The 113,112-nt window shown below is 55.5% G+C and carries 112 protein-coding genes, 6 tRNA genes, 1 other RNA gene and 1 pseudogene (1 of these 120 only partly in view); 98 read left to right on the forward strand and 22 right to left on the reverse strand.

Annotated elements, in window-relative coordinates:
* From ACI0FJ_RS00005 to argH, 7 genes are all read left to right on the forward strand, one after another.
* Window positions 1-719: class II glutamine amidotransferase (locus ACI0FJ_RS00005; protein WP_424297803.1), on the forward strand; the 719-nt coding region annotated here is incomplete at its 5' end.
* Window positions 683-2,317, forward strand: a complete 1,635-nt coding sequence (locus ACI0FJ_RS00010; protein ID WP_424297804.1) for a glutamate synthase-related protein — start codon at window positions 683-685, stop codon at window positions 2,315-2,317. The genes ACI0FJ_RS00005 and ACI0FJ_RS00010, both read left to right, overlap by 37 nt.
* Before the next feature lie 189 nt (window positions 2,318-2,506).
* Window positions 2,507-4,834, forward strand: a complete 2,328-nt coding sequence (locus tag ACI0FJ_RS00015) for an FAD-dependent oxidoreductase (RefSeq protein ID WP_424297805.1) — start codon at window positions 2,507-2,509, stop codon at window positions 4,832-4,834.
* A gap of 409 nt (window positions 4,835-5,243) precedes the next feature.
* Window positions 5,244-6,398: an NAD(P)/FAD-dependent oxidoreductase gene (locus ACI0FJ_RS00020; protein WP_424297806.1), complete on the forward strand. Its 1,155-nt coding sequence runs from the start codon at window positions 5,244-5,246 to the stop codon at window positions 6,396-6,398.
* 401 nt (window positions 6,399-6,799) lie between these two features.
* Window positions 6,800-7,708: an ornithine carbamoyltransferase gene (argF, locus tag ACI0FJ_RS00025; protein ID WP_424297807.1), complete on the forward strand. Its 909-nt coding sequence runs from the start codon at window positions 6,800-6,802 to the stop codon at window positions 7,706-7,708.
* 71 nt (window positions 7,709-7,779) lie between these two features.
* The gene (locus tag ACI0FJ_RS00030; RefSeq protein WP_424297808.1) at window positions 7,780-8,970 is read left to right on the forward strand and encodes an argininosuccinate synthase; all 1,191 of its coding nucleotides are present in this window, start codon (window positions 7,780-7,782) and stop codon (window positions 8,968-8,970) included.
* Between the two features lie 286 nt (window positions 8,971-9,256).
* Window positions 9,257-10,648 (forward strand): argininosuccinate lyase, encoded by a 1,392-nt coding sequence (gene argH, locus ACI0FJ_RS00035; RefSeq protein WP_424297809.1) that lies wholly within the window; start codon window positions 9,257-9,259, stop codon window positions 10,646-10,648.
* 283 nt (window positions 10,649-10,931) lie between these two features.
* Here the strand turns inward: argH and ACI0FJ_RS00040 are convergent, their stop codons facing one another.
* A complete protein-coding gene (locus tag ACI0FJ_RS00040; protein WP_424297810.1) occupies window positions 10,932-12,431 on the reverse strand; it encodes a mechanosensitive ion channel domain-containing protein in 1,500 nt (499 codons plus the stop codon).
* 441 nt (window positions 12,432-12,872) lie between these two features.
* Here ACI0FJ_RS00040 and ACI0FJ_RS00045 point away from each other — a divergent pair, with 441 nt between their 5' ends.
* Window positions 12,873-14,021 carry a sensor histidine kinase gene (locus tag ACI0FJ_RS00045; RefSeq protein ID WP_424297811.1) on the forward strand — a complete coding sequence of 383 codons (1,149 nt, stop codon included), beginning with the start codon at window positions 12,873-12,875 and terminating at the stop codon, window positions 14,019-14,021.
* Between the two features lie 25 nt (window positions 14,022-14,046).
* Here ACI0FJ_RS00045 and ACI0FJ_RS00050 read toward each other — a convergent pair whose 3' ends face one another.
* From ACI0FJ_RS00050 to ACI0FJ_RS00060, 3 genes are all read right to left on the reverse strand, one after another.
* A complete protein-coding gene (locus ACI0FJ_RS00050) occupies window positions 14,047-14,367 on the reverse strand; it encodes a PilZ domain-containing protein (protein WP_424297812.1) in 321 nt (106 codons plus the stop codon).
* 136 nt (window positions 14,368-14,503) lie between these two features.
* On the reverse strand, window positions 14,504-14,722 hold the full coding sequence (locus ACI0FJ_RS00055; protein ID WP_424297813.1) for a hypothetical protein: 219 nt from the start codon (window positions 14,720-14,722) through the stop codon (window positions 14,504-14,506).
* 340 nt (window positions 14,723-15,062) lie between these two features.
* Entirely contained in the window at window positions 15,063-15,305 is a 243-nt protein-coding gene (locus ACI0FJ_RS00060) for a hypothetical protein (RefSeq protein WP_424297814.1), read from the reverse strand.
* 360 nt (window positions 15,306-15,665) lie between these two features.
* On the opposite strand from ACI0FJ_RS00060, the gene ACI0FJ_RS00065 reads away from it, so the two are divergent.
* The 27 genes from ACI0FJ_RS00065 (at window position 15,666) to rpoC (ending at window position 41,723) form a co-directional block, all read left to right on the forward strand.
* Window positions 15,666-16,226, forward strand: coding sequence for a 4Fe-4S dicluster domain-containing protein (locus ACI0FJ_RS00065; RefSeq protein ID WP_424297815.1), 561 nt, complete (start codon window positions 15,666-15,668; stop codon window positions 16,224-16,226).
* Window positions 16,223-17,107: a CoB--CoM heterodisulfide reductase iron-sulfur subunit B family protein gene (locus tag ACI0FJ_RS00070; protein ID WP_424297816.1), complete on the forward strand. Its 885-nt coding sequence runs from the start codon at window positions 16,223-16,225 to the stop codon at window positions 17,105-17,107. The genes ACI0FJ_RS00065 and ACI0FJ_RS00070 overlap by 4 nt, the downstream gene beginning before the upstream one ends.
* Complete coding sequence (locus ACI0FJ_RS00075; protein WP_424297817.1) at window positions 17,104-19,086, forward strand: 4Fe-4S binding protein; 1,983 nt, start codon at window positions 17,104-17,106, stop codon at window positions 19,084-19,086. Before ACI0FJ_RS00070 ends, ACI0FJ_RS00075 begins: the two co-directional genes overlap by 4 nt.
* Entirely contained in the window at window positions 19,053-19,526 is a 474-nt protein-coding gene (locus ACI0FJ_RS00080) for a hydrogenase iron-sulfur subunit (RefSeq protein ID WP_424297818.1), read from the forward strand. The genes ACI0FJ_RS00075 and ACI0FJ_RS00080 overlap by 34 nt, the downstream gene beginning before the upstream one ends.
* Window positions 19,514-20,479, forward strand: coding sequence for a 4Fe-4S dicluster domain-containing protein (locus tag ACI0FJ_RS00085; protein WP_424297819.1), 966 nt, complete (start codon window positions 19,514-19,516; stop codon window positions 20,477-20,479). The genes ACI0FJ_RS00080 and ACI0FJ_RS00085 overlap by 13 nt, the downstream gene beginning before the upstream one ends.
* On the forward strand, window positions 20,479-21,540 hold the full coding sequence (locus tag ACI0FJ_RS00090; protein WP_424297820.1) for a 4Fe-4S dicluster domain-containing protein: 1,062 nt from the start codon (window positions 20,479-20,481) through the stop codon (window positions 21,538-21,540). The genes ACI0FJ_RS00085 and ACI0FJ_RS00090 overlap by 1 nt, the downstream gene beginning before the upstream one ends.
* Before the next feature lie 19 nt (window positions 21,541-21,559).
* Window positions 21,560-22,363, forward strand: coding sequence for an FAD/NAD(P)-binding protein (locus tag ACI0FJ_RS00095; RefSeq protein ID WP_424306432.1), 804 nt, complete (start codon window positions 21,560-21,562; stop codon window positions 22,361-22,363).
* A 108-nt stretch (window positions 22,364-22,471) separates the two neighbouring features.
* Entirely contained in the window at window positions 22,472-22,681 is a 210-nt protein-coding gene (gene rpmE, locus ACI0FJ_RS00100) for a 50S ribosomal protein L31 (protein WP_424297821.1), read from the forward strand.
* 205 nt (window positions 22,682-22,886) lie between these two features.
* Window positions 22,887-23,885 carry a DUF1385 domain-containing protein gene (locus ACI0FJ_RS00105; RefSeq protein ID WP_424297822.1) on the forward strand — a complete coding sequence of 333 codons (999 nt, stop codon included), beginning with the start codon at window positions 22,887-22,889 and terminating at the stop codon, window positions 23,883-23,885.
* Window positions 23,886-23,943: 58 nt separating this feature from the next.
* Window positions 23,944-25,017 carry a peptide chain release factor 1 gene (gene prfA / locus ACI0FJ_RS00110; RefSeq protein ID WP_424297823.1) on the forward strand — a complete coding sequence of 358 codons (1,074 nt, stop codon included), beginning with the start codon at window positions 23,944-23,946 and terminating at the stop codon, window positions 25,015-25,017.
* Between the two features lie 139 nt (window positions 25,018-25,156).
* Entirely contained in the window at window positions 25,157-26,005 is an 849-nt protein-coding gene (prmC, locus tag ACI0FJ_RS00115; protein WP_424297824.1) for a peptide chain release factor N(5)-glutamine methyltransferase, read from the forward strand.
* Window positions 26,006-26,184: 179 nt separating this feature from the next.
* A complete protein-coding gene (gene lpxC, locus ACI0FJ_RS00120) occupies window positions 26,185-27,111 on the forward strand; it encodes a UDP-3-O-acyl-N-acetylglucosamine deacetylase (protein ID WP_424297825.1) in 927 nt (308 codons plus the stop codon).
* Window positions 27,112-27,814: 703 nt separating this feature from the next.
* Window positions 27,815-27,890, forward strand: a tRNA-Thr gene (locus ACI0FJ_RS00125).
* A 17-nt stretch (window positions 27,891-27,907) separates the two neighbouring features.
* Window positions 27,908-27,993: transfer RNA gene (locus ACI0FJ_RS00130), tRNA-Tyr, on the forward strand.
* Between the two features lie 47 nt (window positions 27,994-28,040).
* A tRNA-Gly gene (locus ACI0FJ_RS00135) sits at window positions 28,041-28,117 on the forward strand.
* Between the two features lie 42 nt (window positions 28,118-28,159).
* A tRNA-Thr gene (locus ACI0FJ_RS00140) sits at window positions 28,160-28,235 on the forward strand.
* A 53-nt stretch (window positions 28,236-28,288) separates the two neighbouring features.
* A complete protein-coding gene (gene tuf / locus ACI0FJ_RS00145) occupies window positions 28,289-29,482 on the forward strand; it encodes an elongation factor Tu (RefSeq protein WP_424297826.1) in 1,194 nt (397 codons plus the stop codon).
* Between the two features lie 3 nt (window positions 29,483-29,485).
* A complete protein-coding gene (rpmG, locus tag ACI0FJ_RS00150; RefSeq protein ID WP_424297827.1) occupies window positions 29,486-29,635 on the forward strand; it encodes a 50S ribosomal protein L33 in 150 nt (49 codons plus the stop codon).
* A 52-nt stretch (window positions 29,636-29,687) separates the two neighbouring features.
* Window positions 29,688-29,764: transfer RNA gene (locus ACI0FJ_RS00155), tRNA-Trp, on the forward strand.
* Between the two features lie 23 nt (window positions 29,765-29,787).
* A complete protein-coding gene (gene secE / locus ACI0FJ_RS00160) occupies window positions 29,788-30,066 on the forward strand; it encodes a preprotein translocase subunit SecE (RefSeq protein ID WP_424297828.1) in 279 nt (92 codons plus the stop codon).
* Window positions 30,067-30,077: 11 nt separating this feature from the next.
* On the forward strand, window positions 30,078-30,650 hold the full coding sequence (gene nusG, locus ACI0FJ_RS00165) for a transcription termination/antitermination protein NusG (protein WP_424297829.1): 573 nt from the start codon (window positions 30,078-30,080) through the stop codon (window positions 30,648-30,650).
* 60 nt (window positions 30,651-30,710) lie between these two features.
* Window positions 30,711-31,133, forward strand: a complete 423-nt coding sequence (gene rplK, locus ACI0FJ_RS00170) for a 50S ribosomal protein L11 (RefSeq protein ID WP_424297830.1) — start codon at window positions 30,711-30,713, stop codon at window positions 31,131-31,133.
* Between the two features lie 12 nt (window positions 31,134-31,145).
* Window positions 31,146-31,853 (forward strand): 50S ribosomal protein L1, encoded by a 708-nt coding sequence (gene rplA / locus ACI0FJ_RS00175; RefSeq protein WP_424297831.1) that lies wholly within the window; start codon window positions 31,146-31,148, stop codon window positions 31,851-31,853.
* A gap of 266 nt (window positions 31,854-32,119) precedes the next feature.
* The gene (rplJ, locus tag ACI0FJ_RS00180; RefSeq protein ID WP_424297832.1) at window positions 32,120-32,647 is read left to right on the forward strand and encodes a 50S ribosomal protein L10; all 528 of its coding nucleotides are present in this window, start codon (window positions 32,120-32,122) and stop codon (window positions 32,645-32,647) included.
* A 39-nt stretch (window positions 32,648-32,686) separates the two neighbouring features.
* A complete protein-coding gene (rplL, locus tag ACI0FJ_RS00185) occupies window positions 32,687-33,073 on the forward strand; it encodes a 50S ribosomal protein L7/L12 (protein WP_424297833.1) in 387 nt (128 codons plus the stop codon).
* A 300-nt stretch (window positions 33,074-33,373) separates the two neighbouring features.
* Window positions 33,374-37,495: a DNA-directed RNA polymerase subunit beta gene (gene rpoB / locus ACI0FJ_RS00190; protein ID WP_424306434.1), complete on the forward strand. Its 4,122-nt coding sequence runs from the start codon at window positions 33,374-33,376 to the stop codon at window positions 37,493-37,495.
* Window positions 37,496-37,559: 64 nt separating this feature from the next.
* Window positions 37,560-41,723 carry a DNA-directed RNA polymerase subunit beta' gene (rpoC, locus tag ACI0FJ_RS00195; protein WP_424297834.1) on the forward strand — a complete coding sequence of 1,388 codons (4,164 nt, stop codon included), beginning with the start codon at window positions 37,560-37,562 and terminating at the stop codon, window positions 41,721-41,723.
* Between the two features lie 87 nt (window positions 41,724-41,810).
* On the opposite strand, the gene ACI0FJ_RS00200 is transcribed toward rpoC, so the two are convergent.
* Entirely contained in the window at window positions 41,811-43,187 is a 1,377-nt protein-coding gene (locus tag ACI0FJ_RS00200; protein ID WP_424297835.1) for a glycerate kinase type-2 family protein, read from the reverse strand.
* A gap of 626 nt (window positions 43,188-43,813) precedes the next feature.
* Here ACI0FJ_RS00200 and rpsL point away from each other — a divergent pair.
* The 35 genes and pseudogenes from rpsL to selD all read left to right on the forward strand — a co-directional run bounded on the left by rpsL (window position 43,814) and on the right by selD (window position 64,317).
* Window positions 43,814-44,185 carry a 30S ribosomal protein S12 gene (gene rpsL / locus ACI0FJ_RS00205; RefSeq protein WP_424297836.1) on the forward strand — a complete coding sequence of 124 codons (372 nt, stop codon included), beginning with the start codon at window positions 43,814-43,816 and terminating at the stop codon, window positions 44,183-44,185.
* A 15-nt stretch (window positions 44,186-44,200) separates the two neighbouring features.
* Window positions 44,201-44,671, forward strand: coding sequence for a 30S ribosomal protein S7 (gene rpsG, locus ACI0FJ_RS00210; RefSeq protein WP_424297837.1), 471 nt, complete (start codon window positions 44,201-44,203; stop codon window positions 44,669-44,671).
* Window positions 44,672-44,682: 11 nt separating this feature from the next.
* A complete protein-coding gene (gene fusA, locus ACI0FJ_RS00215; RefSeq protein ID WP_424297838.1) occupies window positions 44,683-46,752 on the forward strand; it encodes an elongation factor G in 2,070 nt (689 codons plus the stop codon).
* A 12-nt stretch (window positions 46,753-46,764) separates the two neighbouring features.
* Window positions 46,765-47,958, forward strand: coding sequence for an elongation factor Tu (tuf, locus tag ACI0FJ_RS00220; protein WP_424297839.1), 1,194 nt, complete (start codon window positions 46,765-46,767; stop codon window positions 47,956-47,958).
* Between the two features lie 7 nt (window positions 47,959-47,965).
* Window positions 47,966-48,283, forward strand: coding sequence for a 30S ribosomal protein S10 (gene rpsJ, locus ACI0FJ_RS00225; RefSeq protein ID WP_424297840.1), 318 nt, complete (start codon window positions 47,966-47,968; stop codon window positions 48,281-48,283).
* A 10-nt stretch (window positions 48,284-48,293) separates the two neighbouring features.
* Window positions 48,294-48,926 (forward strand): 50S ribosomal protein L3, encoded by a 633-nt coding sequence (gene rplC, locus ACI0FJ_RS00230; RefSeq protein WP_424297841.1) that lies wholly within the window; start codon window positions 48,294-48,296, stop codon window positions 48,924-48,926.
* Between the two features lie 10 nt (window positions 48,927-48,936).
* Window positions 48,937-49,557 carry a 50S ribosomal protein L4 gene (gene rplD / locus ACI0FJ_RS00235; RefSeq protein WP_424297842.1) on the forward strand — a complete coding sequence of 207 codons (621 nt, stop codon included), beginning with the start codon at window positions 48,937-48,939 and terminating at the stop codon, window positions 49,555-49,557.
* Window position 49,558: 1 nt separating this feature from the next.
* Window positions 49,559-49,849 (forward strand): 50S ribosomal protein L23, encoded by a 291-nt coding sequence (gene rplW / locus ACI0FJ_RS00240; protein WP_424297843.1) that lies wholly within the window; start codon window positions 49,559-49,561, stop codon window positions 49,847-49,849.
* Between the two features lie 3 nt (window positions 49,850-49,852).
* Window positions 49,853-50,683 (forward strand): 50S ribosomal protein L2, encoded by an 831-nt coding sequence (gene rplB, locus ACI0FJ_RS00245; RefSeq protein ID WP_424297844.1) that lies wholly within the window; start codon window positions 49,853-49,855, stop codon window positions 50,681-50,683.
* 9 nt (window positions 50,684-50,692) lie between these two features.
* Entirely contained in the window at window positions 50,693-50,968 is a 276-nt protein-coding gene (gene rpsS, locus ACI0FJ_RS00250) for a 30S ribosomal protein S19 (RefSeq protein WP_424297845.1), read from the forward strand.
* A 13-nt stretch (window positions 50,969-50,981) separates the two neighbouring features.
* Window positions 50,982-51,314, forward strand: coding sequence for a 50S ribosomal protein L22 (gene rplV, locus ACI0FJ_RS00255; protein WP_424297846.1), 333 nt, complete (start codon window positions 50,982-50,984; stop codon window positions 51,312-51,314).
* 9 nt (window positions 51,315-51,323) lie between these two features.
* Window positions 51,324-51,962, forward strand: coding sequence for a 30S ribosomal protein S3 (rpsC, locus tag ACI0FJ_RS00260; RefSeq protein ID WP_424297847.1), 639 nt, complete (start codon window positions 51,324-51,326; stop codon window positions 51,960-51,962).
* The gene (gene rplP / locus ACI0FJ_RS00265) at window positions 51,962-52,381 is read left to right on the forward strand and encodes a 50S ribosomal protein L16 (RefSeq protein ID WP_424297848.1); all 420 of its coding nucleotides are present in this window, start codon (window positions 51,962-51,964) and stop codon (window positions 52,379-52,381) included. The genes rpsC and rplP overlap by 1 nt, the downstream gene beginning before the upstream one ends.
* Window positions 52,381-52,575, forward strand: a complete 195-nt coding sequence (rpmC, locus tag ACI0FJ_RS00270) for a 50S ribosomal protein L29 (RefSeq protein WP_424297849.1) — start codon at window positions 52,381-52,383, stop codon at window positions 52,573-52,575. Before rplP ends, rpmC begins: the two co-directional genes overlap by 1 nt.
* A 2-nt stretch (window positions 52,576-52,577) precedes the next feature.
* Window positions 52,578-52,847: a 30S ribosomal protein S17 gene (gene rpsQ, locus ACI0FJ_RS00275; protein WP_424297850.1), complete on the forward strand. Its 270-nt coding sequence runs from the start codon at window positions 52,578-52,580 to the stop codon at window positions 52,845-52,847.
* A gap of 11 nt (window positions 52,848-52,858) precedes the next feature.
* Window positions 52,859-53,227 (forward strand): 50S ribosomal protein L14, encoded by a 369-nt coding sequence (gene rplN / locus ACI0FJ_RS00280; protein WP_424297851.1) that lies wholly within the window; start codon window positions 52,859-52,861, stop codon window positions 53,225-53,227.
* A gap of 18 nt (window positions 53,228-53,245) precedes the next feature.
* On the forward strand, window positions 53,246-53,575 hold the full coding sequence (rplX, locus tag ACI0FJ_RS00285; RefSeq protein ID WP_424297852.1) for a 50S ribosomal protein L24: 330 nt from the start codon (window positions 53,246-53,248) through the stop codon (window positions 53,573-53,575).
* Window positions 53,576-53,585: 10 nt separating this feature from the next.
* Window positions 53,586-54,125, forward strand: coding sequence for a 50S ribosomal protein L5 (rplE, locus tag ACI0FJ_RS00290; protein ID WP_424297853.1), 540 nt, complete (start codon window positions 53,586-53,588; stop codon window positions 54,123-54,125).
* A gap of 12 nt (window positions 54,126-54,137) precedes the next feature.
* Window positions 54,138-54,323, forward strand: a complete 186-nt coding sequence (locus tag ACI0FJ_RS00295; protein ID WP_424297854.1) for a type Z 30S ribosomal protein S14 — start codon at window positions 54,138-54,140, stop codon at window positions 54,321-54,323.
* A gap of 12 nt (window positions 54,324-54,335) precedes the next feature.
* Window positions 54,336-54,719, forward strand: coding sequence for a 30S ribosomal protein S8 (rpsH, locus tag ACI0FJ_RS00300; RefSeq protein WP_424297855.1), 384 nt, complete (start codon window positions 54,336-54,338; stop codon window positions 54,717-54,719).
* Between the two features lie 11 nt (window positions 54,720-54,730).
* Complete coding sequence (gene rplF / locus ACI0FJ_RS00305; RefSeq protein ID WP_424297856.1) at window positions 54,731-55,270, forward strand: 50S ribosomal protein L6; 540 nt, start codon at window positions 54,731-54,733, stop codon at window positions 55,268-55,270.
* 14 nt (window positions 55,271-55,284) lie between these two features.
* Entirely contained in the window at window positions 55,285-55,644 is a 360-nt protein-coding gene (gene rplR / locus ACI0FJ_RS00310) for a 50S ribosomal protein L18 (protein WP_424297857.1), read from the forward strand.
* A 15-nt stretch (window positions 55,645-55,659) separates the two neighbouring features.
* Complete coding sequence (gene rpsE, locus ACI0FJ_RS00315; RefSeq protein ID WP_424297858.1) at window positions 55,660-56,154, forward strand: 30S ribosomal protein S5; 495 nt, start codon at window positions 55,660-55,662, stop codon at window positions 56,152-56,154.
* Between the two features lie 9 nt (window positions 56,155-56,163).
* A complete protein-coding gene (rpmD, locus tag ACI0FJ_RS00320) occupies window positions 56,164-56,331 on the forward strand; it encodes a 50S ribosomal protein L30 (protein WP_424297859.1) in 168 nt (55 codons plus the stop codon).
* On the forward strand, window positions 56,331-56,786 hold the full coding sequence (rplO, locus tag ACI0FJ_RS00325; RefSeq protein WP_424297860.1) for a 50S ribosomal protein L15: 456 nt from the start codon (window positions 56,331-56,333) through the stop codon (window positions 56,784-56,786). The genes rpmD and rplO overlap by 1 nt, the downstream gene beginning before the upstream one ends.
* The gene (secY, locus tag ACI0FJ_RS00330) at window positions 56,787-58,100 is read left to right on the forward strand and encodes a preprotein translocase subunit SecY (protein ID WP_424306436.1); all 1,314 of its coding nucleotides are present in this window, start codon (window positions 56,787-56,789) and stop codon (window positions 58,098-58,100) included. It begins immediately after the preceding gene.
* 5 nt (window positions 58,101-58,105) lie between these two features.
* Entirely contained in the window at window positions 58,106-58,873 is a 768-nt protein-coding gene (map, locus tag ACI0FJ_RS00335; RefSeq protein WP_424297861.1) for a type I methionyl aminopeptidase, read from the forward strand.
* 58 nt (window positions 58,874-58,931) lie between these two features.
* Window positions 58,932-59,045 (forward strand): 50S ribosomal protein L36, encoded by a 114-nt coding sequence (gene rpmJ / locus ACI0FJ_RS00340; protein ID WP_424297862.1) that lies wholly within the window; start codon window positions 58,932-58,934, stop codon window positions 59,043-59,045.
* Window positions 59,046-59,057: 12 nt separating this feature from the next.
* On the forward strand, window positions 59,058-59,435 hold the full coding sequence (gene rpsM, locus ACI0FJ_RS00345; protein ID WP_424297863.1) for a 30S ribosomal protein S13: 378 nt from the start codon (window positions 59,058-59,060) through the stop codon (window positions 59,433-59,435).
* Between the two features lie 109 nt (window positions 59,436-59,544).
* Complete coding sequence (gene rpsK, locus ACI0FJ_RS00350; protein ID WP_424297864.1) at window positions 59,545-59,934, forward strand: 30S ribosomal protein S11; 390 nt, start codon at window positions 59,545-59,547, stop codon at window positions 59,932-59,934.
* Window positions 59,935-59,952: 18 nt separating this feature from the next.
* Window positions 59,953-60,579, forward strand: coding sequence for a 30S ribosomal protein S4 (rpsD, locus tag ACI0FJ_RS00355; protein ID WP_424297865.1), 627 nt, complete (start codon window positions 59,953-59,955; stop codon window positions 60,577-60,579).
* Between the two features lie 15 nt (window positions 60,580-60,594).
* The gene (locus ACI0FJ_RS00360) at window positions 60,595-61,638 is read left to right on the forward strand and encodes a DNA-directed RNA polymerase subunit alpha (RefSeq protein ID WP_424297866.1); all 1,044 of its coding nucleotides are present in this window, start codon (window positions 60,595-60,597) and stop codon (window positions 61,636-61,638) included.
* Window positions 61,628-62,014: pseudogene (rplQ, locus tag ACI0FJ_RS00365) on the forward strand (50S ribosomal protein L17); the annotation flags it as partial. The gene ACI0FJ_RS00360 and the pseudogene rplQ, both read left to right, overlap by 11 nt.
* A gap of 338 nt (window positions 62,015-62,352) precedes the next feature.
* Window positions 62,353-63,264: a selenium metabolism-associated LysR family transcriptional regulator gene (locus ACI0FJ_RS00370; protein WP_424297867.1), complete on the forward strand. Its 912-nt coding sequence runs from the start codon at window positions 62,353-62,355 to the stop codon at window positions 63,262-63,264.
* Window positions 63,265-63,270: 6 nt separating this feature from the next.
* The gene (gene selD, locus ACI0FJ_RS00375) at window positions 63,271-64,317 is read left to right on the forward strand and encodes a selenide, water dikinase SelD (RefSeq protein ID WP_424297868.1); all 1,047 of its coding nucleotides are present in this window, start codon (window positions 63,271-63,273) and stop codon (window positions 64,315-64,317) included.
* Here the strand turns inward: selD and ACI0FJ_RS00380 are convergent.
* The 5 genes from ACI0FJ_RS00380 to ACI0FJ_RS00400 form a co-directional block, all read right to left on the reverse strand.
* Window positions 64,304-64,909 carry a TetR/AcrR family transcriptional regulator gene (locus tag ACI0FJ_RS00380; protein WP_424297869.1) on the reverse strand — a complete coding sequence of 202 codons (606 nt, stop codon included), beginning with the start codon at window positions 64,907-64,909 and terminating at the stop codon, window positions 64,304-64,306. The two genes, selD and ACI0FJ_RS00380, sit on opposite strands and share 14 nt — an antisense overlap.
* A gap of 115 nt (window positions 64,910-65,024) precedes the next feature.
* Window positions 65,025-65,591, reverse strand: coding sequence for a chemotaxis protein CheW (locus ACI0FJ_RS00385; protein ID WP_424297870.1), 567 nt, complete (start codon window positions 65,589-65,591; stop codon window positions 65,025-65,027).
* An 84-nt stretch (window positions 65,592-65,675) separates the two neighbouring features.
* Window positions 65,676-67,667 (reverse strand): methyl-accepting chemotaxis protein, encoded by a 1,992-nt coding sequence (locus tag ACI0FJ_RS00390; protein WP_424297871.1) that lies wholly within the window; start codon window positions 67,665-67,667, stop codon window positions 65,676-65,678.
* Window positions 67,668-68,140: 473 nt separating this feature from the next.
* The gene (locus ACI0FJ_RS00395; protein ID WP_424297872.1) at window positions 68,141-68,815 is read right to left on the reverse strand and encodes a TetR/AcrR family transcriptional regulator; all 675 of its coding nucleotides are present in this window, start codon (window positions 68,813-68,815) and stop codon (window positions 68,141-68,143) included.
* A gap of 170 nt (window positions 68,816-68,985) precedes the next feature.
* Window positions 68,986-70,305 carry a malic enzyme-like NAD(P)-binding protein gene (locus tag ACI0FJ_RS00400; protein ID WP_424297873.1) on the reverse strand — a complete coding sequence of 440 codons (1,320 nt, stop codon included), beginning with the start codon at window positions 70,303-70,305 and terminating at the stop codon, window positions 68,986-68,988.
* A 239-nt stretch (window positions 70,306-70,544) separates the two neighbouring features.
* On the opposite strand from ACI0FJ_RS00400, the gene ACI0FJ_RS00405 reads away from it, so the two are divergent.
* The 10 genes from ACI0FJ_RS00405 to ACI0FJ_RS00450 all read left to right on the forward strand — a co-directional run bounded on the left by ACI0FJ_RS00405 (window position 70,545) and on the right by ACI0FJ_RS00450 (window position 78,510).
* Entirely contained in the window at window positions 70,545-70,859 is a 315-nt protein-coding gene (locus ACI0FJ_RS00405; RefSeq protein WP_424297874.1) for an MTH1187 family thiamine-binding protein, read from the forward strand.
* Entirely contained in the window at window positions 70,859-71,515 is a 657-nt protein-coding gene (thiE, locus tag ACI0FJ_RS00410; protein ID WP_424297875.1) for a thiamine phosphate synthase, read from the forward strand. The genes ACI0FJ_RS00405 and thiE overlap by 1 nt, the downstream gene beginning before the upstream one ends.
* A 4-nt stretch (window positions 71,516-71,519) precedes the next feature.
* A complete protein-coding gene (locus ACI0FJ_RS00415; RefSeq protein ID WP_424297876.1) occupies window positions 71,520-73,091 on the forward strand; it encodes a glycosyltransferase family 9 protein in 1,572 nt (523 codons plus the stop codon).
* Window positions 73,092-73,306: 215 nt separating this feature from the next.
* Entirely contained in the window at window positions 73,307-73,906 is a 600-nt protein-coding gene (locus tag ACI0FJ_RS00420) for a hypothetical protein (RefSeq protein ID WP_424297877.1), read from the forward strand.
* Window positions 73,907-73,964: 58 nt separating this feature from the next.
* On the forward strand, window positions 73,965-74,318 hold the full coding sequence (locus ACI0FJ_RS00425; protein ID WP_424297878.1) for a hypothetical protein: 354 nt from the start codon (window positions 73,965-73,967) through the stop codon (window positions 74,316-74,318).
* A gap of 332 nt (window positions 74,319-74,650) precedes the next feature.
* Window positions 74,651-75,205 carry an OmpH family outer membrane protein gene (locus ACI0FJ_RS00430; RefSeq protein ID WP_424297879.1) on the forward strand — a complete coding sequence of 185 codons (555 nt, stop codon included), beginning with the start codon at window positions 74,651-74,653 and terminating at the stop codon, window positions 75,203-75,205.
* A gap of 128 nt (window positions 75,206-75,333) precedes the next feature.
* Window positions 75,334-75,546 (forward strand): hypothetical protein, encoded by a 213-nt coding sequence (locus ACI0FJ_RS00435; protein ID WP_424297880.1) that lies wholly within the window; start codon window positions 75,334-75,336, stop codon window positions 75,544-75,546.
* Window positions 75,547-75,600: 54 nt separating this feature from the next.
* Entirely contained in the window at window positions 75,601-76,443 is an 843-nt protein-coding gene (locus ACI0FJ_RS00440; protein WP_424297881.1) for a ribonuclease H-like domain-containing protein, read from the forward strand.
* A gap of 182 nt (window positions 76,444-76,625) precedes the next feature.
* Window positions 76,626-77,108 (forward strand): MarR family winged helix-turn-helix transcriptional regulator, encoded by a 483-nt coding sequence (locus ACI0FJ_RS00445; protein ID WP_424297882.1) that lies wholly within the window; start codon window positions 76,626-76,628, stop codon window positions 77,106-77,108.
* On the forward strand, window positions 77,089-78,510 hold the full coding sequence (locus tag ACI0FJ_RS00450) for an MFS transporter (protein WP_424297883.1): 1,422 nt from the start codon (window positions 77,089-77,091) through the stop codon (window positions 78,508-78,510). Before ACI0FJ_RS00445 ends, ACI0FJ_RS00450 begins: the two co-directional genes overlap by 20 nt.
* Here ACI0FJ_RS00450 and ACI0FJ_RS00455 read toward each other — a convergent pair.
* Genes ACI0FJ_RS00455 through ACI0FJ_RS00470 form a run of 4 tightly spaced genes read right to left on the reverse strand, consistent with a single transcriptional unit; the run spans window position 78,491 to window position 81,850 of the window.
* Window positions 78,491-79,366, reverse strand: coding sequence for an EamA family transporter (locus ACI0FJ_RS00455; protein ID WP_424297884.1), 876 nt, complete (start codon window positions 79,364-79,366; stop codon window positions 78,491-78,493). The genes ACI0FJ_RS00450 and ACI0FJ_RS00455 overlap by 20 nt on opposite strands.
* Window positions 79,367-79,375: 9 nt before the next feature.
* Window positions 79,376-80,257 carry an aldo/keto reductase gene (locus ACI0FJ_RS00460; protein ID WP_424297885.1) on the reverse strand — a complete coding sequence of 294 codons (882 nt, stop codon included), beginning with the start codon at window positions 80,255-80,257 and terminating at the stop codon, window positions 79,376-79,378.
* 60 nt (window positions 80,258-80,317) lie between these two features.
* Window positions 80,318-81,367 (reverse strand): glycosyltransferase family 9 protein, encoded by a 1,050-nt coding sequence (locus ACI0FJ_RS00465; RefSeq protein WP_424297886.1) that lies wholly within the window; start codon window positions 81,365-81,367, stop codon window positions 80,318-80,320.
* Window positions 81,368-81,850, reverse strand: a complete 483-nt coding sequence (locus ACI0FJ_RS00470; protein WP_424297887.1) for a hypothetical protein — start codon at window positions 81,848-81,850, stop codon at window positions 81,368-81,370.
* 243 nt (window positions 81,851-82,093) lie between these two features.
* Between ACI0FJ_RS00470 and uvrB the strand changes: the two genes are divergently transcribed.
* The 9 genes from uvrB (at window position 82,094) to ACI0FJ_RS00515 (ending at window position 95,534) form a co-directional block, all read left to right on the forward strand.
* Complete coding sequence (gene uvrB / locus ACI0FJ_RS00475; protein ID WP_424297888.1) at window positions 82,094-84,109, forward strand: excinuclease ABC subunit UvrB; 2,016 nt, start codon at window positions 82,094-82,096, stop codon at window positions 84,107-84,109.
* Complete coding sequence (locus tag ACI0FJ_RS00480) at window positions 84,106-85,170, forward strand: potassium channel family protein (RefSeq protein ID WP_424297889.1); 1,065 nt, start codon at window positions 84,106-84,108, stop codon at window positions 85,168-85,170. Before uvrB ends, ACI0FJ_RS00480 begins: the two co-directional genes overlap by 4 nt.
* A 46-nt stretch (window positions 85,171-85,216) precedes the next feature.
* Window positions 85,217-87,565 carry an NAD-dependent DNA ligase LigA gene (gene ligA, locus ACI0FJ_RS00485; RefSeq protein WP_424297890.1) on the forward strand — a complete coding sequence of 783 codons (2,349 nt, stop codon included), beginning with the start codon at window positions 85,217-85,219 and terminating at the stop codon, window positions 87,563-87,565.
* 31 nt (window positions 87,566-87,596) lie between these two features.
* Entirely contained in the window at window positions 87,597-88,376 is a 780-nt protein-coding gene (dapB, locus tag ACI0FJ_RS00490) for a 4-hydroxy-tetrahydrodipicolinate reductase (protein WP_424297891.1), read from the forward strand.
* 299 nt (window positions 88,377-88,675) lie between these two features.
* Entirely contained in the window at window positions 88,676-89,593 is a 918-nt protein-coding gene (locus ACI0FJ_RS00495; protein WP_424297892.1) for a BMP family lipoprotein, read from the forward strand.
* 230 nt (window positions 89,594-89,823) lie between these two features.
* On the forward strand, window positions 89,824-92,238 hold the full coding sequence (locus tag ACI0FJ_RS00500) for an ATP-binding protein (protein WP_424297893.1): 2,415 nt from the start codon (window positions 89,824-89,826) through the stop codon (window positions 92,236-92,238).
* 108 nt (window positions 92,239-92,346) lie between these two features.
* Window positions 92,347-92,763, forward strand: coding sequence for a secondary thiamine-phosphate synthase enzyme YjbQ (locus ACI0FJ_RS00505; protein ID WP_424297894.1), 417 nt, complete (start codon window positions 92,347-92,349; stop codon window positions 92,761-92,763).
* A gap of 15 nt (window positions 92,764-92,778) precedes the next feature.
* The gene (locus ACI0FJ_RS00510; RefSeq protein ID WP_424297895.1) at window positions 92,779-95,010 is read left to right on the forward strand and encodes a sigma 54-interacting transcriptional regulator; all 2,232 of its coding nucleotides are present in this window, start codon (window positions 92,779-92,781) and stop codon (window positions 95,008-95,010) included.
* 206 nt (window positions 95,011-95,216) lie between these two features.
* Window positions 95,217-95,534, forward strand: coding sequence for a hypothetical protein (locus tag ACI0FJ_RS00515; protein WP_424297896.1), 318 nt, complete (start codon window positions 95,217-95,219; stop codon window positions 95,532-95,534).
* Between the two features lie 1,040 nt (window positions 95,535-96,574).
* Here the strand turns inward: ACI0FJ_RS00515 and ACI0FJ_RS00520 are convergent.
* Complete coding sequence (locus ACI0FJ_RS00520) at window positions 96,575-97,009, reverse strand: protease inhibitor I42 family protein (protein ID WP_424297897.1); 435 nt, start codon at window positions 97,007-97,009, stop codon at window positions 96,575-96,577.
* 352 nt (window positions 97,010-97,361) lie between these two features.
* Here ACI0FJ_RS00520 and ACI0FJ_RS00525 point away from each other — a divergent pair, with 352 nt between their 5' ends.
* From ACI0FJ_RS00525 to ACI0FJ_RS00540, 4 genes are all read left to right on the forward strand, one after another.
* On the forward strand, window positions 97,362-99,218 hold the full coding sequence (locus ACI0FJ_RS00525; RefSeq protein WP_424297898.1) for a FapA family protein: 1,857 nt from the start codon (window positions 97,362-97,364) through the stop codon (window positions 99,216-99,218).
* 89 nt (window positions 99,219-99,307) lie between these two features.
* Window positions 99,308-99,398 (forward strand) — tRNA-Ser (locus ACI0FJ_RS00530).
* Window positions 99,399-99,433: 35 nt separating this feature from the next.
* Window positions 99,434-99,529, forward strand: an RNA gene (ffs, locus tag ACI0FJ_RS00535) — signal recognition particle sRNA small type.
* Between the two features lie 540 nt (window positions 99,530-100,069).
* Entirely contained in the window at window positions 100,070-102,310 is a 2,241-nt protein-coding gene (locus ACI0FJ_RS00540) for a methyl-accepting chemotaxis protein (protein WP_424297899.1), read from the forward strand.
* Window positions 102,311-102,489: 179 nt separating this feature from the next.
* Here the strand turns inward: ACI0FJ_RS00540 and ACI0FJ_RS00545 are convergent, their stop codons facing one another.
* On the reverse strand, window positions 102,490-102,858 hold the full coding sequence (locus tag ACI0FJ_RS00545) for an Hpt domain-containing protein (RefSeq protein WP_424297900.1): 369 nt from the start codon (window positions 102,856-102,858) through the stop codon (window positions 102,490-102,492).
* Between the two features lie 89 nt (window positions 102,859-102,947).
* Entirely contained in the window at window positions 102,948-103,427 is a 480-nt protein-coding gene (locus tag ACI0FJ_RS00550; RefSeq protein WP_424297901.1) for a CinA family protein, read from the reverse strand.
* A gap of 213 nt (window positions 103,428-103,640) precedes the next feature.
* Between ACI0FJ_RS00550 and ACI0FJ_RS00555 the strand changes: the two genes are divergently transcribed.
* From ACI0FJ_RS00555 to ACI0FJ_RS00575, 5 genes are all read left to right on the forward strand, one after another.
* Window positions 103,641-104,495, forward strand: a complete 855-nt coding sequence (locus ACI0FJ_RS00555) for a zinc dependent phospholipase C family protein (protein ID WP_424297902.1) — start codon at window positions 103,641-103,643, stop codon at window positions 104,493-104,495.
* 182 nt (window positions 104,496-104,677) lie between these two features.
* Window positions 104,678-105,517 carry an MBL fold metallo-hydrolase gene (locus ACI0FJ_RS00560; protein WP_424297903.1) on the forward strand — a complete coding sequence of 280 codons (840 nt, stop codon included), beginning with the start codon at window positions 104,678-104,680 and terminating at the stop codon, window positions 105,515-105,517.
* Between the two features lie 302 nt (window positions 105,518-105,819).
* Window positions 105,820-106,221: a response regulator gene (locus tag ACI0FJ_RS00565; RefSeq protein ID WP_424297904.1), complete on the forward strand. Its 402-nt coding sequence runs from the start codon at window positions 105,820-105,822 to the stop codon at window positions 106,219-106,221.
* Between the two features lie 449 nt (window positions 106,222-106,670).
* On the forward strand, window positions 106,671-107,108 hold the full coding sequence (locus ACI0FJ_RS00570) for an RrF2 family transcriptional regulator (protein WP_424297905.1): 438 nt from the start codon (window positions 106,671-106,673) through the stop codon (window positions 107,106-107,108).
* A gap of 47 nt (window positions 107,109-107,155) precedes the next feature.
* Entirely contained in the window at window positions 107,156-108,280 is a 1,125-nt protein-coding gene (locus ACI0FJ_RS00575) for an NAD(P)/FAD-dependent oxidoreductase (protein ID WP_424297906.1), read from the forward strand.
* 111 nt (window positions 108,281-108,391) lie between these two features.
* Here the strand turns inward: ACI0FJ_RS00575 and ACI0FJ_RS00580 are convergent, their stop codons facing one another.
* The 5 genes from ACI0FJ_RS00580 to ACI0FJ_RS00600 form a co-directional block, all read right to left on the reverse strand.
* Entirely contained in the window at window positions 108,392-109,768 is a 1,377-nt protein-coding gene (locus ACI0FJ_RS00580) for a sugar porter family MFS transporter (protein ID WP_424297907.1), read from the reverse strand.
* Window positions 109,769-110,059: 291 nt separating this feature from the next.
* On the reverse strand, window positions 110,060-110,446 hold the full coding sequence (locus ACI0FJ_RS00585) for a response regulator (protein WP_424297908.1): 387 nt from the start codon (window positions 110,444-110,446) through the stop codon (window positions 110,060-110,062).
* The gene (locus tag ACI0FJ_RS00590) at window positions 110,443-110,877 is read right to left on the reverse strand and encodes a response regulator (RefSeq protein ID WP_424297909.1); all 435 of its coding nucleotides are present in this window, start codon (window positions 110,875-110,877) and stop codon (window positions 110,443-110,445) included. Before ACI0FJ_RS00590 ends, ACI0FJ_RS00585 begins: the two co-directional genes overlap by 4 nt.
* A 15-nt stretch (window positions 110,878-110,892) precedes the next feature.
* On the reverse strand, window positions 110,893-112,629 hold the full coding sequence (locus tag ACI0FJ_RS00595) for a sensor histidine kinase (protein WP_424297910.1): 1,737 nt from the start codon (window positions 112,627-112,629) through the stop codon (window positions 110,893-110,895).
* 261 nt (window positions 112,630-112,890) lie between these two features.
* Window positions 112,891-113,112 carry the 3' end of a transferase gene (locus ACI0FJ_RS00600; RefSeq protein WP_424297911.1) on the reverse strand. Its footprint extends 1,212 nt past the window's final position, so only the last 222 of its 1,434 coding nucleotides appear in the window; the start codon falls outside the window, past its right edge; the stop codon is at window positions 112,891-112,893.

Genomic DNA, 113,112 nt, shown 5'->3' on the forward strand with positions numbered 1-113,112 from the left:
ACATGGTCGTGTTCAGCTTCTGGCCCGATGTGATCATGATCAAGGAAGTGGGCGACCCCATGGACATAGGGCGCTACCTTCAGCTGGACGGAGAGGAACTCAAGGCCCGTCGCGTCATGGCCCAGGGACGCCAGAACACCAACTACGGCATCAATCTGTATGCCTGTCATCCGTTCTTCATCCAGGGCGTAGCCAGCATGACCAACGGTGAAAACACGGCGTTCATTCCCATCAAGGAATGGCTGCAGGGGCAGGGCATCCCCGGATACACCGGGTACCAGTCCGACTCCGAAGTCTTCACCCACATCCTGCACTACACCACCCGGAAGCTCGGCCTTCCCCTGGAAGCGTACAAGCATGTCATTACGCCGCTGCAGGACGCAGGCATGGACAAGCACGCCGACGCCGAATTCCTTCGCGAGCTCAAACGCACTTGCCGCCGTCTCATCATCGACGGCCCCAACTGTGTCATCGGCTGCCTGCCCGACCAGACCATGTTCATGGTTCAGGACCGCAAAAAATTGCGGCCCGGCATCGTCGGCGGCAGACCCGGAATGTATGCCTTTTCGTCCGAAGCCTGCGGGCTGGACGCGGCCATCCCGGATCGTGACAAGTCCAAGGATTTTCAACCCATGCATCTCGATACGGCCATCGTCGGTCCCGATTGTCAGGAGGTTCGCACATGCCGGCAAGATCAGCCATTACCCCATCTTCATTAAGCGTCAGCGAGCTGCCTTGGCAAATCGACTGGAACATCGACAAGTGTACCCTCTGCGGGAGCTGCACTTCGGTCTGTCCGGTCAAGGCCATTGAATTCGCCGCTTTTCGCAAACGCATAGTAGAGGCCCCGCCCAAACTTATCGGCAAGGCCAAGTCCACGCCGTCCGTCTTCTTCGGAATACGGCAGAAGACCTCTCCGGCCAATGCCTGCATCGGTTGCGGCATGTGCAACATGGTTTGTCCCAACAATGCCATTGCACCGCACAAGACCGACTGTGCCGACTCCCTTCGTTTTCATCGCGATAGGGGCGGACAGCCCAGAACGCGCGGCGGACGTCGGAACAGCGGCGACAGCATCCTCGACCAGATCAAGTTTCTGCGTATTTCCATGCTCACCGACCCCGCTCTGGACGCGGGCCGTCACGAATTCGAGCTGCGCACCCTCATAGGTCGCGTGCTTCCGCCCGAAAAGAGCCTGGAAGTTATCCGCAACAATGGCTGGAAACCGCCTGTACGGGAGATTTACCCGCTGCTTATCGGCGGCATGTCCTTTGGCGCGCTTTCCCCAAACATGTGGGAAGGCCTGCAGATGGGCGTGGCCTACCTGAACGAGGAACTGGGCATGCCCGTGCGCATGAGCACCGGTGAGGGTGGATGTCCTCCGCGCCTGCTGCGTTCCCGCTTTCTCAAGTACGTCATTTTGCAGATCGCCAGCGGTTACTTCGGCTGGGATGAAATCATCCATGCCATCCCGGATATGAAGGAAGACCCCTGCGCCATTGAAATCAAATACGGCCAGGGTGCCAAGCCCGGTGACGGCGGCCTGCTGCAGTGGCACAAGGTGAACCAGCTTATCGCCGCCATCCGCGGTGTCCCGCCGGGAGTAAGCCTGCCCAGCCCGCCGACCCATCAGACCCAGTACTCCATTGAAGAGTCCGTGGCCAAGATGATCCAGTCCATGTCCATGGCCTGGGGCTTCCGGGTACCGGTTTATCCCAAGATTTCGGCCACCTCCACATCGCTGGCCGTGCTCAACAACCTGACGCGTAACGAATACGCCGCAGCCCTGGCCATAGACGGCGAGGACGGCGGTACCGGTGCCGCGTACAACGTGTCCATGAACCACATGGGGCACCCCATCGCCTCCAACCTGCGCGATTGCTACCAGAACCTGGTGAAGCTGGGCATGCAGAACGAACTGCCCCTTATCGTGGGCGGCGGAACCGGCAAAAACGGCAACCTCGCCGCCAATGCCGCCGCGCTCATTATGCTTGGCGCCAGCGCCGTGCAGATCGGCAAGTACGTCATGCAGTCCGCTGCAGGCTGCCTTGGGTCGGAATCCGACCGCTGCAACGTCTGCAACCTGGGTATCTGCCCCAAGGGCATCACCTCCCAGGACCCCAGGCTGTATCGCAGGCTCGATCCCGAGCTCGTGGCCGAACGCATCGTCGATCTCTTTGTCAGCTTCGATACCGAGCTCAAGAAGATCGTCGCACCGCTGGGCCGTTCCACCTCGCTGCCCATCGGCATGTCCGACGCCCTCGGCATAGCGGATAAGGCTGCGGCCGACAGGCTGGACATCAGCTACGTGGTGTAGGGGGAGCAGGTAGAGCGTCATGCAGGCACCTGAACAGGGCCATGCAACGCTCTCTGCCGCACAAGGAAAACAGGGCAAGTCTGCAAATCGACGCCCATACTTTCCGTTTCGCGAGGCTGCGGCAGCCCGGAAACGACAAGAGGGGGCCGGGAAATAAAAGATTCCCCGGTCGCCGGAGGCACCAACAATATGAGCAAGCAAGTAGTCATACCAGGACGCGAGAAAGGCGACCGCGTACCCTCGAGGATAATCGAGGAACGTGTTCAGCAGGCCTTTCGTGACGGCGCTCGCGACATCACCGTGGAGGCCTGCGGGCAACACGGCATAGGCGGCCGCCTGTTCGACAAGGAAGGCGGACCAGTGCGTGTGACCATTACCGGATCTTCCGGGCAGCGCACCGGGTCCATGGGCTATCCCGGAACCACCGTGGACATCAAGGGACCGGCCTCGGACGATATAGGCTGGCTGAACGCCGGCGCCGATATCATCGTGCACGGCAACGCCAGCAACGGCGCTGCCAACGCCATTGCCCAGGGCCGTGTTTTCATCGGCGGCTCCATTGGCGCGCGCGGCATGACCATGACCAAGAGCAACCCCCGTTTCGATCCGCCCCAATTGTGGGTGCTGGGCGGAACGGGCGATTATTTCGCCGAATTCATGGCGGGTGGCACCGCGGTTATCTGTGGTGTGGACCCGGTGGACCCGGAAAACGTGCTCGGCTACCGTCCCTGCGTGGGCATGGTGGGCGGCAAGATTTACTTCCGTGGTCCCATTGAAGGCTTTTCCCAGGCCGACGCCAAGCTGGTTCCCATCGACGACGCGTCGTGGGAATGGCTGACCACCAATATGAAGGAGTTCCTCTCCTACATCGAACGGCCCGAACTTCTGGATACCCTGAGCGTTCGCGAAGAGTGGCAGTGTATCGAAACCCGCACTCCGCACGAAAAGGCCTCGCGTCCGCGCAGGTCCATGACTGCGTTCCGTGCCGAAGTTTGGGATGCAGAGCTGGGCAGGGGCGGCATCATCGGCGACCTTACCGACCTGAACCGCAGCCCCATTCCGCTTATCGTAACCGGCGAAATGCGCCGTTTCGTTCCGGTTTGGGAACATGACCTGTATCAGGCTCCGTGCCAGGCCAACTGCCCCACGGGCATTCCCGTGCAGAAACGTTGGGAACTGGTGCGCGAAGGCAATGTGGACGAAGCCGTGGACATGGCTTTGGCCTATACGCCGTTTCCGGCCACGGTTTGCGGCTATCTGTGCCCCAACCTGTGCATGCAGGCCTGCACCAAGACCATCTCCGCAGCCATGCCTGCCATAGACATCACCAAGCTGGGCAAGGAAAGCATCAAGGGCAAAATGCCCGACTTGCCGGAACTGTCCGGTGGCAAAGTCGCCGTCATCGGCGGCGGCCCGGCCGGTATTTCCGCGGCCTGGCAGCTGCGCATGATGGGCCACGAAGCCATTGTCTACGATATGGAAAAGGTGCTGGGCGGCAAGATCTCCTCGTCCATTCCCGAACACCGCATTCCCAAGGATGTGCTGGACTCGGAACTGGAACGCATCCGCAAGGTTCTGCCCCATGTGTACATGCAGCAGAAAATGGACAAGGACGAGTTTGCGCGGATCGTGGGCGACCATGATTTCGTCATCCTGGCAACCGGAGCGCAACGCCCCCGCAACCTGCCCATTCCCGGCAACGAACGCATCACCCCGGCCCTGACCTTTCTTAAAAAGGCCAAGCAGGGTGATGGATCGTGCGGCAAGCGCGTCGTCATCATCGGCGCGGGCAACGTGGGCTGCGATGTGGCCTCCGAAGCCGCCCGCCTGGGCGCCGAGGACATCACCCTCATCGACATCCAGGAACCGGCCAGCTTTGGCAAGGAACGCGACGAGGCCGTGCGAATCGGTGCCAAGTTCCGCTATCCCTGCTTTACCAAGGAGATCACGGAAGAGGGCGTCATGCTCACAAGCGGTGAAGTCATTCCCGCGGATACCGTGGTCGTCTCCATCGGCGACGCACCAGACCTGGATTATCTGCCCGATTCCATTGCCGTGGAACGTGGGCACGTCAAGGTCAACGAGCTGCAGCAGACCACGAATTCCAATGTCTTCGCCATTGGCGACATTGCCCGGCCCGGTCTGATTACCCAGGCCATCGGTGCCGGACGCACGGCTGCCAAGACCATCGACGGCATCCTTCGCGGAACCCGTCCGCAAAGCGATACCTCGCGCATGATCGAGTACAAGCGCATGACGCTGGAATACTTCGATCCCAGGGGGTCCGAGCTCGACGACATCGAACATTGCGCCAATGAATGTTCGTCCTGTGGTTCCTGCCGCGACTGCGGACTGTGCGATTCCATCTGCCCGCGCGGAGCCATCAGCCGGGTGACCAAGGACGATGGCGGATTCCAGCGTATTTCCGACCCGAACAAGTGCATCGGCTGCGGCTTTTGTGCCGACACCTGCCCGTGCGGTGTCTGGACCATGGTTGAGAATACGCCTGTCGGTTAGTACGGAATAAAATAAAATACAGGGGAGGGAGGACCGCATCTCGGTTCTTCCTCCCTTTTTTTATTTGTACAAACATGGGGTTATTTGTTTTTTCGACCAAAAAGGAACAAATTTGGTCGGGTCCACTCCTTCGGTGTGGGCCTTATTCCGACTTGTATTTCTTCTTTTGCCTCCGTATACCCATCTTCTACTTCCAGTGAAAATATGAACTCGTGTTTCGTGTTCTCGTTTTTTCGGGCATCCGCATGTTCGCAATCTGGGCATGTGGCTGACCGAATAAACGAGAAAGTGGAACAGGTTGCTGACAAAGGTTCGATAGCTTTGTTGCCTCGCATCTTTTTGAGCAGCCTGTCATGACTGTATGATCACCCTGAAAGGGTGATGTAATTCGGGCCCCCGGAGGCGATACATGACGGATCTTCTTATTCTAGGTGCTGGTGCGGCAGGCATGATGTGTGCCCTGCAGGCGGCTCGTCGTGGCCGCAAGGTCGTACTGCTGGACCACGGCAATAAGGTGGGCCGCAAGGTGGCTGTGTCCGGAGGAGGCAAGTGCAATTTTACCAACATGGAACTCGGCGCTGCCAACTATTATAGCCGCAACCCACATTTTTGTAAGTCGGCCTTGGCCCGGTACAGCCAATGGGATGCCATAGATTTTTTCAGTAGGTGCGGCATTGGCTGGGAAGAGCGGGACCACGGGCGCATCTTCACCACGTCCGGCGCACAGGAAGTGGTCAACTGTCTGTTCGATTCCTGCCGCTCCATGGGCGTTCGGATCGGGCTTAACAGAAGTATCCGTTCCGTGCAGCGCAACGGCCAGGGATTTCAGGTGCAGACCAACCAGCCCGAAGCCCTGCATGCCGAAAATGTCGTGGTAGCCCTTGGAGGGCCGTCCTGGCCCCAGGTCGGCGCAACATCCACGGGCTACGACATTGCCCGTTCCTTTGGCCTGGATATGGTTGCCCCGCGTCCGGCCCTTACTCCCATACTGATGGAAGGGGCCGACTGGCCTTTTGGCGAGCTTTCCGGAGTATCGCTCCCCGTGGCCGTGCGCTGCGGGAAGATTTTGTTCGTCGATGATCTCCTCTTTACCCACAGCGGCCTGAGCGGACCGGCAATCCTGCAGGCTTCCTGCCTTTGTGAAGTGAATGCCGAACTTTCCATAGACCTGCTCCCCGGGCAGGACATCATCTCCATTCTGGAAAATGAAAGCTCCAAGCAGCGGTTGAAAAATTGGCTGGGCGGGATGCTCCCTTCACGTCTTCCCGCTTTGCTCCTGCCGGAATATCTGGCGGAAAAACCCGTGGTCGCACTCAACGATAAAGAAAGGACACGGGTTGGCGAACATCTGCATCGTTGGTGCATCCGTCCCAAAAAACTGGCCGGAAACAGTAAGGCCGAAGTGACCATGGGAGGGGTGGACACCGACGTCCTGGATTCCAAGACCATGCAGGTAAAGGAAATCCCCGGCCTGCATTTTATCGGGGAAGTAGTGGATGTGACAGGGCAGTTGGGGGGGTACAATCTGCATTGGGCGTGGGCATCCGCCTGTGCAAGTTGCTGAAAAAGGCACGATAGCTGCGTTGCTGCGCAAAATTCAAATCCTCGCGTATCAGGAAAATACGCGTCGGCCTTGAATTTTTCTGGCGCCTTGCTCTCCTACCTTTTTGAGCAACTTGTGGCCGCTGTAGAAAATCAAAAGTCCTCTCGGGACAAGAGTACGCGTCGCGTTTGAAAACAACTCGTGTCTTGCCAGGGCATTTTCTGGGCAACGTGTTTTTGTCGAAAAGTTCGTATTTATCGGACCATAGAAAGAAAATTCCATTTTAGAATCAATTTTGTGTGAAAATCCTTGTCTGTTTTCCCGAAAAAGACGCCAAGGGCCTTTACAAACGTGCTATGATACGTTTACCTCCATCTTTTCGCTTTTGCCATTTGGTAAAAAAAAGGTTGAGGGGCGTACTCATGAAGAAAGACTTTTTGACGATTTTGGATTTGACCCGCGAAGAGGCCCACGGCCTTGTGCAGCGGGCCGCTGCCATGAAAAGTCAGCGGTACACGTCGGACCTGTTTGCCGACCAGGTGCTGGTGATGATCTTTGAAAAGGCGTCCACCAGGACCAGGCTTTCCTTTGAAGTGGCCGTACGACGCCTTGGCGGCTCGGTAATCTTCATGACCGATCGCGAGTCTCAACTGGGCCGAAGTGAACCACTCAAGGATACTGCCCGCGTCATTGCCCGCTATGCCGAAGGCATCATCGTGCGTACGTTTGGTCAGGACAAACTCCACGAGCTGGCAAAGTATGCGGATGTTCCCGTGGTCAACGCTCTGTCCGATTCGTATCATCCGTGCCAGGTGATGAGCGATATGCTGACCATGTACGAGCATACGCCGGAGTTTGAAGGGCTGAAAGTCGCCTGGATCGGCGACGGCAACAACATGGCCCATTCGTTCATCAATGCGGCCGTGCACTTCCCCTACAAACTGGTCCTGGCCTGTCCCGAAGGGTTTGATCCCGATCCGGCCATTCTTGCCAAGGCTAAAGAGCTGGGGGCCGACGTCACCCTGACCCGCGATCCCAAGGAAGCCTCCGCAGGCGCTCACTACATCAATACCGACGTGTGGGCATCCATGGGCCAGGAAAGCGAACAGGCCGAGCGTGAAAAAGTTTTCGCGCAATTTCAGGTCAACAAGGAACTCATGGCGTTGGCTGATCCGCAGTGCAAGTTCATGCACTGCCTGCCCGCACACAGGGGCGAGGAAGTCACCGAGTATATTTTTGAAAGTCCGGCATCCATCGTCTTTGACCAGGCGGAGAATCGTCTGCACATGCAGATGGCCATTCTCGAATGGGTGTTTACCCACCAGGGCTGATGCGCCCGGCTGAATAAACGATCACACCCCCGGCAAGCTTCAAGGCGCGCCGGGTTTCGGAGGTTGTAATTATGAGCGATATCAAAAAAGTCGTCCTTGCCTACTCCGGCGGACTCGATACCTCGGCCATCCTCAAATGGCTGATGATTACCTACAAGTGCGAAGCCGTCACCTTTACCGCCGACCTCGGCCAGGGTGAAGACCTCAGCGACGTGGAAGGCAACGCCCTGCGCACCGGCGCTTCCAAGGCCTATGTGGAAGACCTGCGCGAGGAATTCGCCAACGACTATATTTTCCCCATGATGCGCTCCGGTGCCATCTACGAAGGACGCTACCTGCTGGGTACCTCCATTGCCCGTCCCCTCATCAGCAAGCGCCTTGTGGAAATCGCCCACGAGGAAAGCGCGGACGCCATTGCCCACGGTGCAACCGGAAAGGGCAACGACCAGGTTCGTTTTGAACTGGCCGCCATGGCCCTCGATCCCAAACTCAAGTGCATTGCTCCCTGGCGCGATTGGGACTTCAAGTCCCGTACCGACCTCATCAATTTTGCCGAAGAAAACGGCATTCCCGTGCCTGTTTCCCGCGCCAAACCGCATAGCTGCGACGGCAACATGCTGCACCTCAGCTTTGAAGGCGGCGAACTGGAAGATCCCTGGACCGAAGGCGGACCCTTTACCTACAAGATGACTGTTCCGCCCGAACAGGCTCCGGACGAAGCCGAAATCCTCACTTTGGATTTCGAAGCTGGCAACCCCGTCGCCATCAACGGCGTCAAGTTCTCGCCTGCCGTGCTTGTTGCCAAGCTGAATGAAATCGCCGGTCGCCACGGCATCGGCCGTATCGATATGGTTGAAAACCGTTTCGTGGGCATGAAGTCCCGCGGCGTGTACGAGACCCCCGGCGGAACCGTTATTTACGCAGCGCACCGCGATCTGGAAGGGCTGTGCATGGACCGCGACGTCATGCACATGCGCGACGGCCTCATCCCTAGATACGCCGAACTCGTCTACAACGGCTTCTGGTACTCGCCCGAACGTGAGGCACTTCAGGCCATGATCGACAAGACGCAGGAAAAGATTACCGGTACCGTTCGCCTCAAGCTTTACAAGGGCAACGTCTACCCCCTGGGCCGCAAATCCCCTTATTCCCTGTATCGCGAAGACCTGGCTACCTTCGAAGAAGACCATGTGTACGATCAGCGTGACGCCGCAGGCTTTATCCGCCTGCAGGGCCTGCGCATCATGGGCTACAAAAAGTAGTTTGAGAAATTCAGGCGAAGGGGAAACCTCTTGGAAGAGGTTCTCCCCCTCGCGCTCCCCTTTCCAGAACTTTTACCGTTTTAGGTACGGGGAAGATTTGGATATCCGGTTTGGAGCGAAAATTTGCTGGCACAAGCCAGCCCCTGACGATACGGGCAATGAACCAAGGGAACCTTTTCCCTCGTGATGAAAGTTTTTGGAAAAGGGGGTGCGGGGGAAAGAACCTTTTTTCAAAAAGGTTTTTCCCCCGCATTCTTGTTTTTAAAGGTCTGAAAAAGGAGCCGTCATGGCCAAGGAAAAGATGTGGGGCGGCAGGTTTGCCGCAGGCACGGACGCATTGGTTGAGGAATATACGGAGTCTGTTTCCTTCGACAGCGCCCTGTATGCTGCGGACATTGCCGGAAGCACTGCCCACGCCCGCATGTTGGGACGGCAGGGCGTGCTGACAAACGAAGAAGCCGAAGCCATAGCGGACGGTCTGGCGCGTGTGCGCGAGGAAATCGAAGCCGGAAAATTTCAATGGTCCCAGGCGCTCGAAGATGTTCACATGAACATCGAATCCCGCCTGACCGAGCTGATAGGCGATACGGGCAAAAAACTGCACACCGGCCGTTCCCGCAACGACCAGGTGGGCTTGGCATTCCGGCTTTTCATTGCCGAACGGGTGCGCTCCTGGCGTGGAAGCATCCGCAAGCTGGTGAAGGTGCTGGTGCAACGGGCGGAGGAAAATCAGGACGTTATCCTGCCCGGCTTTACCCATTTGCAGCCTGCGCAGCCCGTAAGCCTGGCACATCATCTGCTGGCCTATGCCTGGATGTTCACCCGTGACGACGAGCGGCTGGAAAGCGCACTGAACCGCATTTGTATTTCTCCGCTTGGTGCTGCAGCCCTTGCCGGAACCACCTATCCGCTGGACCCCGCAAGCGTGGCCGAGGAAGTCGGCTTCCATCGCGTGTTCAGCAACAGCATGGACGCGGTCGCGGACCGGGATTTCGTGCTCGAACCCCTGTTTGCCACTTCGTTGATCATGGCGCACCTGAGCCGCATGTGCGAGGAAATCATTCTGTGGTCCAACCCCGGTTTTGGTTTCGTGCGCCTGCCCGATGCCTACGCCACCGGGTCCAGCATCATGCCCCAGAAGAAGAACCCGGATGTGGCCGAGATAATGCGCGGCAAGACCGGGCGCGCTTACGGCGCGCTCATGGCCATGCTGACCGCGCTCAAGGGGCTGCCCCTGACCTACAACCGCGACCTGCAGGAAGACAAGGAACCGTTTTTCGATGCCGACCGTACCGTTTCCATGTCCCTGGAACTGATGGCCGGGATGATGTCCGAGCTGGCTTTCAATCCTCAGGCCATGCGCGCTGCCGTGAAAAAGGGATTTCTCAATGCCACGGAGCTTGCCGACTATCTGGTGGGCAAGGGCATTCCCTTCCGCGAGGCACATCACATTACCGGTGCAGCCGTTGCCCACGCCGAATCCAAGGGCGTGGCACTGGAAGATCTGAGCCTGGAAGAACTGCAACAGTTCTCCGACCGCATCGACCAGGATGTGTACGACGTGCTGGACTACGACGCCGCTGTACGCCGCAGGAAAACCCCCGGTTCAACAGGCCCTGAGTCGGTTAAGCAGCAGCTCACAGATTTGGGTTCATGGTTGCTGAAAAAGGCACGCTAGCTTTGTTGCTTCGGCATTTTTAAGCCGCTCGTGTACGTAAGAGTACACGAGCGGCTTTAAAATACCTCGCGCCTTGCTTTCGCACCTTTTTGAGCAACCAGATGGTGTGAGTTTCCACAGCTAAAACTGTTTTTATTTTATTTTTTTCAACGAGAAGCCCCTCCAAGCGTTTACGCTTGGAGGGGCTTCTCGTTGAAAAATCGCAGGTCCAGGAGGCCGTTGCCTCCTGGCGGAGTCCAGAGGCAGAGCCTCTGGTCTTCTTCTTACTCTTTAATCCTTCCCCTTACAAAAATATCTTCCTGAACCTGTTGAACAGACTGTCGTGGGTGTGCCCTGCCGGGCCAAGCGGTCCGGTGGGGCGGACGCTGCGCGCGTCAAAGATGGCCTTGATGTTGTTGAGCACGCCTTTTTCCTTTTCCAGCACCAGCCGGAAGGCTTCGCGGTCCACTTCGAGACAGCGTGTGGGCTCCTTGGCTTCGACGTCGGCCTGGCGTGCTTCTCCGGTGAGCAGGGCCATTTCCCCGAAAAAATCTCCTGGTCCAAGCTCTGCAAGCTGGGCACCGTCTTTGCGGACGACAACGCTCCCGTCGATGATGACGTAGAGGGTAGTACCCAGATCGCCGGTGGAGACGATGGTTTCGGACTCGTCGAAACGCAGGGTTGCACTGCTGTGGATGAGCTTGTCCAGGGTCTCGGGAGCCAGTCCTTCGAAAAGGGGAATGGCTTTGAGCTGCTCCACCACGTTGGTGTCGCTGGCAAATGCGCGGTGGGTGGGACGCCGCAGTTCGCGCACGGGATAGGGCAGGTCGATGCCGTGTTTGCGGAAGTGGTACCAAATGGAGGAGATCAGTTCGTCCTGTGCCGCGCGCAGGTCTTCGTAGCGATTGGCGAAAAAGACGATGGAGTAGATGACACGGTCTTCCTTGTATTCGTCCGCACGGATGCGGGCTTTGGGGCGGCGCGCCACATAATGTGAGTTTTTTACCACTTCGGCCAGGGCGGCTTTGACCTTTACCGGGGGCACGTCCAGAGGCACGGGGACGGGAATCTCCCGCCGTACCCGGGAAATGGGCTGGCTGTAGTTGGTGAGGCTGTCTTTGGAAATGGAGTTGTTGGGGATGAGGATGTAGTCGCGGTTTATGGTTTGGATTTTTGTGTAGCGCCAGCTGATGGTGACGACCTTGCCCGTGAGGGGCCCCACCTGAATCCAGTCCCCCAGGGAAAAGGGCTTTTCAAATTGGATGAGCAGGCCGGAGATGAGGCTGCCGATGGTATCCTGCATGGACAGGCCGATGATGGCGGTGAGGATGGCGCTGGAGGTGAGGATACTGGCCGGGTCGATATTGAATACCGACTTGATGGCGCTGATGACCAGGACGAGAACCACGAGAAATTTACAGAGGTCGATGAAGTAATGGTTTACCGCTGTTTTCTTGACGCGGCGGATGTAGATGTCGGCGTACACGCCGTCGAGCATGTTGCGTATGAACAGCCACCACAGCACTATTTTTGTGAGAATGAGCGGCGTGTCGAGCAGGGGGCTGGCAACCTTGACCACGATGAGGCGCTCGACCGCGTAAACCAGGCAGAGCAGGAAGGCCCATTTTATGGAGCGAACCACACCGTCAGGAACATTCAGGCGGCGGGCGAACAGGGTGAGGGTGATGCGGAAAAGCACCAGCAGCGCGGCGACAAAGGCCAGGGCGATGAGTGTTTCCATGTGCAGGGAGAGCACCAGGTCCCAGTATTGCTGGAGCAGCTGAAGGTCTTTTTCTACAACCATGCAGATTCCTGTTTTTGCTGGTCTGTTTGTCTGGCCTCTGTCTGATGTATAGGCCAGGATAAAATTGGCAATAAAAACTTTATTTTTTTTGAAACTAGGATAGGGTCGAAAGTACAGTATTTTACTTTTCTTTGCACCCGACTGTTGCGGCCGGGTATTTCCTGGGCTGGTGAGAGGCGGAGGCTGTTGCTGAACAACGGGAAAACCGATGCTGGTAAAAAGTTAATTATTACAGTATTGGGCTTGGCAAACGGAATGCCGCCCTTGCGCTAGGCGCGGCTTTTTTATTTGTCGGGCCGTTGCCTGCGCGACCCGCTGTTTTTGTGCAACCGCATGGATTGACTTCGTTTCCTTGCTGCTTTGGAGGCAGCAGGCGGAATCGGCCGAACTCTTTGTTTATGTCCGGGAAATTCCCAAGGAGCCGAATTGGAGATGCAAACAATGCATTTGGATAAAAGCCGTGGTCCTGCCAGCTGCAAGCGACTTCCTCAAAGCGAGGTGGAGCGGCAGAGCGCCTTATTTTTGGACACGGCCTTGAGCGGGGCATTGGAAAGCATGCCTCTGCCTGTGGTCGTGCTCAATACATGCCGGCAGGTGGTTTACTCCAACTCCGGATTTGGCGACTTTGTGCAGCGTATTTCCTCTGGCAGTATCTTGGGCCGCAGGCCCGGTGAAGTGCTGGGCTGTGTAAACAGCGGCATAGGTCCAGGCGGTTGCGGAACTTCCGAGTTTTGTGGCTATTGCGGGGCCGTGCGGGCCATTCTGGACAGCCTGCGGGGAAGAACCGGGGTGCAGGAATGCCATATTCAGTACAAAGGGGAAAACCGTGAGGATTCCCTGGATGTGCTCACTTTTTGTTCTCCTCTTACGTTCAAGAATGAAGAGTTCGTGCAGTTCATGCTCATCGACGTGAGTGCGGACAAACGGCTGAAGACCATGGAGAGGCTCTTCTTTCACGATCTTATGAATACCGCATCCGGCGTCTATTCCCTGATAACCCATCTGGAACGGCAGAAGCTTACCGACGAGTCGCGTCGGTATGTGGAGATGCTGCGTTCGTCCAGCTGCCAGCTGATAGGCGAGATTGCCGACTACCGCAGTTTCATGGCCATGGAGAGTAACGAGCTTATCCCCAACCCCTTGTTGCTCAATTCCGGGCAGATGCTTGAAGACATTCTGGCCGTGTATCGCAACCATGTTCTTGCCGATGAAAAGACCATTGTGGTTGATCAGAAAGGGGGGGCTTTTACCTTCGAGGCCGACCCGATACTCTTCAAGCGCGTGTTGGGAAATATGGTGAAGAATGCGCTGGAAGCCACCCGCAAGGGCGGCAAGATAAAAGTCGAAACTGCTCTTAAAGGGAAGCAAGCCATATTTGCGGTGTACAGCTCGTCCTACATTCTTCCTTCGGTGGGCTGCCATATCTTTAAACGGTTCTTTTCCACCAAGGGTGCGGGGCGCGGGTTGGGTACGTACTCCATGAAAGTGCTCATCGAACGCTACATGGGCGGCAAGGTGAGGTTCAGCTCGTCAAAGAAGGACGGCACGTGTTTTACAGTGCAGATTCCGGCGGGAGATCTCTGCCAATAATCCGTCGCCAGGGCGGGAAGTGTCTTTATTTTGTGGGCCGGGAGCCGTCTTCGAGCGGAATCAGCTGATTGAACTGCATGCCGACACGGTTGCCGCAACACCAGACGACAGTTGCGTTGCGTTCGGCGATAAGGTCGTTGAGTTCTTCTGGAAAATTTTCAAAATGAATTTTTGTTCCCACCTGCGGCAGTTTGGAATTTGGAATCTGCATCATTTCAGCTGCAGCGCCGCTGCAGCTGATGTCTCGTAGCATGCATACGCATCCCCCGCCCTGGTCGCAGCTTAAGTACCCAAAGTTGGGCTGCAGGCGGTGGCGTTTGTGCCTTCGGTGATCCTGTCCGTTCATTTTCATTACCTCCTCTTGTTGAGAGTGCGCCCATTGCGTCGTTTTCTGGAAGCTCGTAACGGCTTGGGCTGGGGAGTGAAAAACACTCCTTATTGTCAAGATACACCGATGGAAGGCAAAGGCAAGGTTGTTCTGATTATTTTTTGACTATTTTTATAAGCTTTTCCCGCATGCTGCTGAGGGAGGCCACGCAGCGTTGTTGAAAGGCGGGGCCGTAGGCGGTGAAGCCTTGTATGCGATCCTGCTGGGCTTCCACCCAGGGAAGGGCGGGGGTGTCATTACCGTCTATCTTGTCTTTTGCAACGGGACAGGACGCACCGGCCTGCCGAATGGCGATGCCGTAAAACTGTTCCATTCTATCCACAACAGACTTTTCATCTTTAGACTTTTCATCTTTCCGGCGATATGGAAATTCATTCCGGCCATGGCCCGGAAACGATCGTGGGGAAAAAAGAAAAGAAGAGCGTTTGGTGCGGCGTTTGGAGATTGAGCGTGGATCAGTGGGCGTTTGGCAGGACGGAAAATCCATTGATCACGCCATATTGCCGAACCTTTAAGGAATACAAAAAAAGCTTTGCCCAATCCTCTTGCGAGATAGGGGGATAATAGGGTAATTATCCCGGCTGGCTACCGAAGGAGAACCCGGTAGCCAGCACATGGTCGAATCGTGGTAAGGCTTGCGAGATAAAAGGAAGCTATGCCTTTTCCACGGTCAGGGCGTCCTCGAATTTGGCTGTCAGCTTAAAGGCTGCTCCTTCGGCTTCGAAGACATACTCCTGCGCCGGGAAGAGCTGAACCGTGGGTGCAAAACCGTCATCAAGGAATACATCCTTGGCTTCCCCATTGCTTTCAAAGCGGACCTGAACCTTGTCCCCAATGGTAACCATTTCGCCGTGGATAATGTCGCGTGGTAGGTCTGAGATAGTGTAGTTGGACATGGCAAATCTCCTTGTTCTACAGTTCAGCGAACCGGTGCCATATTGAGCCGTCCGTGAGGGAACGGCAAACCGCATTCCTAATGCGGTAAAGGCCAGAAAAAGATGCCGGAGCAAGCAGCGGGCCTTGCATAGCGGTCGAAATCCTTTTGGGTAATGAGCCTTATCTATCTAATGATGTATTTTTATTGAAGTGGCAAGCGAAACCTCGGGGCGGGAAAAATATTTTTTGGGATAAAATTATCTTTTTAGTTAAGCTGGAGCGTGATCTCTTTACCTATGAAAAATTTCTGTCTATAGAATCACTCTAGCAGAAAACTAGGTTCCTACCCCATCCCATCAACCCAACAAGGCCAGACACCCATGAACACAGTCAGACTAGGCGCTTCAACGGACAAGGAGTTCATTGAAAGCGTCGCCACAGAATCCGGACAGGATGTACGGCGCTGCTACCAGTGTGGCAAGTGTACGGCAGGCTGTCCCTTTTCGTTTGCGTATGACTATCCGGTTAGCCAGATCATGCGCATGGTTCAGGCTGGACAAAAAGATGCAGTGCTCTCTTCGAGGGCCATCTGGTTGTGCGGTTCCTGTCAGGCGTGTACCACACGCTGCCCCTGCAACATTGACGTCGCTGGAGTTATGGAAGCTTTGCGCCATATGGCGCGCCGGGAAGGTTATGCCACCGAAAAGGCGGTAAAGACCTTCTGGGACACCTTCCTGAAAACGGTAGAGCGCAACGGGCGGGTTTACGAACTCGGCCTGGTGGTGGAATTCATGGCCCGTACAGGCCGTGTTTTCACCGATGTCGATTTGGCTCCGACCATGCTGCTCAAGCAAAAGATCGACTTATTGCCCCACAAGATTAAGGGCAAAGAAGCCGTTGGCGACATCATTCGCAAGTTCAAAGCGAGGAAAACCACATGACATCCCTTGCCTACTACCCGGGCTGTTCTCAGACCGGAACGGCCAAGGAATACGAAATGTCTGTAAGAGCCTGCATGAAGGCTCTTGGTGTGGAATTGGCCGAGCTTGAGGATTGGAGCTGCTGCGGCTCCACCCCGGCCCACACCGTGGATCACACATTGGCAGCGGCTCTTGCCGCCCGCAACCTGCGGATTGCCAAAGACATGAACTATTCCCGTGTTGCAACTCCCTGCCCCAGCTGTCTTTCGAACCTGCGCAATGCGGAGGTTCGTATGGAAGATGAAGGGTTTCGGAAGCAGGTCAACGAACTTCTGGACGTTCCCTTCGAGGGCGGCGTGCACGCTACGTCGATTTTGCAGGTACTCTTTGAAGAAATCGGACCCAAAAACATTGCGGCCAAAGCCGTAAAGTCCATGCAAGGCATGATTGCAGCTCCGTATTACGGCTGTATCATGAACAGGCCCCCGGACGTTATGAAGTTTGACGATCCGGAAAACCCCATTGCCATGGACGAGATCCTCAAGGCTCTCGGTGCCGAAGTGCCGGACTTCCCGGTGAAGCTGGAATGTTGCGGCGCAAGCTACAGCGTACCGCGCAAAGACATCGTGATGAACCTGACCGGGCGCATTCTCGGCGTGGCAGACCGTCTCGGCTGTAATGCCGTCGTCGTGGCCTGTCCCCTGTGCCAGCAGAACCTGGATCTTCGTCAGGGCCAGGTAAACTCGACCAACGGCACCAGCTACAACATTCCGGTGCTCTACATCACACAGGTCATCGGCCTTGCTCTGGGCATCGCCCCCGAAGAACTCGGTCTGAGCAAGCTGGTGGTTTCGCCCTCAGCACTGATCGGCAAACTCGGAGCCAAGGGGGACAACGCATGAAGATAGGTGTTTTTATCTGCCACTGCGGCAGTAATATTGCGGGCACGGTAGACTGCGGCAAGGTTGCGGAAATCGCCAAGGACTATCCCGATGTCGTCATGGCCCAGGACCTCATGTATGCCTGTTCCGAACCGGGACAGGATGCCGTGGTCAAGGCCATTCACGAACACTCCCTCGACGGTGTGGTTGTCGCCTCCTGCTCGCCCCGCATGCATGAAAACACGTTCCGTCGGGCCGTAGAACGCGGCGGACTGAACCGTTTCATGTTTGAAATGGCTAACATCCGCGAACATGTTTCGTGGATCGGCAAGGACATGGGCGCCAACACGCGCAAGGCTGCGGACCTGGTCCGTGCGGCCGTTGAAAAGCTGCGTCTGGCCCGTCCTCTGCTGCCCAAGCATTTTGAAATCAACAAGCGCGTCATGGTTATCGGCGGCGGCGTCGCCGGTATCCAGGCGGCTCTGGACCTGGCCGATGGCGGTCTGGACGTGGTTCTGGTGGAAAAAAGGTCTTCCATTGGCGGTAAAATGGCCAAGCTGGACAAGACCTTCCCGACCATCGACTGTTCCACCTGTATCCTCGGCCCCAAAATGGTGGATATTGCCCAGCACCCCAAGATCAAGCTGATGGCCTACTCGGAAGTGGACAAGATTTCCGGCTACGTGGGCAACTTCGAGGTCTCGGTGCGCAAAAAGGCAACCTACGTGGACTGGGACAAATGCACCGGCTGCGGCCTTTGCACGGAAAAATGCCCCAGCCGCAAGGCTCCGGACGAATTCAACGAAAACGTTGCTCCCGGCCGGGCCATCAATATTGCCTTTCCCCAGGCTATCCCCAAGCGCGCCACCATCAATGCCGACTACTGCCTGCGTCTGACCAAGGGCAAATGCGGCGTGTGTTCGACGGTTTGCCCCACAGAGGCCATCAACTTCGAAATGAAGGACGAGCTGGTCACTGAAAAAGTGGGTGCCGTCATTGCTGCCACGGGCTTCGATCTGTTTGATCCCAAGGCGTATGGCGAATATGGCGCCGGGCGTTACCCAGACGTCATCACTTCCATGCAGTACGAGCGTATGCTGTCTGCGTCCGGTCCCACCGGCGGCCACATCAAGCGGCCTTCGGACGGCACGGAACCCAAGAACGTGGTCTTCATCCAGTGTGTGGGTTCGCGCGACAAATCCAAGGACAGGCCCTACTGTTCCGGTTTCTGCTGCATGTACACCGCCAAGCAGGCCATCCAGACCCGCGACCATATTCCAGATTCCACGGCGCATGTCTTTTATATCGACATCCGCGCCTTCTCCAAAAACTACGAGGAGTTCATCGACCGTGCCCGCGAGGAATACGGCGTGAACTATGTGCGCGGCCGTGTATCCAAAATCTACCCCGACAACGGCAAGCTGATCGTCCGCGGTGCGGACACCCTGATGGGCAAGCAGGTTGAAGTCGAGGCCGATCTGGTCGTTCTGGCCGTGGGCGGACAGCCTTCGGCTGGCGCTCCCGACCTGGCTGAAAAGCTGCGCATCTCTTACGACAAATACGGGTTCTTCATGGAAGGCCACGTCAAGCTGCGCCCGGTGGAAACCAACACCGCCGGTGTCTACCTTGCCGGTGCCTGCCAGGGGCTCAAGGACATTCCCACATCGGTGGGGCAGGGCAGTGCTGCAGCGGCCAAGGTTTTGGCGCTGTTCTCGCATGAAACCCTGGAATCCGACCCGCAGATCGCCCAGATCAACGAAGCCCGTTGCGTGGGTTGCGGCAAATGCGTGTCCACCTGCCCGTACCAGGCACTTCGCCTCAAAGAGGCCCGCAACGGCCAGATCAAGGCGGAAGTGCTGGAAACCGTGTGTCAGGGCTGCGGCATCTGCACCGTGACCTGCCCTGTGGGGGCCACGCAGTTGCAGAACTTTACTGACGATCAGATTTTAGCCGAGGTGAACTCCTTATGTCGGACATGGAAGGAAGAGAGCTTAAGATAGTCGGATTCCTGTGCAACTGGTGTTCGTACGGCGGGGCCGATACGGCCGGAGTCGGTCGTTTCAACCAGCCCACGGACCTGCGTATCGTACGCATGCCCTGCACGGGACGTGTCGATCCTCTGTTCGTGCTCAAAGCCCTGCTGGGCGGAGCCGACGGGGTGCTTGTATCGGGTTGCCACCCCAACGACTGCCACTACAACCAGGGCAACTTCTACGCGCGGCGTCGCCTGGAAGTGCTGAAGCGGTTCCTGCCCGTACTGGGCATCGATCCCAACCGCTTCATGTACACCTGGGTTTCGGCCTCGGAAGGCCAGCGCTGGCAGGAAGTCGTGACCCGCTTTACCGAGCAGATTCACGCATTGGGTCCCTCGCCCAAGGTGCTTTCTGACGAGGAAATCTCAAGCCGTTTCGCAGAGGGGATGGATATATGGCCCAGTTAGACGAAATCAAAGCGGCAATCAAAAAAGCCCTGCCGGACCTTGATGTGGTCATCGGCTGGGAACGGGGTTTCGACGCCCTGCACGCCACGCCGCTCTATATGTATGAAGAAGCCGACGTGGACCGTCTTATCTGGGATGCGTCCTGCGTGCACAACCTGGTTTCGTTTTTGCCTCAGCTGATGGCGAACAACGAAAAGAAGGTCGGCATTCTGGTCAAGGGCTGTGACAGCCGCTCCATCATTCAGCTGTTGCAGGAAAAGCTCATCGAGCGCGAACGTCTGGTCATCTTCGGCCTGCCCTGTCAGGGCGTGGTCAGCCATGCCAAGGTGCGTCGTCATGTGGACGTGTCCACCGTGGCGACCACGGACTTCGGCAAGGGCGACCTGTGCCTGGAAATCAAGGACGGCGAACTGTGCATTGCCCGGGACGAGGCCGCAGCGGACAAATGTCTGTCCTGCCGCTACCCCAACCCGCTGATCTTCGACCACATGTTCGGCAAGCCCATCACGCCGCAGGAAACCAGCCAGAACCAGTTTGCTCGTCTGGAAGAGTTCGAGCTGATGGACCAGGACAAGCGTTTCGATTTCTGGAAGCGCGAAATGAGCCGGTGCATCCGCTGCTACGCCTGCCGGAACGCCTGCCCCATGTGCGTGTGCAAGGAATACTGCATCGCGGAAAGCCGCGACCCGCATTGGCAGTCGCAGGAAGCCACGGTGCAGGAAAAGTGGATGTTCCAGATGATCCACGCCATGCACCTGGCCGGACGCTGCACCGAGTGTGGTGAATGCGAACGTGCCTGCCCCATGGAAATTCCTCTTCTTCTCTTCAAGAAGAAGGTCAACAAGGAAATCCTCGGCCTGTTCGATTACGAAGCAGGCATTGACGAACACGCCACTCCGCCTCTGTACACATTCAAGGTGGAAGAGGAGAAAATCGAGGAGGGCGACATCTAATGGCCGCCAAATTCATACCCAACGAACGCATCGTTCCCTGGCTGCGCGAACTGCAGGACCGTTTCAAGGTTCTGGTGCCCGCGCGCGAGGGTGGATCCATCGTCTACCGCGTGTTCGACGGTGAAAGCGAACCTGCATTGGACCGTCCCTCCAACATGCCGCCCAAGGAAGCTGTTTTCCCGCAGACGGAAGTTCTGCTGCGCTACAAGTACGACCGTGAGCGCGACGAAAACGGCAGCCGGGCCGTCCATGTAGAGGAAACCCTGCCCGACGAGGCTTGCCTTGTCTTCGGCACCAGCCCTTGCGGTGCCCGTGGTTTCCAGGCCTTCGACCCTGTTTACAAGGGCAAGACCGTGGACGATCCCTACTTCATCAACCGCCGGGAACGGGCCGTTTTCGTGTCCGTGACCTGCCTGCACCCGACCACCACCTGCTTCTGTCACTGGGTGGGTTCGGGTCCTTCCGATAGCGATGGCTCGGACGTGCTGCTCACCCCCGTGGAGGGCGGTTACGTGGCCGAAGCCGTGACGGAAAAGGGCGAAGCCCTGCTGGAAAGCGCCAAAGCCGAAGACGGTGCCAAGCTGGAAGCCGAAGCCGAACAGGTCAAGGCCAAGGCTCGGGAATCCCTCGGCGAAGCCGAAGATCTCAAGGGAGCCCAGGAAAAGGTCCTGGCAAGCTTCGGGAACATGGAATTCTGGGAAAAGGAAGCCTCCCGCTGCATCAGCTGCGGAGCCTGCACCTTCTTCTGCCCCACCTGCTACTGCTTCAACATCACCGACGAGACCAGCGGTCTGGCCGGCGAACGCATCCGCACCTGGGACAGCTGCATGTTCCCCCTGTTCACCCGAGAAGCCAGCGGACACAACCCGCGTCCCACAAAGGCTCACAGGCTGCGCAACCGTGTTCAGCACAAGTTTGCCTATTATCCCAGCATTCATGGTGGGCGGTTCTCCTGCACCGGCTGCGGCCGTTGCATTCGCCAGTGTCCTTCTGGCGTGGACATCCGCCGCATCGTTCAGAATGCCATGAAACTTGCTCCGGAGGCTGGCGGTGACAAATAGTAATCCGTATCTCCCAGAAATGGCCACAATCCTCGAAGTCATCGAGGAAAACTCGGCCATCAAAACCTTTCGTGTGCGTCTCAACAACGAGAAGCGCATGAAGGAGTTTTCGTTCCATCCGGGCCAGGTGGCTCAGCTGTCCATGTTCGGCGTGGGCGAATCCACCTTTGTCATCAACTCGTCCCCCACGCGTATGGATTACCTGCAGTTCAGCGTCATGCGCGCCGGTGAGGTCACCACCCGTCTGCACTCCCTGCAGGCCGGAGACCAGATCGGCGTTCGTGCTCCGTTGGGCAACTGGTTCCCCTACGAGAACATGAAGGGCAAGGACGTCTACTTCATCGGCGGCGGCATCGGTGTCGCCCCGTTGCGTACGCTCATCCAGTATATGCTGGATAACCGTGAAGACTACGGCAATATCACCGTTCTTTACGGCGCACGTACCCCGGACGACTTCTGCTACAAAGAAGACATGGCCGAGTGGAACGAGCGGGACGACATCAATTTGATTCAGACCGTGGACAACGTCTGCACGTTGTGGAACGGCTGTGTCGGTCTGGTGCCCAACATTCTGTTGGAACAGAATCCCAGCCCGGACAATGCGGTGGCCGTTACCTGCGGTCCTCCCATTATGATTAAGTTCACTCTCCAGGCTCTGCAAAAGCTGAAGTTCGGCGACGACCAGATCATCACCACGCTGGAACGGCGCATGAAATGCGGCGTTGGACTGTGCGGCCGCTGCAACCTGGGCCCGCAGTACGTCTGCGTGGATGGCCCCGTGTATACGGCGGCCCAGCTGAAAAAATTGCCTGACGAAATGTAACGGTTTTCGGGCGTTTGGCGAAAAGACCTCTCTTTTAGGGGTTGCCAAACGCCCGAACAATCGTTAGTAGGGTCTACTTTTCCCGATCCTTTTGGAGGTTATATTCCGATGAAAAAAGATATTCATCCGAAGGTGTACAAAGCCACCTTCCGTTGTCACTGCGGTTTCGAGTCCGAAATTACGTCCACCAAGGGCGAAACTGTAGACGTTGAAATCTGCTCCCAGTGCCATCCGTTTTACACTGGCAAGCAGCGTTTCGTTGATACTGCTGGACGTATCGACCGCTTTAAGAAAAAGTACGCCAAGTTCCAGAAGTAGCTTGTGCGGTGTCGCCACTTTGTGGTGTGCCGTCCGCTGCTGGCGACAAGGCTGCAAATTTATCATGTCCCTGTGGAGGCGGCAGCGCACCGGGGGACATGATGCTTTGCAGCCTTTGTCGTATTTGTTTATGATGACAATGTAGGAACTACTCGGATTGCCCGGCCATAGTTTTCGATCACATTCGACTCCAGAGGTAAAACACATGCTCAAAACCATACTGTCGGCTTTTTCCTCCAGTGTTGGCGGACAGGCCGTCATGGAAGGCGTGATGATGCGTGATGGAGACAACCTGGCCATAGCGGTCCGCAAGCAGAGCGGAGACATAAAGGTCGAAGTCCGTCCCTGGTTTTCCATGATGCGCTACAATTGGATGAAGAAACCCTATGTGCGCGGCTTTCCCATTTTGGTGGAAACCATGGTCAACGGCATCAAGGCGCTCAACTTCTCCGCCCAGGAAGCCCTGGACGAGGAAGAAGAGGAAGTAGGCTCCTGGGCCCTGGCCGGAACCGTGGCTTTTGCCGTGGTCATGGCCTTGGGACTTTTTGTGGTTCTGCCGCACCTTGTCTCCATGGCCTTCAATGCCCTGGGCTGGGCTGGCGGCGTCAAGAGCCTGAGCTTCCACGCCTGGGACGGTCTGTTCAAATTCGTCGTCTTCGTGGGGTATATTCTGGCCATTTCGCTGGTGCCGGACATCCGCCGGGTGTTCCAGTACCATGGGGCCGAGCACAAAAGCATCTGGGCCTACGAGTCCGGCGGCCACCTCACTCCCGCGGAAGCCAAAAAGTTCAGCCGCCTTCATCCCCGTTGCGGCACCACTTTTCTTCTCTTTGTCCTGGCCATCAGCATTGTGCTATATGCAGTGCTTGTTCCGGCCTTGCTGTTTATCTGGTCGCCCGAGGGCACCATCTGGCGGCAGCTGTACGCCTTGCTGCTCAAATTAGTCTTCATGGTCCCCGTCAGCTGCGTCGCGTACGAGCTTATCAAGGCGGCAGGCAAGCATCAGGACAAGCTCTTGTTCCGCGTGCTCAGCTGGCCGGGTATGTTCATGCAGCTCCTCACCACCCACGAACCGGACGAGCAGCAGCTTCAGGTGGCTATTGCCGCGCTGAAAGGTGCCGTAGGAGAACGGGTGGATAAAGCCGACGTATCCGCCGCCGACACTGCGGGCGGTTCCGCTTCCGGAGCATGCCCCTGCCGTTAATCCCTTTTCGTGCGACGTCGGGTGTTAGTTTTCATTTTTTACAACCGAGAGTTGATCAATGTTTGCCAAGCTGGAATCCCTGGAACGCAAATACGAGGAACTGGAAAAGGAACTCAGCTCCCCGGAGGTTTTCGACGACCAGGAGCGCTATAAGAAGCTGACCAAAAGTCATGCGGATCTGGCCGACGTAGTGGTTCTTTTCCGCAAGTATCGTCAGCTCAAGAGCGAACTGGAAGACAACAAGGAAATGCTCGAGGACAGCGACCCGGACATCAAGGAGATGGCCGAGGCGGAGATCAAGTCCATCAAGGCCGAGCTTCCCAAGATTGAAGAGCAGATGCAGGTACTGCTTCTGCCCAAGGATCCGCTGGACGAAAAAAACATCATCCTCGAAATCCGGGCCGGAACCGGTGGTGAAGAAGCCGCTCTGTTCGCAGCCGACCTTTTCCGTATGTACAGCCGCTTTGCGGAAAACATGCGCTGGAAGCTCGAGATAATGAGCGCCCACGATACCGGCACCGGCGGTTTCAAGGAAATTATCGCCAACATTTCCGGAGACAGGGTCTATTCCTGGCTCAAGTACGAATCCGGCACGCACCGCGTGCAGCGTGTTCCTGCCACCGAATCGCAGGGCCGCATCCATACGTCGGCCGTTACCGTGGCCATCATGCCGGAAGCCGCAGAAGTGGATGTGGACATCAGCCCCACCGAACTGCGTGTGGACGTGTTCCGCGCCTCCGGTCCGGGCGGGCAGAGCGTCAACACCACGGACTCCGCTATTCGCGTCACCCACATTCCCACCGGCCTGGTCGTCATCTGCCAGGACGAAAAGTCCCAGCACAAGAACAAGGCCAAGGCCCTGAAGGTGTTGCGTTCGCGATTGCTGCAGCTCAAGCAGGACGAGCAGAAGGAAAAGGAAGACGAGGCACGGCGTTCCCAGGTTGGAACCGGCGACCGTTCCGGGCGCATTCGTACCTACAACTTTCCGCAGGGACGGGTGTCCGATCACAGGATCAACCTGACCCTGTACAAGCTGGATGCATTTATGGAAGGCGATCTCAAGGAAATGGTTGAAGCGCTTTCCGCCCACTACCAAGCCGAAGCCCTCAAGGCCCAGGCTGACGAGGCGTAATGTAATAAAGAGTGCCTCCGGCGGCCAAGGGCCATGATGGCCCCTGGACCCCGCATCACGCAAAAAGCAAATGCCCCGCCGAAAAGATTCGGTGGGGCATTTGCTTTTTGCGGGGGAGTACAAGAGAGAGGGGGAGAGGATGAGACTGCGGGAACTTTTGCAGCAATGGGAAGGGCGTTTGAATGCGGCTGGTGTGGACTCGCCGCGTCTGTCTGTCCAGCTTTTGGCCTCACATGTGTTGGGAAAAAGCAGGGTGGATATGCTGCTTGATGCCGGGCAGGAAGTGGAGGAGGCAAAGAGGGAAGAAATTGAAAGGGTGATTGCGCGACGGCACAAGGGCGAACCTGTCGCGTATATTTTGGGAGAGAAGGAATTTTACGGGTTGCCTTTTGCCGTGGGGCCGGGTGTGTTGGTTCCCAGGCCGGAGACCGAACTCATTGTGGACAAGGTGCGGGAGCTGTACACGGAAGACGAGCCTTTGGTTGTGGCGGATTTTGGAGCGGGGAGTGGAGCCCTGGCCGTGACATTGGCGAAGGTTTTTCCCAGGGCTTTGGTCGTTGCCGTGGAGCTGAGCCCGGATGCTATACATTATATAATAGATAATGCGAAAAAGAATGGCGTGAGAGAGCGGGTTCTGACAGTACGGGCTGATTTTTGTCGGCCGGTGCTGCGTCGGGAATCGTTTGATGTGGTTGTCTCCAATCCGCCCTATATTTGCAGACCACAATACGACGAGTTAAGCGCCGAAGTTCGTGAATACGAACCGCAGTCTGCCCTGACGCCGGGGGAGACCGGGCTGGAACAATTCGATGCGTTGGCGCGGCAGGCCTGTGCTGCTTTGAAAGATGGAGGCCGGTTTTTCATGGAGATTGGTTTCGACCAGGGAGAGACGGCCTTGAAAAAAATAACAGCAGCTGCGCAATGGACGTCCAGCGGGGGGGTGCAGGATTTGGCCGGACTGGACCGTGTTGTCTGGGCGGGCAAATAGCCGCTGTGGCAGCGGATTCAACTGATTTGTCTCGGGTAAATATGTTGAAAAAAAACGACAAGTTGCAAAAAAAATACAACTTTGCGGCTAGGGCGTGATTGCGATGGTTAATAAAATCAATATGTTATTATTTGGCATGTCCTTTGCTTATTAAAGGCCTGATACGTCGGAGGACATAGATGCTACAAACTACGATTGAATCTCCCATAGAGTGCTCTGGAATCGGACTGCACAGCGGAAAAAAAGTCAAAATGGCGCTGCGTCCGGCTCCTGAAGATGCCGGGGTTATGTTTTGTTTGCTGGGCAAGGATGGCAAAAAAATGCTCAGGCCTTGTCCTGAAGCGGTTCGTTCCACACAATTGGCCACCACCTTGTGTGCGGGCGGAGATTCCGTAGCCACGGTGGAGCACCTTATGGCGGCACTGCGTGGCATGGGCGTGGATAACGTCCGGGTGGATCTGGACGGCTGCGAAGTTCCCATCATGGATGGCAGCGCGGCTTCCTTTGTGTATTTGCTCCGCATGGCCGGTATCAAAGAGCTTTCCGCTCCCCGTCGTGTTTTGGCCCTGACCAAGCCCATCGAATTTGTGCGCGAAGGCAAATATATCAAAGCCACCCCATATAATGGCTTCAAGGTGGACTTCACCATCGATTTTCCCCATCCGCTGATTGGAAAACAATCCATGTCGTTCAATCTGACGGGTGACCGTTTCGCTGAAAAGCTGGCCAAAGCCCGCACCTTCGGCTTCCTCAAGGAAGTGGAATATCTCCATCAAAATGGCCTTGCCCTGGGCGGTTCTCTGGAAAACGCAGTTGTTCTGGATGAATTCGGCGTGCTCAATGAGGACGGACTCCGTTTTGACGACGAGTTCGTGCGCCACAAGGTTCTCGACTTCATCGGTGACATGGCGGTCAGTGAATACCCTCTGTTCGCGCACTTCGACGTATTTGCCAGCGGGCATGCGCTGAACAATGAATTCCTCCGTTATCTTACTGAAAATGCCGACGAGTACCTGGAAGAGGTTACTCTGGGACGGCCTGTGCCGAGACACAGCCGGGCGGGCGTTGCCGTGGCACAGCCGCAGGTCGCAGCTGCCATGGGCTAGACGTTATGTGGAACACGGGCTTGCGCCCGATGTAATAGGAAGGTTTTTATACGCTGAAAGGCCGCCGTAAGGTGGCCTTTTTTATGGTCCCTGCCTGTTCCAAGGACACAGATGGCTCTGGAGCGCGAAAGAAGGGTGTTTGCTACTATATAGATTAAGGGGAAGCAGGAGAAAATCCCTTGGGCTTGAATCTGGAGCAAGGAAAATATCGGTTGGGCAAAGCTGAAAATGATCCCCCAGGGTTGAAATAAACGACCTGCTATGCCAAGGTTATCTACTTTGTGGAGAAGTAGCTGGAAAAGTTTTTTGAGAGCGCGAGAAGGCATGCATGCGGATAAAGTGGGGTGGATAGGGGGATCGTTCCCCTCTCTGGCCCCTTGCCCGGGCGGAAAAGGGAAAAAAAGTGGACAGTGGTGAAATTTGTTGTTTTATAAGTTTGCTCCTTGTTTCGGGAGCTTGCGCCCGACAATGAATGGCCACGAACAGAAAAAGGCACTTAAATTGAAATAAACTCAAAAAAAGGGGTTGCATTTTTTTTTTTGCAGCAGTAAACCGTCCGCTCCTTCAGGGCGCAGCCCAAAAGGAAAAATGCTCTTTATCGCTGGCGCATGTTTGGCGAAGCATGCTTGCTAAAAGAAAGGGATTTGAGCGAAACAGCTTGACAAAGCATTTTGAGCTGTGTAACTCAGCTGCTCTTGTGAATGCTGGCGTAGCTCAATTGGTAGAGCAGCTGATTTGTAATCAGCCGGTTGCGGGTTCAAGTCCCATCGCCAGCTCCAGATCTTTTCCATGGTAAGGTGGGGTTCCCGAGTGGCCAAAGGGAACAGACTGTAAATCTGTCGGCGTAAGCCTTCGGAGGTTCAAATCCTCCCCCCACCACCACTTAAAGTTGTCGGCTGTAGGAGACATTCGTCGCGTACTACAGGAAAGCGGGAATAGCTCAATTGGCTAGAGCATCAGCCTTCCAAGCTGAGGGTTGCGAGTTCGAGTCTCGTTTCCCGCTCCAAGTTCCCTTGATAAGGTCCGCGCCGCATGTCCAGTTAAAAAAGCCCACGTAGCTCAGGCGGTGGAGCACTTCCTTGGTAAGGAAGAGGTCATCGGTTCAAGTCCGATCGTGGGCTCCATTATTTTTTTTGAACATTCAGCAGCCCGGAACCGCAGGATCAGGGAGAATGTCATGAGCAAAGCGAAATTTGAGCGTAGCAAACCGCATGTCAACATTGGTACCATTGGTCACATTGACCATGGCAAAACCACACTGACCGCTGCCATCACCAAAACGTTGTCCATGAAGGGCGGCGCCTCCTTCGTAGCCTTCGATGAAATCGACAAGGCTCCCGAAGAAAAAGAACGCGGCATCACCATCGCAACCGCCCACGTTGAGTACGAGACTGACAATCGTCACTACGCTCACGTGGACTGCCCCGGTCACGCCGACTACATCAAGAACATGATCACTGGTGCAGCCCAGATGGACGGCGCAATCCTCGTTTGCGCAGCCACTGACGGTCCCATGCCCCAGACTCGTGAGCACATCCTGCTTGCCCGTCAGGTTGGCGTGCCCAGCATCGTCGTGTTCCTTAACAAGTGCGACATGGTCGACGACGAAGAACTCCTGGAACTGGTAGACATGGAAATCCGTGAGCTGCTGGACACCTACGAGTTCCCCGGCGACGACACACCCATTATTCAGGGTTCCGCTCTGAAGGCTCTGGAAGCCGACAGCGCCGATGACGAAGCCTGCAAGCCCATTTTTGAACTGATGGCTGCCTGCGACTCCTTCATCCCCGAACCCAAGCGCGACATCGACCGTCCTTTCCTGATGCCCATCGAAGACGTTTTCTCCATCTCTGGCCGCGGCACTGTCGTGACTGGTCGTGTGGAACGCGGTATCATCAAAGTCGGTGATGAAGTTGAAATCGTCGGTATCCATGATACCGTTAAAACGACCTGCACGGGCGTTGAAATGTTCCGCAAGCTGCTTGACCAGGGTCAGGCAGGCGACAACGTCGGCGTCCTGCTGCGTGGTGTGAAGCGTGAAGACGTGGAACGTGGTCAGGTTCTGGCCATTCCCGGCACCATCACCCCGCATGTCAAATTTAAGGCCGAAGTTTACGTCCTGAGCAAGGAAGAAGGCGGACGTCATACTCCGTTCTTCTCCGGCTACCGTCCTCAGTTCTACTTCCGTACGACCGACATCACTGGTGTTGTTACTCTGGAAGAAGGCGTGGAAATGGTCATGCCCGGCGACAACGCGACCTTCAACGTCGAACTGATCGCCCCCATCGCCATGGAACCCGGCCTGCGCTTCGCCATCCGCGAAGGTGGCCGCACCGTCGGCGCCGGCGTGGTCTCGGAAATTACGGAGTAAACAATGCAGGTTATCATCCAGTTGCAGTGCACAGAGTGCAAGCGTAAGAACTATTCCACTGTCAAGAACAAGAGGAATACGACTGGTCGCCTTGAGCTCAGTAAGTATTGCCCCTGGGACAAGAAGCACACCGTCCATAAAGAATCCAAGTAGTTCGTTCCCTCCCGTGTGAGCGGGAGGGGCGACTCCTACATAAGGAAAGTGCAGGCCAGTAGCTCTAATTGGTAGAGCACCGGACTCCAAATCCGGGTGCTGGGGGTTCGAGTCCCTCCTGGCCTGCCACTTCGCATATCCAGAGGCAATTAATGGCCAAAGACAAGCAGCAGAGAAAGAAAAGCTCCAAGGTTGAGCGCCGTTCGAAGCAGCAGGCATCTGAAGAAAAGGTGTCTGTTGTTGATCGTTTGCGTTCCCTGCGCGAATTTTTCGAACAGAGCAAAGTAGAGATCAAAAAGGTCACATGGCCCTCCAGGAAGGAGACCATTGCCACCAGCATCGCCGTTGTGGTGATGACAATCGTCATGGCCATTTACCTTGGCCTGGTTGATGTGGCGCTGGCCAAAATCATTGAAGCGATTCTGTCGTAAGGCCATTAGCCATGAGTGATGAAGTGAAAGTCCCAGAAGAAGAGGCTGCCGAGCCCAAGGCGCGGTGGTATATCGTCCATACATATTCCGGCTTTGAACAGCGCGTGGAAAAGACCATTTTGGAAATCATGCGCACAGGGCAGGATTATGGCCAGATCAAGCAGGTCGTGGTCCCGACCGAAAAGGTTATTGAGCTTGTAAAGGGCGAAAAAAGGACTTCCACCAGAAAATTTTATCCGGGGTATGTCATGGTGCAGATGGTTATGACCGACCATTCCTGGCACCTTGTACAGGATATCCCCCGTGTGACCGGGTTTATCGGCGGTAAGATGCGTCCCACTCCCATGCGTGACAGCGAAGCCGCCAAGATTCTTTCCATGATGGAACAGCGTCAGGAAAAACCCCGTCCGAAATTCCATTTCGACCGTGGTGACGATGTCCGTGTTATTGACGGACCGTTCAGCGGTTTCAACGGCGTTGTGGAAGAAGTCAACTATGATAAGGGCAAACTGCGTGTTTCCGTTTCTATTTTCGGACGCCAGACCCCGGTTGAGCTTGACTTCGTCCAGGTAAGCAAAAGCTAGGCTTACTCCCACCACACTGGCGCCTGTAGCAGGGCGCTTTTCCGTTTTGAGGATACAAAAATGGCTAAGAAAGAAGTAGGCAAGATCAAACTGCAGATCCCTGCCGGGGCTGCAAACCCGTCCCCTCCGGTCGGTCCTGCATTGGGCCAGCACGGCGTAAACATCATGGAATTCTGCAAGGCGTTCAACGCAAAGACGCAGGACCAGAAAGGTATGATCATCCCCGTGGTGATCACCGTGTTTGCCGACCGTACATTCTCCTTCATCACCAAGACTCCGCCCGCCAGTGTGCTGCTGCTCAAGGCCGCCAAGCTGGAAAGCGGTTCCGGTGAACCCAACCGTAACAAGGTTGGCAAGGTGACCCACGCGCAGGTCGAAGAAATCGCAACCCTTAAAATGCCCGACCTGACTGCCAAGGACCTGGATGCCGCGTGTAACAGCATCATGGGAACCGCCCGCAGCATGGGCATTGAAGTGGAATAGGGGGAGATCGACATGCCTAAACATGGAAAAAAATACCGCAATGCAGTGGAAGGTCGCGAGCAGGGCGTTCGCATCAGTGTTGACGAAGCCGTAAAGCAGGCTGTTGAAAAGGCATTCGCCAAATTCGACGAAACTGTTGACGTCGTCTTCAACCTGGGTGTCGACCCCAAGTACTCCGACCAGATGGTTCGCGGCGCCTGCACCCTGCCCAACGGGCTTGGCAAGGACGTTCGCGTGCTGGCTCTTTGTAAGGGCGACAAGCAAGCTGAAGCGAAAGAAGCCGGTGCCGATTATGTTGGCGAAGCTGAACTGATCGAAAAGATTCAGGGCGGCTGGTTTGATTTCGACAAGGTTGTTGCCACTCCGGACATGATGGCTCTGGTCGGTAAGATCGGTCGTGTTCTTGGACCCCGTGGGCTGATGCCTAACGCCAAGACCGGTACCGTTACTTTCGATATCGGCGTAGCCGTCCAGGAACTCAAGGCCGGTAAGGTCGAGTTCAAGGTCGACAAGGCCGGTGTACTGCATGCTCCTCTGGGTAAGGTTTCCTTTGGTCCTGAAAAGATCATGGAAAACCTGCAGGCCCTGTTTGCCCAGGTCATGCGGCTGAAGCCGTCTGGAGCGAAGGGTACTTACGTACAGGGTGCAGCCGTCAGCACGACTATGGGCCCTGGCTACAAAATCGATCCTCAGACTCTGCGCAAGCTGGAAGAAGTTTAGTTCCGGATTGCACTGGTCGAGGTACTGATATTTCTTTCGTACCTGATTCGAAGGGTTGTCGCTTGGCGGCAAGGGTATTCCCCAAGGAATATCTGTTGGGAAGAATTCCAGGATGGTTGACATCCCATCCTGACGGATCTCGGGCGAAGGTAAACTAGGTTTGGGACGGTGGGTCGAAGACAGCAGGTGAGCGAAAGCTCTTAATCTCCTGCCGAGATTCACGCTTTGACTCCTCCTCCCTGCCGGAAATCGTGTGAGGTGATTTAGTGAACAGGGCAGAGAAGGCCGAAGTTATCAGCCGGCTCTCCGAGTCCGCAGGCAAGGCATCCATCGCCGTCGTGACCGATTTCAAGGGCATGACTGTTGAACAGATGACCGGACTGCGCAAGCAGCTGCGCGACAGCGGTGTTGACTACTATGTAGTCAAGAACTCGCTGGCTCGCATCGCGTTCACTGATGGAACCCATGAGGTTTTGGCGGACAAACTGAAGGACAATAACGCTATTGCCTTTGGTTACGACGACCCGGTTGCACCGGCCAAAGTCCTGTCCCAGTATGTCAAGGCAAACCCCAAAACCAAGCTGAACGTCAAGTGCGGCAGCCTGGAAGGGTCTTTCCTGGACGAAGCTGGAATCAAGGCTCTGGCTCAGCTGCCTGGACGCGAGGAACTGCTCGCCAAGATGCTGGGTACCATGAACGCCGTCCCGCAGAATTTCGTCGGCCTGTTGGCCAACGTTATGCGTGGCGTGCTCAATGCGCTTAATGCCATTAAGGACCAGAAAGAAGCCGCGTAGAACGCTTCGGAACAAAACGAGTTTTTGGAGGAATATCCCATGGCCGACATTACCAAAGAACAAGTTATTGAGTTTATCTCCAACATGACCGTGTTGGAACTGTCCGAGCTGATCAAAGAGCTCGAAGACAAGTTCGGCGTATCCGCCGCCGCCCCCGTTGCTGCTGTAGCCGTCGCTTCCGGCGCTGCTGCAGACGCTCCTGCCGAAGAGGAACAGACTGAATTCGACGTCGTCCTCAAGGGTGTGGGCGGTAACAAGATCGCCGTTATCAAGGCCGTCCGTGCGCTGACCGGTCTGGGACTGAAGGAAGCCAAAGCCAAGGTGGACGAGGTTCCCGGTACCCTGAAGGAAGGCGTTTCCAAGGAAGAGGCCGAGGAAGCCAAGAAGCAGCTTGAAGAAGCCGGCGCCGAAGTCGAAGTTAAGTAGCGGCACTGCCGTCCCCTTTGTAAAGAAAAGAGCGCATTACTCCCCAGGGAGTACTGCGCTCTTTTACCCGTTCTTTTGTTGGACGAATTTGAAAAAGTTAGTGATTTCAATAGGTAAGAGGAAAGAACAGGTCTTGATTTTTTTTGAGAACATGGTATCTTCTACAGTTACCGTCCAAAAAATCATCCAAACCGCAGGAATTTCTATTATCGTGCGGAATCTTACCTATCCCCAGTCCGTCCACCTGACAAGATCAGGCGTCGTGTCCCTTTGATTAACCCTATTCCCGGCGAGGAAACCATGGGCCAGCTTATCAAGAAATTCGGCAAGATCGAGAATACCCTTCCCATCCCCCATTTGCTGAACCTGCAGGTAGACTCATACAGAGAGTTCCTGCAAGAAGGGCAACCTCCGGCAAGCCGTGAGGACGCGGGCTTGGAAGGCGTGTTTCGGTCGGTCTTCCCCATAGAAGACTTCAATAAAACCGCCAGTCTCGATTATGTAAGTTATGAGATCGGCGAGCCGAAGTACGATGTGGACGAATGCATGTCCAAGGGGCTGACCTATGAAGCGCCCATCCGTATCAAGGTCAGGCTAGTAGTGTTCGATGTCGATGAGGAATCCGAAAACCGGACCATCCGCGACATCAAGGAACAGAATATATATTTTGGTACCGTTCCACTGATGACTGAAAAAGGTACTTTTGTCATCAACGGAACCGAGCGTGTCATTGTCAACCAGTTGCAGCGTTCTCCCGGCATCATCTTTGAGCACGATTCCGGTAAGACGCACTCCAGCCGCCGTGTGCTTTACTCGTGCCGTCTTATTCCCATGCGTGGCTCCTGGCTGGACTTCGACTTTGACCACAAGGACATCCTGTATGTCCGCATCGACCGTCGTCGCAAAATGCCCGCAACCATCCTTTTCAAGGCCATGGGCATGTCGTCCAAGGACATCCTGGACTACTTCTACGACCGTGAACATTACGTTGTGGAAGGCGACAAGGCCTATCGCGAATACGCCAAGGATTTTTATCGCAAGGAGCCTGCGTTCGCAGATATTCTGGATAATGAAGGCAAGGTTCTGGTGCGCGAAGGCAAGCCCATCACCAAGAGGGCTTGGCGCATCTTGGGCGAGCAGAACTTCGAACGTCTCGAAGTCGATCCTGTTTCCCTGAACGGCCTTTTTCTTGCCGAGGATCTCGTCAACGAGCAGACCGGTGAAGTGCTTGCCCAGGCCGCAGAAGAACTTACAGACGAGCTTATCGAAAGCCTGCGCGAAGCGGGAATGACTCGTTATCCCGTGCTGTACACCCGTGGCGCGGACGTTTCCAGTTCCATTCGCGACACCCTGCTTCTGGACAAGACCATTGATCCGGAAACTGCGCAGATTGAAATTTATCGTCGTTTGCGCCCCAGCTCTCCGCCAACTCCGGAGATTGCGGCCAACTTCTTCGAGAATCTGTTCCGCAATGCCGATTACTACGACCTGTCCGTGGTGGGCCGCTACAAACTCAACTCCCGCCTCAAGGTTGATCAGCCGCTTGATGTGCGCACCCTGTCCAACGAGGACATCCTGCACGCCATCAGGCATCTCATCAAACTGAAGGACACGCATGGTCCGGCCGACGACATCGACCATCTGGGCAACCGTCGCGTGCGCCCTGTCGGCGAGCTTGTGGAAAACCAGTACCGTATCGGTCTGGTCCGCATGGAGCGCGCCATCAAGGAGCGCATGAGCCTGCAGGAAGTTGCCACGCTCATGCCGCACGACCTGATCAACCCGAAGCCTGTTGCTGCCGTGCTCAAGGAATTCTTCGGCACCAGCCAGCTTTCCCAGTTCATGGACCAGACCAACCCGCTTTCCGAAGTGACGCACAAACGTCGTTTGTCCGCACTGGGACCCGGCGGTCTGACCCGCGAACGTGCAGGCTTCGAAGTCCGCGACGTGCACACTTCGCACTACGGACGTATTTGTCCTATTGAAACGCCTGAAGGACCGAACATCGGTCTGATCGTTTCGCTGACAACCTACGCCCGCATCAACGATTTCGGCTTCATTGAAACCCCGTATCGTGTGGTCAAGGACAGCCATGTCACGGACGAAATCCGCTACATGGACGCGTCCCTGGAAGCCGGCGAAGTCGTGGCCCAGGCCAACGCCCCCGTGGACGAAAACGGCAAGTTCACCAACAACCTGGTAACTGTCCGTATCACCGGCGACGTGACCATGGTGCCGCCCGAAGAGGTCACCCTCAAGGACATCGCGCCCAGCCAGATCGTTTCCATCTCGGCTGCGCTCATTCCCTTCCTGGAACACGATGACGCCAACCGCGCCCTTATGGGATCGAACATGCAGCGCCAGGCAGTGCCTCTGCTGCGTGCCGAACGTCCCCTGGTGGGCACGGGCATGGAAGCATCCGTGGCGCAGGACAGTGGTGCCTGCGTTCTGGCGGAAGCCGACGGTGTTGTGACCTATTCCGACGCCGACCGCATCGTGGTTGCCTACGAAGGCGATATCTATCCCGAATCCGGCGGTGTGCGCGCCTACGATCTGCAGAAGTTCCACAAGTCGAACCAGAACTCCTGCTTCGGTCAGAAGCCGCGTGTATACGTTAACCAGCAGGTCGAAAAAGGCCATGTGCTGGCCGACGGCCCGTGCATCCGCGACGGCGAGCTTGCCCTGGGCAAGAACCTGGTTGTCGCGTTCATGCCCTGGTGCGGATACAACTTTGAGGACTCCATCCTCATCTCCGAACGCGTGGTCAAGGAAGACGTCTTCACCTCCATGCACATTGAGGAATTCGAGCTGGTCGCCCGCGACACGAAGCTCGGACCCGAAGAAGTCACCCGCGACATTCCCAACGTGGGCGAGGACATGCTGCGCAACCTGGACGAATCCGGTGTTATCCGCATTGGTGCCAAGGTTGCTCCCGACGACATTCTCGTCGGCAAGATCACGCCCAAGGGCGAGACCCAGCTGACTCCGGAAGAAAAGCTTTTGCGCGCCATCTTCGGCGACAAGGCCCGCGACGTGAAGAATACCTCGCTCAAGGTTCCGCCGGGAATCGAAGGCACGGTCATCGACGTCAAGCTGTTCAACCGCCGTTCCGGCGACAAGGACGCGCGGACCAAGGAAATCGAAGATTACGAACTGGCCAAGCTGGACCGCAAGGAACAGCAGCATCTGGACGGCCTGACCGCCAACACGCGTGACAGGATGTGGAGCGTGCTGGAGAACAAGCGTCTGGGACAGACCCTGATGGGCCGCAAGAAGAACGAGGTCGTGGCCGAGGCTGAAACGCCTCTGACCCGCGAGATTCTCGATCAGGTCCCGGTCAAGAAGCTGTCCGGCATGTTCGTCTCCAAGGAAGCCAACGAAGACGTCAAGGCCATCCTGGAAGAGTACGAACATCAGGTGCGCTTCATCAAGAACGTGTACGAGAAGAAACGTGCCAAGGTAACTGAAGGCGATGATCTGCCTCCGGGCGTGATCAAGATGGTCAAGGTGCACATCGCGGTGAAGCGGAAGCTGGCCGTGGGTGACAAAATGGCCGGTCGTCACGGTAACAAGGGTGTTGTTTCCAACATCCTACCCGTGGAAGACCTGCCGTACTTTGCCGACGGTCGTCAGGTTGACATCGTGCTCAACCCCCTGGGCGTGCCTTCTCGTATGAACATCGGCCAGATCATGGAAAACCACCTGGGCTGGGCATCGCATGTGCTCGGACGCCAGCTGGCCGCCATGCTGGATGACGGCGTTCAGTTCCAGGTCCTGCGTGAGCAGGTCAAGGACGTTTTTTCCTCGGATGAAATCAGCAAGATGGTGGACTCCATGGACGACGACGAGCTTGTCGAAGCCGTCCGCGACGTCCGCCATGGCATTATAACCAAGACTCCGGTCTTCGACGGCGCCCAGGAAGAGGAAATCTGGGGCTGGCTCAAGAGAGCCGGTGAAGCCGACGACGGCAAGAGCGTGCTGTACGATGGACGTACGGGCGAACCTTTCAACACCAGGGTCACCACGGGCGTCATGTACATGCTCAAGCTGCACCATTTGGTTGATGAAAAGATTCACGCCAGGTCCACCGGCCCCTACTCTCTGGTTACGCAGCAGCCTCTGGGCGGTAAGGCTCAGTTCGGCGGCCAGCGTTTGGGAGAGATGGAAGTCTGGGCTCTCGAAGCCTACGGCGCATCGCATTTGCTGCAGGAATTCCTCACGGTCAAGTCGGACGACGTGACCGGTCGTGTGAAAATGTATGAAAAGATCGTCAAGGGCGAGAACTTCCTTGAAGCCGGTCTGCCCGAATCCTTCAACGTTCTGGTCAAGGAACTCATGAGCCTTGGACTGGACGTGACTCTCGTACCCGAAGAGGCAGAGAAGGAAGTAGGGGCTCCGCGCAGGCAGACGGCCGTCGAATAGACGGCCGGTCGGTCTGGCGGAACAAGGCAAGGCGTATCAACTTCAATCATGAGAGGGCCCGACAATGACGTTGGATGATCTGTTTACTTTCAGAACACCTGCCACGCAGAATGCATCGGCGCGTGGTGTCAAGGCCATCAAGATATCCATCGCTTCCCCCGAGACCATTCGCGAATGGTCCTACGGCGAGGTGAAAAAGCCCGAGACTATCAACTATAGAACCTTCAAGCCCGAACGCGACGGCCTTTTCTGCGCCAAGATCTTCGGGCCTGTGAAAGACTACGAGTGCAACTGCGGCAAATACAAGCGCATGAAGCACAGGGGCATCGTCTGCGAAAAATGCGGCGTTGAAGTCATTGCGTCCAAGGTTCGTCGTGAACGCATGGGTCACATCGAACTGGCCGCCCCGGTCGCTCACATCTGGTTCCTCAAGACCCTGCCGTCCAAGATCGGCACTCTGCTGGACATGACCATGTCCGAGCTGGAAAAGGTCTTGTACTTTGATTCCTATATGGTCATGGACCCCAAGGAAACCAACCTGAAGCAGTACCAGGTCATCTCCGAAGACCAGTACTTCCAGGTCATCGACCACTATGGCGAAGACGCCATCCGGGTCGGTATGGGCGCTGAATGCGTCAAGGAACTCCTGGATGAGATAGAGCTGGAAAGCCTGCGCACCACCTTGCGTGAGGAATCCCAGGCCACTCGGTCCCAGACCAAGAAGAAAAAGCTTACAAAACGGCTGAAGATCGTTGAAGCCTTCCTGGAATCAGGCAACAGCCCGTCCTGGATGATCATGGAAGTCGTTCCTGTCATTCCTCCGGAACTGCGTCCCTTGGTTCCCCTGGATGGTGGACGTTTTGCCACCTCCGACCTCAACGACCTGTACCGCCGTGTCATCAACCGAAACAACCGTCTGAAACGGCTTCTGGAGCTGGGTGCGCCGGATATCATCATCCGCAACGAAAAGCGCATGCTGCAGGAATCTGTGGACGCCCTGTTCGACAACGGCCGCCGCGGTCGTGCCATCACTGGCACCAACGGCCGTCCGCTCAAGTCCCTGTCCGACATGATCAAGGGCAAGCAGGGCCGTTTTCGTCAGAACCTTCTGGGTAAACGTGTCGACTATTCCGGTCGTTCGGTTATCACCGTCGGTCCGTACCTCAAACTGCACCAGTGCGGTCTTCCCAAAAAGATGGCCCTGGAACTGTTCAAGCCGTTCATCTATTCCAAGCTCGAAGAAAGAGGCATTGCCTCTACCATCAAGAGCGCCAAGAAGATGGTGGAACGCGAAGAGCTGGTGGTTTGGGATATCCTGGAAGAGGTTGTTCGCGAGTATCCCATCATGCTCAACCGTGCACCTACGCTGCACCGTCTGGGCATCCAGTCGTTCGAGCCGATCCTGGTGGAAGGCAAGGCGCTGCGCCTGCACCCCCTGGTCTGCTCGGCCTACAACGCCGACTTTGACGGCGACCAGATGGCTGTGCACGTTCCGCTTTCCCTGGAAGCGCAGATCGAATGCCGCGTGCTTATGATGAGCACCAACAACATTCTTTCGCCCGCCAACGGCAAGCCCATCATCGTGCCTTCCCAGGACATCGTTCTGGGGCTGTACTACCTTACGGTCATTCGTCCCTTTGAAAAGGGCGAAGGCAAGATCTTTGCCGACCGCATGGAAGTTACCCAGGCCATCGACGCCGGTGTGGTCAGCCTGCACGCACGCATCAAGCTGCGTCTGGACGGCAAACTGGTGGATACCACTCCGGGCCGTGTCATCGTTTCCGAACTGCTTCCCGCGGAAGTTCCGTTCGAATTCGTCAACACCATGCTCGTCAAGAAGACCATCGGCAATCTGGTCAGCGAGGCATACCGCCGCGCAGGAACCAAGGCTACGGTTATTCTCTGCGATAAGATCAAGAACCTCGGGTATGAATACGCCACCCGCGCCGGTATCACCATCGGCGTGAAGGACCTGTGCATTCCGGATGAAAAGCCGCGCATGCTGCAGGACGCCACGGACACGGTTGAAGACATCAACCGCCAGTACCAGGAAGGTATCATCACCCGTACGGAAAAATACAACAAGGTGGTCGACGTCTGGACCAAATGCACCCAGGATGTTGCGCGCGAAATGATGGTGCGCATCGCCACGGACACCATTGTCGATGAAAAGACCGGCAAGTCCGAAGAGTGCACAAGCTTCAACCCGATCTACATGATGATCAACTCGGGTGCTCGAGGCAACCAGGACCAGATGCGTCAGCTTGCCGGTATGCGTGGTCTGATGGCCAAACCTTCCGGTGAAATTATTGAAACACCCATTACTTCGAGTTTCCGTGAGGGCCTGTCGGTTCTGCAGTACTTCAACTCCACGCACGGCGCGCGGAAAGGTCTGGCCGATACCGCACTCAAGACGGCAAACTCGGGTTATCTGACCCGTCGTCTGGTGGACGTGGTTCAGGACGTCATTGTTTCCGAGCATGACTGCGGAACCGTTGACTGCATCGAACTCACCCACCTGATCAAAAACGGCAACATCGAACAGCCGCTGTCCGAGCGCGTTCTCGGCCGCGTAACCATGTTCCCTGTGCTGGACGACGAAACGGGCGACGTGCTGATTCCAGAAAACACAATCATCGACGAAAAGTATGCCCAGATCATCGACGATAAGGGCATCAACTCCATGATGATCCGCAGCGTCATGACCTGCCGCGCCAAGCAAGGTGTTTGCGCTCTGTGCTACGGCCGCGATCTGGCCCGTGGACATCTGGTCAACGTTGGTGAGTCCATTGGTATCATCGCCGCCCAGTCCATCGGCGAACCCGGAACTCAGCTGACAATGCGTACCTTCCACATTGGTGGTACGGCAGCAGCCGAAGTTGAAAAGAGCTCCATCGAAGCCGGACACACCGGCCAGGTGGTTCTGCACCGGGTCAAGACCGTCACCGACAGGCAGGGCAATCTGATGTGCCTGAACAAGAGCGGTCAGGTCGGCATTGTCGACGAACAGGGCCGCGAGCGTGAGAAGTACGTGCTGCCTTCCGGCGCCAAGTTGTACGTTGCCGCGGAACAGCAGGTTAAAAAGGGCGATAAGATAGCCGAATGGGACCCGTTCAACGAACCGTTTGTTTCAGACGTTTCCGGTACCATTCGTTTTATCGACATCATCGAAGGCAAGACCTTCCAGGAAAAGGTGGACGAAGCGACCCGTCGTGCAACCCGCACCATCATCGAATACCGGACCACCAACTTCAAGCCCTCCATCTCCATTGTGGATGAAAAGGGCAACCTGATGAAGCGGCCCGGTTCCGAGTCCATGTCCACGTACGCACTGCCCGTGGGCGCACTGCTCATGATCAACGACGGTGATGAAATCCAGGCCGGTGACATCATCGCTCGTAAGCCCCGCGAAACGTCCAAGACCAAGGACATCGTCGGTGGTCTTCCGCGCGTTGCCGAGCTGTTTGAAGTTCGCAAGCCCAAGGAGCTGGGCGTTGTGTCGGAAATTGACGGCACCATCTCCTTCGGCCAGGAAACCAAGGGTAAGCGCAAGGTCGTGGTTACTCCGGAAACCGGCGAAACCAAGGAATACCTCATTCCAAAGGGCCGCCACATCACGGTTTCCGAAGGTGACTTTGTGGAAGCCGGCGAACTGCTTACCGAAGGGTATCCGGAACTGCACGACATCCTGAAGATCAAGGGCGAAAAGCACCTCGCCCGCTTCCTGGTGGAAGAAATTCAGGACGTGTACCGTTTCCAGGGCGTTGGTATCAACGACAAACATATTGAAATCATTGTCCGCCAGATGCTCAAGAAGGTCAGCATCATCGATCCCGGCGACACCACGCTGCTCATCGGTGAACAGGTGGACAAGAACCGCTTTATGGAAGTCAACGACGATATCATCAAGGAAGGTGGAAAGCCTGCCGTTGCCGAACCTCTGGTGCTCGGCATCACCCAGGCCTCGCTGACCACGGATTCCTTCTTCTCCGCCGCTTCGTTCCAGGAAACCACCAAGGTCCTGACCGAAGCTTCCATGGCGGGCAAGGTCGACTACCTGCGCGGCCTCAAGGAAAACATTATTGTCGGCCGTCTGATTCCGGCCGGTACCGGATACCGCCGCTACATGGATTGCGGCATCCAGGTGCCCGAGCAGCCGGAACGTCCGGACAAGTTCCTGGACGAACTGGACGTCAATCCGGAATCTTCCGGAGCATTGGCCGAATAGCCAATCCGACATTCATACATCAATAAGAAGGGCCGCCCGATTTTTCGGGCGGCCCTTTGTTTTGGTCGGCAGGGGAGGGTGATGTGTCTATCGCACAAGAATGATCTGAATGTCGCAGACGTTGGTGTTGGTCGGACCGGTCTTATAGATGGAACCGGCTTTGCAATGGAAATGATACGAATCATTGGCAGCCAGGTAGTCGTCGATCTTGGCAGCCATATCCGGTGCGTCCTTGAAAATGGCTGCATCGGCAAACGCACCGGCCGCATCGGTGGGACCGTCGTTTCCGTCTGTTGAAGCGGCAAGGAAATGAATTCTTTCACCGGCCCCGTTCCAGCTACGCATGTTTTCCAGAAATGCCAGGGCCATTTCCTGGTTGCGGCCTCCTTTTCCCTTGCCCTGGAGTGTCACCACTGTTTCACCACCCACGATTATGCAGGCGGGCTTTGGCAGAAACATGTCATTCCCGGCCACGTCTTTGGCTATGTCGGCCAGTGTATGGGCGGCGTTGCGTGCCTCGCCGGAGAGCTGAGCCGTGAGCGGCTGGGCGTTGTATCCAAGCTCTTTGGCCTTGGCCACGCATTCCAGAACGGCCTGACGGTTGGTGCCTATGAGAATATTTTCGGCTGGTTCAAGTTCTGGAGCGCCGGGTTTGACCGTCTCCTTGAAAGACCCTTCGGCACCTTTTTCCAGACAGCGCATCACCGAGGCCGGGATTCTGTCGCAGATATTGTGGCGGGTACAGATGGCGAGCGCGTCGGTATAGGTGGTGGTGTCGCAGCTGGTCATGCCGGAAGCAATGGAGCCGAGGTCGTCACCGATCACATCGGAGAGGATGAAGTTGAGGCTGCGCGCCGGGTACATTGCCTGGAGCAGACGTCCTCCCTTGATGCCGGAAAGATGTTTGCGCACGCAGTTGATTTCGGCGATGGAAACTCCCGAGCTGAGCAGGGCGTTGGTTACCGCCTGCTTATCTGCCAAGGTCAGGTTGATCTCACAATCCGGTCCGCACAGCTCGGCAGGGCAGGGCAGGAGTGCCGAGCCTCCGCCGGAAATGCAATTGATAACGAGTGTCCGTTCATCTGCTTCACCTGCCATCTCAAGAATCTGGCGGGCGGCAGCCACTCCGTTTTCGTCGGGGACAGGATGCCCGGCTTCGACGAGTGTGCAGCGCTTCAGCTTTTCTGTGTGTCCGTATTTGACGCAGACAAAACCTTTCTCTATCCGTTCACCGAGTATGGTTTCAAAGGCCAGGGCCATGCGCCCGGATGCCTTGCCAGCTCCAAGCAGCCATATTCTGTTGTATTGGGAAAGATCCACCTCCAATTGACGGTCCTCAAGAGTGATGCGCAGTGTGTCGCCATCGAGGTGAACCCTGGAGGTGATCATGGTTAGAGGATTGACCCGGGCCAGACCGGCCTGGAAAATTTCATCAAGGTGCTGTCGTACTGTCTGGTCAGTCATATGTGTTTGTTCCTTGGAGCAAATGAGGTTGGTGTGCGGGGTGTGAATCTGCCTGATTTTATAGCGGCTATCAAGGGAGGGCGGTTCGCGCCCGACGTTGGATAGTGCAGCGATCAATCCGCTCCCGGTTGAATGGTGACTGCTCTTTAAGGAAGTAAAAATGAGTCGTTGCTTTTTTTTTGAAAAATAAGGTAAGAAGGGGTTGCTTTTTTTTTATCTCTGCCATATACATCCCACTCCTCGGTGAGGAAAAGGGCCATTTGTGCCTGGAGACCTGAAGACCTTGAGGACGGGCGATGTCCGATAAGCAGCAGCAGGAACGAAAGTTCTTCCTTCCGCTTCGCGTGCATCAATTAACCAACAACTTCCTCTGCTTTTGCGCTGAGGTATTATCGCGGGTTTTACCCGTATCCTCAAGTGGTCGCTTTGTAAGAAGCGCCAGCCCCAGTACCCGTAGACGGCGTCAGTCGCTCTAACGGTCCTCCGCAGTCGGTATCCGACCTGTGGCGTCTATCCCACTCGTACATATTTTGTGCAAGCGGTCTTTGCTGCTTGACACGTGTTGAGGTTTCGGAATACATCCAGCAACTTTGTGTCTGGAGCAACAACCGAGAACGGAGGGGTTAATGCCCACCATTAACCAGCTGATTAGTAAGTCGAGGAAGAAGGTCCTCAAGCGGAAGAAGACTCCCGCGCTGTTGGAATGCCCTCAGCGTCGTGGTGTCTGCACCCGCGTGTATACGACCACGCCGAAAAAGCCGAACTCGGCTTTGCGGAAAGTCGCCCGTGTGCGACTGACCAACGGCATTGAGGTCACCGCCTATATACCAGGCGAGGGCCATAACCTGCAGGAACACTCCGTGGTAATGATTCGCGGCGGCCGTGTGAAAGACCTTCCCGGTGTCCGCTATCATATCATCCGCGGCTCTCTCGACACTGCCGGCGTGCAAGATCGTCGTCAGGGTCGTTCCAAGTACGGTGCGAAGCGTCCGAAGTAAAGGGAGTAACACGAAATGCCTCGTAAAGGTCCCGTCCCCAAGAGGGCGATTCTTCCCGATCCTAAGTTTCGTAGCGTACTCGCTACGCGATTTATCAATCGTATGATGCTTGATGGCAAGAAAGGCACGGCGGAAAAGATTTTCTATTCGTGTCTCGACATCCTGGCCGAGAAATCCGGTGAGGAACCCATTCGCGCATTTGAAAAGGCAGTGGACAACGTCAAGCCCCACGTCGAGGTTAAGTCCCGTCGTGTCGGCGGCGCGACATACCAGGTCCCCGTTGAAGTACGGCCTGACCGCCAATCCACCCTGGCTATTCGCTGGCTGATCAGCTTTGCGCGTTCCAGGGGTGAGAAGGGCATGGTCACCAAGCTCTCCAACGAACTCCTGGATGCTTATAACAATCGCGGTGGTGCGGTGAAGAAGAAAGAAGATACTCACCGCATGGCTGACGCCAACAAGGCGTTCGCCCACTATCGCTGGTAGGAGACGAGCAAGTGTCACGAGTCGTTCCCATTCCCCAACAGCGCAATATCGGCATCATGGCTCACATTGATGCCGGTAAAACCACTACGACAGAACGTATTCTGTTCTACACTGGTGTGTCGCACAAAATCGGCGAGGTCCATGACGGCGAAGCTACCATGGACTGGATGGCACAGGAGCAGGAGCGTGGTATCACTATCACCTCCGCTGCCACCACTTGCTTTTGGCGCGAACACCGTATCAATATAATCGATACTCCGGGTCACGTGGATTTCACAATGGAAGTCGAACGTGCCCTGCGCGTTCTCGACGGCGCCGTAGCCGTGTTCGACGCGGTGGCTGGCGTACAGCCCCAGAGTGAAACCGTCTGGCGTCAGGCAGACCGTTACAATGTTCCGCGTGTCGCGTTCATCAACAAGATGGACCGCGTCGGCGCCGATTTTTATCGCGCTGTGGGAACCATTGTGGATCGGCTCGGTGCAAAGGCGATTCCTCTTCAGATCCCCATGGGTTCCGAAGACGAATTCTACGGCGTGATCGACCTTGTTGAAGGTAAGGCATGTGTCTTCAATACCGATGATCTCGGTACAGAAGAAATCCTTGATGCTATTCCTGAAGAATTCATGGAAAAGTACAAGGAAGCCCACCTCGAAATGGTCGAAGCCATTGCCGAAGAAGACGAAGATCTGATGGAAAAGTATCTCGGCGGTGAAGAACTCTCCGCTGAAGAGCTGCGCACAGGCATCCGCAAGGCTACCTGCAGCCTGACCATCTGCCCCGTCCTGTGCGGTTCCGCTTTCAAGAACAAGGGCGTTCAGCCCCTGCTCGACGCCGTTATCGATTATCTTCCTTCTCCCGATCAGGTCCCTCACATGGTGGGTATCGATCCTCATTCGGAAGAAGAGATTACTTGTGAGTGCAGAGACGACGTTCCTCTGGCCGCTCTGGCCTTCAAGCTGATGACCGACCCCTTTGTCGGCCATCTTACCTTCCTGCGCATTTATTCCGGTCATATCGAATCCGGCATGACCGTCATCAATGCCAAGAACGGTAAAAGGGAACGTATTGGTCGTCTGCTCAAAATGCACGCCAACAAGCGTGAAGAAATCAAGTGGGCGGGCGCTGGCGACATCGTCGCGGCTGTTGGTCTGAAGACCGCTGCCACAGGCGATACGCTGTGCGACCAGAAGACCCCGGTCCTGCTGGAGTCCCTTGATATTCCCGAGCCGGTTATCGAAGTTGCCATTGAACCCAAGTCCAAGGCCGACCGCGACTGCCTCGCCGACGCCCTGGGCAAGCTTGCCAAGGAAGACCCGTCTTTCCGCGTCAAATCCGACGACGAGACCGGCCAGACCCTGATTGCAGGCATGGGTGAACTGCACCTCGAAATCATCGTTGACCGTCTGCTGCGTGAGTTCAATGTCAACGCCAACGTGGGTGCTCCCCGTGTTGCCTACCGTGAAACCATCACGGCATCGACTGAGATTGATCACAAGTACGCCAAGCAGTCCGGTGGTCGCGGCCAGTATGGTCACGTCTGCCTCAAGGTCGAGCCGAATCCGGAAAAGGGATACGAGTTCCTCGACTCCATCAAGGGCGGTGTTATTCCCAAGGAATACATTCCCGCCGTTGACAAAGGCATTCAGGACGCCCTCAAGGGCGGCGTTATGGCCGGATATCCCATTGTGGATATCAAAGCCGAGTTGCACTTCGGATCTTTTCACGAAGTCGACTCTTCGGAACAGGCGTTCTACATCGCCGGTTCCATGGCCATCAAGGAAGCCATCCGCAAGGCCAAGCCCGTGTTGCTTGAGCCCATCATGAGCGTCGAAGTGGTAACTCCCGAAGAGTACCTCGGCGACGTCATGGGCGACCTCAACGGTCGTCGCGGACGTGTCTCGGGCATGGAAGCTGTTGCCGGTTCTCAGGTCATCGCCTCTATGGTGCCGCTGTCCGAAATGTTCGGATACGCCACCGACCTGCGGTCTAAGACCCAGGGACGCGCGACCTTTACCATGCAGTTCGATCATTACGAGCAGGTTCCGGCAAGCCTGGCGGAAGAAATCGTCAAGAAGCAGTAAGGGAGGCCCCCCATGAGCAAAGCGAAATTTGAACGTAGCAAGCCGCATGTCAACATTGGTACCATCGGTCACATCGACCACGGTAAAACCACACTGACTGCAGCCATCACAAAGACGTTGTCCATGAAGGGCGGCGCCTCCTTCGTAGCCTTCGATGAAATCGACAAGGCTCCCGAAGAAAAAGAACGCGGCATCACCATCGCAACCGCCCACGTTGAGTACGAGACTGACAATCGTCACTACGCTCACGTGGACTGCCCTGGTCACGCCGACTACATTAAGAATATGATCACTGGTGCTGCTCAGATGGACGGCGCAATCCTCGTTTGCGCAGCCACTGACGGTCCCATGCCCCAGACTCGTGAGCACATCCTGCTCGCCCGTCAGGTTGGCGTGCCCAGCATCGTCGTGTTCCTGAACAAGTGCGACATGGTCGACGACGAAGAACTCCTGGAACTGGTAGACATGGAAATCCGTGAGCTGCTGGACACCTACGAGTTCCCCGGCGACGACACACCCATTATTCAGGGTTCCGCTCTGAAGGCTCTGGAAGCCGACAGCGCCGATGACGAAGCCTGCAAGCCCATCTTTGAACTGATGGCTGCCTGCGACTCCTTCATCCCCGAACCCCAGCGCGACATCGACCGTCCTTTCCTGATGCCCATTGAAGACGTTTTCTCCATCTCCGGCCGCGGCACTGTCGTGACTGGTCGTGTGGAACGTGGTATCATCAAAGTTGGCGACGAAGTCGAAATTGTAGGTATCCACGATACCGTTAAGACGACCTGCACGGGCGTTGAGATGTTCCGCAAGCTGCTTGACCAGGGTCAGGCAGGCGACAACGTCGGCGTCCTGCTGCGCGGTGTGAAGCGTGAAGATGTGGAACGCGGTCAGGTTCTGGCCATTCCCGGCACCATCACCCCGCATGTCAAATTCAAGGCCGAAGTTTACGTCCTGAGCAAGGAAGAAGGCGGACGTCATACCCCGTTCTTCTCCGGCTACCGTCCTCAGTTCTACTTCCGTACGACCGACATCACCGGTGTTGTTACTTTGGAAGAAGGCGTGGAAATGGTCATGCCCGGCGACAACGCGACCTTCAACGTCGAACTGATCGCCCCCATCGCCATGGAACCCGGCCTGCGCTTCGCCATTCGCGAAGGTGGTCGTACCGTAGGCGCCGGCGTGGTCTCGGAAATTACGGAGTAAGTTCGATATGGCAACTATGACCAGCGACCGCATCCGCATTAAGCTGAAGGCTTTCGATTACAGGATTCTCGACAAGGCCGTGGCCGAAATCGTGGACACTGCCCGCAACACGGGTGCTGCCATTGCCGGCCCCGTACCGCTGCCGACCGAGATCCACAAGGATACCATCCAGAAGAGCGTACACGTGGACAAAAAGTCCCGCGAGCAGTTCGAGCTGCGCGTACATAAGCGCCTGCTCGACATCCTCGAACCCACGCAACAGACGGTGGACGCCCTTGGCAAGCTGAGCCTGCCTGCTGGCGTGGATGTGGAAATCAAACTCTAGAGAGGATGTCATGGCTGGCTATCTTGGAATACTTGGCCGCAAAATCGGCATGACCCGCGTCTTCGCAGATGACGGCACCATCACCCCGGTGACCGTTATCAGCGCAGGACCTTGCCCGGTCATTCAGAAAAAGGCGGCCGATACAGACGGATATGTCTCTTTGCAAATTGCTTACGACACGGTGGAAGAGAGCAAGTGCTCCAAACCCATGTCCGGGCATTTTGGCAAGGCTGGCAAAGGCGCTTTCAAGACCCTGCGCGAACTCCGCATCGACAATGTCGAGGAATTCGAACTGGGTCAGGAACTGACCGTGGACATGTTTGCTGCTGGCGAACGGGTGAAAATCACCGGTACGTCCAAGGGCAAAGGTTTCCAGGGCGTCATGAAGCGTTGGAACTTTAAAGGTCTTGGCGCCTCCCATGGTGCAGAAAAGGTTCACCGTTCCCCCGGTTCGGTGGGTAACTGCACATTCCCCGGCCGCGTCTGGAAGAATAAGAAGATGCCCGGGCACATGGGCGACCGCCGCGTCACCTACAAGAATCTTGAGATCGTTGCCGTTCGTCCCGAAGACAACGTCATCCTGATCAAGGGCCAGGTACCCGGCGCCAAAGGCGGCCTGGTGATGGTCCACAAGCAGGGATAAAGGTGAGTCAATGGCTGTTGTAAAAATAGTGAATCAGACAAACGCGGAAGTTGGCAGCATTGATCTTGCCGACGAGGTGTTCGGCGTTGAAGTCAAGCCCGAGGTGCTGAACCTCGTAGTCCGTGCCCAGCGTGCGGCCAAGCGTGCTGGAACGCATGCCGTGAAGAACCGCACTGCGGTGAGCGGCGGCGGCAGCAAGCCTTGGCGCCAGAAGGGCACCGGCCGCGCTCGTGCGGGCACGAACCGTTCGCCAGTGTGGCGTGGCGGCGGAGTTGTCTTCGGACCTACGCCCCGCGACTACGGCTTCAAGATCAATAAAAAGGTCCGGACCCTCGCCATGAAGATGGCGCTGTCCAGCCGGGCTGCGGATGAAAAATTGACCGTCGTGGACAAGCTTGAGCTGCCCGAAATCAAAACCAAACTGGTTAGCGAGATTGCGGGCAACCTCGGACTGAGAAAAGCCTTGATTGTTGTCAGTGAGACTGATAATACTCTCGCTCTTTCGGCCCGGAACATTGAGGGGCTGAAAATTCTCGAAGCGTCCAAGCTCAATGTTTACGACATCCTGCGCTACCCCCAACTGGTCATGCTGCAAGGCGCGGTTGAAAGCGTGCAGGAGAGGTTGAAGTAAGATGGACTACACCCAGATTCTCATCAAGCCCGTGATTTCCGAAAAAGCGACCTTCCTCAAAGAGGAAGATGGTCAGGTCACGTTCTACGTGCATCCCCTGGCTAACAAGATCGAAATCAAGAAGGCTGTGGAGCGTGCGTTCGACGTTAAGGTCGTTACGGTGAACGTCACCAGGCAGAAGGCCATGCCCCGCAAGAAGTGGGGTAAGGTTATTGGGCGCGAGTCCGGATACAAAAAAGCCTACGTGACTCTCGCCGAAGGCGAGAAGATCGAGTTTTTTGAAGGAGTGTAAGCCATGGCCGTGCGTAAGCTGAAGCCGACCTCTCCCGGGTCTCGCTTTCAGACGATTTCCACTTTTGAGGAAGTCGACAAGAAGGCGCCCGAGAAGTCGCTGACGGTCGGTCTGACCAAAAAGGCCGGTCGCAATAACAATGGCCGTGTCACGTCCCGTCGTCGTGGCGGTGGACACAAGCGTCTGTACCGCATCATCGACTTCAAGCGGAACAAGTTCGACGTGCCGGCCACTGTCGCCAGCGTGGAATACGATCCCAACCGCAGCGCACGCATCGCGCTGTTGAATTATGCCGATGGCGAGAAGCGTTATATTCTCGCTCCCGTTGGCGTGCAGGCCGGAGATCAGGTTATCTCCAGCAACAGCGCCGACATCAAACCCGGCAATTCATTGAATTTGGGGAAGATTCCCACGGGCACCGTGGTGCATAATATCGAACTGTACCCCGGAAAGGGCGGCCAGATGTGCCGTTCCGCCGGTACGTACGCCCAGCTTGTGGCGAAAGAGGGCAAGTATGCCCTGCTTCGTCTTCCCTCCGGGGAAATCCGCAACGTCCTGGCAACTTGCCGTGCGACGATCGGACAGGTTGGAAATGTTCACCATGAAAAGATCTGCCTGGGCAAGGCTGGCCGCAATCGCTGGCTTGGCCGTCGTCCCCAGGTTCGCGGCGTGGCCATGAACCCTGTCGACCACCCACTTGGTGGTGGTGAAGGCCGTTCTTCGGGCGGTCGTCATCCTTGCACTCCTTGGGGCAAGCCGACAAAGGGTTACAAGACGCGGAATCGCAAGAAAGCGTCTTCCAGGTTAATCGTGAAGCGCCGTGGTCAGAAATAGGAGTAAGGCATGCCGAGGTCACTGAAAAAAGGTCCCTTTGTGGACGGCCACCTGATCAAAAAGGTCGAGAAGGCGAACGAGACGGAGGATCGTCGGGTCATCAAGACCTGGTCCCGTCGTTCTACCATTCTTCCCGATATGGTCGGCATGACCTTCGCCGTTCACAACGGCAAGAAATTCATCCCTGTGTTCGTCACCGAAAACATGGTGGGTCACAAGTTGGGCGAATTTTCTCCCACGCGTACCTACTATGGTCACGCAGCGGACAAGAAGAGCAAACGGTAGGGGGTAAGGAACTATGGAAGCCAAAGCAGTCGCCAAGTTCATTCGCGTATCCCCTCGCAAGACCCGTCTGGTCGCCAAGAATGTGAAGGGAATGGGCATTGAGGACGCCATGAACGTCCTGCGCTTTTCCCCGCAAAAGGCCGCCCAGGTCTTGGGAAAGGTACTGCATTCTGCCGTTGCCAATGCCGAGCAATTGCCCGGCATGGACATCGACTCTCTGTACGTGAAGAACATAATTGTGAATGAAGGACCCACCTGGAAGCGCATCATGCCCCGAGCAATGGGCCGTGCGTACAGGATTCTGAAACGGACCAGCCATATTACTGTCGTCCTGGACGAAGGGTAAGAGGACGCTATGGGACAAAAAGTACATCCCTACGGATTCAGGCTCGGGTACAATAAGAATTGGATTTCCCGCTGGTACAGCAGGAAAGAGTACCCTGCCTTCGTGGTTGAGGACGACAAGATTCGGAAGTACGTCAAGGAAACCCTGTACCATGCCGGCATCGCCAAGATTGAAATCGAACGCGCCGGCGGCAAGGTCCGCTTGATTCTGCACACAGCCCGTCCCGGTATTGTTATCGGACGCAAGGGTGTGGAAATCGAGAAGATCAGGGATCAACTGCGTAAAAAATTTCAAAAGGAATTCAGCATTGAGGTCATCGAGATCCGCCGTCCGGAGACCGACGCCCAGCTGGTGGCCGAGAATATCGCCACACAGCTTGAGCGCCGTGTCGCCTTCCGTCGCGCTATGAAGCGTACGGTTGGTGTTGCCCGGAAGTTCGGAGCCGAAGGCATCAAGGTGTTCTGCGCAGGCCGTCTGGCCGGTGCGGAAATCGCCCGCTCCGAGTGGTATCGCGATGGTCGTGTGCCGCTGCAAACACTGCGTGCTGACTTGGATTATGGTTTTGCCATCGCCCAAACCACCTATGGTGTCATCGGCATCAAAGTGTGGATCTTCAAGGGCGAGATTCTTGATGAGGTGGAACAATAATGCAGCTTTCTCCGAAAAAGGTAAAATTCAGGAAACGTCAGAAGGGACGTCTGCGCGGTAAAGCACTGCGCGGTAACACCGTCTCCTTTGGCGACATCGGACTGAAGGCCCTGACACCCGGCAAGCTCACCTCGCAGCAGATCGAAGCTGCCCGTATTGCCATTACCCGTCACGTAAAGCGCGGCGGCAAAGTATGGATCCGTGTCTTTCCGGACATGCCCATCACTGCCAAGCCTGCTGAAGTTCGTCAGGGTAAAGGTAAGGGCGCTCCCGTGGGCTGGGTCGCACCTGTGCGCCCGGGCCGCGTGCTCTATGAGATTAAAGGCGTGGACCTGGAGACGGCTAAAGAAGCCCTGACCAGGGCGGCTCACAAGCTGCCCGTCAAGACTTCCATTGTGGTCAAGGAGGGTCTTGAATAATGAAGATGAACGAGCTGAAGTCCCTTGATGAAAAGGCTCTGGCTGAAAAGTTGGGTGAGTTCCGCAAGGAACTCTTCAACATGCGTTTTCAGCATACTACGGCCCAGCTTGAGCAGACCCACAAGCTCAAGGTTATCAAGAAGACTATCGCGCGCATTCTGACCGTGATGCACGAAAAGAGAGTTGGAGCCTAGTCATGGGTGAAAGCGTAGCTATTAAGAGCACGAAGCGTGTGCTGACCGGCGAAGTCATCAGCGATAAGAACGATAAGACTATCGTTGTTCGCGTTGAAACACTTGTTAAGCATCCGCTCTACAAGAAGTATATCCGCCGCAGGAAAAAGTTTATGGCCCATGATCCGGCCAATGACTGCGGAATCGGCGACAAGGTGCAGATCATTGAATCTCGTCCCTTGAGCGCTCGCAAGCGGTGGCAACTTTTGCGTGTCGTTGAAAAAGCGGTATAGGGGAGTTTGCCATGATCCAAGTAGAAAGCAATCTTGATGTGGCCGACAACTCTGGTGCCAAGAAAGTTCAGTGCATCAAAGTACTGGGCGGCAGCAAGCGGCGTTACGCAAGCGTAGGCGACATCATCGTCGTTTCCGTTAAGGAAGCCATGCCGCATGCCAAGGTGAAGAAGGGCGATGTAATGAAAGCCGTCGTAGTCCGTACTAAAAAAGAAATCGGACGCCCCGACGGTACTTACATCAAGTTCGACAACAACTCGGCCGTTATTCTTTCCGGACAGGGCGAACCTGTCGGAACACGTATTTTCGGCCCCGTTGCCCGCGAGCTGCGCCAGAAGAACTTCATGAAGATCGTCTCCCTGGCCCCCGAGGTCCTGTAGGAGATGGGAGAGGCAGCCATGAAAGCCAAGACATTCCGCGTCCGCAAGGACGACAAGGTCGAGGTTCTGGCCGGCAAAGACAAAGGTAAAGTCGGCAAGATCCTCAAAATCGACAAAAAACGCGACAGAGTGATTGTTGAAAAGGTGAATATGGTCAAGCGCCACACCAAAGGCAATCCCTACTCCGGCCAACAGGGCGGTATCGTGGAGAAGGAATCCTTCATCCATGTGTCCAATGTCGCTGTTATTTGCGATGCATGCACCAAAGCCACTCGTGTGGGCTATCGCTACACCGAAGATGGCAACAAGGTGCGCTTCTGCAAGAAGTGCAACGAGATAATCAAGTAGGGATATGACCATGACTCGTCTTGAAAAAATATATAACGAGAAGGTCGTGCCCGAACTCGCCAAAGAGTTCGGTTACAAATCCTCGATGCAGATTCCCCGCTTCAAGTCCATCAGCCTGAACATTGGCCTGGGCGAAGCAAGCCAGAATCATAAACTCATCGACGAGGCCGTAGACGACTTGACCAGGATTGCATGCCAGAAGGCTGTAATCACCCGTGCAAAGAAGTCCATTGCTGCGTTCAAGCTGCGTGAAGGACAGCCCGTAGGCTGCCGCGTAACGCTGCGTCGTGACACCATGTGGGACTTCTACGACAAGCTGGTCAACTTCTCTCTGCCCCGGGTCCGCGACTTCCGCGGTATTCCCGACCGCGGCTTTGACGGACGTGGAAACTTCACCCTCGGTCTCAAGGAACATTCCATTTTCCCCGAGATCGATATCGACAAGGTAGACAGTGTGAAGGGTATGAACGTGACCATCGTCACCACTGCAACCTCCGACAAGGAAAGCAAAATGTTGCTGACCCTGCTCGGAATGCCCTTCAAGAAGTAAGGAGAATCGCATATGGCCCGTACCGCTCTTCGAGTGAAGGCGCGTAGAAAACCGAAGTTTTCGTCCCGCGCGTACAACCGTTGCCCCATCTGCGGACGTCCGCGGGCGTTCATGCGGCGCTACGGCATCTGCCGTATTTGTTTCAGAAATAAAGCATTGCGCGGCGAATTGCCGGGTGTGCGTAAATCGAGCTGGTAGGAGGGGGAGCATATGAATGCTAATGATCCCATTGGTGATATGCTGGCCCGCCTGCGCAACGCGCACCAGGCTCTGCATTCCGAAGTAAATATCCCCCGTTCGAAAATGAAGGCTTCCATTGCCGACATTCTGAAAGATGAGGGGTTTATTACTGATTATGCTGTTGGCGAAAAGGATATCACCATTTCGCTGAAATACGCTGAAGGCCGCCCGCTTATTGGCGGAACCAAGCGCATCAGCAAGCCCGGCCGTCGTGTGTACGTCGGTGTGGAAGGCATTCCCAACGTTCGTAACGGTTTGGGAATCTGCATACTGTCCACTTCCCGCGGCGTTCTTTCGGGCTCCGTTGCTGCCGAACGTAAGGTCGGCGGTGAACTTTTGTGTGAAATCTGGTAGGGGTAATCGCCATGTCCAGAATCGGAAAACGCGCAATCGAAATCCCCAGCGGCGTAGAGGTCAAGATTGGCACTGAAGCCATCGAAGTCAAAGGCCCCAAAGGCTCTTTGGCTACTCCGCTGCATCCTAAAATTTCGTATGCCGTCAAGGATAACACCGTAGAGGTCACCCAGGTTGACGACTCCCGCACGGCCAAGCAACAGCATGGTCTGCGTCGTACTCTTCTTGCCAACTGCATAGAAGGGGTCAACACGGGCTACACCAAGGAACTTGAAATTGTTGGTGTCGGATACAAGGTCCAGGTCCAGGGCAAGAACGTCGTACTGACAGTGGGTTATTCCCACCCTGTACAGTACCCGCTGCCCCAGGGCATCGAGGCCACGGCCGAAGGCAACAAGCTTGCCATCAAGGGCATCGACAAACAACTGGTCGGTGAAGTCGCCGCTCAGATCCGTCGTGTGCGTCCTCCCGAACCCTTCAAGGGCAAGGGCATCAAGTACGTGGGCGAGCACATTCGTCGGAAAGCCGGTAAGTCCGGCGGCAAGAAGTAAGGAGGAGGCCGAATATGAAACTCACAAAAAAGGCACAGCGTCTGCGGCGCAAAATCCGTATTCGCAAAAAGATTTCGGGTACCTCCTCCCGTCCGCGCCTTGTGGTATTCCGCTCGAACAAGCACATCTACGCGCAGCTCGTCAACGACGAGACTGGTGCGACCCTGCTGGCTTCTTCTTCCTTGGCCATGGTCAAGGGTGGGGAAGAGTGCAGGCTGAATGCGGAAACCGCTGGAAAGGTCGGCAAGGACATTGCGGAAAAGGCCAAGGCGAACAAGATCGAAGCCGTGGTCTTCGACCGTAACGGTTTCAGGTTTCATGGGCGCATCAAGGCTCTTGCCGATGGTGCGCGCGAAGCCGGGCTCAAATTCTAAGGGTTGGTAACCGACATGGTTGAAACAAACGAATCCGGTCATATTGAAAAGGTTGTCTATCTGAACCGCGTCGCCAAGGTTGTTAAGGGCGGACGTCGCTTCAGCTTCAGCGCCCTTGTGGTGGTGGGCGATGGCGAAGGTCAGGTAGGCTACGGGCTTGGAAAAGCCAACGAAGTTCCCGAAGCTATCCGCAAAGCCTCCGAAAGGGCCAAGCGCGATATGGTCAAGATTTCTCTTCTTGACGGCACACTGCCCTTCGCGACTGTTGGCGAGTTCGGCGCAGCACGCGTCGTGCTCAAGCCTGCCAGCAAGGGTACCGGCATCATTGCCGGTGGTCCGGTGCGCGCCGTCATGGAAGCCGTGGGAGTCCACGACATCCTGACCAAAGCCATTGGTACCAACAATCCTCACAACGTGCTGAAAGCTACCATCGAAGGGCTGACCCAGATGGATAGCGCCGAGGACATGTCCCGGTTACGCGGCAAGCAACTGACTACGCCAAGAAAGTAGGGGGCTGCCATGAAAGTCAAACTCGTACGCAGCTCCATCGGTTGCGGTCCCAAGCAGCAGAAGGTCTTGGAAGCCCTTGGTCTTCGCAAGATCCGCCAGGTCAATGAATTGCCCGACAATAACGCTGTGCGCGGCATGATCCGGAAAGTGCAGCACTTGGTGGAGGTTTCCGAATAATGCAATTGCATGAACTTTACCCGTTCGAACCCGAACGGAAAAATAGAAAGCGCATTGGTCGCGGTTCCGGCTCCGGCTGGGGCAAGACCTCCGGCAAGGGACACAAAGGCCAGAACGCCCGTTCGGGCGGTGGCGTGCGTCCCGGCTTTGAAGGCGGCCAGATGCCTCTGGCTCGTCGTCTGCCCAAGCGCGGTTTCAAGAATCCCTTCCGTCAGGCCTACGGCGCGGTGAACCTGGATACCCTGGTTACCGCTTTCGAAGGCCAGGCCGAAATCACCGTGGAAGATATTTACGCAAAGGGGCTTTGCCCCAAGGCTCTTCCCGTGAAGGTTCTGGGCCGCTTTGCTGAAGATGGTTTCAAGGCCAAGTTGACCGTGGAAGCCCATCGCTTCAGCCAAAGCGCAAGGGAAATGATTGAAAAAGCGGGCGGCACCGTCAAAGCTCTGGAAGGGTAAATCGTGGCAAGCGGAGTCGAGAGCCTGGGTAAATTGCCCGAGCTGAGAAAGCGCATCCTGTGGACGTTCGGTCTGCTGGCGTTCTACCGTATCGGCATCCACATCCCAGTACCGGGTGTGGACGCCGCTGCCATTGCCGAGTTCTTCGAAAGCGCCAGCAATACGCTCTTCGGCCTGTTCGACATGTTTTCCGGTGGAGGCCTTTCCAAGGTCTCCATTTTTGCCTTGGGGATCATGCCGTATATTTCGGCATCCATCATCTTGCAGCTCCTTACCGTGGTCAGCCCCGAGCTGGCACGTCTTTCCAAAGAGGAAGGCGCGGAAGGGCGCAAGAAGATTACCCAATACACCCGGTATGGAACCGTGCTTATCACTGTTATTCAGGGATTGGGCATCTCCATTGGACTTGAGTCCATGTCCAGCCCGGCCGGAGCATCGGTTGTGCTGGTTCCCGGATGGGGCTTCAGGCTGACGACTATCCTAACCCTTACCGCCGGAACCATACTTATTATGTGGATCGGCGAACAGATGACGGACAAAGGCATTGGCAACGGCATATCCATGATTATCTTCGCGGGTATCGTGGCCGGACTGCCCAGAGCCGTCTTCAACACATTCCGTCTGCTCTCTGCAGGTGAAATGTCCCTGTTCGTACTGATGGTCCTCATGTTGATCATGGTCGCGGTTCTGGTCTTCATCGTTTTTATGGAACGCGGACAACGCCGAGTGCCAATCCATTATGCCAAACGGCAGATGGGGCGGCGTATGTACGGCGGCCAGACTTCTCATCTGCCGCTGCGTGTAAACACGGCTGGGGTTATTCCGCCCATCTTTGCCTCGTCCATCCTTATGTTCCCGGCTACGCTGGCGAACTTTTCGGAAGTGACCTGGCTTAAAGATATTTCGTCGGCGTTCCAGCCTTCGAGCATTATCTATAACGTTGTATTCGTTGGGCTGGTTGTTTTCTTCTGCTTCTTTTATACGGCTATCATGTTCGATCCGGAGCAGATTGCAGACAACCTTCGCAAGGCCGGCGGGTTCATTCCCGGCATCCGTCCTGGCGCAAAGACTCAGGAATACATTGATAAGGTTTTGGCCCGCATCACTTTGTGGGGTGCGGCTTACATCGCGGCCATCTGCGTTCTGCCCATGATCTTTATCACGCAGTTCAGCGTTCCATTCTACTTCGGTGGCACTTCGTTGCTCATCGTGGTGGGCGTGGCCATGGACTTCATGGGGCAGCTCGAGTCATACACCATTTCCAGGCAGTATGACGGACTGATGAGCAAAGGCGCGAAAATCAAGGGTAGGTAGTATTTGTGAAAAAATTCCGCGGTATTCATATCAAGAGTGCCGCTGAAATCGAGTTGATGCGCGAAGCCAACCGCATCGTAGCAGAAGTTCTCGACGCAATCGGCCGGGAAGTTGAACCTGGCAAGCCTACCATGTTCTTTGAAGAATTGGCTCTGAGCCAATGCCGAAAAAATAATGTCCGACCTGCATTCAAAGGGTATAAGGGGTTTCCCTTCGCCCTTTGTTGCTCGGTCAACGAAGAAGTCGTTCATGGCTTTCCTTCGGACCGGGTTCTCCAGGAAGGAGACATCGTCTCCTTCGACATGGGGGTTGTGTATCGGAAATATTATGGCGATGCAGCCCGGACCTTTACAGTCGGTGAAGTTTCGGGTAATGCTTCTGCGCTTGTGGAAACAACCCGGGCAACTCTTATGGAAGGAGTCCGGGAAGCACGACCAGGGAATTATCTGGTCGATATTTCCCGAGCCATTCAGAAGCATGCCGAATCCAGAGGGTATTCGGTAATAAAGCGCTTTGTTGGGCACGGAATCGGTTTGAACCTCCATGAAAAACCGGAAGTCCCTAACTTTGTTACGGACCGTGCCATGGATCTTCCCTTGCGGGCTGGAATGGTTTTAGCCATCGAGCCGATGCTCACCCTCGGAGGATCCCAGGTCAGGGTGCTGGAAGACAGATGGACTGCGGTTACTGCCGATGGAACCCTGTCTGCTCATTTTGAACATACAGTGGCCATTACTGATGATGGCCCTGATATATTGAGCCTTAACAATTAATAAGGAACTTTTCCGCGATTGCCGCTGAGACCGGCACGCGTAAGGCAAGGAGACGGTCATGAAAGTACGTCCTTCAGTCAAGAAGATGTGCCCGAAATGCAAGGTCATCAAGCGTAACGGCATTCTCAGGGTAATTTGCGAAAACCCCCGGCACAAACAGCGCCAGGGATAAGTGAGGTAGACCGTGGCTCGCATTGCAGGAGTTGATCTCCCCAGAAACAAGCGGCTTGATATCGCCCTGACCTACATTTACGGCATCGGGCGGACCACTGCGTTGCAGATTCTTGACACTACCGGTATCGACTGGACCAAGAATGCTGACGACCTGAGCAGTGATGAAGTAAACACCATCCGTCAGGAAATTGAATCGACCCAAAAGGTCGAAGGTGACCTGCGTCGTGAAATCACGCAGAACATCAAACGCCTGATGGACATTGGTTGCTATCGTGGTCTTCGCCATCGCAGGAAACTGCCTGTGCGCGGCCAGAGCACCCATGCCAACGCCCGTACCCGCAAGGGACCCCGTCCCAGCGTTGTCGGTCGTAAGAAGAAAGGCAAATAGGAAGCAACCGCCGCTAACCTCAGCGGCGTATATATAAGGGCGTGAGTACCGCGGCATCGTTGGACACGCCCCCTTTGGACTATTTTTTCTAGAACCGGAGAAATTCGATATGGCCAAACCGCGCCGCACCGGAAAAAAGAAAGAAAAAAAGAACATCCCGACCGGTATTGCTCATATCCAGGCGACGTTCAATAATACCATTATCACCTTCACAGATATGAAGGGGAACGTCGTTTCGTGGGCATCCGCCGGTGGCAGCGGATTTAAGGGATCGCGCAAATCGACCCCGTTTGCCGCTCAGATTGCAGCGGAAAACGCGGCTAAGAAAGCGCAGGAAAACGGAATGCGTTCCGTGGGCATCTTGGTCAAGGGACCTGGCTCGGGACGTGAGGCCGCCATGCGTGCCATTAACTCCGTGGGTTTCAAGGTGACGTTCATCCGTGACATCACCCCCGTTCCCCATAACGGTTGCCGTCCTCCCAAACGGCGCCGGGTCTAACACTAGGAGGAGTTTGTTTTGGCACGTTATAACGGACCCAAATGCCGCCTTTGCCGTCGTGAAGGCGAGAAACTGTTTTTGAAGGGCGACCGTTGCTACACTGACAAGTGCGCATACGAACGTCGTCCCTATGCCCCGGGTATGCATGGCCGTGCCCGCAAAAAAATGAGCGACTACGCGCTGCAGCTTCGTGAGAAGCAGAAAGTGCGTCGCATGTACGGCGTTCTGGAACATCAGTTCCTGCTGTACTTCAAAGAAGCTGACCGCCGCAAAGGCGTTACCGGTACCAACCTGCTGGCACAGCTTGAATGTCGTCTCGACAATGTCATCTATCGTATGGGATTCGCTAACTCCCGCGACCAGGCTCGTCAGCTTGTGCGCCACGGCGTATTCATGCGCAATGGCCGTCGCGTCAGCATTCCTTCCATGCAGATTCGCCCCGGCGACGTGATTGAAGTCCGCGAAGAAAACCGTAAGATTCCCGTAGTTCAGGAAGCCCAGAACGTGATTGCACGTCGTGGCGTACCTTCCTGGATGGAAGTCGACGGCGCAGCTTTCAAGGGCACTGTCAAGGCCGTACCTGTTCGTGAGGACATTCAGCATCCCATCAACGAACAGTTGATTGTCGAGCTCTATTCCAAATAACGCATAGGTGGAAGCATGCTCATCAAACAAGGCGAAAAACTGATCAATACCCGCAACTGGTTCGAACTGGTTCGGCCAGAGCAGATCGAGCGGGACGCCAAGTCCACGGATCAGTATGGCAAGTTCGTTTGCGAACCGCTGGAACGGGGATTCGGCACGACCATTGGCAATGCACTCCGCCGTGTTCTGCTGTCATCCTTGCAGGGCGCTGCCATTGTCGCTGTCCGCATTGAGGGCGTGCAGCACGAGTTCACGACCATTCCCGGCGTTATTGAGGACATTACCGATATCGTTCTCAACCTGAAGCTTATCCGGTTCGCTATGTCCACGGACGAGCCTCAGAAACTGTCCCTGTCCGTTACCAAAGCGGGCAAGGTCAGTGCTGCCGACATACAGGAAAACCAAAACGTCAAGGTGCTCAATCCAGAGCAGCATATCGCCACGCTCAGCGAGGATCTCCCCTTCAATATGGAGCTGGAAATCCGCATGGGCAAGGGCTATGTCCCGGCTGAAATGCACGAAGGGCTTTCCGATGAAATCGGCTTGGTCACCATGGATGCCGCCTTCTCTCCCATAAAGAAGGTTGCCTACCAGGTCGCCCAGGCTCGTGTCGGACAGATGACCAACTACGACAAGCTCATTCTTGAAGTCTGGACTGACGGCTCGGTTACTCCCGAGGACAGCATCGCGTACAGCGCGAAGATCCTCAAAGACCAGCTGGCTATTTTCATCAATTTCGATGAACAGACCGATGCTGAAGAGGCTGCTTCACACAAGTCTCCCCGTGAAGAGAACTCGAATCTCTTCAAGAGCATTGACGAACTCGAACTTTCCGTGCGTGCAACAAACTGCCTGAAGAGCGCTAATATCAGCCTCGTGGGTGAATTGGTGCAGCGTGGCGAGTCGGAAATGCTCAAGACCAAGAACTTCGGCCGCAAGTCTCTCGATGAGATTCGTCGCGTGCTGGAAAATATGGGTCTGGAATTCGGCATGAAAGTCGACGACTTCGAGGGAAAATACCAAGAGTGGCTGAAGGGGAAGAATAAAGATGAGGCATAGAAAAGCCGGAAAAAAATTCGGGATGAAGCCGTCTCACCGCAAGTCCATGTTTCGCAACATGGCTCGCTCCATGGTGACACATGAGCGCATCCGTACGACCGAAATACGGGCCAAAGAACTTTGCAAGGTAGTCGACAGTTTGGTGACTCTTGCTCTGCGCAATGACCTGCATGCCCGTCGTCAGGCTTATAAGGTTCTTGAAAACCATCAGCTTGTGCAGAAGCTCTTCGATGAAATCGGACCTCGCTTTGCTGGTGTAAACGGTGGTTTTACTCGTGTTGTAAAGCTGGGACAGCCCCGCCGCGGCGATTGCGCTGCCATGGCTGTGATTGAGTTCAGCCTGCTGGCTGGCGAAAAGCCCGCTGCCAAGACCGAGGAAAAGCCTGCCGGAGAGGCAAAGCCGAAGAAGGCTCCTGCCAAGAAAACGGCTGCTGCCAAGAAGGAAGAGGCTCCTGCTGAAGAAGCGGAAGCCAAACCCAAAAAGGCTCCTGCCAAGAAAAAGGCTGCTCCCAAAAAGGAAGAGGCTCCTGCTGAAGAAGCCGCTGCCACAGAAGAGGAATCTGCAGAAGAGAAATCTGCAGAAGAAAAGCCTGCTGAAAAAACTGAAGAATAAGCAGTTTTTTCAAATTACCTGTCTGTTCAAGGGCGATCCGTTAGGGTCGCCCTTTTTTTGTACTATGAAAATAGATCCGTCCCATGTATTGTATTGGCATTATGGATATTCGACGTCTTGAGGCGTTCAGCAAAGTGTATGAGCTTGGCAGCTTTTCCAAAGCAGGTGAAGAGCTTTTTCTTTCACAGCCTACCATCAGCGCACATGTTTCCTCTCTTGAAGATGAGCTGGGCGTACGACTTTTTGACCGGCTCGGCAGAACCATCGTGCCTACAAAGGCCGGAGATATCCTTTATCGCCATGCTTGCGAGGCGTTCAAGAGCCTTGAGAATGCACAGGCGGAAATTGGTCTGTTGCAGAATTCCGTTGGTGGGGAATTGGTTGTGGGTGCGAGTACCATACCCGGCCATTATTTTCTTCCACAGGTCATTTCTGGTTTTCTGAATCAGCATCCTGCTGTCAAAGCTATCCTTCGTATTGAAGACTCCGCAGAAATTGTTCGACTGGTCGCTTCCGGCGAGGTAGGACTTGGAGTTGTCGGGGCCGAGTATGCGTCGACAGGGCTGACGTATGAAAAGCTTTTTACCGACGATCTTGTGGCTATTGGGCCTGCCGGACGCCGTTGCGGCGGGTGGGATGATTGCAAGCAAGTCATCGCCATGCCCTGGGTGGTGCGTGAGAAAGGGTCAGGCACTAGGGAGACCACTCTGCGCGCTCTGGAGCAGGGCGGATATCAGCCGCATACTTTTCATACTGCCATCACTGTTTGCAGTACGCATGCTGTTCTGGAGTGTGTCCGGTTGGGACTGGGAGTGAGTATTACTTCGCGGATGGCGGCCAAGAGCTATCTGGAGCGCGGGGAATTAGTCGAGCTTGATTTGCCCGGAGTTGCCCTGCAGCGCAGTATGTTCCTCGTATACCATGAAAAGATGCACAGGTTTCCGGTCAACAGATTCTTTTTCGATCATATCCGGGCTGTGGCATTGGAAATTGAATCCCGTAAAAGCGCATAAGGAACAATGAAAAAATTTTCGCTGGTCTCCACTGTAAAAGCTGCTGGTTGAGCAGCCAAAATTGCTCCGGGGGACCTGGAGTCTGTTTTGGCGGGCCTTAACATGCCGCACGATTCACGCCTTCTGACAAGCCAATCAACCAATGAGGACAGTGCCATTTTGACATTTCCTTCGGGGCAGGCGCTTGTTCAGACTGTGGACTTTTTTACGCCCATCGTAAACGATCCCGTATGGTTCGGTCGTATCGCCGCTGCCAATGCGCTTTCGGATGTGTACGCAATGGGGGGGGAGCCCTATTGCGCCATGAACATCGTCTGTTTTCCCATCAAGACCATGGACAAGTCCATTTTGCAGGGAATTTTACAAGGGGGGCTGGAAAAGATCACCGAGGCAGGCGCCGTGCTTGCCGGTGGCCATAGCGTGGAAGACGATGAGATAAAATACGGCCTTGCCGTTACCGGGGTGGTGCCTCCGGACAGCTTTGCTTCCAACGACGGCCTGTGCCCCGGCGACATGCTGTTGCTGACCAAGCCTATTGGCACAGGGGTTTTGGCGACAGCCCTGAAAGCCGACCTTCCCGAAGAGGACATCTACGAACGGCGTCTGTATGAAGTCGCCTCCCGCCTGAACAAGGGCGGCGGAAGAGCTGTGCGGGAGCTTGGGCTGCGAGGTGCCACGGATATAACCGGTTTCGGACTTGGAGGGCATCTGCTGGAAATGGCCAAGGCGTCCGGGGTCAGCGTGGACATCGTCGTCCGCGACGTACCATTGATCGACGGAGTGGTGGAACTTGCCACCATGGGAATGATTCCGGCGGGTAGTTTTGCCAACAAGACGTTCTGTTCATCGGTTGTGAGTATTGCTCCAGGGCTGGACCCGCTTTTATGCGACCTGATGTTTGATGCCCAGACTTCCGGCGGAATGGTGATTGCCGTGCCCATAGAAAAGCTGGATCAGGCCATGGCCATTCTGGAAGAAGAGGGGGATTTGGCTGCCTGTATCGGCGCCGTGACAGCGCGCGACCAGCGGCCTGCCTTTCTCAATCTGGTGTAGTTTCCGCAAAGGGTGCCTGGGGAAGTAGCCGGGCTCTGATAAACATCCGGACTTCTTCTTCAAGTTCATCCATGGGCAGATGATGGTAGAAGTGGAGTTTGCCCGCCCCTATCATCAGAGCGTAAATGCCATACGACGTCGACTTGGCATTGAGATCCTTAGTAAAATTTCCCTTTTCTACTCCCATTCTTATCCAATATTCGATGAGCCGGATGTATCTTCCGTGGAGTATTCTCAGATCTGCCTCCGGAAAAACATTCAGATCTAATGTGTCGAACGCGGTATTTTTTAAGAGAAATGTCTGTCCTTCTGTATTGTTTTGTATGAAAGAGAAAAATATCTGTGCACATTTGTAAATGCATTCAAGAGGATCTTTTTCCCTGGATATTTCTGCAACTGTTTTTTTGTACAGTGCATGCATTACACGCCAGGTGACAATGAAAAGCAGGTTATCCTTGCTTTTGAAATAATAAATTATTGTTCCCGGAGACACCTCGGCCAACGAGGCAACTTCGCTTATGGGGGTGGTCTCGAATCCCTTCTGTGCAAAAAGTTTTTGCGCAGCATTAAGTATTCTATCGACCTTGTGCATTCAGCAATCCCATTTTTGGAAGAAAAAAAAGATAGGGCCGCTGAACGCAACGACCCTATATAAATATCTCTGACGTCTCGTTCTGTTGAGCCGTAAGTTTTCACCTTGCAAGGTATCAAGCCTCAGCTTGCAGCTCTTCCTGAGTGGGGACAGTTTCCTGGGCTGGTGCCGAAGGTTTGTCTTCTGCAGCCAAGCTGGACATATCCCCCAAGCATTTGGTCATGGAGAGTTCTTCTGCTGAGAAAATGCGGTTGATGTCGAGGAGCATTACAAAGTCGTCGTCCATCTTGGCCATGCCCTGGATGAAGTTGATATCCACACTTGCGCCCATGCGCGGGGCAGGGTCGATGGATTCCGGCGAAATCTCCATAACCTCGCGCACGGAGTCGGCCAATGCGCCAAGAATGGTCATTTCGTCTTCCAGAGCCACCTCTACGATGATTATGCAGGTGTTCACCGTGTCTTCGGCTGCTTCCATGCCGAACTTCAGGCGCATGTCCACAACGGGCACGGCATGCCCCCGCAGGTTGATGACGCCGCGCATGAAATGGGGCGTTCTGGGAATGCGCGTAATGCTGGCAAGTTCCAGAACTTCGCGCACGGTGGCTATATCCAGGGCAAAAACTTCTTTGCCCAGGGTGAACGTGAGGAATTGGTTGGTTTCGATGGATTTTGCTCCCATGGCTTTCTCCTTGGCCCGCATAAAGGACCGTCTTACCGCAGAACGATAATCGTATCTGGCGGGCCGTCAGGCCCGCCAGATACTCTAGAATCGTTCGAATTCCGAATCCATATCGTCTTGGTCCATGTCCAGGGCCAGCTTCACGCCACCTTGTTCCGTCTTGGGAGCATGGGCGGGCTTGCTGCCGGGGGCCTTGGGCTGGGGGCGTTGCGGAGCGGGTAGATCCCTGTGCCGCATCTTGTGTTGCTGCCCCATGTCTATCCGGAAGAAGGCGATGGTCGCCTGCAATTGTTCTGCCTGGGACGAGAGCTCTTCTGCCGTGGAGGCCATTTGCTCGGAAGCGGAAGCGTTCTGCTGAACCACCTGGTCGAGTTGCTGAATGGCCTTGTTGATCTGGGAAGCGCCTGTGTTCTGCTCGTTGCTGGCGGCGGCAATTTCCTGCACCAGCTCGGCGGTGCGTCGGATGTCCGGAACCATCTTGTTGAGCATCTCCCCTGCGGTTTCGGCAACAGCCACGCTGGAGGTTGAAAGCTCGCTGATTTCCGAGGCCGCGTTTCCGCTGCGTTCCGCCAGCTTGCGGACTTCGGCTGCCACAACGGCAAAGCCCTTGCCGTGTTCGCCAGCCCGCGCCGCCTCAATGGCGGCGTTCAGGGCCAGTAGGTTGGTCTGTCTGGCAATCTCTTCAATAATGGTGATCTTGTCGGCAATATCCTTCATTGCCGTAACGGTCTCGCTTACTGCCTTTCCGCCACCCTCGGCATCCTTTGCGGATTGGATGGCGATACGTTCTGTCTGCTGGGCGTTGTCGGCATTCTGTCGGATATTGGCGGCCATTTCTTCCATGCTGGAGGATATTTCCTCCACACTCGCGGCCTGTTCCGTGGCTCCTTGGGAAAGGCTTTCCGAAGAGGCGCTGAGTTCTTCGCTGCCGGAGGCGACGTTTTCTCCCGCGCTGGACACTTCCCCGACGATTTCCCGAAGCTTGTTGACCATTTCCCGGAGTGCGTTGGCAAGTTTGCCTATTTCATCACGCTGGTGCACGGCGATATCCGCGCTGAGGTCTCCCTTGGCAACGTCTTCGGCAAAGTTGACGCCGAGCAGGAGAGGACGGGTTATGGCTCTGGTGATAAGTAAGGCGAATAAGAGGCCGATGACCAATGCCACGGCAGCACTGACAACCATGAAGGTGACGCTGGACGACATCTCTTGTGCCATTTTGGCTTCCTGGTCGATACGGGCAACTTCACAAACCTTTTGTGCATTGCGGGCGGCTGAAAGCATGTGCTCGTTTGCTGCATGTTCATCCCTGATAAGCTGGGCATAATTTTGGAAACTTTTCCAGTATGTCGTAATAGAAGAGATAACCCCGTCGATCTGGTCGACATTGAGCTTGAACTTGAAGCGCGATTTCAAATCGTTGGATTGTTCCAGGATGGTTTCCACGCTTTTTTTGACCTTGGCCAAATAGGCTTCATCCTTTGAAATGATGAGTTCTTTCTCGTTTTTGCGGGCATCGAGAAAAAGTTTCACCAGCCGGTTGGCGTCATCAGCCTTTCTCAGTTTGTCGTCTACGAGTACATCTGTTGCTTTTCCCGAGGCGCGCAACTCGGTAAGTTGTTTCTTTTGGTCTGCCCGAATTCCTTCGGCCATCCTGAGCGCGTCGCCTGCCTCCGCACGCATTGTCTTCATGAGCTCTCGGCTCTTCTGTTCCATGCTTACGACATTCTTGAAGGCCTTCTCATATTCGTCCACGGATGCCAAAACCTGGTCCATCTGGTCTTTGTTGAGCTGGTCGGTGAAAAGTTCCTTGGTTGCCAGTGCCTGCTTGCGAATATCGGCAACCCTGGCAAAGGCAGCATCGGCGTACGACTGCTCGCCGCGCATTATGAAATTCTTTTCCTGTTGCCGGGCCTGCAGAATGATTTTGACCATCCTGCTGACGTCATCCGCCTTAACAACGCGCTCCGAAGCGTCGTTTATCCCCTTGACTCCAATGAGGGCGACCATGGCGGTCAGCGCTAGAACAATACCGAATCCCAATCCCAGCTTAATACCCAACCTCATGTTTTTAAACATGTCTCCTCCCTCCTCTGGGGTCGTTACGGGGCGTCCGCAGTTTGCTGCGGGTTTCTTGAATTGTTGTTGCCAGCGTCTTTCCGTGCCTGTGGCTACGGAAAGCAGGCAGATGCGCATACGCCGTCTTTCCAGGTGCCGAGATGGAAAGACGGCACTGAATGAGTATTCAATTAATAGTAACTTCCCTACACATTTTTAGTCAAGGAAACATGAATAAAAAACATATAATTTATGTGGAATTTCTATCGCTTATAGCTTAGAAAAAATGATTTTTACTTTTTTGTTGTGTAAATACAGCTGGTTATTTGTCGTGCACATGGGTGAGGTGATCGAAATAATATTCAGCAAGAAAATGAGGATATTGGAAGGATCTTCCAACTGAACCGCGGCGCAAGACCTCATGGGCCTCCTGCCCAAATCTTGGTCAGGAAACGTCATACACCGTAGCTACGCACGAACAGCGGCGATGAGACTTACATGCAGTTGGCCGAAAGAGGGATTTCCAGATGGGGGCGGGCTATTGGGGAAGACGAGAGGCGGGCCTGTGTAAAGCGCTGGGCTTCTTTTTCCAATATTTCCAACGAATGGCCAAAGTACTCGTGCAAACGGGCCGAACCACAGAGGTAGGAGACAATGGCTGCTGTCACTTCCTCAGGAACGGCATCAGCTATGGACCCGTCTTTCAGACCTCGGGAAACAGCTTCCTCCAGAAGCATGCGATACCGCTTGTGCAGCATCTTCAGATCGGCATTGGGAAAGGCTCTGGTATCCAGGGTATCGAAAACCGTGTTGCGGAGCAACATTCGGTAGGCGGCTTGATTTTCCCGCAAAAAATGGAAAAAAGCAGCTACGAATGCGGTCACGGTTTCCATACCGTTTGTACTGGTAGGGAGTTTTGAAGCAGTTTTCTTATATAAGGAGTTCAATACATTCCATGCTACAATAAAAAGAAGATTTTCTTTATTCTTGAAATGGTAGATGATTGTACCGCCAGCAACTCCGGCTTCTTTCGCGATGTCGTTTACGGTAGTATTTTCATAACCATTCTGGGAGAACATACGTTGCGCAGTAGTAACAATTGCTTTTATTTTATCCATCATGGGTCCTTGAAACGGTAACTGTAATTTGAGATGCAGCTTGTATTTCATTAAAGGATATCAATACTGCTGCTAAAGTACAACCTGTATTGAACTGGATTCCAGCAATTGACAAAAAACGCCGGAACTCATGGGAGATCCGGCGTTTCTTACTTAAAATAGAGAATGTTACAAACCAGCTGCTGTATTACGGGAAAACAGGCTGTATCTTTTCGAAAAGGCTAGAACTGCTGGTCATAGCTTCCGATGTATGCGGTAACCCTTTCCTGGGAGTCTTCCAAACGTTTGCGCAACTGCTTTTTGTAGTCGTCAATGTCCACAGTGTTCCGCGCCACACCGCTGTCCATTGCAGCCTGGGCAACAGCACCGGAAACAAACTCGATCAGGCGCCTGTCCAGAGGCGTGGGGATGACGTAGTCCACGCCGTACTCCATGGAATCCACACCATATGCGTCCAGAACATACTGCGGCACCTGTTCCTTGGCCAACGCAGCAAGGGCGTGGGAGGCCGCAACCTTCATTTCTTCGTTGATGCACGTGGCGTTTACATCCAAAGCACCGCGGAAGATGTAGGGGAAGCCGAGTACGTTGTTGATCTGGTTGGGGTAGTCGGAACGGCCTGTGCCCATAATGGCGTCGGGACGCACGGCCTTGACTTCGTCGTAGGAAATTTCCGGTACCGGATTGGCGCAGGCAAAGATTATGGGGTTGGAGCCCATGCTCTTGACCATATCCTGCGTTACCATGCCTGCCACGGAAAGGCCAAGGAAGCAGTCTGCGCCCTTCATGGCCTCGGCCAGGGAGGCGTAGGCCTTTTCCTGGGCAAAGTAGCGTTTCTGTTCGTTGAGGTCTGTACGTCCCTGATGGATGTGGCCGCGTGAATCGAACATGGAAATGTTCTCACGGCGTACACCCAGATTCTCGTAAAATTTGCTGCAGGATGTGGCCGCGGCCCCTGCGCCGCTGACCACCAGGCGGATGTCCTCGGCTTTTTTGCCGGAAATTTCCAGGGCGTTGATCAAACCGGCGCCGGAAATGATGGCGGTTCCGTGCTGATCGTCGTGGAAGACCGGGATGTTCATCTCCTTTTTGAGCTTTTCTTCAATGTAAAAGCACTCGGGAGCCTTGATGTCTTCCAGGTTGATGCCGCCAAAGGTCGGTTCCATGGCCTTGACGATCTTGCACAGTTCGTCCGGGTCGGTAACGTCCAGGTTGATGTCGAAGACATTCACGTCCGCGAACACCTTGAACAGTACGCCTTTGCCTTCCATAACGGGCTTGCCGGCCGTCGGGCCGATGTTGCCCAGGCCGAGTACGGCGGTTCCGTTGGAAACCACGGCCACCAGGTTGCCACGGCCGGTGTAGTCGTAGGACAGGGCCGCATCCGCCTGAATGGCTTTGCATGCTTCGGCCACGCCGGGGCTGTAGGCCATGGAAAGATGCTTCTGGGTTGCGCAGGGTTTGATGGGAACAACTTCTATTTTACCTTTCCCGGGCTTCGAATGGTAATCCAGTGCTTCTTGGGGAGTGAACAGGGCCATGTGAGCAACCTCCATAGGTGTGAATGGAACAATATGAAGAATGTAGTGCAGTCGACTTCAGGCCGCACCGGCCTCAGGAAATAGAAGGGCAAACTCTAGCCGAGGGTTTCGGCGAATGCAAGGCGTCAAGGCCCTTGGAGCTTTCCCTTAGTTCGTATACAGTTGGCCGGTAAGGCATGTGCCGCCAGTGCAGACACTATGGATGTATTTGGAATTGTATGCCGTAGCAGGAGGTTGCAATGAGCGCGATTCTGGAACTGACAATTTCTCCCATGGACAAGGGCGGAAGCCTTACTCCGTATGTTTCCCGGGCTGTGGGCATCATCAAGAGCTGTGGCCTGCCATATATTTTCGGCCCCATGGGCACGTGTATCGAAGGTGAGTACGATGCCGTAATGGGCGTTGCCCGGCAGTGTTTTGAAGCCCTGAAAACAGACTGTGACCGTATTTCCATCACTATGCGGGTGGATTACCGCAAACAAGGGGAAAACCGGCTGGCGGGCAAAGTGCAATCTGTGGAGGCCGAATTGGCCGAACTTCAGGGCAGGGCGTAATGTCCCAGGCCGCCAGAAAAAATTTTGACCTCGCAGTCTATCTGGTAACGGATAGGGAACGCTGTTTGGGCCGAGACCTGCGAGACATCGTTTCCCTGGCCGTGGAAGGCGGGTGCACCATGGTGCAGCTGCGTGAAAAGGATGCCGATACCGGAGAGTTCGTTGCCCTGGCACGCGACCTGATGACGGTGCTGCGGGATACCCAGGTTCCCCTGATCATCGACGACAGGGTGGATATTGCCCTGGCCGTGGGAGCTTCGGGAGTTCACGTGGGCCAGAAAGACATGAACGTTTCCGACGTGCGTCGGCTGATGGGGCCGGATGCCATTGTCGGCCTTACGGTGCACAGCGAGGAGCTGGCCCGAAAGGCTGCCGATTTGGATATCGACTATCTGGGTGCGGGGCCTGTTTTTCCCACAAAAACCAAAAAGAACGCAGCCCCGGCATTGGGCATGGACGGACTGGCCCGCATCTGCCGGGCCACACATCACAGGCTGGTGGCCATAGGGTCCCTCACGGCGGACAAGGCCGCAGACGCCGTACGGGCCGGAGCCGAAGGCGTGGCCGTGGTGTCGGCAATCTGTTCCGCTCCTTCACCCCGGCTGGCGGCAGTGGAAATTGCGGCTGCCGTGCGTCGGGTCTACAAAGGCGGCTGAAGCAATGCGTTCCCTGGTCATCAACCTTACCCGGTTCGGAGATCTTCTCCAGACCCAGCCCGCCGTATCCGCATTGGCGCAGCAAGGCGAGACCGCCGTGGTCTGTCTGGCAAATTTTACCCAGGCGGCCGGGCTGCTCTCCGACCTGTCGGGGATATTCAGCATCCCTTCGGGGGAAATTCTCCGGCTGACTGAAAAAGCCTGGCCCCGTGCCATTGGCGAGTTGTGTAGCTGGGCCGACCAAGTATACCGCGAATTTCATCCCGACGTTGTGGTCAATCTTACGCCGTCGCTGCCGGGGCGTCTGCTTTCCCGCTATTGGAGCGGGGCCCCATGCGTGGGCCTGGGCATGGACGAGCTGGGCTACGCTGCCAACTCGACGCCCTGGGCCGATTTTCTGCAAACCGCCAGCGCCAACCGCGGGTGCAGCCCTTTTAATGTAGCGGATTTGTTCCGCTATGTGGCCGGAGTCGGTCAGGTGCCGCCCCGGTTCAATTTGCGGCAGCCCGGTGAAGAGGCGCAGAAAGCCGCGTGGGCCTTGCTGGGGGGAAATCCCGGCGAGATCCCGAACACAGGGGGCACCGGGCAGGGCAAAATTACCTTTGTGGGCCTGCAGCTGGGGGCCAGTGAAGAGCGAAGACGTTGGCCGTTGGAATATTTTGTGGCGCTTGGGGAACGGCTCGCCCGTGCAGGGGGAGTGCCGGTTCTGCTGGGCGGTCCGGCAGAAGAGGAACTCGGGCAGCGATATGGGCAGCTGGCGCGCCATCATTATATTAATTGTATAGGCAAAACGTCCCTGCCGGAACTTTCCGCTCTGCTGTCCGCTTTGCGCCTGTTGGTAACCAACGATACAGGCACCATGCATCTGGCCGCCGGGCTTGGCATCCCCATTCTGTCCATTTTTCTGTGCACGGCCCAACCTTGGGATACCGGCCCCTATCTGGCGGGCAGCCTTTGCCTGGAACCGGACATGGACTGCCATCCCTGCGCCTTTGGAGTCGCCTGTCCGCACGACCATGGCTGCCGTCGGGCCATTATACCGGATGCCGTGGCCCGTTTTGCCCTGGCTCGGCTGGAAACAGGGGAGTGGGGAAACGCTGCCCCCGGACTGCGTGGCTGGAAAAGCAGGGTGGACGAGAATGGCTTCATGGCTCTGGAACCTTTGCCCGGGCAGTCGGTGGGGGATCGTGAAGCCTGGATAGCCCTGCAGCGCATCTTTTATCGTCAATTTCTCGACGGTGAGTCCATAGTGCTTCCTTCCCATGCTGTGGAGCAACTCTCTCCACAGGTTCGCGATGCCGTTCGGGGCACACTGGAAGAGGCGCAGGCCATGGCGACGCTGCTGGGCAAGCAGGCCCAGGTACTCTCCCAGGCCCCGCGTTCCGCCCTTAAAACCAAATTTCTCGCCTTTTGGCAGCGGCTCACTTCTCTGCTTTCCGAAAACGGTCACTTCAGTCCCCTGGGGCGGCTCATGCTTTCCCAGGCGCAGGAAGAGGGCGGTTCGCTGCAGCGCATCATTGCCATTTTGCAGAGCTACGAAGAACTTTTTGCCGGAATCCAGCAGGGGCTTGAATAGTTTTTTCAAGAGGGAAGTTTTTTTTCATTTTTTTCCCGTTTCCGTCTTTATTCCTCTCTTTGATGCCGAAAACCACGCCTTTCAACTCTTCTCCATTCTTTTCGAGTCCCCTGGGCGGTGTTGGTGACGACTCTGCTTGGCATGTTTGGCACGATTGTTGATATACACACCGCAGAGACAACCATGCGTGCAATATTTGCAGGAGGAGAGTCAAGATGATCACAGTGGACGGAAGGCAGATGGATCTGCATATCGAAAACTTCGAGAACCTCGAACAGCTGCTGGTTAAAGTTGTCGAGGGAGATGCTTTGCAGGATCGCGTTGTTACGGACGTGTACGTAAACAACGAGGCGTTTTCCGAAATTTACCCGCACCAGGCCGAGGACATCGAGTCCAATGCCATTGAATCCGTGGAAATCAAGACCATGGATTCCAAGGAAATGGCCGTCAACATCACCCGCGAACTCTACAAAGTCATTCGCATTATGGAAAACGGGGCCAAAGAAGTGGCCGAACTTTTCCGCAAGGCCGATGACAGCGAAGGGCTGGACCTGTTCCAGGACCTGCTGGACGTGACCCGGGATTTTTTCGGCATGGTCGGTGTGCTGCGCTCCGAATTCAGTTTGGACGAACATGAAATACTCAACAACGCAGTTGAAGAGTTGTCCAATCTGTTTTCCGAGATGGTTGAAGTTACCGAGAACGAGGACTGGATTCTTTTGTCCGACCTGCTCGAATACGAGTACATCCCGGCCGTTGTTCGTTGGAAAAACGTGGTGGCCAAGCTGCGTGAAGACCTGCGCGACGCCAACTAGCCCGTAGGTTTTATGTCCGGAGAAATCCGGCGCGCCCGAAGCCCTAAAGGAGGCTACAATGCCCACCAAGTTGGATTTGTTGGACAAGGCCTTGGATATGAGTGAGGTCGAACTGGAGTATCTTGTTGACGGCGACGTCGACAAGGCCGAACAGGCCGCAACGGAACGCGGTGACCTGATTCGTCGTATCCTGTCCATGAGCGATGACATGTCTCAGGATCAGCTTTTGGACAAATTGACCCAGTTGAGGAACATGCAGTCGCGGCTTACCGCCGAAGCCCGCAAACTGCACGACCAGCTGCGCATTGATCTTACCCGGGCCAAGCAGGAATCGAAAAGGCATTCCAGCTACGGCAAGAGAACCGCCAAAAGCTCCATGAGCGGCATAGGGTTCTCCGGGTGGCGCGCCTGAAATTTCGGTTATCCCAAAAAAAGCACGCAGATTTATACAAATGAACGACTCCGTGGATCGGCAACAGCCGGTTCACGGAGTTTTTTGTGCAATGTCGGTTCTTTGACGAACAGAGCAGCCGGTGGCGCATTCGATATTTCCATACGTTTCAGCGGCAAGCCTTGCATTGCCGATACAGGCAGGCTAATAGGTTGCTGGTAGCGGCACGTTCGCACAAGGCCATGACTTGCCGAAAAGCCACCATCCCTCTGATTTTTATTGGGAAGGCAGCTTTTTCATAATTTCACGGCCTGAATTATTTTGAAAACAAACCAAAGACGGAGCCAATTTTTATGCGTCAAAAACTTACGGTCCTGTTTGCGATTGCTCTTCTGGTCCTGGCTGTGGGCTGCAACGAGCAGTCGGCCTCTTCATCTCCCCGCGTTGCGGTTGTGGATGCCAACAAGGTGATGCAGGAATGCGCACCGGGCAAACAGGCCATCGGCCACCTGGAAGAAATCAGCAACAAGGTTCGCAAAGACATTGAGCCTCTCCAGGAAGCCATCAAGAAAGATCAGAGCGATCAGGAGTCCATGAAGAAGTTCCAGGAAACCCTGGGCAAGGCTCAAAAGCTTCTGACTTCCGAACAGGATCGTCTGTTCGGTCAGCTGAACAAGGCCTTTACCGAACGCCTGGAAGCTTACCGCAAGGCCAACAACTTCAGTGTTGTCCTGCTCAAGAGCCAGGTCCTGGCGTATGACGGCGCAGCCGACATCACCAACGCCATGGTCAAGGAAATGGACGGGGTGAAGCTTTCCCTGGAAACCCCCAAGACCGAAGAAAAGGCTGAGCCTGCGGCAGCTGCCGAAGAGTCTGCAGAAGGTTCTGCCGACAAGAAGGCCGAATAGCCTTACATCGTTTCGCACAACGGGGAGAGAACCTTCCCGAATAATGTGGCACGTAATCCGGCAGATCCGAAAGGGTCTGCCGGAATCTTGATTATAAAAGCAACTTGCCGAGATTTCAGGAGCTTTTCATGGCCAAAGATATGGATTTCTACAAGCAGTACGTTTTGGACTGTTTTACCCGCCAGGAAACCAACAGTCTGCTGATCATGAGCATTGTGGCCACCGCTGGCGACGACCTGGAAATCGAAGACCTGCCTCATATTGTTCCGGCCGTTCGTGCGCTGGAAAAGGAAGGCAAGCTGCGGCCGGAAGATGCCCGCGGGTATCTGCGACTGCGCTAACGGCTCGGTATCTTTGTAGTCTTCACATTCCCACCATAGTACTACCGTGTAATCATGCTTGAACATACCTTTATTCATTTGCCCGGAGTGGGCGAAAAGACCGAGTCCCGCCTGTGGGAACGCGGTTTTTTGCATTGGGACGACGTTATCGGGCAGGAAGATCCTCCGTTTTCCCGCGCCAAAAAAGGGTTGGCCCTGAGTGCGTTGGAAGAATCCCGCAAGCGTCTGGCGCAACGGGATTGCGATTATTTCGCACAACGTCTGCCTGCCGGAGAGCACTGGCGGCTGTTTCCCGATTTCGGCGACAAGGTGGGCTACCTGGATATCGAAACCACAGGGCTGGGCAATGGCTCCGGCGACCACATCACCACCATAGCCCTGTACGATGGGCAGACGGTCCGCACCTATGTGCATGGTCGCAATCTGGAAGACTTCGAGGACGACATCCGGGAATGCTCCCTGCTGGTGACATTCAACGGCAAATGTTTCGACATCCCGTTCATCGAGCGCCAGATGCGCATCAAACTTCCCGTGGCGCACATCGACCTGCGCTTTGTGCTCAAGGCACTGGGCATGAAGGGTGGGCTGAAAAGTTGCGAAAAACAGTTCGGCCTGGACCGCGATGAACTGGACGGGGTAGACGGATATTTTGCGGTTTTGCTGTGGCAGGAATTCGAAAACACGGGCAATGAAAACGTTTTGGAGACCCTGCTGGCATACAATGCCGCCGACGTCATAGGGCTGGAAGTACTGTTGCATCACGCCCTGGCAGCCAAATTTCGGGATACACCGTTCGGGCCCGACTATCCCGTGTCCATTCCCGAGCCTGTCGCCAATCCGCATACTCCCGATGTTGAGTTGGTTCGGCAGATGAAGCTGTTGCATTACGGATTATAGAAAAAATTTTTCAATAATCGCCCCAGCGGGCAGTCAAAGCGCGGATGCTACGGTCTCCGCGCTTTGTGCGTTTACGAAGGGGACGTTTTTGTGGAGGGAAGCCACTTGCCAGCCATAGGACTTTACCTTAACTGTTGACGCGTCAACAATACTCTGCTGGAGCAGGTTTGCAGGAATTTCAAATGACAGAAAAAGACAAGGAATTGCAGCTACATAAAAACCGGCCTGTTTCCTTCGGATACAGGGTTGCTGTTTTGGCTCGGCTGCAGGCCCAGATTATGACCCCGCGTGTCGAAGCATTGGGCCTTTCGTATTGCGGGGTGCCCATCATGGCGGAACTGTATTTTCTTGAACGCGAGGTTACGCAGGACGAATTGGTTACCAGGTTGCTGTTGGACAAGGCGGCTGTTGCCCGCACCCTTGGCGATCTGGAAAAGAGAGGGCTGGTCCGGCGGAGGGTAAATCCGGACAACAGACGCCAGAAGCTTGTTGCCCCTTCCGAGGAAGGGTGGAAATTGCACGAACAGCTTTGCAGCGAGCTGCGGAGCATGTCGAGTGTTTTGGCTGACGGCTTTACTGATGATGAAAGGGAGCTGGCCCTGCAGCTTCTGGATAGGATGATAATTAACGGTATGAGGTACAAGAATGCAATGCAAGACGTGTGAGGCGCAGACGGAAGCCATTTCCGAATGGAAGGTTTTGTTCATCGTCTGCGTGGCCCAGTTTTTGGGGCCGCTCATGGGGTCTTCGGTAGGCATAGCACTGCCTTCCATCGGCTACCATTTCTCGGCCAGCGCGGCCATGCTCAGCCGCGTGGAGTCGGACTATATATTGGCTTTTTCCATTATTTTGCTTCCGGCAGGGCGTTTCGGCGACATCTACGGGCGCAAAAAGGTTTTCACCGCCGGGCTCATACTTTTTACCTTGGCCACGGCCGTGCTTCCCTTTGCCTGGAACATTGGGGCGTTTGTCCTCATCCGGCTTTTCCAGGGATGCGGAGCGGCCATGATTACCAGCACCAGTGTCGCCATCCTTATGATGGTCTTTCCTCCGTCCGTGCGCGGGCGTGCCATGGGCATCATTACGGCGTCGGTCTATACCGGTATATCCGTCGGGCCAGTCGTGGGGGGAGCCGTTGTTACCCATTTGGGCTGGCAATGGGTTTTCTATATGGTCCTGCCGCTCTGTCTCATTGCCGTTTTGCTCACCTTCTCCCAACTGCGCGGGGAATGGTTCGGCGATAAGGGCGGAACCTTCGACTGGCTGGGAACTGTGTTTTTCATGGGGTCCATCAGCGCGTTGGTCTATGGCGTCATGGAGGCCGAAGGGATTTGGGGCACGGCTTTGGTTGTGGCGGGGCTGGCTGGCCTCTGTTTTTTCCTGTGGCTGCAGAGCCATTCCAAGTCGCCGCTTCTGGATGTCTCCCTGCTGCTGCGAAACAAGGTCTTTGCCTTCAGCAACCTGGCTACGCTCATCAACTACGCTTCATCGTTCGGCGTCGTCTTTCTGTTGAGTTTGTATCTGCAATACGTGCGCGGCTGCACGCCCCAGGAAGCCGGACTTCTTCTGGTGGTGCAGCCCATTGTCCAGGCGGTGCTTTCGCCCCTGGCAGGCCGGATGAGCGATAAAATATCACCGGCCCTGTTGGCGACCTCTGGAATGGCCCTGTGTACTGTTGGTCTGGCCTGGACGGCTTTTCTTACGGTTGAAACGCCCCTGTACATCATCGGCGCCATTCTGGTGGTGTTCGGCTTTGGTTTCGGCATTTTCGCCTCGCCCAACATGAACACCATCATGAGCAGCGTGGCCGCGCGACACTATGGCGTTGCCTCCGGGCTTGTCGCCACCATGCGCACGCAGGGCATGCTGGTCTGCATGACCACCATCACCTTTGTGTTCACCATTTATCTGGGCGACGCCACGGTTTCCCAGGAGAACATTCCCGGTTTTATGAGCAGCTTGGAAACGCTTTTCATTCTGTTCAGCGGACTGAGCGTGCTGGGCGTGTTCATGTCCATGGTCCGGACCAGCGGAAAGCGCGAACCACTCAGCCCCACAGCGAAATAAGCACGGCCCCGGCAAACATCACACCTGCTCCGGCCAGGCGCATGGCAATGTTGGTTTCGTGAAAGACCAGCGCGCCAAAGCCCACGCTGAACAGGCCGGACAGGCGTTTGACCGAGACCATGTAGGCTGTCTGCACCAGGGATACCGCCCACATGTGCAGAAGCACCTGCACAAAGCTGACGCCTGCCACCAGAAAACCAGCCAGCGGGCGGTGCAGCAGGGGAGCAAAGCGTATCCGTCCACTCAGGCGCAGTGCGGAAAGAACGCAGAGGGCAAAGCTGGCAAAGAAAATCGTTCCGGAGAAAACCGGACTGCTGAGCGTGACCATCTTTTTGCCGAGCACCACGCAAAGGCCGTACAGGACGGCGGCAATGAGCATGAGGCGCGAGCCCTGTTCCTGCAAGATGGCCCGGAACGGGGCCAGGAGGTCGTCGCGTCGCAGGGTGTTCAAATTGATGATGTAGCTTCCTGCCACAATCAGGCCTATTCCCGCCACTCCTGCGTTGCTTACTGTCTCGCCCAGAAAAAGATAGCCGGTCAGGATGACAACGGCTGGCGTAAAGGACAGGAAAGGCATGGTCAGGGAGAGGGGCGAGAGGTTCACCGAAGCCATGTGGCAGATGAAACCGGCCGTGTTGAACGGCAACAGAATGACCAGCGTGTACCAGAACTGGGCCGGTATTTCGTTGGGCCACGGAAGCAGCAGGAGCATGCCGAAGCTTATGGGCAGCGAATAAAGCATGGGCACCGCGGTCATGTGCAGCGGGCTCATGGAGCCGAAGAACCGTTTGGCAACGGCAACTTCCGATGCGGCGGCAAAGGCCACGGACAGGGAGACCAGAAACCAGAACGGCATTGTTGCAGGCTATTCGGCCTGGAAATCTTTGCGGTAAAAGGCCATGCGCCTGGCATGGGGGCGGAATGGCTCCAGCAGTTCGTTCTGCATGGCCTCGTCCATGGGACGATGGTCCCGCAGGGCACGGGCCAGTATCCGTACATGGTCGGCCATGGAACATCCCACCACCACAGCGGTTACGGGCAGAGACAGGGCATAGCGCAACAGCAGTTCCGGGGTGACGTACCCCTGGGGATTGATGTAGTGGCCGCCGCCAAAGACCCTTGTGCCGATGACGGCCATGCCTTTGTCCTGGGCAATGGGCAGGACGTTCTGCAAAAAGCCGTTTTCCGAAGCGCCTTCCACCACGTTGACCGGCATGACCACACAGTCCAGGGGCCACTGTTCCAGGCAACGGGCCAGAATGTCCGGATCGAAATGGCCGCTTACGCCGATGCTGCGGACCTTGCCTGCCTCTTTTGCCTGAACAAATGCCTCCAGGGCGCCGCCGGGCCGGGCAATGGCTTGGAAATCCTCGCGGGTGTGCACGTCGTGCAGCTGCCACAAATCAAGATGGTCGGTATGCAATCGCTTCAGGCTGGCGTCCAGCTCGTGCAATGCCCCGTCCCTGTCGCGCACTCCCGACTTGTCGGCCAGAAAAACAGATTTGCGGGCCTGAGGATCTTTTTCCCAGGTTGCCCCCAGGTAGCCTTCACTGCCCATGTAGGCGGGAGCGGTATCAAAAAGGGCAAGCCCCTGGTGCAGGGCTTCCTGAATGACGATTTGGGCGCCGGTTTCCTGCCCGAAAGTCCGCAGAATGCCTTTGCCCCCCAGCCCCACGCGGGTAACGCGCAGGCCGGTGGTGCCGAAGGGAACCCGGGGCAGAGGGGGGAATGCGTTGGTTTCGTTCATACTATCTCCTGCACCGACATGTACATGAATACGGGCTGGGAGGAAATACGATGTACCGGTTCAGGCAACGGCAGGAATGCGTTGCAGCAGTTCGGGCAACATTCTTTCCGGCATCAGTTCGCGCAGACAGCGCAGGTGCCCAGGCCCGCAGGTGTTGTCGTTGCACGGCTGGCAGTCCAGCCCCAGGGCAATGGCCGTGTGTTTGGAGGAAGGAAAGGTCCAGGCCTGGCTGGTGGAGCCCAGCGGCACCAGGGTAGGAGTGTCCACGGCCACGGCAAAGTGGCGCGGCGCGGAACAGTTGCCCAGGTGCAGGTCGGCGGCGTTGATGACGGCGGCCATCTGGCGCAGGCTGATGATGTCGTCCGTGATGATCAGGCTTTCCTTGTGCTGCATTTGGGCGGCAATGGCGTCGATGTCGTTGCGTTCGCCGGGACCGTAGAGCAGGAAGAAGCGCGCTTCCGGCCGCTGCTGCGCGGCCATGTCCAGCAGGGCGGCGTAGTGGGCGGCAGGCCAGCGGCGGGTGTCCCTCCTGTGGGTGGGGTCCACGGTGATGAGCGGTGTACGGCCGGGAGTCCAGCCCTCGGCACGCAGAAATTCGTCAGCCCACGTTTTTTCCGCTTCGGTCAGATACAGCCTGGGGCGTTCGCCGTTCCACTCAATGCCCAGCGGAGCAAGCACGCTGGCCTTGGCCATGGCTGCATATCCGTCCTTGGGAACGGCGGTCAGGTTGTAGAGCCAGCGCGTGTACCAGGGCGGTGAATAACTCAGCCGCACCGGAGCGCGCGAAAAGCCCACCACCCAGCGGCAACGGGGCAGTTGCTGGAAATCCACAACCAGGTCGTATCCTTCGGAAGCCACTCTGCGGTAGAAGATCAGCTCCTTGCCCAGATGGGAAAGGGCTTTTTTGTCGATTTCCCAGACCTTGTGCAGGTGAGGATTGTTCTCCAGCACCGGAGCGCATTTTTTTTCCGTAAAAAAATGAATCCGTGCTTCGGGGTAGGCCTTGTGCAGCAGTTCAACGGCAGGAGTGGACAAAAGAACATCCCCGATCTGCCGGAGTTGGCAGACCAGGATGTTCTTTGGGGATCTTTCGGAAAAAGGACGCTTCACCTAGCTTTGCACCGGAACAAGAGGTTCGTGCTGGGAGAGGTCGAACAGGCCGTGCATGGGGATGCCCAGTGTGTAGCTGGGAAGCTTTTCAAAGCGGATGAGGCCGATGTTCTTGCCTTCACCGACAGCCGAAAGCGGCGTCATGCCCAGGGGAATGGGAAAGCTCAGCGGCATGGAGGTGATGGAAGCCAGGCGCTCGCCGTATTGCTTCTGCAGAAATTCCACGATGTTGTCGCGCTCTCCGGGACCGAAGGTTTCCAGAAATACCTGACGGCTGCCGATCGGGTCGGTATGGGTCGGGTCCACGGGATCGCCCAGCATCTTGTCCCAGCGGTAGGCGTTGTTGTCTTCTTCGGGCCATTCCGGGCGGAAGAGATGGACTTCCACGTTTTTGCGGCCTTTGAAGCTTTTGATGACCATGGACAGAGTAAAGCCGCGGTCGATTTCCGGCGGAAAATCGTGGTCGAGGATGTTGAGTTCCATACTTGTCTCCTTTTGAGGGCGGCGCTTCCGGTAGGGAAGCCGCCAATCCGGATGCCCGTGGAAAATGACTTTGCCGTCAGGCTGATATTGTTTATCCTGATCAGTCTGGATACAGCGGGAGTCGCCAACCGACCTTACGGCAGACGGCTTTTTTGTGTATCTGTGGAGCCCGGACTCCCGGTATGTTTTTCAAGAGCCTGCTATAGTGTATTTGAACCGCGCTGAAAAGGGGGCGCACAGGCCATGCAAAGTGTTTTTCAGTTGGAGAGCAGATTCGAGCCCGCAGGCGACCAGCCCAAGGCCATCGACAAGCTTACGGACGGCGTGCTGTCCGGGAAGAAACATCAGGTTTTGCTGGGTGTTACCGGGTCGGGTAAAACCTTCACCATGGCCAACGTCATTGCGCGTACGGGCAGGCCGGCTCTTATACTGGCCCCGAACAAAACCCTGGCCGCGCAGCTTTACAACGAGTTCCGCGAGTTGTTTCCTCATAATGCCGTCGAATATTTCGTAAGCTATTACGATTACTACCAGCCTGAAGCCTACCTGCCGCACACGGATACCTTTATCGAGAAGGATTCGAGCATCAACGACGACATTGAAAAACTGCGTCACGCCGCCACCCACGCGCTGCTGACGCGGCCCGATGTCATCATCGTGGCTTCGGTTTCCTGTATCTACGGTTTGGGCTCTCCGGAATACTACGCCAAAATGGTGGTGCCCGTTGAGCAGGGGCAGGAACTTTCCCGGGCAAAGCTTATTGAACGGCTGGTGGACATTCATTACGAGCGTAACGACTACGACTTTACGCGCGGTACCTTCCGGGTGCGCGGCGACGTGCTGGAAATCATTCCGGCCTATGTGCGGGAAAAAGCCATACGCGTGGAATTTTTCGGCGACGAGGTGGACAACGTCTACGAGACCGACCCCCTGACCGGTGAAATCCTGTCCACCATGGGCAAAACCGTCATCTTTCCGGCCAGCCACTATGTTTCCGACCGGGACAACGTCAAGCGCGCCATGGAAGATATCCGGCAGGAGATGGTGGAGCGCACGGAGGAGTTCCGCAAGCAGAACAAGCTCATAGAAGCCCAGCGCATCGAGCAGCGCACCATGTTCGATCTGGAAACCATAGAGGAGCTTGGCTACTGCAACGGGGTGGAAAACTATTCACGCCATCTGGACGGCAGGGCTCCAGGTTCTCCGCCGGCAACACTGCTGGACTATTTTCCGGAAGATTTTCTCATGTTCGTGGACGAGTCGCACATTGCCATTCCCCAGGTGGGCGGCATGTTCAACGGCGACCGTTCGCGCAAGACCACCCTGGTGAATTTCGGCTTCCGGCTGCCTTCGGCCCTGGACAACAGGCCGCTGAACTTCGAAGAGTTTCTGGAGCGGGTCAACCAGTGCGTGTACGTATCGGCCACGCCCGGCCCCTGGGAGCTGGAACAGACCAACGGCCAGACCGTGGAGCAGGTTATCCGGCCCACCGGGCTTATCGATCCCGAAGTGGAAATCCGGCCCACCAACGGCCAGGTGGACGATCTGCTGGCCGAATGCAAGGCGCGCATGCAGCGCAACGAGCGGGTTCTGGTGACCACCCTGACCAAACGCATGGCCGAGGAACTCACAGAGTACATCGAGTCCATGGGCGTGCCTTCCAAATACCTGCATTCGGATATCGACACCCTGGAGCGCATGGCCATTATTCAGGCGTTGCGCAAAGGCGAGTTCGTCGTGCTGGTGGGCATCAACCTGCTGCGCGAGGGGCTGGATATTCCCGAGGTCTCTCTGGTGACTATTCTGGACGCGGACAAGGAAGGCTTTTTGCGCTCCACGCGCTCGCTCATCCAGACCTTTGGCCGGGCGGCGCGTAACGTGGACGCCCGCGTCATCATGTATGCGGACAACATTACCGAGTCCATGCGCAACGCCGTGCTGGAAACGGAACGTCGCCGTGCGCGCCAGGAAGAGTTCAACCGCGAGCACGACATCACCCCGGTTACCATAGCCAAATCCCTGGACAATCCCCTGGAGCGTTTTTACGGTTCCAGGGATACTGGCAAAACCAACGGCTCGGCCATGGCAGCAGAAGAACATGCCGACTATGGTCTTTCTCCCAAGGAATTGGAAAAGAGGATTGCCAAGCTGGAGCGGGAAATGCGTGATGCTGCCAAGGAATTGGAATTCGAAAAGGCCGCGGCCCTGCGCGACAGGATGCTGAAGCTGCGCCAGCTGCTGCTGGAGACCGGGGCGTGAGCGACTGGACAGGCCGTACGCGCCGCTGGGTATACCGATTCCGCAGCAAATACGATGTGTTGTGGCAGGTAGCCCTTGGTTGCCTGGGGCTGATCGTTATTTCAGTCATCGGCATTGTCGGGTACATGCTCATAGAAGGCTGGAATGTGGTGGACAGCTTCTACATGGTTGTCATCACCCTGGCCACGGTGGGGTATCAGGAAGTCCACCCCATGGGTGATGTGGCGCGATTGTGGACGGCTTTTCTTATTTTGGGCGGTGTGGGCAGTTTCATGTACATCGCCAGTATGTTTTTTCAGCTTTTGGTCGAGGGCCGTTTGCAGCGGATTCTCGCCAGACGGAGAGTGCGCAAGATGATCAGCTCCCTGGACGGACATTTCATTGTATGCGGTTACGGGAGAATCGGCTCCATTGTGGTGGAGCAGCTGACCAAGGAAAACTACCCCGTGGTGGTTGTGGAAAAGGACCAGGACCTTATCGACTCGCTGCGGACGGAAGGTATTTTGTGCATCAGCGGCGACGCCACTTCGGACGAGACTTTGGAGGCGGCTGGGCTGGACAAGGCCCGTTCGCTCATCACCGCGCTTTCGCACGAAGCATCCAACGTCTATGTCACGCTTACGGCGCGCCAACTCAACCCCAATCTCACCATCATTGCCCGGGCGGACAACCGCGCCCATATCCAGCGGCTGAAACGGGCCGGTGCGGACCGCGTTGTCATGCCGCACATCATCGGCGGCATGCGCATGGCGCAAAGCGTGCTGCGGCCATCCGTCACCAACCTGCTGGAACTTGCCATGCAGGGCACCGTGGAACTGGAGATGGAAGAGCACGTGGTGGGGCCGTCGTCCGAGCTGGTGGGCAAAAATCTCATCGAGTCGGAAATCCGTCCCCGCTTCAACGTCATCATCATCGGCATCCGCAAGGTGGACGGGGAAATGGTCTTTAATCCCGATGCGCATTTCGTTATCAGTAGCGGCGACACCCTTGTGACCGTGGGCAAGCACGAAAGCATGGTCAAGCTGCGTGAGATAAGCGGAACCAATGGTCACTCCCTGTAGATAACAGCTCAACCCAACCGCCGTATGGCGCGTTCCCATAGGAAATATGAATCAGACTTCCCAGAGCATTGCCGACCGGGTGGCCGAACTGCGGCGCCTTCTCGAATACCACAACCGTCGCTATTACGTGTTGGATGATCCGGAAATAAGCGACGCGGAATACGACGTCCTTTTTCGCGAGCTTTCCGCAATAGAGCGTGATCATCCCGAATTCGACGATCCCAACTCTCCCACCCGCCGTGTGGGAGGCGCGCCGCTTTCCGCATTCGGCCAGTACAAACACGCCGTGCGCATGTACAGCCTGGATAACGCCATGGAAGTGCAGGAATGGGAAGAGTTTGCCAAGCGGTTGCCCCGATATTTCAGCGATGAATTCGCCCGCCGTGTTCTGGACGAGGTGCGGGAGACCATGGGCGGAAAAATTCCGGACAAGGCTGCCGAAGTCATCCGCCGCGGAGCCAAAAAGGCTGCGGAACTGGGGCTGGGCAAGTCCGGTAAAGAAGTCCGCACCGTCATGTGCGACGAGGCCGAACGTGCGGTCCGGCAGTGTGTGGAACTGGGGCAGCCCCTGCTGCGCGGAGGATATGTCTGCCATGTGCTGGATGATATGCCCGAGGATGTTCTGTCCGGGCTTGAAACCGTACTCGGCTGTTTCTGGACAGACCCCAAAATGGACGGGCTGGCCTGCGAGGTGGTGTACCGCAACGGCACGCTGGAAGTAGCCGCCACCCGAGGCGACGGGGAAACGGGCGAGGACGTGACCGCCAACATGCGGACCGTCCGCAACCTGCCGTTGCAGCTGAACGGCAACCGGGTGCCTTCTCTGCTGGAGGTGCGCGGCGAAGTGGTCATGGACAAGGCCGACTTTCACGCCCTCAACGACCGGCAGTCCGAACAGGGGGAAAAGATTTTTGCCAATCCCCGCAATGCGGCGGCAGGCTCCCTGCGCCAGCTCGATTCCCGCGTTACGGCCACCCGTCCGTTGCGGTTTCTGGCCTATGGAGTGGGGCGTGTGCAATGGGACGGGGCAACGGCGGAGGATGCCGGAGCCCAAGGGCCGTGGACCAGCCAGCAGGAAACAATGGTTGGGCTGCAGGCACTGGGGCTGGACATTCCCGTACAAACCCTGCTGTGCAATACCCCGGCCGAGGTGTCCGAACGTTTCGCTGTTTTCGGTGAAATACGCGAAGAGCTGCCCATGGAGATCGACGGTCTTGTTGCCAAGCTGAACAGCGTCCCGCTGCAGAATTTTCTGGGCAGTACGGCGCGTGCTCCGCGCTGGGCCCTGGCGCTCAAGTTTCCCGCGCATCAGGTCACAACCCGTCTGGTGAACATCCGCATCCAGGTGGGGCGTACCGGCGTGCTCACACCGGTAGCCGAGGTGGAGCCGGTCAATGTGGGCGGGGTGCAGGTTTCCAATGCCACCTTGCACAACGAAAGTTTCATCCGGGAAAGGGACCTGCGCCTGGGCGACATGGTGGTTATCCAGCGGGCCGGGGACGTCATCCCGGAAATTGTCCGGGCGGTGACGGAAGAACGCACGGGCGAGGAAAGGGAATTCGTCTTTCCGGAAAACTGTCCCGAATGCGGTTCCAAGGTCGTTCTGGCCTCGGACGGGGGCGGTACAGCCAGTGCCCGGCGCATCTGGAAGTGCGTGAACCTGTCGTGCCCGGCGGTGCGGCGGCAGAAGATCATCCACTTTGTCTCCAAGGCAGGGCTGGATGTGGAAGGCGTGGGCCGCAAGTGGGTGGAAATCCTCATCGACAAGGGCATGGTGCAGACACCCGCCGATCTTTTCACCATCCGCAAGGAGCAGCTTGTTCACCTGGACCGCATGGGCGAGAAGTCTGCGGACAATTTCGTCCAGGCCTTTGAGGCTGCGGCACGGCCGTCGCTGCCCCGTTTTTTGTGCGCCCTGGGGATTGATCTGGTGGGCGAGGAGACCGCGCGTCTGTTGGCCCGCAGGTTCGGCACCCTGGAAGCCGTATCCGCAGCCACGGAAGAAGAACTGAACCAACTGCCCGGTGTCAGCTATCGTATTTCGCAGTCCCTGGCGGAGTTTTTTGCAAACACCCAGAACCATGAGCTGCTGGACCGGTTCAAGGACGTGGGCGTATGGCCGGAACCGGAAACGGACCAGGGCGGTACGCCGGAAGGTCCGCTGGCCGGAAAGCGGGTATTGTTCACCGGCTCGCTGGAGAGCATGGCCCGTGGCGAGGCTGCCAAAATTGCCCAGGCGGCCGGAGCGGAAATTGCCTCCGGAGTGTCACGCAATCTTGATTATCTTGTGGCCGGTGCCAAGGCCGGAAGTAAGTTGGAAAAGGCTCGCAAATTGGGCGTGGAAGTTCTGGACGAACAGAGTTTTCTGCAGCTGTGCGGAGCAGAGAAACAATAATTTCATCAATTCGAGACGAGGGAGAGAAGCCATGAGCACCAAGGTCATTATTAACGGAGCGGCCGGACGCATGGGCCAGACCCTGTGCCGTCTGGTAATGGAAGATTCCGATCTGGAACTTGTGGGTGTGGTGGACCGGGCCCAAAATCAGGAACGCCTGGCTGCGTATACGTGCCCCAAGGGGCCGGACCTTGCCGAGGTCATCAAACAGGCGGGCAAGGCCGTGGTTATCGATTTCAGTTCCATCGAGTCGAGCCTTGCTTTGGCAAAAACAGTGGCCGAAGCCGGTGTGATGGCTGTTATCGGCACCACGGGGTTCAATGCCGGGCAGGTGGCGGAGCTTGAAAAATCCGCAGCAAAAGCGCCTATCTTCTGGGCCCCCAACATGAGTGTGGGCATCAACGTATTGCAGCAGATTCTCCCGGAACTGGCCAAGAAGCTGGGCGTGGAATACGACATGGAGATCATGGAAATCCACCACAATAAAAAGGCCGACGCACCCAGCGGAACGGCTGTGAAACTGGCCCAGGGACTTGCCGAGGCCCGTGGCTGGGATCTTGAGGAAACCAAGTGCTACAGCCGCGACGGCATCATCGGTGCCCGTCCCCAAAAAGAGGTGGGTGTAATGGCTCTGCGCGGCGGCGATGTGGTCGGCGACCATACCGTGTACTTTTTCGGCCCCGGCGAACGTATCGAGGTGACGCACCGTGCGCACTCCCGTGAAAACTTTGCCGGTGGCGCCCTGCGGGCCGCCAAGTGGCTGGCCGGGCAAAAGCCGGGCAAGCTCTACGCCATGGCCGATCTGTTCTAGATTTCGCGGAGTTAACGTAGTGCCATTGAAAGGCGCATCCTTGTATTTGGGGATGCGCCTTTTTTATGGGAAGAAGAAGTTGGTCAGGGGGAAAATAAAAAAATGCGAGAATAACCAATAGACTTGTCGAGCGTGCAGTTTCTTCAGTAAATATAGCGTGATAATTTAATATTTTTCCCGCTCTGCTGGTGACAGCGGAGTTGAAAGCAAGTATGAATCTGTCCATGCTTCGCCACATATTCTTCGCCTTATGCATGGTATTCTTGTTAGCTACGTTAGCTGTTGCGAAGCCTCACACCGTGGGGTTCATTACTGGCGCTGCGGGGTTGGGCGATGAATCCTTCAGCGACATGACCTACAAGGGCCTGCGCAAGGCACAACGCAGATTCGGTTTTGAGCTCATGATTGCGGAACCCGATTCACCTGGAATGGTCAGCAACCAGACCATTGATGAGCTGACTAAAAACTGTGATGTGATCGTTCTTCTCGGGGCGCAGTACAACCCGCTGGCACGGGGACTGGCAGCGTCCAATCCGGATAAGAAGTTTGTCGTTATCGAAGGGAATATTACAGATAGTCCCAATGTCGCATCCATAGGGTTTCAACAGCACGAAGGTGCTTTCCTGGCCGGTGCCCTGGCCGCGATGGTTACACAAACCCATATTATCGGTTATATTGGCGGAACGGATATCCCCCCGGTACGTTCCTTTTTGGTCGGCTACACCGAGGGGGCGCGGAAGGTGAATCCCGAAGTGCGTGTTGAAAGTTTTTTTATCGGGGGGCCGGGAGATTTTTCCGGGTTTGAAAAACCGTGGGACGGGCTGCGTGTCGCCACCAGAATGTACAATAATGGTGTCGATGTCATATTTCAGGTTGCGGGAATGACCGGGAACGGAGTTATCGAGGCTGCCCGCCGGGAAGGAAAATACGTTATAGGCGTGGATTCCAATCAGGACGCCATGGCCGTGGGCCACGTACTGACCAGCATGATGAAGCGGTTTGATGAAGCCGTTTACGAGGAAATGGTCCAGCTTTTTTCCGGAAAATTCGTTCCCGGCAGCAAGAAATACGGTCTGCGGGAAAAAGGTGTCAGTCTTACGGATATGCGCTATAGTCGCGACGTGGTTTCCCCGGATATGCGGGCAAAACTCGAGAAATTGAAACAGGGCATTGTGAATGGTACCATTGTTGTGACCAATCTGCTGGATGCGTACTAGTGTCGCATTCGTTAAATCCGCATCATTACACATGCGGTAGAACGAGCGGCACGTCATATGGTGGCATGGCCCACCATGCACCGCCAAAGGCGGCGTGAGCGAACCTGAAAACCACGTTTTTCAGGTCGCGGTCTTCCGCAAAATAGGTCTACGTATTTTGTGGACAGCACACTCGTCCGGTGCCGGCGCATCTGGTCCGCCAAATCAGCTGACAGCCTACGGGCGGCATAATGAATCGTTACTCCCGGTTGCGGTTTAAGATCACTTTGGGAATCATGGTCATATTGGCTGTGATATTCTTTGTTCTTGGCATCGGGATAATAGATAAACAACGTAGGCAGCTTCTTGACGGGCTTCGGTCGCGGGCTGGCCGCGTGGCGGAGCTGGTGGCCAGTGCCAGTGTAACCCCCATTGAAAAATACAGTTTTTACCACCTTGAAAAGCTGGCCCTGGTGGCCGAGCTTTCCCCAGACGTTGTTTACTGCGAAATTTTCGACGAAAACGGCGACTCCTTCATCCAAGCCAACAACATCATCTCTTCCTCGCTTTCGGAAAAAAAGATCCGCAAGGTCGGTTCCAATGTGCTTGTGGTGCGGCGCGATATTCACTCCATGCAAAAGCTGCTGGGGTGGGTGGAAATAGGCATTACGCTCAAACCGGTCCTGGCCGACATTCAGGCCGAAAGTCTCAAGCTTTCCGCAGCCTTTGTGGCGGCACTGCTGGTGGTCGCCCTGATGCTGCATGTCTTTTTGGGAAGGATCATCGTCTCTCCCGTGCTGACCCTGGCTGCGGCAGCGGAAAGCATGGGACGGGGGGAATTTGTTCGCTCCTGCGTCATGGGAAGGAAGGATGAACTCGGTGATCTTGCCGATTCCTTTGACCAGATGAGCGCCAGGCTCAAGGAAATGTACGAAGGGTTGGAACGGAAGGTCAACAAGCGAACCGCAGACCTTACCGAGTCGAACCTCAAGTTGCGCCAGGAAGTGGTGGAAAAGGAAAAAGCGCAAAGCGAACTGCAGAAAACGCTGGCGGAGCTGCACCAGACCGTGGATGAGCTTGAGAAAGCCAACCACCAGGCAAAGCAGGCCAACCTCGCCAAAAGCGAGTTTCTGGCCCGCATGAGCCATGAAATCCGTACTCCCATGAATGCAATCCTGGGTATGGCGGAACTGCTGGAGGACACCGGGCTGAGGGACGACCAGGTCCAATATGTGAAAATCTTCAGTTCCTCCGGCGCGGTGCTGATGAATATCATCAACGACATCCTGGATTTTTCCAAAATAGAGGCTGGTCAGATCGTGCTGGAGCGGGAACCCTTTGACCTGCGCCATGAGGTCGAAGAGGTCTGCTCCATTTTTGGTCATGCCGCCCATGGCAAAGGCGTGGAATTGATTGCGGATGTGGATATGGATGTCGCTCCTGCCCACAAGGGGGATTCCACACGTTTGCGTCAGGTTATGACCAATCTGGTGAGCAACTCGGTCAAGTTCACGGATGGGGGGGAGATCGTCCTCAAAGTGAGTGTGCTGGAGTCGACGCCGGGAGCACAGATTCTGGGATTGCAGATAAGCGATACGGGGGTGGGCATCCCCGAGGAAAAATTGGTTGATATCTTTGACAGCTTTACCCAGGCCGACAGTTCAACCACCAGAAAGTACGGTGGAACCGGCCTGGGACTGGCAATTGCCCAACGTCTGGTAACGATAATGCACGGAAAGATCACCGTACGCAGTGAGGTGGGGAAGGGAACGGTGTTTGACGTCCAATTGCCGCTGCCCATTGCCGATCCCATGGAGGTGGCGGCAGAAGCGGAAGCGAGGGTTCCACAAATTGCCATGGATGGCGTTGCCCTGATCGTCAGTCCCAACGCATCGTTGCGGCAGAGCATTCGCAAAATGTTCGACGACTGGGGTACTTCCGTGCGGGAGCGTGATGTGTTGAGCGGGCTGGCCGACTCCCTGGAATTCTTGCAGCGGGAAGGGGACAAAGTGACGACCATTGTTTTGGACAGTGGTTTCCAGCGCGATATCTCCCACACCCTCAGCGAAGAACTGGAAAAAATTCCCGAGAGCATGCGCCCCGCCATACTCTGCCTTTGCTGCGAGAACGAGGGGGCGCGGTTCAAGGAAATGTCTTTGCGCATGGGGCTTGCCGTCCTGTGCAAGCCCGTGCTGCTTGCGGGGTTTGTAAAAGCTCTGGAACATGCCCACGCCCTTGGTCCGGCCCATCCTCTCCAGGTTAACAAAACAACAAACCGGGTCCTCATTGTTGAGGACAACGAACCGAACAGGGAGCTGATGCGGCTTTTTCTCAAGGACGTTTCACTCCAGCTGGACTTTGCCGAGAATGGGCGGAAGGCCCTGGATATTTTTGCGCCCGGCCGGTATGATTTGATCTTGATGGATCTGGAGATGCCTGTCATGGATGGCCTTGAGGCCGTGCAGGCCATACGCCTGAAAGAAAACGGGAACGGGCGCATTCCCATTGTGGCCCTTACCGCCCATGAAGTGGGGGGCTACCGCAAAAAATGCGAGAACGCGGGCTTCGACGGCATTTTGCACAAACCCATTGCCAAGAGTGAACTGCACCGTGCTCTTGAAACGTATCTTGGCAGTGCGGTGTTTGCAAAATCGACATCCGGCTGAACCATACAGCTGGATGCCTCCGCGAAATCTCTTGCCAAGCCGCTACCGACCATTCAAAATTTGCAGACACCGGGCTGTTGCAGCGTGAACAACCTGCCGGGGGGAAACATGAAATCGTTCAGAAAGGAACTCTGGTTCGAGGTGCCCGGTCGTCGGGCTTTCATCAATATTACTCCCGATGTGGAAGATTGCCTGCGCGAATCCGGTATCCGGGAAGGGCTGTGTCTGGTCAATGCCATGCACATCACGGCATCCGTATTCATAAATGACGACGAATCCGGGCTGCATCACGACTATGACAAGTGGCTGGAACGCCTTGCCCCGCACGCACCCGTGGAGCAGTACCGCCATAATGTGGGAGAGGACAATGCCGATGCCCACATGAAACGGCAGATCATGGGACGGGAAGTCGTGGTTGCCATTACCGAAGGACGGCTGGATTTCGGAACGTGGGAACGTATTTTTTATGGCGAGTTCGACGGACGTAGAAAAAAAAGAGTGCTGGTAAAGATTATTGGCGAGTAAAGGGGGAGTGGGGGTTTGGAACGGAAAACCGTTGCCGACGCGGCGCGAATGGGTGAACAGGAACATTCTTTTTCCTCAACGGAAAAGGAGAACAAGGCTCGGGATGAGCAGGCCGGACTCGATCTTATGCAGGAGTTGTCCGCTCTGCCATTCCATGAAGTGGACTCCCTGGACGGCGATGAATTTTCTTTGTGCGATCTACGGGACTTTTGTTTCCTCCTGAACGACCAGGGACAAATTCTTTCGGCCAATGATTCGGCCTTGCGTTGGGTCAATAAACCCGCAGCCGAGATGAAGGGCCTGTCTTTGTATCAGGCCGTTCCCGGCGAATTGGGGGAACTTCTCGGGTCCAAGGTGGAACAAGCCTGGGGCGGGAATACTCCCTTGGAGTTCAGTGTAAACATGGGGCAGCGCTACTATCGGGGCTCCCTTTGTCGTCTTACCCAGGACGGGCACATACGCCTGGTGCTTTTTCTCAACGACATGACCGCGGCCAGAAAACTGGCCCGGAACCTCAGCGAGCGCGAAAGTTTTTACCGCGAACTGGTGCAATACCAGAGCGAGCTTATCTGCACCATTGATCCGGACGGCAACCTGCGTTTCGTCAACGCCGCGTTTCTGAGGTATTACAACCTGGGGCTGGACAGCGCCCCCGGGCTCCCTTTCTTTTCCCTGATAGCGAATGAGGATCTGCAGTCGGTACAGCGGCATCTCAAGTCGCTGGAAACGCAGCGCCCCATGGCTACCCTGGAATTTCGTTCGCACAGCGGGGGCGGCAAGGTGCGCTGGCAGCAGTGGAATTTTCGCTGTTTGTTCGACGAAAGCGGCAAGCCGGACCAGTTTCTTTGTGTGGGGCGTGACATTTCCACCCGGAAAATCGTCGAGGAAGCCCTGTTGCAGGTCACCAGCGAAAAGGAAGCCATACGCCTCAACCTGGAAGCCATTTTTCGCAGTATTCAGGACGGTATTGTCACGGTTGACACGGAGATGCACGTCATCGAGTACAACAAGGCCATCGCCAGAATGTGCCCCCTTATGGATAAGCTTTCGCCCGGGCGGAAAATGCTGGGTGGCAGTGATTTTTCCATGTGCGGGGAATTGTGCTGCGAAGTGGTGAGCAAGACCCTTAAAACCCGGAAGCCGGTCAAGGAGCAGCGTATCGAATGCCGGGCGGGGAAGGGCAGCACGGTCATGGTTCTCAATTGTTCGCCGCTCAAAGACACCATGGACAAGTTTTCCGGAGCGGTCCTCGTGATGCGCGATATCAGCCGTCTGGCCCAATTGGAGCAGAAGCTTGTGGAGCGCAATCGTTTTCAGAATATCGTGGGCAAAAGCGAAAAAATGCAGAATGTCTATGATCTTCTGGAGCAGCTGGCCGAGGTGGATACCACGGTTCTGGTCAACGGCGAGTCCGGCACGGGTAAAGAGCTTATAGTCGATGCGCTGCACTATATGGGGCCGAGGGCCAATGGGCCTCTGGTCAAGGTGAACTGCTCCGCATTGTCGGAAAACCTTCTGGAAAGTGAACTTTTCGGCCATGTGCGCGGGTCTTTTACCGGGGCAGTGCAGGACAAGGTGGGCCGGTTTCAGGCTGCGGAGAAGGGCACAATCTTCCTTGATGAAATCGGCGATATTTCCCCTCGTATTCAGCTGAAGCTGTTGCGCGGGCTCGAGCGGAAAGAATTCGAGCGGGTCGGCGACAACAAGACCTATTATGCGGATGTGCGTGTGGTGGCAGCCACCAACGTGGACCTGATGCAGAAGGTGCGGGAAGGTGTCTTCCGTGAGGATCTCTATTACCGACTCAAGGTGGTAACGTTGCCACTGCCCCCTTTGCGGGAGCGCAAGGAAGATATTCCTCTGCTGGTGGAGCATTTCCTGGGCATGTACCGCAAGGAATTCAAAAAGCACATCATCGGGGTCTCGGACGACGTGTTGTCGTTGTTTCTTCGCTACGGCTGGCCTGGGAACGTTCGAGAGCTGAAGCACGCCATGGAGCATGCCTGCATTCTTTGCCACGGAGAGCAGATAGAGTTTGGCGATCTTCCTTCGGAACTCGGGCAGGGGGGACAGCAGGCCGTGCCGTTGGAAAAATCGGCCTCCAATACCCACGCAGCTTCACGGCAGGATATTTTGGATGCTTTGACCAAGGCGGGCGGTAACAAAGCCAAGGCCGCCCGGATTTTGGGCATCAGCCGGCGGACTTTGTACAGGAAGATAAACCAGTTGGAGATTGTCGCCCTATAAACAGTTTTTTTGTGTGAGCACTAGTGTGTCATGGCACACTAGTGTGCGCACACATGTGTGCCACGGTATACACTTTGTCACATTGTCATAAACCTCGCAGTATCCTCTTCTTTTTGTAACACTCTGTAATTATAGTATATTTCTTAAAATTGTAGAATCTTACTTTCGTGGCATGCCTCTTGCTAATTAGATGCAGGAGTAACGCTATGCCTGCTGTAATCGGGACTGAAGAGCTTGAACGCGAAGTCCTGGCAGAGGCGCGACCCGTGTTGCTTGCTTGTCTTGCTCCTGGAGAAGAATTTGGAGCGCAGCTCGAACTTCTTTCCTGTGTTTCAGAAGATTATGGGAGCAAGATTAAAGTCTGTATCGCGGACAGCGGCTTTCCCAGAGCTATACGGCGTAAATGGAGGATAAAGGGTTTTCCTTCCTTCATTCTTCTTTTGTCTGGAGTGGTACGGGGAACGTTGGAAGGTGTGCCTGCAAAAGAACACCTTGATGACTGTATAGCGGCTTGCCTTTGTTAAAATTTTTGTTGTGGCCTGAACAAGGCAGACGACACGCGTAGACGTGGAATGCCGTCACGCGGGACATGCGAGGTCCTGCGATATTATGACGAAGGGTTCGGCGAAAAGCCGGAGCTTGTGCATGACATACTGGGGGTACAGACGGACGGCATCTCCACGTACGCATTCTAAAGGCATTACGGGCTCCTTCTTTGGCAACCGTTGCGGTGCGAACTGTTTTATCTGGTCGCACCGCAACGGAAGTCCGTAAAAATAACAAAGAAATTAGTATGGTACAGCTTTTTTTAAGCTGTGGCTTTTTTTTTGTGTTTTTTACTGGATTTTCTCCAGGGGCTTTGCTAGAAAATCCCCAACCCCCTCCTGTCATGCGCCAAGCTGGCGCATCACAGCCCCCTTCGTCCGGAGGTTATCCTTCGGGCGAAGGTTTTTTTTTTGAGTCGATAGATTTTCCCTTCTCCTGCCGCACGTTGAGCGGCTTTTTTTGTACCCTCCGTCACTTGCCTCCCGCTTTTTTCCGAGGCCTTTTTTATGCGCGTTGCTGTGTGTTGCCCTGTTACCTTGGATGCAGAGGGAATCTCTTTGCCGGGCAGACAGTCGCGCAGGTGTGAAGCCTGTAGCCCCTAGCCGTAAGGTCGGCATGCCGACTTTTCTGAAAAATCTGCACACAACGTATGGATTTCGCCGCCGCAGTTCTCTCTTTCGCTGGGAACCGTGTGGGAGGGGAGGGCTTTTTGGGCGCATGCCCACCTGCGGTGCGCGCAGTGAGAGACATGGTCTTGCCGGGGATGGCGTGAATATCTCTTTTGCAAGGGGCGGATTTGGGAGAGTAGAGAGCGGGGGAGCGCCTGGAGCGGCTTGGTGGGCTGTTTGGGGCAGGCCGTATGTTGTATTGAAGAAGCAAAAGCCGCCACCATGGGGATGGTGACGGCCTTTGGGATTTTGGGGTTTACACGTTGCCAACCCCGCTGTCGTGGTTGCTTCTGCGCCTGGAGCGCAACTGGTAAGGCAACAGGCAGGGCAACGGCAGGCAGGGCATCATTTTAGGGAGCAGTAACCGTTACGTCCGCCTGCTTGTAGGGAATGCTTTCCACTTCGTCTTTGGGGTCTTTCAGGGGATTGTACTTGTACATGAAGATTGTTGTCTTCCCGGCTTTGAGAGCGGTAAAGGAATAGACATATCTTCCAAACGCGCCAAAAACAGCTTTTTCTGCCGGGGGAATGTAGCGGAAGCTTTCCAGAGCCAGACGGGTCTCATCAAACTCGGGTTTGGCAAGGGCAAATCCGTCATTGATCGGATCGCGGACTTTCAGCACGAGATAGTCTCCCACTTCCATACTTGCCGTTTCGGTCTGTACCCCCGAGGACACCATTTCCAGGGAGTAGGTATCAGGCTGCCACAACGGTCCGCGCTCGGAACTCGAGGAGCAGGCGGCCAGCAGGCAGCATATAACCGACAGAAGAATAAATCGTGGCATGGTTTACCTCCAGTAAGTGCATAGCTTCTGGTAACGTCTATGTTTCCGTATTGTCGAGGCGGATCGTGTGAAAAAAATGTCCGCGTGTCTGTGTCGGCAGAAATTTGCCCGTTCGCGGGCTTCTTGGCAAGGGCTCGTACTCGAGCGCGGTGCGTCCGGCACTGCATCAGATTATAGCTTGACCTTGTAATGAGAATGGCGCAACCATTATCGTAGATTATTCGATAAGCGCCGTGGTTTGTTTGGTGCTGCATACGGCTTGCACAGGAGGGGATGTGACAAGTTACTGCTTTGAACCCTGCGCGTTTTTTATACGCGGGGACTCTTTTGTATTTTTCCTGACGGAGGCTGCATGATCCGAGTCAGAATTGATGACGACGAGATGCGTGCGGTAGTTTCCGATACGGTTATGGATGCAGGGGCATTGGGTGTAGAACATCTTATGCAGGCCCTGGATGAGGCTGGTTGTACCGACGGTATAGACCATGACGGCATCACCAAGGCCATCATGCTGCATCAGGCAGGCCAAAACCCCGACGGTACGGTCGTGGCCAAAGGCGAGCCGGCAGTTGAGCCACAGGATGGAACCATTCGTCCTGCGGGTAAGCTTTCCCTTCCTTTTTTTCGTGGCGATTCCATCGGCCAACTTGTTCCTGGTGTCCAACCGTCTGTGGGTTTTACGGTTACCGGAGGCCGGATTCCTCCCAAAAAAATTTCTTCTCCAAAAGAACTGACCGTTGAGGAAGGTTCGGGCCTTACCGTTGATGAAAAGGGCATGCTTACGGCCACTGAATACGGCTTGCTGCAGGTAGAGGGGGGGAAGGTCCGTCTCAAGCCGTTGTTAGCCGTGTCTAAAGATGCGCTTCAGGTTGAAGTTGTCGTCTTTGACCGTGACGCGTTGGGCAGAAAAATAACCCCGGACCGTGTTGCCGCCCTGACCGTGCCCATGAAGATTGTGGCAAAGGTGGACAAACAGGCTGTGGCCGATGCTTTGGTCCGGGCCGAGTTTGAGAAAAGACCCATCAAGGTTGTCGCCTGCCGGGGACGTACCCCGGTGCATGGCGGCGATGCGTTTTTCGAAAGTCCTTTCACTTCAGGCCTTACTGCCGGAAAGGTTTTGGAAGACGGCAGCGTGGATTATTCCGAACGGGGCATTGTGCGTTCTGTTGCCGAGGGGGATTTCCTGGGGCGGATTACGGCTCAGAACAGTGGTGTTCCAGGAATGGATGTTTTTGGCAACAGTATCCCCGCCAGGGATGGGAAGGCCTTGGCCTTCAAAGCGGGCGAGAACATCGACGTGAGTGAGGACGGGCTGGTTTTCCATGCTCTTACTTCGGGCATGTTGGTCATCAGCGATACGGTCATAGCGGTTTCGGAAGTTTGCGAGATTGCCGGCGACATCAGTTTTTCCACGGGCAACGTGCGCATGGATAAGGGCTCCGTGGTGATCCGCGGCTCCATCCGTGAAGGATTCATTGTGGAAAGCGCTGGGAACATCGTGGTGCACGGCTCCATAGAAGGAGCGCAGGTCAGTGCCAAGGGCGACATCGAAGTTCGCGGCGGCATCACCATGATGGATAAGGGCCTGGTCAAGGCCGGGGGAAATATCAGCGCCATGTTTGCGGCCAATGCCGTGCTCCAGGCACGGGGCGACATCATCATAACCAACGAGATCGTCAACTCTCGTTTGTTTTGCAACGGGCGGGTTTTGGCGGCGGGAAGCAAGGGCAAGATTCTTGGGGGCGATATCCGGAGCATCATGGGGGTGGAGGCCAAGGAAATAGGGTCGCACCTCGGCGTTGTTTCAACCGTCAATGTGGGCTGCAACCTGAAACACAACGAAGAACTGCGTACGGAAAAGAAGAACCTGCAGGCTGTTCTTGAAAAGATAGGCAAGGTTGTGGGGGATGAAGACCCGGGCGAGCTGTTGGCCAAAACTCCGGAGAGCAAGCGGGAGGTCATGGCCAAGCTTATCCAGATCAAGGTGCGGGCCGAACGCAAGTTGGCCGAGGTGGAGCACGCCATAGAGGCGGACAAGGACGATATCTGTCGGCGGATGAACGCCCGCATTCGGGTCAGCAAGGTTATCCATGCCGGAACCGACATTACGCTGTACGGGAAGGGCATGCCTGTTCGGAAGGATCTCAAGCACTCGGTCATTTATTTTGACCATGAAAAAGGGGGGATTTCCGTAGGAAGTTTCTCTTGAATAAAAAAAAAATCAGAAAAATTTCATTTTTTTCTTTAATAGTGCTTGCCAAGCATACGCGGATAGTTTAAATCTGCCCCTCGTTTCGCGGAGAGGTGCCCGAGCTGGCCGAAGGGGCACGATTGGAAATCGTGTGTACCGGGAACGGTACCGAGAGTTCGAATCTCTCCCTCTCCGCCATGAAATCAAAACGGAGCGCAACGCGCTCCGTTTTTTCAAGGAAGCCGGGCGGCGAGAATGCCGCCAATCCCGTCAGGCCCGAAAGGGAGCAGCGGTAACGGTTATTTTCGGGTGTCCGGTTTCCTTTAAAGGCGCGAGTCCATACAGGGTTCGCGCCTTTTTGTTATGCGCCAGGATGTTTCATGGCATATGGCCTTGGAAAGAGCGCACAGATGAGGGATTGAGCCCTCCCCAAAAAAACGTTTCCATGTGCAAGGAGTATTCAGGCCTCCTCGCACATGGAAACGTTTTTTTATTGGGAGTGATGTGCCTCGCCCTGAACCAATGTGGTCGTTGCCGCCAGGCTTTCTTATCGGCATTCTCTTGCAAAATTTTTTCCCAACATGCTGGTTTGTTATGTGGAAAACAGTGACGTAGCTCCAAACCGAGCCTCGGTTTGTTGGCCTGTAGCTTGTCTTATGGGGGAGCAGTATAGAAATAATACCATAGAAGTGTCGTATTTGTTATCGTTCCGCAGAATAATCTTGATCGACGTTTGAATGGAAAAGTGTATGTTATATTTTCATGAAGTTATAACGTGAAAATCTTGACCTGGCAGTATTGAGGACTATTCATACTTATATAGTCTAAAAAGAATTTGTTTTAATAGGCAGTCACCGGGGGATGAAACCATGAGAAAGAGTATCGCTGCAAAGATGATAGCGCTGGTCGTGTTCGCGCTCTCGTTGCAAGGGGCTGTCGCCCTCGGCTTTTTGACGTTCAACCTGAAGGATTTTGCAGCAAAAAGGGCCGAGGAGACAGGTGCGTTCATTTTCGACAAGGAGAAGGAGCAGCTTCAGGAGCTGGTTCAGCTCGCCTATGTAACTGCGGAAACCTATTACAAGAACAGCCAGGATCTGGAGAAGCTTCAACAGGCCAAGGCTGACGAGCTTGAAAAGGTCGTAGACGCCATGAGCAATCAGCTGGAGGCGTATTACCGAGACAACGCAGGACGCCTTGGCGAACAACAGGTGCGTGCCGACTTAAAGGTTTTTGTCCGCAACGCGCGTTTCGACAACGGCAATTATCTTTTTGTGGAAGACAAGACCGGATCGCTGGTTGTACACCCGGCCCGGCCGGATTTGGAAGGGACGGAACCGGCCAAAGACAAGAACGGCAAGCCTTTTGCCGTGGAGATGGTCCGCATCGGTATGAAGGATGGCAAGGGAATGCTCACCTACGCGTGGCCGAAGCCCGGGGAGGACGTCCCCAAGCCCAAGGTGGCTTATTTCCGCTATCTTCCCGACCTTGGGTGGTTGGTTGGAACAGGTGCCTGGGCGGAAGACATCGAAGCGGAGATGAAGGCCGAGGCCCTCAAGCAGATTGCCAACATGCGCCTTAACGATGGAAACTACTTCTGGGTTACCAACCTTGATACCAAAATGGTGATGCATCCCACTGCTCCGAAGCTTAACGGCACGTCTGTGGCCAATTATCAGGATAAGAAGGGGAAGCGCCTCTTTTCCGAGATGACCGAGATCGCCCGCAAGGACGGACATGGATATGTGGATTACTGGTGGAACAAGCCGGGGAGCAGCGAATTATTTCCTAAGGTGTCGTACGTACAGCTCTTCAAGCCCTGGGGCTGGATTATCGGCATGGGCGTTTACGTCGATGAAGTTCAGACTGCGGTCCAGCGTGAGAACGCACACTTCAACAGCGAGCTGAACTCCCTGTTGACTTCTGCCGGACTGGTTGGGCTGGGAATTATGGTGGTCATCATAATAATGTTCATCTTCATGTTCAGGAGACTGTTGGTGAGCCCGCTGACCAGGATTGTGGGGTTTGCCTCCCATGTTGCCGATGGAGATTTGGACGCGAAGCCCGCGGGAAGTTTCGGCGACGAGATGCTGACCCTGAAGGACGCTATCCAGGCCATGGTGGAGTCTCTCAAGCAGTACATCGGCGAGGCCAAGGACAAGAGCGCCCAGGCCGAGGTGGAGGCTGAAAAGGCCCGCGAGAGCATGGAAGCCGCGGAAGAGGCACGTCAGGAAGCTTTGGAAGCCCGTTCCGCAGGGTTGCGTGAAGCTGCGGATATGCTTGAGGAAGTCGTGGAAGGCCTGGTCTCCTCCTCGCAGCAGCTTGCGGCAGTGGTGGCAGAGGCAAATTCCGGTTCGCAGCGCCAAAGTGAGCGCACCTCCGAAACAGCCACGGCCATGGAAGAGATGAACGCCACTGTTCTGGAAGTGGCAAAGAACGCTTCCAGTGCGGCAGAGAATTCCGAGCAGGCCAAGAGTAAGGCATTCACGGGCGAGGAAGTAGTGAACAACGCCATCAAGGCCATTGGCGAAGTTGAAAATACCACGACTCGGTTGTCCGAGTTCATGGGAGACCTTGGACAACAGGCGCAAGGTATCGGGCAGATAATTAATGTTATTGAGGATATTGCCGACCAGACCAACCTGCTGGCCCTGAATGCAGCCATTGAGGCAGCCCGTGCCGGTGATGCCGGGCGCGGGTTCGCAGTTGTGGCGGACGAAGTGCGCAAGCTGGCGGAAAAGACCATGAACGCGACCAAGGAAGTGGCAACGGCCATCTCCAACATCCAGACGGGTACGGAGAACAGCCTGAAGGCTTCGCAATCCGCGGCTGCTTCGGTGGTAACAAGCACGGATTTGGCTCAGAAGTCCGGCGAAGCTCTGCGTGAGATTGTGGAAATCGTCGACGAAATGGCGGGCCAGGTGCAGTCCATTGCCACGGCCAGCGAGGAGCAATCTTCGGCCAGCGAAGAGATCACCCGGACCATCGAGGATATCAACCAAGTCTCGGGGGAAACCGCATCCGGTATGCAACAGGCCGAGGCTGCCATCTCCCATCTGACGCGGTTGGCCGGGCAGCTTGGGGAGCTCATTGACAAGCTGCGGCAAGGATAGGTTCCTGCCCTTGGGAATGCCGGGTCCTTTGTAGACGGCATTTTCCCCCCCTTATATATGGGGGGGAAATATGAGGCAGAAAGCAGCATAGCAAGCGGCACACATCACAAAAAAACGGCGGTACGGAGAATCTTCCGTGCCGCCGATTGTTTTGGGCGAACAATGCAATGAAAAGTGGTTTATTCCTTGTCGATGAAATTCTGCATGAAATTGACCAGACTGGTGAGATTCTCATCAAGCAGGCTGTAACAGTTCTGCGATTCTGCCGAATTTTCGTCCCGTGCAGCAATTTCGAGGGCCGCTGCCGCAGCCCTGGTGGGCTCGGCACCCAAAGTGGAGGCGGCCCCTTTGATGGAATGCGCCAGGAATTTCAGTTCGGCAAAGTCATTGATTTCAAGTGCCGTCTTGACCTTTTCCAGCCGCTTTGGCTCCTCGGCGATGAAAACAGAGAACATGCGTTTGACGAAGTCCTTGCGGGTCGATGCCATGCGCTCGAGCCATTCCTTGTCTATCACATCTTTTTTCGGGGTGTCCGTCGAGGTGCCCATTTCATGCTTCCTTGGCAAATGTTGCAGATAAACAGTGCTGTAGGTGTATCATAAAAAAAGGAAAATTGTACCAACAAAATGGAGAAACCCTATTTGCACAGCTTGAGCAAAAGTTCCAGGGCGGCCTGGGCCGTCTGCATCTTCACGGCATCTCTATCGCCGGAAAAGTGGTGCAGTTCCGTAGCCTGCGCGCCTGGGACGGAAGCGGCCATCCAGACTGTCCCCACGGGTTTGTCCGGGGTGCCTCCTGTGGGACCGGCTATCCCACTGACTGCGACGGCAGCCTGACAGGTGAAAACCGTGCGTGCGCCCGAGACCATGGCCTGGACCGTTTCTTCACTGACGGCTCCCTGGGAGGCCAGTGTTTCCGGGGCCACGCCCAGCAGCCGCATCTTGATTTCGTTGCTGTAGCTTATGATGCCACCTGCGAACCAACCGGACGACCCGGACGCATTTGTCAGGCAATGGCCGATCAAACCGCCGGTACAGGATTCGGCTGTGGCCAACAGCCATTTTTTTTGCAGCAGGCGTTCTCCAAGGGCTGCAACCGTATCTTGAATCGTTTTCATGGATTCTCACTCTCCTTTGAGCGTCCTGTCTTACTCTATTCTTTGATGTAAGGCATCTGTTGAATCCCGCAAGAGGAATTTGGGTTTACCATGGCCCGTCGGATGACTAGGTTATGAGGTGCGCCCGGGCGTGACTGATATTTGCCCAGGGTGACTGGGGCCAACGGCCGGTATGCTTGTCCGGTGTATTTGAAAAGATAAGGAGTGGTTCTCATGGGATGGGCGATTGCGGCCCTTGTGTTTGTTTTTCTGGCGCTGCCGGAACCGGCCCTGGCCTGGGGGCCGGGCATGCATATGGTGACGGCCAACTTCATTCTGGACAATTTGTCCCTGCTGGCTCCCGGACTCGCCTCTCTTTTGACCGAAAACAGGGAGGCTTTTCTGTACGGCAGCCTATCGGCAGATATTTTCATTGGCAAGGGGAGCCGCCCCAAGCGCAGGCACAGCCACAATTGGAGTACGGGGCTGGCATTGCTCAATTGTTCGGAACAGCCCAGGCTTCGTGCCTATGCCCTGGGCTACATGGCACACCTTGCCGCGGATGTGGCCGCTCATAATTATTATGTTCCCAACGTGCTGTATCGGGTCAAGTTGCGCGGGCGCACCACGCATGTGTATGCGGAGATGCAGGCCGACAGATACCTTACCTGGGACAGGCTGGAAGCCAAGCGTCTTTTCCGCTCGCCACTGCACGAGGCCGACTTTTGCCTTTTGGATGCCCTGAATCAATCCCGTCTGCCGTTTCTCGTTAAAAAGCGTGTATACCAGGGAAGTCTCTACCTATCCGGCCGCAGGGTGGATAAATCCCTGCGGTACATGAACCGACATTTTCCCATGGATCTGAATGTGGACCGGGTGGTGGACATGCAGCGCCTGAGCCAGGGGCTGGTGCTCGATGTCTTGAATAATCCGACCGGCTCCGTGGTGTTGAACTACGACCCCATCGGCAGCGAGCACCTTGTTCTGGTGCGCCGTTCGCGCCGTCGCCATAGTCCGCTGTTTCAGATGGCACGGAGCACCGATCCTTTTGTTGTTCCCAAGGATCTCGACAGGCTGCGTCTGCCCTGAATGTTTTCAAATCTTCCTCAATAGATACAGCCTGCAATCAAAACTTTCCCCGCGCGGTGAACTGTTTGTGATGCGGTGTGAAATATCGTATAAGGTATCCACAGCAGCAAAAATACCGGGCATAAGTAAGCCGGTGATGATGTTGCGTCCACGGGTAGACATGTTTGCAGGGAGTCTGTTCCATGTTGATTCGCTGTTGGGGCGCGCGAGGCTCCATTCCTGTCTCGGGCCGGGAATACCTGAAGTACGGAGGCGATACGACCTGTATCGAGGTTGTCGCGGCGTCCGGCGAGACCGTCATTGTGGACGCGGGAACAGGCATACGGAGCGTGGGAAACAGAATGCTGCTGGAGGGGCGGTTGGAGTGCACCATGCTGTTCACCCACTCCCATTGGGATCACATTCTCGGGTTCCCTTTTTTCAAGCCGATTTATCACCACAACGCGAAAATAAGCGTGCATGGCTGCCCCCTTGCCCAGGGAAATATGGAAACGCTTTTGGCTAAAACAATGGCCCCACCTTATTTTCCCGTGCCTTTCAAAGATATTGCCGCGAATGTATCCTACGAGCCGGCCTGTCTGGAAGAGATCTGTGTCGGTTCCCTTAATATAAGCAGCATTGCCCTGAACCACCCCAATATGGGGCTTGGCTATCGTTTCGAGGAGGAAGGACGGGTGTTCGTCTTCCTTACGGACAATGAGCTGGGCCAGCACCATAGAGGAGGGCGGAACTTCGAAGAGTACGTCGCGTTTTGCGCAGGGGCGCAACTGCTGCTGCACGATGCAGAGTACGATGAGGATGATTACACCCGAACCAAAGGGTGGGGCCATTCCCTGTATTCTGATGCGGTGGAACTCGCTTTGGCGGCAGGTGTTGAGCGGTTCGGACTTTTTCATCATAATCAGGACAGGGATGACCACGGAATGGACTGCATGGTCGCCAAGTGCAAATCCTTGCTTGGAGCCCGGAATTCCACCTTGGATTGTTTTGCTGTGCAACAGGGGGAAGAGTACTCTTTGTGACGTGGATGTAACCGGAAATTCGGTTCACATTTGATAAATATAATTGAATACTGTGGAGAGTTCGGTACTCTTATTCAAAGAATTTATCCGCTTTGGTTTGAATGGTCAGTCAAAGGCTTGGAACCTGCGGGATGGGACTTTGCAGATTTGTGAGGCCGACAGGCAGCAAAAAATATGCTTTTGTTTTGATCGTGAATTTAATAGGTGTCTTGATTGCTGGTTGATTTTGAGAGACAATAAGTCCATACTATGAATCAGAGACAGTTTTCAATCCTCCATTCAACGGCTTTGGAGTTGCTGATATGCGTGCACTGATCGTTGATGACGATTTTTACTGCCGCAGCTATTTGCAGGAAATTCTGCATCCCTACATGTACTGCGATACTGCGGTAAATGGAGATGAAGCTATTTTTGCCTTTCGGCGGGCCATCTCCGAGGAAAAGCCGTACGACCTTATTTGTCTGGATATTGTTATGCCTGAAATCGACGGGCACAAGGCTCTGCGTGAAATCCGCGCCATAGAGAAAGAAAACGGCGTGGATGAGGATAACGGAGTCAAAGTGGTAATAACCACAGTGCTCGACGACAACGAGGAAACGCATAATGCGTTTTTTCTGGGCGGCGCAACATCGTATATGGTCAAGCCCATTGATGAGGCCGTGATTTTATCCGAACTTCGCAAGCTTGGGTTGATCAGATTGTAAGAGTTGCAATCGGGTTGGGACAAAATACAGCCATGTTTTCGCATGGTGTGGGTGAAGCATTCCCGAGGCGGCAGAAATACATGCCGCCTCTTTTTTTTTCGCATAGAGGGAAAACGGGAGACATTTTCCATGATGCTTCTTCTGTGGGGGCTCATTCTTTTGCAGAAAAGGGTGCGTCGGCATGTCTCTTTCGGGATGATCTTACTGGTGGAGTCTTGTTTTTGAAATTTGCTCTGCATCTGCTTGCAAAAAACGATGCAAAATCGTGGAGTATTGCTGGCCGGGCTTGCCTCACCCACGGTTGCGGGGTAGAGTCGATTCTAGGGGATTGAACACTTCTTGATTTGAACAATGTTTGTACGGAATGGACAGCTAAAACGGTCCGTTTATTTTGCGATTTTTGTATTGCCGAATGCTTCCCATGCCGTACCCATAGTGGAGACAGTTATATGCGGATGACAACTCGCAGTCGTTACGGCACGAGAATGATGCTCGATATCGCCTACCATGGGCAGGACGGACCTGTTCGTGTGAACGAGATAGCCCGGCGACAAAACCTCTCAGTCAAGTATCTGGAAAAACTGGTCCGCGAGCTCAAGGCCGCCGGATTGGTCAACAGCAAGCGCGGCCCCAAAGGGGGCCATTCTCTTTCCCGCCCACCAAGTGAAATTACCGTTGGGGACATCGTACGAGTGCTTGAAGGCGGAACCACGTTGGTGGACTGCGGTGTCGACGAAGAAAGGTGCGAACGTGCGGAACATTGTCCTACCCGGGACGTGTGGGTGCGGGCCGCCAATGCCATGTACAACACGCTGGCGGAAGTAACTTTGGACGACCTGCTGCGGGATTACGATATTGCCGATCTCGGCCCCTGCGCCGATAAATAGAACAGACTTTTACGAGTTTTTTTCCCGCCCTCAAAGTGGGAGGTCTCATGGGCAAGCGTCTTGTTCTGGCGGGCGGCGGGCACGTCCACATGTCCGCAATGAAGGGTTTGGAGCAATTCACACGGGTTGGGCACGAAGTTATTTTGGTAAGTCCGGACGAGTACCACTACTACTCCGGAATGGGGCCGGGACTGCTGGGTGGCATGTACCGGGCTGAAGATGTTCGTTTTCATGTGGCCCGCATGGTGCAGGACAGAGGCGGGCAATTCGTGCGGGGAGCGGTTGAGCGTATCGAGCCGGACTCCCGGCGCGTTGTCCTGAAAGACGGACAGGATTTGTCCTACGACGTACTCTCTCTGAACGTCGGAAGCCGCGTTCCCCTCAATTTCCCCGGTGCCGAAGATGCGGACAACCTGTTCGCCGTCAAACCCATCCAGGAATTGGTCGCGGCCCGGCAGAAGATCCTCGAATTCATCCACAAAGGCATTCCCCTGCAGGTACTGGTTGTTGGCGGTGGTCCCGCCGGGCTGGAGTGTGCGGGCAATATTCTCGGACTGGCCGAAGAGCACGGCGGACCTGTCGTGGTCAGCGTGGTTGCTGGCAGCCGGTTCATGGGGCGCTTTCCTTCCCGTATCCGTAGGCTTGCCCTGGACAATCTGTCCAGACGGGGGGCCAGAATTTTGGAAGGCGTCCGTCTGGATCGTTTCAATACCAACCAGGCTGTGCTTTCGGATGGTTCCCGCATCGCCTTTCATGTGGGCATCCTGGCTGTGGGGGTGAGCATGCCGGAAGTGCTGGCCGACTCCGGTCTGGACTGTGGGCCGGGCGGGGGAGTGCTGGTCAACGAGCATCTGCAAAGTGTTTCCCATGCCGAGATCTTCGGCGGCGGAGACTGCATCGATTTTCAGCCGTCGCCATTGGACAAGGTCGGCGTGTATGCGGTCCGGGAAAATCCTGTACTGACGCATAACCTTCTGGCGGCTTTGGATAGGCGCCCCTTACAGACTTTTGATCCGGGAACACCCGACTACCTGCTGCTCTTCAACCTGGGCGACGGTACGGCAATCTTGTCCAAACATGGTTTTTCCCTGCGCCATGGCCTGGCAATGAAACTCAAGGACTACATCGACCGCAAATTCATGCGGGAGTTTCAAGTGTCGGGAGAAGTCTGACCCGGCAACGCTATCGTACCTTTTCAATCAACAAGGGCCTCCTGGAAAAAATCCGGAGGCCTTTGTTGTTGCAGGGGAAAGCGTTTTGAGGCTGCTTCGGCCGCCTCGATTTTACACCTTTCCCAGGTCTTTTGCGGGAACCCCGGTCTTGAGATTGTGCTCTATTGCTTCCAAGGTCACTCCCCTGGTCTCCGGCACATATCTTCGGCAGAAGACCCAACCGGCCACTCCGACCAAGGCGTACAGCCAGAATGCTCCAGGCTTGCCAAGCGTTTCCGTGATGGACAGGAAGGTCATTGCCACCACAAAGTTGAAACCCCAGTTGGACAGTGTTGCCACACTCATGGCCTTGCCCCGGATGGTGGTGGGATAAATTTCGGAGATGAGCAGCCAGGCAATGGGGCCCAGGCTGATGGCGAAACATGCGATGTAGGCCAACATGCTGCCGATGGCGATCCACTTGAGCAGACCACCCAGCTGTGTCTCAAAAAAGAAGGCGCCGCCCAGGACCACCAGGCTGGCGCTCATGCCCAGAAGGCCGAACGAAAGCAGCGGCTTGCGCCCAAGTCTGTCGATGAGCCGAATCGATACAATGGTGAAGAGCACATTGATGATGCCAACGCTGACCGTGGCGGTAATGGCCGAAATTTCCGACGTGAACCCGGCCATCTGGAAGATGGTGGGGGCGTAGTAGATGACCGTGTTGATGCCCGTGGCCTGTTGGATGAGCATGATGCCGACGCCGATGATGAGGGCCGGGCGCAGCCAGGGGGCAAGCAGGTCGCGTAGCGTTCCCTGGTTTTCTGCCTCGCCCATGGTTTGGCGTATCATGGCGGCTTCTGCCGCGGCTTCGTCTGAGGGCAGGAGTTTTTTCAGCACGTTCATGGCCTCGGCGTCGCGGCTTTTGGACATGAGCCAGCGGGGAGTTTCCGGCAGAAAGAGCATGCCGACAAACAATGCTATGGCCGGGACAACGCCGCACAGAAACATGACGCGCCAGCCCAGCCCCAAACGGGCGCAGGCATCATCCACAAAGTAGGAGACCAGGATGCCGATGGTGATCATCAGCTGGTTCAGCGAGACAAGTGCCCCCCGCATGGCTGGCGGAGATATTTCGGAAATATACAGCGGCACGCAGAACGAGGCCACGCCGATTGCCATGCCGAGGACAAGGCGTCCGTAGGCGAGTCCGATCATGTTTTGAGCCATGGCCGCCCAAATGGTGCCGAAGGCAAAGACAAGGGCTGTGATCAGAACGACTTTTTTTCTGCCGAATCGGTCAGTTACCTGGCCGGAGAAAAACGCTCCCAGCATGGCTCCTATCAGAACGGCGCTGACCACGATTTCCTGTTGCAGTGCGCTCAGGGCGAACTCCTGGCGGATGAACAGCAACGCTCCGGATATGACACCCGTGTCGAACCCGAAAAGCAGGCCGCCCATGGCGGCCACGCCTGCCACGACATACGCGAATTTCGATGTCTGCTGCATCTCTTCTCCTTATCCATACGGGCTGGTGTGCCGGTGCAATCTTACAGAAGCCTCTGTCTGGATACACGCTTTCCCTGTTGCAATACAGGGGGGGCGGAAAGGAAAAACGTCTTTGTTTCCGTGCGCGGAGATTGGGGAGGGCGGAAGGGGAGTAAGCAGGCATGGCCGTCGCACAGGATGATGCGGGTTGCGGGACCATGCCTACTTGGGGCCTACTTGGGGCCTACTTTGGGCCTACTTTGGGCCTGCCTTGGAATTCGTTGGGGCGGTAAAGTTTTTTTCGTTGGACGGTTACCTTCCGGCCATGGCTCGGCGGATGCTTTTTATGATGTCGTCCAACTCGGTAGGCTTGACCAGATAGTCGAACGCACCGAGTTTGAGACTTTGCTTGGCCTCGGCCTCTCCACCGTGGCCGGTAAGGATGATGACCTTGAGCCTGGGGTCCATTATCTTGCAGACCTTGAGCGTTTCAAGCCCATCCACATCCTCCATTTTGAGATCAAGGAGGATTACTTCGAAATCCTGTTTGCGCAGGGTCTGAATGGCCTCCCGGCCGCTGTTGGCAACGGCGGTGTTGAGGCCGCGTACCTCCAGACGCTTGGAGAGCGCTTTGGCGTAGGACGCTTCATCATCAACAATCAGCACCCGGACAGGAAAATCGACTTTATCCGGACTCATCCCGCGTACCTGTTGGTGATTTCCTTGAGCTGGGCCTGCATGATCTTTTCTTCATGCCGTTCCTTTTTTTCCTTGGCCTGGCTCACCACCTGTATGAGGTTCTCGATATCACAGGGCTTCATCAGGTAATCGAACGCGCCTTTTTTCATGCCATCGATGGCTGTTTCTATGGTGGCATGGCCGGTCAGCATGATGACTTCCACCAGGGGGAAGCGCGTGCGGATTTCATGCAAAACCTGCAATCCGTCCATGCCCGGCATTTTCACGTCCAGAATGAGCACGTCGATTTCATTGTCCTTCTCCAGTATTTCCAGCGCTTTGGCTCCGCTGTCTGCGGTACGGACGTCCAGATCGCGCGAGGAGAGTCTTTTTTCCATAATAGCCAGAAAACTCGTTTCATCGTCAACCAGAAGAACCTTGGCGATGGTCATGTTATTCTCCCATTGCTATGAGTTGCGTTGTTCCTTGGTGGAAATCGGAATACTCACGTGGAACACCGTGCCCACGTTGACTTCGCTTTCCACGGTTATTTCCCCACCCATTTTGTTCACCACACCAAAGCAGATGGCCAACCCAAGGCCAGTGCCCTTGCCAACGGGCTTGGTGGTGTAGAAGGGTTCGAAAATTCGGGCCAGATTGGCCGGGGCAATGCCCTGCCCGTTGTCCTCCACATCGATGACGATATGGTCGTCCTGGCTTTTTGCGCGGACGACGATACGCCCCGAATCTTTTTCTATGGCGTCTATGGCGTTGTTGATCAGGTTCAGGACCACCTGTTGCAGCTCCGTGGACGAGGCCATGATTGCCGGCAGGCCCGGCTCGAATTCCTTTTCCACGGTAATGTTGTTGAAGCGGGCCTTTTGCGCCGTCAGCGAGATCATCTCCTGCAGCAGGTCAATAACGTCCACTTCGTTCACCCGCGGGTCGGTGCGCCGGGCAAAGCTCAAAAGCTTGTGGGTTATCTCCTTGCAGCGTCGTCCCTGGATGTTGATTTCACTCAGGGAGTCGTTGATCTCCTTCATGCCTTCTTCTTTCTTGTAGTCGCCCAGTTTTATGAGATCCTGTATCCAGCCCGCCGATTCGATCATTATCGCCACCGGGTTGTTGATCTCGTGGGCAATGCCCGCAGCCAGTTCCCCGATGGCGGCCAGCTTGCCTGTTTCCACCATTTGCTTCTGCATGACTTCCTGGGTCTTTTCCGCGGTGCACAGTTTGCGCAGCATGCGCGTGGACAGGTAGGTCACGGTGATGACGATGCAGAGCGCGCCGAAAATAGTGATGGCCAGACCGGCTATGCGGGCGTTGTACAAGGTGACGAGGGCGTCGCTTTTCAACTGCTGCACAACCAGAATCCAATTGCTGCTTTTCAGCGGGGCGGTCACAAGAAGGTACTGCTTGCCGTTGCTTGCGGTATGTTCGCGCAGAACAGGACTTGTGCCGGTATAGGGCGTGTTGACCAACAGCTTGATGATGTCGGGATCAATAGCAATGTCGCTGCGCCGTTGGGTCTGGAAATGGCCTTCGCGGTTGATGACAAAGGCGGCTCCGGTTTCGCCTATGCGTATGCCTTTGACCAGGGCGTTGAAGTCGGCAAAGTTGATGGTGGCGCGCAAAAGCCACGGCTTGCCCTGGTGCATGATCTGCGACGTGACGATAAAGTGGGGGATGCGCCGGATGCCCAGAAAAACATTGCTGATGAATGTTTTTTTCTTGATGGCCTGGCGGAACCATTCGGCATCGGCGTAATTGGCTTCACCAAGTTTGTAGGGCCCGGCATAGGCCACTTGGTTACCTTGCTGGTCGATCAGCCCGATGTCGTCGAATATACCGGGATACACGGCTTTGAGGTTTTCCAGGTGCACATCCATGCTGCGCGGTTGCAGCAGCTCTTCCGCGCTGCTGGATATGGTCACCATGCGGATGTTGGCCTGCCGTTCGGTCAGGTATACGTCAATATCGCGGGCATTGCGTTCCACGAATGCCTTGAGATAGTCGCTGACCTTTTCGGAATAGGCCGAGTCGAAAAAAGAATAGAGAACCCATGTACTCAGAAACAGGGCGGTAAGGGATACCAGTATGGACATGAACATCATACGCCGTCCCAGGCTGATGCCTGTCATGTCCTGTTGAGCCTCGACTTCTGTTTTTCGCGAGAAGCCTACGCTCCGTGTTTCGCCAGCCATATGACATCTCCCTGTGTGTCAGGGTTACGGTCGTGCCGGTGATCGTTGCGGTGTCTGCGCAAACCATCCGGCCCGCCCCGTTACCAAACGTGGGTCAAATGCCGCAGCCGCCAAGGTAAAGGTCCCTCCCCAGTTTCCTTTTCCCGGTTTCGTATAGTTCCGTATAATGCAGGGATTGCGGAAATTTCCGGCAATCCTTTTTTGTTCAGAGGCCGCCCGTTCGGTTTGCAGACGAGACGGACAGCCTGTTGTTTTACGACCCTATTCCGGGTCGATCGGAGCGATGGTCATATCCGGACACATGCCGCGCATGTCGCTGTCGTGATAGGACTGCATCAGGTTGAAGGAAACCTGGCGCGTCTTCTGTGCGTGTCCTGCCGTTTCCGGGCTGCCGTCGTAGTAGGCGCCGTTGGCTTCCAGAATGTGTTCAATGCGGTGTTGAAATCCTTCCACAAATTTGGCGCCGCTGCCCTGGAACTGCAT

Source organism: Desulfovibrio sp. 7SRBS1, from assembly GCF_049723905.1.
Taxonomy (GTDB): Bacteria; Desulfobacterota; Desulfovibrionia; order Desulfovibrionales; family Desulfovibrionaceae.

Bases quoted from the DNA above. Each gene is read 5' to 3' on its own strand.
- rplO (WP_424297860.1), top strand. From the start codon at position 56,331: ATGCAATTGCATGAACTTTACCCGTTCGAACCCGAACGGAAAAATAGA.
- rpsC (WP_424297847.1), top strand. From the start codon at position 51,324: ATGGGACAAAAAGTACATCCCTACGGATTCAGGCTCGGGTACAATAAG.
- rplP (WP_424297848.1), top strand. From the start codon at position 51,962: ATGCAGCTTTCTCCGAAAAAGGTAAAATTCAGGAAACGTCAGAAGGGA.
- ACI0FJ_RS00555 (WP_424297902.1), top strand. From the start codon at position 103,641: ATGGGATGGGCGATTGCGGCCCTTGTGTTTGTTTTTCTGGCGCTGCCG.
- prfA (WP_424297823.1), top strand. From the start codon at position 23,944: ATGTTTGCCAAGCTGGAATCCCTGGAACGCAAATACGAGGAACTGGAA.
- rpmC (WP_424297849.1), top strand. From the start codon at position 52,381: ATGAAGATGAACGAGCTGAAGTCCCTTGATGAAAAGGCTCTGGCTGAA.
- dapB (WP_424297891.1), top strand. From the start codon at position 87,597: ATGAGCACCAAGGTCATTATTAACGGAGCGGCCGGACGCATGGGCCAG.
- ACI0FJ_RS00095 (WP_424306432.1), top strand. From the start codon at position 21,560: ATGGCCACAATCCTCGAAGTCATCGAGGAAAACTCGGCCATCAAAACC.
- lpxC (WP_424297825.1), top strand. From the start codon at position 26,185: ATGCTACAAACTACGATTGAATCTCCCATAGAGTGCTCTGGAATCGGA.
- ACI0FJ_RS00085 (WP_424297819.1), top strand. From the start codon at position 19,514: ATGGCCCAGTTAGACGAAATCAAAGCGGCAATCAAAAAAGCCCTGCCG.
- ACI0FJ_RS00520 (WP_424297897.1), bottom strand. From the start codon at position 97,009: ATGCCACGATTTATTCTTCTGTCGGTTATATGCTGCCTGCTGGCCGCC.
- ACI0FJ_RS00360 (WP_424297866.1), top strand. From the start codon at position 60,595: ATGCTCATCAAACAAGGCGAAAAACTGATCAATACCCGCAACTGGTTC.
- rpsG (WP_424297837.1), top strand. From the start codon at position 44,201: ATGCCTCGTAAAGGTCCCGTCCCCAAGAGGGCGATTCTTCCCGATCCT.
- ACI0FJ_RS00390 (WP_424297871.1), bottom strand. From the start codon at position 67,667: ATGTTTAAAAACATGAGGTTGGGTATTAAGCTGGGATTGGGATTCGGT.
- ACI0FJ_RS00590 (WP_424297909.1), bottom strand. From the start codon at position 110,877: ATGACCATCGCCAAGGTTCTTCTGGTTGACGATGAAACGAGTTTTCTG.
- ACI0FJ_RS00090 (WP_424297820.1), top strand. From the start codon at position 20,479: ATGGCCGCCAAATTCATACCCAACGAACGCATCGTTCCCTGGCTGCGC.
- ACI0FJ_RS00570 (WP_424297905.1), top strand. From the start codon at position 106,671: ATGCGGATGACAACTCGCAGTCGTTACGGCACGAGAATGATGCTCGAT.
- ACI0FJ_RS00395 (WP_424297872.1), bottom strand. From the start codon at position 68,815: ATGAAATACAAGCTGCATCTCAAATTACAGTTACCGTTTCAAGGACCC.
- rpmJ (WP_424297862.1), top strand. From the start codon at position 58,932: ATGAAAGTACGTCCTTCAGTCAAGAAGATGTGCCCGAAATGCAAGGTC.
- ligA (WP_424297890.1), top strand. From the start codon at position 85,217: ATGAATCAGACTTCCCAGAGCATTGCCGACCGGGTGGCCGAACTGCGG.
- secE (WP_424297828.1), top strand. From the start codon at position 29,788: ATGGCCAAAGACAAGCAGCAGAGAAAGAAAAGCTCCAAGGTTGAGCGC.
- ACI0FJ_RS00450 (WP_424297883.1), top strand. From the start codon at position 77,089: ATGCAATGCAAGACGTGTGAGGCGCAGACGGAAGCCATTTCCGAATGG.
- ACI0FJ_RS00075 (WP_424297817.1), top strand. From the start codon at position 17,104: ATGAAGATAGGTGTTTTTATCTGCCACTGCGGCAGTAATATTGCGGGC.
- ACI0FJ_RS00425 (WP_424297878.1), top strand. From the start codon at position 73,965: ATGCCCACCAAGTTGGATTTGTTGGACAAGGCCTTGGATATGAGTGAG.
- rplA (WP_424297831.1), top strand. From the start codon at position 31,146: ATGCCTAAACATGGAAAAAAATACCGCAATGCAGTGGAAGGTCGCGAG.
- ACI0FJ_RS00405 (WP_424297874.1), top strand. From the start codon at position 70,545: ATGAGCGCGATTCTGGAACTGACAATTTCTCCCATGGACAAGGGCGGA.
- ACI0FJ_RS00385 (WP_424297870.1), bottom strand. From the start codon at position 65,591: ATGGGAGCAAAATCCATCGAAACCAACCAATTCCTCACGTTCACCCTG.
- rplC (WP_424297841.1), top strand. From the start codon at position 48,294: ATGGCTGGCTATCTTGGAATACTTGGCCGCAAAATCGGCATGACCCGC.
- rpsK (WP_424297864.1), top strand. From the start codon at position 59,545: ATGGCCAAACCGCGCCGCACCGGAAAAAAGAAAGAAAAAAAGAACATC.
- rpoC (WP_424297834.1), top strand. From the start codon at position 37,560: ATGACGTTGGATGATCTGTTTACTTTCAGAACACCTGCCACGCAGAAT.
- ACI0FJ_RS00575 (WP_424297906.1), top strand. From the start codon at position 107,156: ATGGGCAAGCGTCTTGTTCTGGCGGGCGGCGGGCACGTCCACATGTCC.
- ACI0FJ_RS00440 (WP_424297881.1), top strand. From the start codon at position 75,601: ATGCTTGAACATACCTTTATTCATTTGCCCGGAGTGGGCGAAAAGACC.
- ACI0FJ_RS00370 (WP_424297867.1), top strand. From the start codon at position 62,353: ATGGATATTCGACGTCTTGAGGCGTTCAGCAAAGTGTATGAGCTTGGC.
- ACI0FJ_RS00400 (WP_424297873.1), bottom strand. From the start codon at position 70,305: ATGGCCCTGTTCACTCCCCAAGAAGCACTGGATTACCATTCGAAGCCC.
- tuf (WP_424297826.1), top strand. From the start codon at position 28,289: ATGAGCAAAGCGAAATTTGAGCGTAGCAAACCGCATGTCAACATTGGT.
- uvrB (WP_424297888.1), top strand. From the start codon at position 82,094: ATGCAAAGTGTTTTTCAGTTGGAGAGCAGATTCGAGCCCGCAGGCGAC.
- argF (WP_424297807.1), top strand. From the start codon at position 6,800: ATGAAGAAAGACTTTTTGACGATTTTGGATTTGACCCGCGAAGAGGCC.
- rplK (WP_424297830.1), top strand. From the start codon at position 30,711: ATGGCTAAGAAAGAAGTAGGCAAGATCAAACTGCAGATCCCTGCCGGG.
- prmC (WP_424297824.1), top strand. From the start codon at position 25,157: ATGAGACTGCGGGAACTTTTGCAGCAATGGGAAGGGCGTTTGAATGCG.
- ACI0FJ_RS00525 (WP_424297898.1), top strand. From the start codon at position 97,362: ATGATCCGAGTCAGAATTGATGACGACGAGATGCGTGCGGTAGTTTCC.
- ACI0FJ_RS00080 (WP_424297818.1), top strand. From the start codon at position 19,053: ATGTCGGACATGGAAGGAAGAGAGCTTAAGATAGTCGGATTCCTGTGC.
- rplN (WP_424297851.1), top strand. From the start codon at position 52,859: ATGATCCAAGTAGAAAGCAATCTTGATGTGGCCGACAACTCTGGTGCC.
- rpsE (WP_424297858.1), top strand. From the start codon at position 55,660: ATGGTTGAAACAAACGAATCCGGTCATATTGAAAAGGTTGTCTATCTG.
- tuf (WP_424297839.1), top strand. From the start codon at position 46,765: ATGAGCAAAGCGAAATTTGAACGTAGCAAGCCGCATGTCAACATTGGT.
- ACI0FJ_RS00380 (WP_424297869.1), bottom strand. From the start codon at position 64,909: ATGCACAAGGTCGATAGAATACTTAATGCTGCGCAAAAACTTTTTGCA.
- rpsS (WP_424297845.1), top strand. From the start codon at position 50,693: ATGCCGAGGTCACTGAAAAAAGGTCCCTTTGTGGACGGCCACCTGATC.
- ACI0FJ_RS00070 (WP_424297816.1), top strand. From the start codon at position 16,223: ATGACATCCCTTGCCTACTACCCGGGCTGTTCTCAGACCGGAACGGCC.
- argH (WP_424297809.1), top strand. From the start codon at position 9,257: ATGGCCAAGGAAAAGATGTGGGGCGGCAGGTTTGCCGCAGGCACGGAC.
- ACI0FJ_RS00560 (WP_424297903.1), top strand. From the start codon at position 104,678: ATGTTGATTCGCTGTTGGGGCGCGCGAGGCTCCATTCCTGTCTCGGGC.
- rplV (WP_424297846.1), top strand. From the start codon at position 50,982: ATGGAAGCCAAAGCAGTCGCCAAGTTCATTCGCGTATCCCCTCGCAAG.
- rpmE (WP_424297821.1), top strand. From the start codon at position 22,472: ATGAAAAAAGATATTCATCCGAAGGTGTACAAAGCCACCTTCCGTTGT.
- rplB (WP_424297844.1), top strand. From the start codon at position 49,853: ATGGCCGTGCGTAAGCTGAAGCCGACCTCTCCCGGGTCTCGCTTTCAG.
- rplX (WP_424297852.1), top strand. From the start codon at position 53,246: ATGAAAGCCAAGACATTCCGCGTCCGCAAGGACGACAAGGTCGAGGTT.
- rpsJ (WP_424297840.1), top strand. From the start codon at position 47,966: ATGGCAACTATGACCAGCGACCGCATCCGCATTAAGCTGAAGGCTTTC.
- rpmD (WP_424297859.1), top strand. From the start codon at position 56,164: ATGAAAGTCAAACTCGTACGCAGCTCCATCGGTTGCGGTCCCAAGCAG.
- rpsH (WP_424297855.1), top strand. From the start codon at position 54,336: ATGAATGCTAATGATCCCATTGGTGATATGCTGGCCCGCCTGCGCAAC.
- ACI0FJ_RS00585 (WP_424297908.1), bottom strand. From the start codon at position 110,446: ATGAGTCCGGATAAAGTCGATTTTCCTGTCCGGGTGCTGATTGTTGAT.
- rpmG (WP_424297827.1), top strand. From the start codon at position 29,486: ATGCAGGTTATCATCCAGTTGCAGTGCACAGAGTGCAAGCGTAAGAAC.
- ACI0FJ_RS00550 (WP_424297901.1), bottom strand. From the start codon at position 103,427: ATGAAAACGATTCAAGATACGGTTGCAGCCCTTGGAGAACGCCTGCTG.
- ACI0FJ_RS00030 (WP_424297808.1), top strand. From the start codon at position 7,780: ATGAGCGATATCAAAAAAGTCGTCCTTGCCTACTCCGGCGGACTCGAT.
- ACI0FJ_RS00050 (WP_424297812.1), bottom strand. From the start codon at position 14,367: ATGAACGGACAGGATCACCGAAGGCACAAACGCCACCGCCTGCAGCCC.
- ACI0FJ_RS00200 (WP_424297835.1), bottom strand. From the start codon at position 43,187: ATGACTGACCAGACAGTACGACAGCACCTTGATGAAATTTTCCAGGCC.
- ACI0FJ_RS00295 (WP_424297854.1), top strand. From the start codon at position 54,138: ATGGCCCGTACCGCTCTTCGAGTGAAGGCGCGTAGAAAACCGAAGTTT.
- ACI0FJ_RS00415 (WP_424297876.1), top strand. From the start codon at position 71,520: ATGCGTTCCCTGGTCATCAACCTTACCCGGTTCGGAGATCTTCTCCAG.
- ACI0FJ_RS00105 (WP_424297822.1), top strand. From the start codon at position 22,887: ATGCTCAAAACCATACTGTCGGCTTTTTCCTCCAGTGTTGGCGGACAG.
- rpsQ (WP_424297850.1), top strand. From the start codon at position 52,578: ATGGGTGAAAGCGTAGCTATTAAGAGCACGAAGCGTGTGCTGACCGGC.
- ACI0FJ_RS00505 (WP_424297894.1), top strand. From the start codon at position 92,347: ATGAAATCGTTCAGAAAGGAACTCTGGTTCGAGGTGCCCGGTCGTCGG.
- rplW (WP_424297843.1), top strand. From the start codon at position 49,559: ATGGACTACACCCAGATTCTCATCAAGCCCGTGATTTCCGAAAAAGCG.
- ACI0FJ_RS00015 (WP_424297805.1), top strand. From the start codon at position 2,507: ATGAGCAAGCAAGTAGTCATACCAGGACGCGAGAAAGGCGACCGCGTA.
- rpsL (WP_424297836.1), top strand. From the start codon at position 43,814: ATGCCCACCATTAACCAGCTGATTAGTAAGTCGAGGAAGAAGGTCCTC.
- rplF (WP_424297856.1), top strand. From the start codon at position 54,731: ATGTCCAGAATCGGAAAACGCGCAATCGAAATCCCCAGCGGCGTAGAG.
- ACI0FJ_RS00065 (WP_424297815.1), top strand. From the start codon at position 15,666: ATGAACACAGTCAGACTAGGCGCTTCAACGGACAAGGAGTTCATTGAA.
- ACI0FJ_RS00460 (WP_424297885.1), bottom strand. From the start codon at position 80,257: ATGAACGAAACCAACGCATTCCCCCCTCTGCCCCGGGTTCCCTTCGGC.
- ACI0FJ_RS00040 (WP_424297810.1), bottom strand. From the start codon at position 12,431: ATGGTTGTAGAAAAAGACCTTCAGCTGCTCCAGCAATACTGGGACCTG.
- ACI0FJ_RS00430 (WP_424297879.1), top strand. From the start codon at position 74,651: ATGCGTCAAAAACTTACGGTCCTGTTTGCGATTGCTCTTCTGGTCCTG.
- rplE (WP_424297853.1), top strand. From the start codon at position 53,586: ATGACTCGTCTTGAAAAAATATATAACGAGAAGGTCGTGCCCGAACTC.
- ACI0FJ_RS00540 (WP_424297899.1), top strand. From the start codon at position 100,070: ATGAGAAAGAGTATCGCTGCAAAGATGATAGCGCTGGTCGTGTTCGCG.
- ACI0FJ_RS00445 (WP_424297882.1), top strand. From the start codon at position 76,626: ATGACAGAAAAAGACAAGGAATTGCAGCTACATAAAAACCGGCCTGTT.
- rpoB (WP_424306434.1), top strand. From the start codon at position 33,374: ATGGGCCAGCTTATCAAGAAATTCGGCAAGATCGAGAATACCCTTCCC.
- ACI0FJ_RS00045 (WP_424297811.1), top strand. From the start codon at position 12,873: ATGCATTTGGATAAAAGCCGTGGTCCTGCCAGCTGCAAGCGACTTCCT.
- ACI0FJ_RS00500 (WP_424297893.1), top strand. From the start codon at position 89,824: ATGAATCGTTACTCCCGGTTGCGGTTTAAGATCACTTTGGGAATCATG.
- ACI0FJ_RS00455 (WP_424297884.1), bottom strand. From the start codon at position 79,366: ATGCCGTTCTGGTTTCTGGTCTCCCTGTCCGTGGCCTTTGCCGCCGCA.
- rplR (WP_424297857.1), top strand. From the start codon at position 55,285: ATGAAACTCACAAAAAAGGCACAGCGTCTGCGGCGCAAAATCCGTATT.
- nusG (WP_424297829.1), top strand. From the start codon at position 30,078: ATGAGTGATGAAGTGAAAGTCCCAGAAGAAGAGGCTGCCGAGCCCAAG.
- ACI0FJ_RS00595 (WP_424297910.1), bottom strand. From the start codon at position 112,629: ATGGCTGGCGAAACACGGAGCGTAGGCTTCTCGCGAAAAACAGAAGTC.
- ACI0FJ_RS00565 (WP_424297904.1), top strand. From the start codon at position 105,820: ATGCGTGCACTGATCGTTGATGACGATTTTTACTGCCGCAGCTATTTG.
- rplL (WP_424297833.1), top strand. From the start codon at position 32,687: ATGGCCGACATTACCAAAGAACAAGTTATTGAGTTTATCTCCAACATG.
- ACI0FJ_RS00020 (WP_424297806.1), top strand. From the start codon at position 5,244: ATGACGGATCTTCTTATTCTAGGTGCTGGTGCGGCAGGCATGATGTGT.
- ACI0FJ_RS00470 (WP_424297887.1), bottom strand. From the start codon at position 81,850: ATGGAACTCAACATCCTCGACCACGATTTTCCGCCGGAAATCGACCGC.
- ACI0FJ_RS00515 (WP_424297896.1), top strand. From the start codon at position 95,217: ATGCCTGCTGTAATCGGGACTGAAGAGCTTGAACGCGAAGTCCTGGCA.
- ACI0FJ_RS00055 (WP_424297813.1), bottom strand. From the start codon at position 14,722: ATGGAACAGTTTTACGGCATCGCCATTCGGCAGGCCGGTGCGTCCTGT.
- ACI0FJ_RS00060 (WP_424297814.1), bottom strand. From the start codon at position 15,305: ATGTCCAACTACACTATCTCAGACCTACCACGCGACATTATCCACGGC.
- ACI0FJ_RS00010 (WP_424297804.1), top strand. From the start codon at position 683: ATGCCGGCAAGATCAGCCATTACCCCATCTTCATTAAGCGTCAGCGAG.
- ACI0FJ_RS00545 (WP_424297900.1), bottom strand. From the start codon at position 102,858: ATGGGCACCTCGACGGACACCCCGAAAAAAGATGTGATAGACAAGGAA.
- ACI0FJ_RS00435 (WP_424297880.1), top strand. From the start codon at position 75,334: ATGGCCAAAGATATGGATTTCTACAAGCAGTACGTTTTGGACTGTTTT.
- rplD (WP_424297842.1), top strand. From the start codon at position 48,937: ATGGCTGTTGTAAAAATAGTGAATCAGACAAACGCGGAAGTTGGCAGC.
- ACI0FJ_RS00580 (WP_424297907.1), bottom strand. From the start codon at position 109,768: ATGCAGCAGACATCGAAATTCGCGTATGTCGTGGCAGGCGTGGCCGCC.
- ACI0FJ_RS00420 (WP_424297877.1), top strand. From the start codon at position 73,307: ATGATCACAGTGGACGGAAGGCAGATGGATCTGCATATCGAAAACTTC.
- thiE (WP_424297875.1), top strand. From the start codon at position 70,859: ATGTCCCAGGCCGCCAGAAAAAATTTTGACCTCGCAGTCTATCTGGTA.